Origin of the sequence: Vibrio sp. 10N.222.54.E6, from assembly GCF_041473955.1 — a bacterium.
Taxonomy (GTDB): domain Bacteria; phylum Pseudomonadota; class Gammaproteobacteria; order Enterobacterales; family Vibrionaceae; genus Vibrio; species Vibrio tasmaniensis_A.
In genome coordinates, this window is record NZ_JBFRTD010000006.1 from 57,672 (window position 1) to 173,014 (window position 115,343).

A 115,343-nucleotide genomic window follows, 5' to 3' on the forward strand; every position below is an offset into this window, starting at 1 on the left:
CTCATTCCGACAGAGAAAATGCAGGAGATGGTGAGCTTCTTCGAGCTAGACGAATGGCTGCCAGAAGGCTTGGCGACTCAATTGAGTGTCGATAAGTGCAAAGGTCTTCCGAATGGAATTCAACAAAAGCTGCGTTTGGCACTTGGTTTAGGCAACTGTGAGCAATCTCTGATAATCATTGATGAACCGTTCAACGGGGCTGAAAATGAAAACGCCCAGTATTTTAACCGCCTGTTCAGCGATAAGTTGCTGAATAAGACCGTCATTTTTTCGACCAATGATCCCGGTTTGATCGCTACTTCCAATATGAGTTTGGTTCTAGAACCTGATGGCAACTTGAAATATTTTGGCTTAACAGACAAATACTTAAACAGCTTGAGTTAAACACGACGATGCTTATTCACAAATTACTCGTTAGATAAATGGATGTAATTGACAAAAACATAAGTGAGAGAGATGATTCGCTCTAAAATCACCGATACAAAGGAAGCAAATGTACACATTCGTTGCAGACAAGCTTGATGTCGCTTACTTATCCGCAATTCCTGAAAACCATCAACTTCAGGGCTGCGATGTGCCTGAAGAGGAAATCGAACTTCGAGAGATCATAGAAGTTTGGTATGAGTGTGCCTTTCTACCCGCTTTCAATCTTCAGAAAATCGATATCGAGAACAAAGCTGAGTTAACCGTCGTACAATCAAATGTTCTGAGCAACGATACGCGTACGCTCGCTTTCCTACTCAAAAACAGAGTGTACCGCGCTGCACTGAACAGAATGCTCGGTGTTTGGGCGCTAGAACCTTCTGCAAAAACGGTGTTAGAGCAACTTCTATTTGAACTAAGTCTCGATAAAAATCACCCTAATTAACTCGCTTTTTAAGATACTCATCAATAAGCATCAAAATCAAACCGACCGCCAAACGCTATAAATTGCTAGCAAGACAAGCTATTTCAAAATAAGCTGTGGAATCACAAGAACTTATACCCCTCCCACACTTCCATTAAATTTACAGTTTCAAAGTTTCCATATCGGCATTTTTATTCTACTGTTTTTATATAAAACCAGTTGGATGGATCCTTAATATGTCGACACTCACGGTCTGGAATAACCTTTCAGTTAAACATAAACTCTTTGGCTTAGTTCTACTACCGATCTCATTGCTCCTTTTCTTAGCCGGTAGACAAGCTTACTTTCTGACGACGCAGTTAAACGATTTTGAGCGAACCAATCAGTTAGCAATTTACCTTGAAGATATCTCTGTCTTGTATCGAAGTACTTTGGCCCCAAACACTGAAGAGTTCGTTAATCGAAGTGCTAAGGTAAATGCCGAGCTCAAAGCACTTTCACCCAGCATATTTCTAAACAGTTCCGAAGAAGTGAACCAACTGCTGGCCGACTTCAGTGAGGCAACCTTGTCGACTATGAAAACGACCGACAGTTTCGATAAGCTGGATGCGATTGAATGGCAAAGTGACTTGTACCAACAATTGTTGCTAGCCATTGAGAAAGTCCCTTTTGATATCACCAAGCGTGAGATTCAACAGCACCTCACCGCCTTGCATCAACTAGAGTGGTTGATGTTTTGGTCAAATGAAGAATTTAAGCTCAGCGCTTCACTCTTCGATATTTACCAAAATCATCAAGAGTATGATTCTGAACTAGCCGAGTTGGTTGAAAGCCTCAATGCTAGGCAAGTTTTGTTCTTAGAAAGATTTGTGTCCTTGAATGCCAATACACATCAAGTTTCACTCATGATTGAAGTGTTTAAAGATGAGGCTTTTATGAAAAGCCAAGAGATACGTCACGCACTTCATAGTTCATCCACAATAAGCGCATTGACTCCAAAAGAGATCACTACCGGACTCAATGCGATGAGTGCTCGCCTAAGCCTGTTGCAGAATTTAGGTGACGTGATCAAACAAGAGTTCCAAGCCGAAGTAGCTCAAGCGATCTCAGATGCTCAAACAGAAAGAACGCTATTTATTTCCATCGTCACGTTGCTTGCAGCAACTGTTATGGGATTAACCCTCAGTTTAGCGAAACAAGTCACCAACAATCTTGGGCTAGTTCTTAGGTTCTTAAAAAGTGAAAATGATGATACCCGCCCTTCTTTGGACAAACTGATTCAAGGCAAAGACGAACTCAGCCTATTTGCTCAGCAAGTAGAGCGACTGACCATCGAACGAGAACATGCAAAAGAGAAGTTAACGATAGCGAAAGAAGACGCAGAGCGAGCTAAAGAAGACGCCGAAGAAGCCAAAGACCACGCGATACAAGCTAGCAAAGCGAAAAGTAGCTTCTTGGCCAATATGTCTCATGAAATTCGAACCCCACTGAATGGCGTTATCGGTATTTCGGAGATTCTGTCAGACACACCACTTACACCAACACAACGTGATTATGTAGATACGATCGAGACCTCATCTCAACTACTGCTAAGCCTGATCAACGACATCTTAGACTTCTCTAAGATTGAATCTGGCATGCTATTAATCAGCCCGCATTCGGCATCGATTAGAGAATCCATTTACGACATCGCATCTATTGTCGCGCCAAAAGCTAAAGAGCAAAAAATATCAGTGAACGTTGATATCAGCCCAGACACACCTGCACGCGTGATGATCGATGATCACCGATTAAGACAGATCTTGATGAACTTTATGTCGAACGCGGTGAAGTTCACAGCAGAAGGTGGCGTTACCCTGTCAATCCAAACGCTAAACAAAGCAGAAAACAATGTCACCCTAAGGTTTTCTGTGCGAGACACGGGGATTGGTATCGATAAACAGCAACAGAAACAGATATTCGAACCGTTCGCTCAAGAAGATGATTCAACGACCAGACAATTCGGTGGTACTGGTCTTGGCCTTGCGATCAGTACTCAGCTTGTTGAACTTATGGGTGGTCAGATCCAACTCGACTCCGTCAAAGGTAAAGGCAGTTGTTTCTACTTCGATCTAGAATTACCCATTGATTTAATGTTGCCAAAACCAAGCACAGCAACCGCCGACATTTATGTTCTAGGTAACGCGAACATGCTCTCTAAACGAATAGAATGGGACCTTAACCTCTATGGTTTAGAAATAACCCAACAAACGAGAGATACAGCTGAGCTTACACAACAACTCACGATTCAAAAGCACGCTAACCCAATCACAGTTGTCTTTGCTGAAGATGACACATTCCAAGCCAGTGACTATACCAGTGACTTAGATAAGCTCCACCAAAACGGCATCACTATCTGCTTGATTCGATCATTTTTGAGCGAGCCGGCTGACATCGGCAATTGTGTTACGGCTCAAGTATCACAGCCCCTACTCGGTTTACGTTTGATTAAAGCGGTTGAGCTCTGTGATACACAGGGTCGGGTTGAGCTTTCAGAGGCGAGCCAACCTTCTCTAGAGATACAACACAAAATTCTGATCGTCGAAGACAACAAGGTCAACCAAAAAATTGCCGGGCTTCATGTTGGTAAAAGTGGTTTTGAATTCGAGTTTGCGAATAATGGCCAGGAAGCCGTGGACATGTTCAGATCGAACCCTCACTACGCAGCAATACTCATGGACTGCATGATGCCGGTTATGGATGGCTTTGAAGCGACAAGTAATATTCGCCGCGTTGAAAAAGAGACCAATGCCACGCGTCGTATCCCTATCATTGCCCTGACCGCCAGTGTTATTGATGACGATATTCAAAGGTGTTTCGACGTGGGCATGGATGACTATGTGCCAAAGCCATTCAAATTTGAAATGTTAAAAGAAAAAGTACTTGCCGCCGTTGAAGCAATGCCACTTCCTGTTGCCTACAAAACTAAATCTACGAAAAAACCCGCGACCGTAACGCCGATTCTTAATGCTGCAGCTAAACGGACTGTGCCAGAGGAAAGAGAACAAAACCCGGTTCCGAGCAAATCTGAAAGAATACTGCTCGTCGAAGACAATCGAGTTAACCAAAAAGTCGCTTCGGTCATGCTAACAAGGGCTGGTTACGCTTTTGAAATTGCAGAGAATGGTCAAATTGCCGTTGATATGTACCAAAACGACAGTAGTTTCGACATTATACTAATGGATTGCATGATGCCCGTTATGGACGGTTTCACAGCAACTAAGGAGATTCGGGAGCATGAGAAAAACCTAGGCTTAAGCAAAACTCCTATCATCGCGCTAACCGCCAGTGTTATCGATGATGACATTCAAAAGTGCTTTGATTCAGGCATGGATGGATACGTAGCGAAGCCCGTAAGAAAAGAAAAGCTATTCCATCAAATAGAAAGTGCGACTTGTTAGGAGAAACCCATGGATTGGATTAAAACAATAAAAACACTTCCACGCAGAGTCATATTGCCAGTCGCGGTAGGGCTATTAGGAAACTTGCTTCTTCTCAGCCCAGCTCATGCCGCAGAAGATTACGCCATATTCTCTTTAGATTCAGGATTTGAAGAAATATCGATAAACAAAGCAAGGAAGCTGTATAGAGGAAAAACAAAACGACTCGATGGTAAACGTGTAGAACTTTCTGATTGGCCTGAAAACAGCAGCGAACGTGAAGTTTTTTACCAACAACTGCTTGGAAAAAACGCAGCTCAAATGAATGCCCATTGGGCGAGCTTATCCTTCTCAGGTAAAGCTCGTTATCCAAGAGAGATTAAATCGGCGTCCACCGAAACCTTGGTTGACTGGCTTGATGACAAGCCCAATCGAATTGGGTACGCCCCGCTCTCGACGCTCCCTGAAAATGCCAATGTTCTATACGTTATAAGCTCGGAGAAATAATATGAAAAAAATAATTACGTCAGTGCTATGTGCTTCAATTGCCTCTCCGGCTTTCGCTATTATTGAACTTACCGATAATTTTTCGTTAAGCGGATTTGGTTCTACTTCTTGGGCAACATCAGATAACGACTCCCCTTTAATCATCAACAATGGTTTTACCGATGAAAATTGTTATGACTGTGATACCACACTTGGAGTTCAACTCGATTACTTTTACAACTCATTTAAAGCTTCCGTACAAGTTGTCAAACCACCCCAATATGATTGGAGTGATCCTCAACTCGAGTGGGCTTACTTGGGCTATGAATTTAACGACTTCGATGTGAGTATTGGTCGATTACGACTGCCACTATTCCTTGCCTCTGAATACTATTATGTTGGCCAAGCCTATATGACGGCAAGACCACCGACAGAGGTGTATAACAGCGTTCTTGGTATTACCGCTTTCAACGGTGTCAAAGTGAGTTGGACTCATGATGTAACCGATGAAGCTACCCTACAACTCTCTCCATTTGTCGGAATCAAAGATAAGAATGAAGTAGAGTTCAATTCGACAACCGAGCTGGAATTCGAAACAAATCGAATGTTTGGTGCAAACCTTCAATTAAGTGGTGATAACTATCGTTGGAACTTATCTTTCCTTGATTCAAATTTCGATCAAACGACAAAAATTAAAAACGTTGGCACGCTTCCAACAGCAGACAACCAACACATCCAACTTTGGTCGCTAGGCGCTGAATATGAATTTGGCCAAGCGGTATTGGCGAGCGAAGGTCAAATCAGTGACGTTTCTTCATCCATGTACGCCAGCCTAGGTTACCATTTAGGAGTATTCACACCTTACGTAGTATACGGCGCGCAATTTAACGCCAATGAGCACTTAGAAGGGAATAGCTACTTAGTTGGTGTAGATTACGACTTGATGTCAAATATATCTATCAATGGTGAAATGCAATTCTTCGAAGCTCGTAGGTCAAACGGTGCCTTTATTGACGCCCCTAAAACCGATAAAGATGCATTGCTCTACACCATCATGTTGAGTTTTGTTTTTTAGCTCGAATTCAAATCGATGGTCACTTGCAGCAATTAAGATCCAAAAAAGCCAGTCGAATATTTCGACTGGCTTTTCATAAGCGGCTTATCTATTTACTCATTCAAATATTATGAGCTTGGCGCGACTCGTTTCTCTTTCAACTGTTCAATAACATAATCAGGAGCCACTTTACCTAGCTCACCCAAGCAATCATCTGTTTTTTCATTGCCATAGCGTACATAAATATCGCATACCACGTATAACTGTTCTGGAGAGCCAGAGATCAAATACGCTTTCTCGAACGATTTAGTCGATTTGTCGATATCCAGCTCTTCTTGTAGTACCCCATTCAAGTACCAGTAGTAGCTGTTATCTTTTGCAAGTTCTGCTGCTACTTCAATCTCTTTGGCTGCTGCTGCCTTGTCTTCAAGGCGAACCAAAGTTAATGATTTAGAATAGTGCATCGCTGCATTGTCCGGCACGTTCTTCAAACCACGATCCAACACCTCGACCGCTTGTTGATCTTTATTCTGAGCTCGGAAGTTATCCGCGTAGCTCAGCCAAACTTGAGGGTCTTTCTGGTGAGTATTAATCAACTCAAGATAAATCGTTTCCGCTTTATCCCATTCATTGTGCCAACGGAGCACGTCAGCGAACAACAATTGAAACTTTTCAGATTCTTGTGATTCCAAGAATGTTATTAACTCAGCGACAGGTTGTTCGATTTGTGCTTTCTGTTCTTTATCTAACGTATTGTAATCACGAACTAAGTTCGATGTTGCTGAATGACGAACCATAGAGTCTGTATCGCTCAGCAAAGGCGAAACTAACGCCCAACGATGCTCAAGTTGATATGGCGAAGAACCGATAATCGAAGCCTCACGAACTTCAGGGTTTTGATCTTTCAAACCTCTTGCCACCGCCACCAGCGCATTCTGGCTTGGATATGAAGCAAGCTCTTGCAGTGCACCAGTACGATTTTCAACAGATTGATTTTGATCTTGTGCCATGTAAGACAACTGTTGAATACGGGTTTGAGTGTCCGTCATTTCGAGCACTTGATTGATATTTTGTGCCGGTGCGTCAACAGTTTGCTGAACGCTATTCGCTGCCATCGCAGACGTTGAAATCAATGCGGACGTTGAAACTAATAGAGCAACAGCCGTCGCTAAACTCTTCTTCATCATAGTATTACCTTAAACTGGAGAACTTAGCCTGTCCTTAGACTCGTATCTGATTAAATTTGTCTTGGACCTGTTGACCCAAAAAACGAGTTAAAACTTGGTCTCGAACGTAGTTTGTTGCGCCTGTTTTGCACGATGTGCCATCAATACTGAATCACTGAATTTGCCATGAGCAACCGGATGCCCCATCGCACGAGCGATATAAGCCATCGACTTGTCGACATGAGAAAAGAACTTGTGCCAACCTGCACATAAGTAGTTCAAGCCCGGTTCGCCTGCGCGAGTTTTGATAAAGCGGTTTTTAGGACATTCACCATGACAAGCAAACTTGTAATCACACTGCTGACATTGACTGGTCATTGTGCGTGATTTAGCGAAACCAAACTTTTGCTGTGGTGCGCTGTACGCTAAATCATCAAGCTTCTCGTGGTGGATATTGCCAATTTTGTATTCAGGGTAAACGTAGTGGTCACAAGAGAACACATCACCGTTTGGCTCCATCGCTAGGCCTTTACCGCAGATCTCATTCAGAGTGCAAAGCGGATTCGGACGACCAATCCACGTTTCTAAGCTCGCTTCAAAATACTGAACGAACACTTTACCGATGTCGTTCTTCGCCCACTCATCAAACACAGAGATCAGGAAGTTACCCCAAGCTAAATCCGACACACACCACGATTCCATGATCGAGTCTTTATGGCCGGGGATCAGGCGTTTTTCGCCTTGTTTTAGCTGCTCACTCACTTGGGATGTTTGTGGCGCAACCGTTCTAAAGGTTTTCTGTTCAACGATAGGAATAAACTGCATTTGTGGAGACTTCACCACATCACGTAGGAAGCGATACACCTCAAGTGCATTTTGACTGGTGAGGTTATTCACACAAGTCAACGTTGCAAATTTAACTTGATGTTTGTGCAGCAACTCAACCGCCGCCATCACTTGTTTGAATGTGCCACGGCCTGCTCTGTTAACACGATACGCATTGTGCAGCATTTCAGGACCTTCAATACTCAAGCCGATCAGGAAGTTATTCTTTGCTAAGAATCGGCCCCAATCGTCATTGAGCAGTGTGCCATTGGTTTGCAGATCGTTTGAGATCAACACACCTTCAGGTCGGTACTTTTTCTGTAGTTCAACCACTCTTTCAAAGTACGCTAAACCCAGCATAGTTGGCTCGCCGCCCTGCCATGAGAAGATAATTTCAGGCGTGTTTTGACCTTCGATATATTGTCGGATGTAGGTTTCTAGCGTCTCATCATCCATTCTCGGAGAACTGCCTTTCTTGTACTCCAACAAATCTTGCTTACTTAGGTAATAACAATATTTACAGTCGATGTTGCACGCTGCGCCAATTGGCTTAGCCATAACATGCAAGCGTTTAGACGCTTTACCATTGTATTGTGGACCTTGAGTAATGTGCATGATTTATCTACCTATCTTAGTGTCTGTAGCCATCATAATGCCTATTTCAATCAGTGGCATGTTATACCCTTTATAACCAATAGGAATGACCTTAAACGTTAAAATTGCCCTCTATTTCGAACATTCGAGGCACGTGATGAAATTTTTTAATTACAAACAAATAGCGGCGATCAGCAGCGTCACCATGACTATTTTCCTAAGCGGCTGTGCGAGCGTGCCTACACACCCCATCGCCCAACAAATTGACCAAGAAATGGTGCTAGTTGAAGGTGGTACATTCACCATGGGTTCGAACGATCCTGAAGCGACCAAAGCAGAACGACCAGCACGAAATATAACTGTAGATAGTTTCTACATTGCAAAGTTTGAGGTGACTCAAGAATTGTTCGAATCGGTGATGGGTTCATCTCTCAGTTATTTCCAAAACCCACAAGTTCCGGTCAATAACTTAAGTTGGCAACAGGCGAACTACTTCGTTGAACAATTGAACGAACTTACAGGTGAAGAATACCGTCTGCCGACTGAAGCTGAATGGGAATTTGCAGCGAAAGGTGGCAACAAGAGCAAAGGCTATACTTACAGTGGTTCCAATAACTTAGATGATGTTGCGTGGTACTCAGCAAATTCTAAAAATAGCGCACATCCAGTCGGGCTAAAGAAGCCAAATGAACTAGGCTTATATGACATGACCGGAAACGTGGGTGAGTTTGTGATTGATGCCTTCGATGACACTTTCTACCGATTCGGTCCAACAGACAATCCTAACAACGCAAAACACAGCGACGTTGGTTTATCACATAAATCGGTTCGCGGTGGCAGCTTTGCTTATGACGAAAACGAATCTGAAAGTTACCGTCGCGACTTCGCAAGCCAATCGATCACTATGTCAGATATGGGCCTGCGTTTAGTTAAGGATACGAACTAGCTAAAGCTGTGAGCTAGTTAAAGAATGAACTAACTAAAGGTGCCAACGGTTATGAATCAACAATCTTCACAAGCAATACTAAAATACGACTTGCACTATACACACGTTAGAAATCTGACCAAACGTTAGAAATCTGACCAAACGTTAGAACTCTGCGGCAACGCTGAATAAGGAACTTCTATGCAATACACCAAGCTTTCAGGACTTACACTCGCGTTACTCTGTGCCTTCCCTACCTCAGCAGCAGAGAAGCCAAATCTAGTCCTTCAAATCACGGTAGATGGCCTGCGCGCAGACCTAATCGAACGATATAAGCACAACTTCGGTGAAGGCGGTTTCCGGTACTTAATGGATGACGGCACTTACTACACCAACGCGAACTACCAACATGGCAACACGGAAACGATCGTGGGCCATGTGTCGCTTGCAACAGGCGCTCCACCGAGCGTACACGGCATGGTAGGTAACGTTTGGTATGACCGTAGCGAAGAGCGTTTGGTGTATAACGTAGAAGACGGCAACTACAAAATGTTGACCTCTGGCGCGGGTGTCGACAAAGCAACAGAGATCGACCCAACGCAGAAGACAGCACAAGGCGATGGCCGCTCTCCAGAGCCAATACTCTCCACCACGTTTGGTGACGAACTGACGATTTCCAATAGTGGCAAATCAAAAGTGTTCGGTGTATCAGTGAAAGACCGCGGTGCGATCTCATTGGCAGGGCACAGTGGTAAAGCCTTCTGGTTCTCCAAAGCGCAATCTGAGTTTGTCACCAGCAACTATTACTACGACGAGTATCCAGATTGGGTATCACGTTGGAACGAGAAAGCGATTGCTGCAGAGTACTCGAAACAGAAATGGGAGCTCTCATTACCACGTGAAAACTACACGCTGCAAGAGCACGATACCGAACACAAAGTGAAACTCGGTGATTTCCAACGCACCTTCCCTCACCCTTATGGCCCCGCGAGTTACAAGTACTACAGCACAACGCTAACCGTTAGCCCGGCTGGCGATGAAATCACAGAAAACTTTGCAAGCACACTGTTGATGCAAGAGAAGCTAGGTCAAGGTGACGTGACCGATTACCTGTCTGTAAGTTTTTCATCAAACGACTACGTGGTGCACTTATACGGCCCTGAAAGCCTAGAGACAGAAGACAACCTAATTCGACTCGATAAGACGATCGCCAAGCTTCTTAAAACCGTTGATCACCAAGTCGGACTAAAGAATACACTAATTGTGTTGTCTGCCGACCACGGTGTACCTGAATCTTCACCTGCGGCAAATGCGCTTGGCTTCAATCAAGCTCAATACTTCAATAAAGACACACTGCTCTCGAGTGGCGTAGAGCAAAGGTTGAAGGATGAGTTTGGTTTATCCAAAGACGCAATACGCTTGTACGCACAGCCTTATATTTATCTGAATCACGATTTAATCGCAGAGAAGAAACTTGACCTAGCTAAAGTACAGGAAGCGATCGCCGATGAAATAGCGAAAGTGAAGGGAGTGGCGTTTGCCGTATCAAGCAGTGATATCGCGGCAAACCGAGTACCTGATACTCATGTAATGCAGCTCATTAAGAACAACTACCACCCAGCTCGTTCTGGCGATGTGTATGTGGTATTTGCTCCACGTAGCTACATTAACGACATGGAAGGCCTTCAAATAGCCTCGACTCATGGCTCGCCATGGAAGTACGATACACATGTCCCTGTCATCTTCGCAGGCTACGACGTTGAAGCTCAGAAAATCTCGCGTCCAGTCACGCCATACGACATTGCACCAACGCTTTCGAACAAACTGGGTATCACTCAACCAAGTGGTTCAATTGGAGAAGTTCTGCAAGAAATTACCGAATAATAGATGTCATTGAGGTTTCTTAGTTTTAATGTCGAAACCCACACCAAGTAAAAGAGCCACTTATCAATTCAGACTGACTCAGTCAAAACAGATAAGCGGCTCTTTTTGATTGCCTGTAGTTAGGTCGAAATCCAATCAACGTATGTCAGTGCTGGGAATAACGGCTATTCGCACAAACATTTTCCATTAATCGCCCTTTAGAGGCTAACTTGATATGTCTTTTGCTGCCGCTTTGATCTTAGCGCGCAACCACTTGTGGCTAGGTTCATTAGTGCGACTCGGGTGCCAAATCATACACATATCGAGGTCTTCCAATTCGAATGGTAGTGGTAGTGTTTTAACCGAGTACTTTTCAGAAAAACAACGCACCGATGACATAGGTAACACTCCGATGTAATCAGAGCCCTCAATAACTGGCAGCATCTCAACAACACCCGCAGCGCGATAGACTATTCTGCGCTTTTCAAGGTCACTGTAGTGTTCAGAACTCAATAAGCTTTTACGTGCATGCCAACGAGATACAACCACATGCTCAACTGATAGGAACTGCTCCATATCGATCGTATCACCAATCGTAGGATGGTCTTTGCGGCACACCACCACCAGTTCCTCTTTAGAGATCACCTCATGCTTGAGCATGGTTCTTCCTTTAGGTGTCATATCGATAATAACATCGTGTCTTTGAAGCCTTAAATCAGACTCGTAATCTTCCGTAAATAGAGGGTGAACTTCTAACGCGATACCAGGTGCAACTTGGCTGATTAACTGCATCACTCTTGGCATCATTTCGTAGCTCGCCGCCGAGACGCAGGCAATTGAATACACGCGCCCTGAAGTTTTGGGGTCGAAATCTCTTGATGCGGATAAGGTAGAAGTGAAATTTTTAAGCGCAGCGGCCATTGCCGGATAGATATCAATAGCGAATGTGGTTGGCTCTACGCCTGATGTGGTACGGTGAAACAGTGGCTCGTCATAGATATCTCGCAACCGTGCAAGCGCTTTGCTCACAGCAGGTTGGCTTATATCCATGCGATTAGCAGCCCTAGATAAGTTCTGCTCTTCATAGATAGCAACAAATATAGGAATTAAATTGAGTTCGGTGCTTTTCATACAGTTCCATATTAAAGAAGCAGGTCCCCTATAGTAGAGAGCCTGCCGATTTTGTTCGATGCGAATAACTAAAGTTTGCTACTTAGTTCTATCTTTTAAGTTTGGCAAGGCTTTAGGGATTTTCAAGCGGTCGAAAATTGAACGAGAATTGCTTGAGTTTGATGTGTCATTGGGTAAGTTACGTAACCCTCTCCACAAACGAGTAAATACGTTTTTGTCTTCTCGCCCTTGTTGGAGGGATTCACTGTCTTCTATCCAACGTTTCTGTCCATTCAATTTACCAAGTTGCGCTTTATTCAGTTCTAGCTGAGAGGTTTCGTTTCGTAATTGACGATAGATAAAGGTTCTCAATGCGGGCCAATTATTTTGCTTAAGCAAACGACGCAATACCAACCAACTTGGTGTTGGTCGATTTTTGTAATAGCGCTTCGCCGCAACGAATAACATGCCACATAAGACCACTGCCAAACCAACGCTTATAAAGACCGACATGTAAGCTTTGATGAAGGATTGGAATGTGTGTTTTGCTTCAAACACTTCGCCTTTTATTACCACGCTCTCAAGACGCTGATTTTTGCTGTCCCACCACTGGAATGTGAACTCCGGTAAGGTAAATTCACCACCTTGCTGAATCACATAAACCGTCTCTTCAATTCTACTGGAACGGTAGTCACCACGTTCTTGTGTGTCATCTAAACGATTAGGTTGCGGGTAAGCTTGATATTGCTGTGTCGATTCATTGGTCAACACATTGGGAAGTAACACCGACAAACTGTCTTTCGCTTTGATCGTCACGGTTCGAGTAACCGCATCACCCACTTTTAAGTCTTCGCTCGAACGTTGCCATTGCTGCTCAACATCCACGTCTGTCGCTGAAAACCAAGGCGATTCATCGCTTAACAAACCAGACGGTAATGAGGCTTCAAACTTAATCGGCTGCGTATAAAGCGTGCCACCAACGTTTGACCCATCAGGAGCTGACACTTGAATACGAACCGGTACGGTTGGAATCACAAACTCGCCAGAAGTCATCGGATAAAGCGTCACTTCCCAACGTTGACGCGACCATGTAGTGCCATTGACCCGTTCCGTGTAATTAGTCGCGAGTTGGTTACGTTGCTTAGCGATCACGTTAGGGATTTCGATACTGCCGATTCGAGTCCCTCCCGTTAACCAACGCGGCGTCGCCACCTCAATATTCAGAATTACCTGCTCATTGACGCTCACTTTAGTCGGCGTTATCTTATCGCCTGACTTTGGCTTTTCCCCTACCCAAGCGATAAGCTCAACGTCACCACTTTTTTGGAGATCGAAGATATCGGCAGCAGAAGCAACAAAAGGAGAAAACCAACTCAATATAAGAGTCATCGACAGTAACCACTTATGGGTTCTAAATCGCACTCTCTTTGATTGAATGGCTTCAAGAGCTAAATGATATCGACTCATTGGGTTTGCTCCTGTTTTGACGCTTGTTCGATGGAAGGTGCAGGGTCTCTTAATTGAATTTGGAACTTGGACTTTAAGAAGAACTTAGGGTCCGCTTCGACTCGTTTTAACCACTTATCGGCAAGCTCTTGGCTACCCAAAATTTCATTGGCATTAAGCGTTTCCTTGAGCATCAATTCCGCTACCGTTTCTTCTTCAGCGCCATCACCCGTTCGCGGCTGATCGTCTTCGAGTTCTAAAGACTCTTCAGGGCCATCTGTGGTCCCGGACTGACTTTCACTGGTTCGGTTAACCTCTTCGACAATCCCACTAAGCACAGCAAGATTGTTTTCCACATCCGTTCTTAGTTCTGGTGACAGATCCTCTTTCTCGCTTAATAATTTCAAAAGGTCTCGCGCCGCAAGATATTCACGCTGTCTGGCTAACGCACTCGCCGCGTTGTATAAACCAAGGTCAGTTTTGGTTTGCAGGAATGCACTGTGAGCGAGCTTAAAATCACGAGCATAGTAATAAGCCGCGCCCTTTCGCATTGGGTCAGTAAAATGTTTGGCAGCTTGAAGATATTCTTTCTGATTCAACAGGCGTTGACCTTGCTGATCGGGCGTTAACCATAAGTCCCACCACCATTGAGCTGTTTTGTCCCAAGCCGTAACCGACTCCACCACAACGGGTTTCTCAGCAGTTAAGTTGACTGTTTTCGCAAAAGTGCTTGGTGAATAGATGCTGCCCGAAATCACTAGACCAACGACACACCACTGCACCAGCCATCCTTTTCTGAACCACAACAACATGATAATCGCCATTGGGATAAGCAAGCCATAGCCCATGTCTTTCCAAGGCATTGAAGATTCGCCGTTGAGCTGCATGTTTCTTTCAACCGCTCTGTTCAGTTGTTGGATATCCGAATCATCAACGGTCACTTCGATCAGTCGTCCACCTGTCTTACTCGCCAAATTGCGTAATGAATCGAGGTCGACAGGATTATCGCTCACCACATTACTGTTTCCTGCGGCTAGAATAAGCAACTGATACGGGTTGTCGTTAAAGAAGTTCTCGAACGCTCTGATGGTACTTGGATTTACACCATCCGATACCAACAACACTGACGAACCTAGCTCACCAGACAATTGCTGATTTATGAGTGGCAGTGCTTCTTCTGCTGACTTACCTGATACCGGCATGATGTCGGGTGTGATAGCCGCTAGAAACGGTTCGAATACCTTGCTGTCTTGAGTCACAGGCATCGCGACGTGTGCGCTGCCTGCGTAAACCACTAAGCCCGTATTACCGCCCTTGCGCGCTGCTAATAAGTCTCTAATTTTCTGTTTAGAGCGTTCCAAGCGACTCGGTGGTAAGTCTTTCGCCAGCATGGATTCGCTGTTATCAAGCACCACTAACATCGACGCTTTGTCTTCCCCAAAAGGTGAAGCCTCACGCTGCCATGTTGGGCCAGAACAGATAATGATGGCGATAGTTACAATCACCATCAATAGCTTCAATGGCAGCTGCCTACGCCAGCCTGTTTCACCAATGGTCAATGCATCACGTAAGTGTGCAGGTAGAATGTCTTTCCACGTTGGTTTGGTCTCTTCTCTCCAACGAACCCATAACAGGAAGAACATCGGAATAAAGGCCAACAACCACAAAGGTCGGATAAAATGAAACTGGGTAAAGAACTGTTGCAGAGTGAGAGAATCAGGCATCATCCTCTCCTTTCAATTTTTTAGTTTTAGAAGCCAAAAGCGACCTTCTACGTAAAGTCGCCAGACTAAAGGCAGTCAAATACATCACAACAACAATGGCCATCAAGTAATGATGTAACCCCTGTTTAGGACGATAAGTGGTACTTTCATATAACTGTGGTTCTAGTTCACCGATTTGAGCGTAGGCTTTGGTCAGTTCGTCGCGGTTAAGCGCCTCAAAGGCTTCGCCACCAGACTCTTGAGCCACTCGCTTGATGGTTTCCATATCCAGAGCCACTTCACCAAAGGTTTGCGGATCGCCCATCGCAATAACGTGAATTCGAACGCCCTTAGCCTTAGCAACTTTTGCGGCATCGATAGGCTCAACAAAGCTTCCGGTGTCATTGCCATCAGTTAGCACAATCACAACTTTCTCTTTCACGTTCGCATCAATACTTGAATCTTGAACCGCAGCACTCTGCTTTTCGCTTTGTTCAAACACCTTAATCGCCAAGCCAATCGCATCACCTAAATGCGTGCTTTGTCCTGCCATCGCCACATCGGTTTGATTAAGCAGTTCAAGCCACACATCTTGGTCAGCTGTAAACGGTGTTTGTACAAACGCTGCATCACCAAACAAGATCAAACCGAGTCGGTCCCCTTTTCTGGTTTTCGCGAAATCGGCTAACACCTCTTTGGTCGCATCTAAGCGAGAGATTTTATCCCCTTGTTTAGACGTAAAATCTTGTTCAGCCATTGAGCCAGACAAATCGACAACCACCATCACGTCGCGACCTAATTGTTCACGAACTTGTGGCTCACCAAGAATGGTAGGTTTCGCTAATGCGCAGATCACTAATACCCAGGTAATGATCAGCGTAGTGCGTTGCCACCAGCTTGGTGTTAATTGGCTTGCACCTTCTGATGGAGCCTCGCCAATCGCTTCAACCAACTCACTGAAAAATGGCACCTTGATGGCCATTTGTTTAGTGCGATAAGCAGGTACGGCGAAGTAAACGAGTAAAGGCAAAGGTAGTGCGATAAACCACAGTGGGTGCGCAAATTCAAAGCTGGCAGATAAAACATCAAACATTGTCTTGCCCCTCAACCGTTACCTGTACATTCGGCTTGTGAAGTTTTAGCCACATCATCGCGGTTTGAATTACCTCTAATCGCTGTTCAAAGCTCAGACGCACATTAGGGTCAATTAGGCTTTGCATCCATAATTCCGAAACTTCATCGGCAAAGAACGCATTGCTGTTTTCACTTGTGTTAGCGCTAACAGGCAGATAAGCGTTCAGACGGTTTACATAGGCTTTTCCAAACAGCTTTGCATTGCTGCTGTCTAGGTAACGAAGTACCACTTTGAGGACTTTAAAGGTTCGTTCAGTTGAGTTCTTGTCTCTTGCATCCAGTACCATGAGTTCTTGAAGCGCTTCTTTGCGATAACGGTTATTCCACCACCTTAGCGCTAAACGATAAGCCAGATAGACAGCGACCAATAACAGAATGACGCCAAGGATCTTCCAGCCAATAGTTTGCGGCATCCAGCTCACGCTCTCGGGAATGGCGACATCGTGCAGATCGCGAAGGATATAAGTACTTGGAGGCGTATGTTCAACGGCCATCTAACGCCCTCCCACCAGCTTTTGAAGCTGAGAAATATGAGTTCCAGACGTATCTAATTCGATATAAGGGAGGTTTTTCATCGCCATTAATTTAGCAAGGGACTGTTTCTGGAGTGCCGCTTTTTGGGCAAGGCTTTCACTTGCAAGGTTAACCTTAGATTGGCTGTCCAGATTAAGTTGAAAGCGACCATCACCCACCACCCAGTTTGCGCTTGCCAGATCTTGAGGCAATGATTGTTCTAATGGATCGGTGACCATAATGGCTAAGATATCGTTGTGTTGTTGCAGTTGCTTTAGTCGGTCAAGGTGTTGCTCTTGGCAATCTCGCCAATCACTAATAAAGATTAAGGTCGATTGCTTTAATCTCATTCGTTTTATCAGTTCAATCCACTGGCTAAACCCAACACCTTCGCTGTCGCTCACCCTGACACCTAAGCTTTGATTGGCTTTGGTCAGATGTTTTAACTGAGACATTAAGTCCGATTGAGAACGCTGTGCTTTGGTATGAAAGAGCTTTTGGTGCGACGCCAAAACGAAACCAACTCGGTCACCATCTTTCAGCACTCGCCATCCACACAATGCTGCGACTTCGGCGGCCACAACAGATTTCATAGTGTTTTGAGAAGCAAAGAACATCGAGCTGCGTTGATCAACACAGATCATCACATTACGGTCTTTCTCTTCGGTATAACTACGAACATGAGGTTTGCCTGTTCGCATCGTGACTTTCCAATCGAGGTTACGAATATCATCACCAAGTTGGTAGTGACGTAGCTCCTCGAAATTCAAACCTCGACCTCGGAACAATGAGTTGTGTCTACCCGACAGCACACTACCCGCCTTTAGATGAGGCAGTAGAGAAAACGACTCAGCTTGAGCCTGAATTCGCACTAACCTTGAATAATCACAGTACAAACGTGGATCAAGGCCTTGCGATTTGGGAGCTTGTGTTGGCTTCGCCATGACGCCCCCTAGTTATCCAATCTCAACATTATCGAGCAGTTCTTCAACCACTCTTTGATGGTCAACACCATCGGCCAATGCATCGTAAGACAGCGAGAATCGGTGACCTAACACGGTTGGCAACATGGCACGCACATCGTCTAACGTGACGTGGTCACGCCCTTGCAGCCACGCATAAGCGCGAGCGCATTTATCCAATGAAATAGATGCACGAGGGCTTGAACCAATTTCAATCCATTTCGATAAGTCTGATTCTGGGTAACGCTCTGGCTTACGAGTCGCCATCACCAAAGCCACAATGTAGTTCTCAACTAAATCGGAAACGGCAATATCTGGAAGTTGGCGGCGAGCTTCAAGTACCAACTCAGGTTCAATATGCTCTGGAGTGACTAATTCCGAACTCGTCTCGCTACCGAGCTCCTCACTGCGCACAAGTCGAATGATGTCGCGTTCAGCTTCATCTTCTGGATAGTCGACCGTCACTTTCATGATAAAACGGTCCATTTGTGCTTCAGGCAGTGGATACGTACCTTCTTGCTCTACTGGGTTTTGCGTAGCGAGCACCATGAATAGCTCTGGAAGAATATGAGTTTGACCACCCACCGTAATCGTTCCTTCCGCCATGGCTTCAAGCAGAGCCGCTTGTACCTTTGCAGGAGCACGGTTCACTTCATCGGCTAAAACAATACTGTTGAAAATAGGACCCGGTTGAAAGTGCAACTGAGGCTTTCCATCAAGCTCTTGATACACTTCTGTACCGGTTACATCTGATGGCAGCAGGTCAGGCGTAAACTGAATTCGACCAAAACTGGTGTTCAGTAGGTTCGCCAGTAATTTCACTGAACGAGTTTTCGCTGTACCGGGAAGTCCCTCTAAAAGCACATGCCCATTAGTCAATAACCCTATCACCAGAGCCCGAACGACGTGGCTCTGACCGATAACATTTTTCTCTGTTTGTTCAATCAGTTGGTTTATTGCTTGTTGCGCATGGTTCATAGGTCTTCCCTTAATTCAATCTGGCTGCGTACATCCTACTCACAAGCCCCATAACTATTAGTTATACACGTGATAATTGCTCATAAGCGCGATAATTGGTTACAAGCGGAATAAGCAGCAAGCACCATAGCCAAGCTCACCTCATCGCTTTATTTAAACTTAGCTTTCAATTGGTTAATGGCCTCCGGCGGTGCCACTTTGCTCAGTGATGAAATACATTGCTCAAACGCCTTTGGTACGCCCGGTATATGGCTGTTTCGCGCCAACACTTCACACTGGGCATACAAGTGCTGTAGGTTGCGGCTAAATTGGTAAGCCTTGTGCAGTGATTGACTTGCCGCAAGCACATCCGATTTCTCCAAAGCCAATCCGTACACATACCAATATTGTGGGTCGGTTTGTGCAGTTTCAGCAGCTTGCTTAAGGTACTCCGTTGCTTGTTCGTAATCTTTCACACGAAGCAGAGATAAGCCTGTGCTGTATGGCAATACACTCGATCTCGGCTGAGCTTCAATACCTTGCTTCAATGTCGACAGCGCTTTTGCTTCGTTACCTTGCGCTCGATACAAATCCGCTAAGTTGGCGTAGCTGTTTTCGAAATAAGGCTCGATTTCGATAGCACCTTGATAAAACTCAATCGCTTTTTGATATTGGCCTAGATCGCGGTAAACGTTGCCTAGGTTAGTACGTCCAAATCCTCTATCGGAATTAAATTGCTGTATCTCAATGTACTCTTCCAATGCAGGCTTGATTTGGTCTTTCTGCAGAGGATTCATTTCTCCCCAGTAACGCACTAATGCACCTGCGGTTTCTGAACGAATCGACAATACAGGGTCTTTCAGTAGCGGTTCTAAAATCTGCCAACGGTCAGTGAATGGGAAACCAGACGAGCCTTGCACAACGCCCAAACGGATCATTTCATCATCATGTTTCACCGCTCTTGCTAGCGAGATAAGCGTATTCTTACCCGTATTGCCGCCCAAACGTTCTAAGCTCGATGCACGAATGATATTGCTTAAGCTAGAGTCCTGAGCCGAGTATGCCAACGCATCCTCTGCCCCTCTGTGCCCTATTGAGTCAGCATAAAAGGCAACGGCAAAGTGCTGCTGATTACGATACTTAGAATCTGGGAACCACTCACCGATTTGCTTATCTGCCCACTGGTCGGTTTGATCTTCATGACAGCTAGTACACACGTTCGGCGTTTTAATATGTTGGCTAATATCAGGACGCGGGATATGCCAACTATGGTCACGTCTTGGGTCGACCTCCATGTAAGTCGTCTCAGGCATGTGACAAGTCGTACATTGTGAAGCTTCGGTATTCGCCTCGTGGAAGGTGTGCTTTTCAGGCGTGTATTCAGAAGCAATGTGACATTGGCTACATACAGCTTCCTCTGCAATTTTTAATTCTGCGGTATGGGGATCGTGGCAGTTAGTACATGTGACGCCTTTTTCAGCCATCACTGATTGAAGGAAAGATCCGTAAACGTAATCTTCATCGTAGATTTGACCATCGTTATGGTAAAGCTCAGGAGTAATCAAACTTAGACGATACTCATCAAAGAAAGACCCGTTAACGTGATCTCCAGTTTCATTTAACTGAGTACGTCTGCTGTGGCATTGCGCACAGGTTTGAACCTGATTGGTATGGATGATGTCTTTTGGTTGTAGGGTTGAGTTGCCCTCTTGGTAGATCCATTCTTTCACCGATTTCGACAAGTCGCGATCAAAGCCATAATGCGCGGAGGCTTGAACATCCTTTTCGCCGTTGGCTTTTACTGACTTGTAATTTGCTAGCTGGGCTTGTTTAACGTGCTCGCTTGCAGGGCCATGACAGGCTTCACAACCGACATTAATCTCAGACCAAGTAGTGTTATAGGTATTGCTCGCGCTGTCGTAGTTTTTCTCTAGATTCGTTGAGTGGCAATCGGCACACATGAAGTTCCAGTTTTGACCGCTGTTGGTCCAGTAGAATTCATCAGTGTTGGTGGTATCCGGGTAGAGGTTAAACCAGCGTTGACCGCCTTCGCCCTCAGTGCGAGAGTCCCAAGCGAAAGGAATCAACTGTACTCGACCGTCTTCAAACTCAACCATGTACTGTTGTAATGGTTCAAAGGCAAAGGTATAGCTGATTTTGTAATCTTTGAATTGCCCGTCTGGGCCTTCGATATTGACCCAGAACTCTTCACCCTTGCGAAAAAATCGGTTGGGTTTACCGCCATGAGTGACCGTTTGATCGTTGAAATCGCCTAATACAGATTCATCTGTAGCGTGTTTCATCGCCATGTCATGATGAGAGCCTTGCCACGCTTCCACTTCTTCGCTGTGACAGTCAACGCATGCTTCAGAACCGACATACGTAGCCTTGGGAGAGCTGGCATCTAAAGTTCCTGAACCAATAAGCGTAGCTTCAGTCGCTGGAGCTTGTTCATTAGCATACACATTGACACTGAGTGTCGACAACATAGGTAAAGACAACATTGCGGATAATACTGCAACTCGCTGGTGTTTCAATCCGTTCACTAGTGAGCACAACCATGCAGACATAACATTCCTTGTTTTTATACATCCTTATGCTTAATAAGGTAGACGTAAAAACAATGAATTTACAATTATTTAGTGGCAGTGAGCTTGATTGTTGTGACTCATATTCACGACTGGTATTTACTCATCGATATGCGCATAAAAAAAAGAGCTCCGAAGAGCTCTTTCGTGTTAGCAGTTTCATCAAACTATCAGTTTCAATAAACCAAAGCTTACTTATTATGGTTCTCTTGAAGTTTCTCCATAACCTGATCCAAGCTAAAGCTCGCTGCTTTTTGGCGTGGCGGGTATTCAGCAAAGGTTTCTAAGAACTTGCCAACATACGCTTGAGCAGGAACAAACATATAAGCATGGTCTAACAACCAGTCATAGTAAGTATTCGATGTGATATCTGCGTTTTCGTATGGGTCCATTCGGAGGTTAAACAGCTTAGGAAGACGTAACGTTACAAACGGTTCTGCCCAAATTTGCATGGTACCCGTCGCACGCTGCTCCATGAACACCGCTTTCCATTGGTTGTAACGAAGTGCCGCAAGGTCACCGTCATCGGTAAAGTAGAATATCTCCGAACGACGGCCTTTCTCTTCTTCTCCGGTTAGGTAAGGAAGGAAGTTGTAACCATCTAGGTGCACTTTAAACGTTTTATCACCCGCAGTATGACCTTTCAGTAGTTTCTCTTTGATCTGATCATCACCAGCAGCTGCAACGAAGGTTGGCATCCAGTCCATGTGGTGCATGATTTCATTTGAAACACTGCCCGGTTCAATCTTTCCTGGCCAACGAACCATTGCTGGTACACGGTATGCGCCTTCCCAGTTGGTGTTTTTCTCACCACGGAACGGCGTTGTACCGGCATCAGGCCAAGAGTTCATGTGTGGACCGTTATCCGTTGAGTAGAAAACGATGGTGTTGTCTTTGATGCCCAACTCATCCACTTGCTTCAATAGTTGTCCAACGTGTCGATCGTGCTCAACCATACCATCAGCGTAATTACTGATGCCGGTTACACCTTTGCTATCTGGCTGCACGTGCGTTCTAAAGTGCATTCTTGTTGCGTTCCACCAAACGAAGAATGGTTTGTCCGCTTTCACTGCGCGATCCATGAAATCAAGTGCCGCGTCTAGTGTTTCTTCATCGACCGTTTCCATACGCTTACGCGTTAGTGGGCCTGTATCTTCAATCTTGCCATCAGCGAATGATTTGATCACACCACGAGGGCCAAATTTCTTACGGAACTCTGGGTCAGTTGGGTAATCTTCATTCTCCGGTTCTTCTTCAGCATTCAGGTGGTAAAGGTTGCCAAAAAATTCGTCAAACCCGTGTGCTGTTGGAAGGAATTCATCTTTATCGCCAAGGTGGTTTTTACCAAATTGACCTGTCATGTACCCCATAGGTTTAAGCATTTCTGCAATCGTTGCATCCTCCGCTTGCAAACCAATGTCTGCTCCTGGAAGGCCTACTTTACTTAAACCCGTTCGTAATACACTTTGTCCCGTAATAAAGGTAGAGCGACCCGCAGTACACGATTGTTCAGCGTAATAATCGGTAAACATCATCCCTTCTTTGGCGATGCTATCAATATTGGGCGTTTTGTAACCCATTAAACCAAAGGTGTACGCACTCACATTGGATTGACCAATGTCGTCCCCCCAAATGACCAATATATTTGGCTTTTCTGCTGCAAAAGTGGCGCTAGACGCGGCCATCATTGCTGTACCCAAAATCGCTAATCGACGTTTAGCGCCATACTTCGCTGTCATAGAAACCTCTTCGTAAGTTATTTGCATCCTGCCCTACAACGTATAGTTCATTTTTTGCGCATACGCGAGATTACCTAAGCTATTAATATTTTTGTCATTTTCATCGAGATATGGATACAGAAGTCATCGATAAGGTTTACGGCAACAAACATGATAAGGATCACACATACAAACTAAGGGGTTGTTCTGGCAACACACTAGAACTCATATGAATCAACAAGTTAACTAGACATCATAACGATTGGTTATAAGCACTATAAAAGGACGGAACGGAATTTTGAGAATAACATTTGCTCATCGATGTGTTGTTCTAACGCATTAATCTTAAAAGTGAATTGGAGTCCTTATGGGTACTAAAATTAATAAACTAGCATTAGGTGTTGGCTTATTAGCAGCTTCTTCAGCGGCAACAGCAGCAGAAAAACCAAACATTCTTGCTATCTGGGGTGATGACATTGGTGTATTCAACATCAGTGCATACAACAACGGCATGATGGGTTATGAAACACCTAACATCGACCGTATTGCTAACGAAGGCGCACTATTTACTGACCATTACGGTCAACAATCATGTACTGCTGGCCGTGCTGCATTCCTAACCGGTCAAGAACCTTTCCGTACAGGTCTACTGACTATCGGTATGCCGGGCTCTGACCACGGCATCCCTGATTGGGCTCCAACGATCGCAGACCTTCTTAAAGAACAGGGCTACATGACCGCTCAGTTCGGTAAGAACCACATGGGTGACCAAGACAAACACCTTCCAACGAACCACGGTTTTGACCAGTTCTTCGGTAACCTGTACCACCTAAACGCGGAAGAAGAGCCAGAGACTTACTACTACCCTAAAGATCCTGAGTTCCGTAAGAACTTTGGCCCTCGTGGTGTAATCAAGTCGACTTCTGACGGTAAGATTGAAGATACAGGTCCTATGACGCGTAAGCGTATGGAGCACGCGGATGAAGAGTTCCTAGAAGAATCTTTAGCATTCATGGAAAAAGCAGTGAAAGCTGACAAACCATTCTTCATCTGGCACAACACGACTCGCATGCACGTGTGGACTCGTCTACAAGAAAAATACCAAGGCGCATCGGGTATCAGCATCTACGCAGACGGCATGCTAGAGCATGATGACCAAGTGGGTATCCTCCTAGACAAACTTGATGAGCTTAAGATCGCAGACAACACTATCGTAATCTACTCTACCGATAACGGTGCAGAGACAGTTTCTTGGCCTGATGGCGGTGCTACTTACTTCCACGGGGAGAAAGGTACAACTTACGAAGGCGGTATGCGTGTTCCTCAGCTAGTTCGCTGGCCTGGTACTATCAAGCCGGGAACTAAGATCAACGACATCATGGGTCACCAAGACTGGATCCCGACTCTACTAGCAGCCGCTGGTGATGATAAAGTTGTTGAGAAGCTTGCTTCTGATAAAGGTGCTACTTACAACGGTAAAAACTGGCGTGTACACCTAGATGGTTACAACTTCCTACCTTACTTCCAAGGTAAAGAAGAGAAAGGCCCTCGTGACAGCATGCTTTACTTCTCTGCTAACGCTGAACTAAATGCGGTACGTTGGAATGACTTCAAGATTTCATTCGCTGTTATGGACGGTAACATTGTTGATGCCGTGCGTTTCCAACCAAACTGGCCTCAAGTCGTTCACCTACGTGCTGATCCATTCGAAAAAGCACCACACGAATCGGGCATGTACTTACGTTGGATGGCAGACAACATGTGGCTATTCGTACCTGTAGGCGGCAAAGTACAAGAGTTCATGAACACGCTACCTGACTACCCTATGCAGCAAAGCCAAGTGTTGAACCCTGGTAACTTCAACCAGAATGCTTACATGCTTCAAGGTAAACTTAAGCAACTAGAAGCGGCAGCAGCGCAAGCTAAATAATTAGCTAAAGCTTAACCAGCCCTAGGAAAGTGAAACCAAGCCGTGATAGCTCAAGCGCTATCACGGCTTTTCAGTATATCAACAATGAAAACTGTCCCACATAAGCCTTTAACAAACGAGTGACGAACAAGGTTATCCGCATACATTTACTCGCATAGCCTTGTAGCTCGCCTCGTTTATGACCGTTACGTTAAGATTACGCAAATTTTTTCAAATCCCACGGACATCACTTGAAATACAGAGATATGCGTGCGATTGTATTTTAACTCACCCTAACAACTGTATGATTATGAAGACAACCCAAAGCATTGCCCTACTCTCAGCTATCGTTGCTGCACCTTCAGTATTAGCTGACGTTGAAATCCAAGTTCCATCCAGTGTTGATATTCTTGCGGTTAACGAAGCTAAGCCTGACTTAGACGGCGGCTTATTCTCTTCTCATAAAACACTGACGTTACCAGATGGCCAAAACCAAATCGTATTCCAATATCAACTTGCATTTGATAAAGGTAACGATCGTGAATTCGTAGACAGCGACGCTGTTATCGCAACATTCGATGCGACTGATACCACACTGACTTTCGACCTGCCAAAATACCGCAACACAGCAGAAGCAAAATCTGGGTTTAAAAACTTAGAGTGGAGCCTTGTTGACGAGAACCAGAATGAAATCAGCGTTAAGCAAGACAAGCTAGTTAAAGACGGTATGCAAATTGGACGTAAATACCCTCAAGAAGCAAAAGAATACAACCAGCAAGGCGGCATTGCTGCACTAGCTATAGGTACAACAGCAGGCGCAACAGCGGCGGTTGTTCAACCTGTAACACTTCCAGCAAAAATTGATGGAAATGCGGCTAACACAGCTGAAGAAATGTTGTATTTTTGGTACGAAAAAGCCGATGCTGAAACGAAGCAGAAATTCAAAGATTACGTGAACAAGTAGATTCGATTACGAACAAGTCTATAAAATATCTCGTTCAAACCAAAGAAGCTGGCACACTGCCAGCTTCTTTGATTTCATCTAAATAGGACGTTATAGGTCTAACAATCAACGATAATCAGGTCTAATCCTCGACATCAACAACATATCAATGTATTTCCCGCCTTTGAATGTACTCAGCCTTTTAGTGCCTTCTAACTGAAAACCTACTCGTTCATACAAAGCAATGGCAGCGTTGTTATCGGCATGAACCTCTAGCTCCAGACGGACCAGATTAAGCCAATTATCAGTCTGATTAATCGCTTCTTTCATTAATGCCTTCCCAACCCCTTTGCCGTGTGCATCAGGGTGAATCGCAATCCCTAAGCCAGCACTATGTCGGTCTCTCACCTTAGTCGTCATGAATAAGGTAATGTGCCCAACGACTTTACCTGACACTTCTGCGACTAAAGTGAAATGGTCTGAATGACCAAACAATCGCTCCACTTGATCAGAGCTAAGGAAAGGTTTTTGTGAGGTATTTTCTGATACTGATGAATGACGATAAATATCAAAAATGTCTTGGTTGTCTGTGGTTTCAAGATGTCTAATTTGTATTTCCAAAGTGATTCCTTACTGTCTATTTCTATCCTTAAGCTAATTTTCATATTACGGATAGCAACGAGTAGCTACAACCGTAAGTGACAGAAATAATTGAATAATCGTCATAGCCCATAAACAGTCGCCACAGCCCATAAATATAAAACTCAAATACTAAAAATGCACCATTGAAGGCCCTCACTCGCCTGTTCATAGAGTAAAGTTCGCTCTCGAAGCAAATAGCTCAAAGGTATAATAATACCAATCGTAGTAAATAACTGTTCACCCTAGCTTGTTAAAAATATCGATAACGTCGTTAGGTTTTTTGATTGTAGAATAACTACTTATCGAAACTATTTATTGAAAAGAGCAGCCTTGTTCTCAAGCTTTTTTCCTGCGCTATTTTTGATCACTTATTTACTGTGATTGGTATAAATTGATCCATCGCTTTGAGCCTTTCGTAATACCTGACGAAAATAACGGACAAACTCAAAGGATTCCAACATGATTAATAAAATTAGCAAGTCTCTATCTCTTCTTGTCGCTGCACTTTTTTTTAGTGCATTCGCTAACGCCAATCATCATGAGATGAAAAAAGATATCGTCGATGTCGCAGTAGGAAATGGCTCTTTCAATACACTTGTAGCTGCTGTTAAAGCGGGTGGACTTGTAGATACTTTGAAAGGAGAAGGACCTTTTACCGTTTTCGCACCAACCGATGAAGCATTTGCCAAGTTGCCAGATGGTACTGTCGATATGCTTTTGAAACCGGAAAACAAAGACAAATTAGTCGCAGTGCTAACTTATCATGTAGTCGCAGGGAAAGTGATGGCGGCAGACGTTATGAAAATAGACAAAGCGACAACAATCCAAGGTCAAAACGTGATGATAAGCGTAAGCGATGGCACGGTTATGGTTAACAATGCAAAAGTGATTGCGGCTGATGTGGAAGCAAGCAATGGTGTAATCCACGTAATTGATACGGTCTTGCTCCCGAAATAATCAAATAGAAAGAAAGTCTCAGGCAAACCAAACTCTTTGAGGGTGTGACAATTCACACCCTTTTTAACCTACTGGGCTAAGCGTTGAGCATATCCAATTTTACCTACACTAGACATAACGTTAATGGCTACTTAGTGGTTTTCTCCATCACGTAATTAGTCAGCTTAACGCCACGTATTTCGACTTCTTGTTCATTCACTAACTTAAAGCCAAGGTGCTCATAGAAAGGCCTAGCGGTAATACTCACCTCAGAGAAGTATCTCGATACACCACGAAATCGACCAATCTCGAATACATGCTCCATCAAAGCTCGCCCTACACCTTTACCTTGATATTCATGATGACAAAAGAAGTGATCTATCAACCCATTCGGTTGCAAATCAGTATAGCCAACAATGTGGCCATCCAACTCCGCTACAAAAGGTTGGATACGATGCAGACACTTTTCCCACACCTCGGAGTCAAAGTCACTTGGAGCCCAAGCCTCAACTTGTTCTTGAGAATAGTCACGAACGTTAATATTTCGAACAGTATGGAAATAGATCTCCCATAATGCTTTGGCATCACTAACTTGGTAATTTCGAATTCTAACCACGACACAGTCCTTTCATGTATTGCTGATTACCTATTCACTACTTGATAGCAATACTAACGATAAAACACAGCTAGCCAAATAGTCACAACGTCTCTATCCGTACCTACAACCTTGTGCTTCTCTCTCGCGGCAATATTGATGTAATCCCCTTTAGACAAGGTAACGACACGTCCGTCTTCGAACTCAATAACACCTTGCCCCTCTAGCACCATAACCCATTCGTTTTCATCTTGGTCATACCAACCTTGTTCTGGAGAACGGTGCCCATGAGATATTATTCTTTCAATCCGCACATTCTCAGTAGTAATGATGTCGTTGAAGATTTCGTCGGGTATTGACGAAGGCACATCCGAGTAGATATTTGACATCGCTCTCTCCTAATCCTTGTTAGATGAATATGGTGCAGTGTTTTATCGTTTTATCTAAAGCCTAGCTTCCTGAGTTCCTAAGCTCCTGAGCTATAAGCCCTAAGCCACAGCACTTTTTCTGAAATAGAAACGATAATAGCCAACCAAGTTACTGCAGATAAATAGCGCTTCCATCAGTACAGCAGTTGGAGAACCAACTAAGTAATTGTGAACCAACCAAAAGCTAGTTCCGATAATCATCAACTCTCTTAATCGACGGTCATCTTTATTGAAGGCTGCAAAGGTTTGAAATACGGAAGCAAAGCAACTCAATATGCTAGTGAGCCCCGAGTAAGTCACAACCGTTGCGACTACTGACATGGAACTGAACAAATATTTAAATTTGGGTGACGTAGAAAACACGCTCGTCAAATATCGAATGGTCGCGATGATCATCAAACTTGCCGCCGTCCATTGTTCGAGCAAAATGAAATGACTAGAAATAAGAACGCCTGCAAAAAACAAGCATGTGACGATTTTCTTCCTCTCTTTAAATTGAAAAGACAGAAGATCGAAACAAATAGCAATTGCGACTAATACCTGAGAAAGATAAAAAGCTGACACGATTATTCCTTAAGTAGTGACCTAGCAGATTTAAATTATGACGTTGCTGTTTTATGAATGATATTGAAGTTTAGACTTTTAAAGTACCACTGATTACGGTGGTTGCAGACCCCATCAGTTTTATACGACCATTCGGTAATAGCTCTGTCGATACATACCCACCGCGGCGCGACGCTTGGTAAGCATTGAAATGCGCTTTGTTTAGTTTCTCGGACCAGTATTGTGTGAGAGCGCAATGCGCTGAACCCGTAACGGGATCTTCGTTAACACCCACCCACGGCGCAAAATAGCGCGAAACAAAATCAAGCTCAGAGTTCAACGACAATGCTGTCACAACAACGCCTCGACCTTTAATACGCTTTAGAGCATCAAAGTTTGGTGATAAATCTAATAAAACTTGTTCGCTGACAACCTCAATAAACTGCTTGGTATCGAACTCACTGTATGACACGACTTGGGCTTCACACAGCCCTAAATATTCAAGCAAATCTTTATTAGCATCCAATCCAAGATCAAGCACAGTACTTGGGAAGTCAAGCTCGATTGTGGAGTCACAAACTGTGGCAGATAGCTCCCCTGAAAGCGTATCAAACGTCACAACCTCACCCACATTGACTAACCCTCTTTCCTTCATCACATGCGCTGTTGCCAACGTACCGTGACCGCATAATTTGACTTCAACTTCTGGTGTGAACCATTTCAACGTCATCGTATTGAGGGCTAAGAATGCCGTTTCTGATACTGCCATCTCTTCAGCAATCGAATACATCAACGACTCTTCTAAAGGTTCTTGTGAAATACAAACCCCTGCAGGGTTTCCTTTAAAAGCTTGAGTTGTGAACGAATCCACTTGATATATCTCTAAATTCACAATGGCTCCTAGCGCTGATATTGAATAGACATTGCAGCCTACAATAAGCACAAACACCCCGTGCTACAAGTGTTCAACAGCAACATTATTAATACTTATTTAAGAACTAAGGAATGATAAACAAGCAGTTATGGAAAGAATTGGTGGATTAAGCTGAGGGTTTTACATCGGGCAGATAAGAGATAAAACGTATCAGCCCTGGTAGGAAACAAGCACACATTCGCGGCACATAGGCATTGTATCGTGCCACAAACGTGAGGTTACTCAGCAATGGTAACTTTATTGAATCTACTGACGTACCAGAGCAGATTTCACAATGGTCAAGCCAAGCAGACCCAACATAACTCCTGTCACTTTATCAATATAGTAAGCAACACGTGTAAACTCTCGTCGAACTTTAGGTGCAGATAAAAGGAAGATAATCGCGGCATCCCACACAAACACAACCACTGTCATCCAAATGCCTAACCCTAATTTAAACATGAAACCCACCTCATTATTCAGTACAACCGTGAATAAGCTCAAATAGAACAAAAGGTTTTTAGGATTAAGGATTCCCGATAGAAAACCCGTAACAAATTCTTTAAGAAAAGTGGTTTGAATGGAGACACCTTCTTCGACAACATCGATATTACTGTAATTACATTTTTTCGCTCTTATCGCTTGAACTGCAAGGTACACCAGAAACAAACCGCCAATAATTTTTAAAGCGATCATCACTGAAACCGAAGCTGCCAAAATAGAACCGACCCCAATAAGACACAAACCAATATAGACTGCATTGGCACTGGCAATACCGAATGCAACGCCGAGTGCTTTTCTACCCTTATTTTTAACAGCACTCTTTACCACAATCACAAAATCTGGTCCGGGGCTCAATAGCGCCAAAAAGTGAGCAATCGCCACGGTAACAAAAATCCCAACTAAACCTGCATCCATAAACCAACCTCCTGTCGTTCAATTAATGCCCCACTATTGCATAACTAACGAAAAAATGCTCAAGTAGATGAATATATATTTACTAATAACCTAATAATCAAACAAATCCCGTGTTTTCGTCGTGCCAAATCGGAAGTAGATGAGTCATTCGTGCACTTCTTCAGGCGTTCGTCGGTCAAAGGTTGATATCCCCTTGATTTAACATAATGATTTTGTGCTCAAAGCTTACTTTTAGTTCCAATTAGGTCATAGGATTTTCACACCTAAATGCATTGCGTTAGGTTGAACTGAAATTAGAGACCTAAATTTGAGCTATGTCGCAAAATTTGGGCTACGATTTAGTTAAGCAAAGTAGGAAAGGAATCCGTCAGTGAAAGCATTTTATGTTTCTGTTCTTGCGTCATCATCCTTTTTAACTGGCACAGCGTTTAGCCAACAAAATGATATTTATCTCTACAATTGGGATGAATTTCTATCCAATAGCGTCGTGACCCAACTAGGTGACACGTACGGCATTTCTTTGAAACAACAGTTTTTTTCTGATGAGTCGATCAGAGATGAAGTGCTATTGAGCGAACGTCGTGGCGCATTTGAGCTAGTCATTATAGAAAGTGTAAAGCTCAATGCGTTAGCCAAGCAGAACCTGTTTCATAATCTCAGTGAGTTACAACAATCCATTGCTGGTAACATAGATTCACGGTGGGTTGAAGGATGTGGCGAGTATGGCATTCCCTACGCTTGGGGGACTGCGGGAATCTTATATCGCAGTGACAAAGTAAACACTCCCACCTCTTGGAACGCTATTCTCGAACCAGACACCAACGGCAGTGGCCGCATAAGTATGTATTACGAACCTACGGATTTGGTGAGTACTGCACTGTTAGCAAATCAATTTGATCCATTCACCAATAATGAGCAGGAACTTCGCGTTGCCTATAAAACCCTGCAAGCTCAAAAGCCACACCTAGAAAGCAACGAATACGTCATCGACTATATTCGCCAACCCGAACGTCTTGCTAACATCGACCTTGCCTACGGTTATTCTGGTGACAGTTATGTACTCAATGATTTGGAGCCTGATGCCTCTTGGTCCTACGCTGTGCCTCAAGAAGGCACAACGTTATGGTTAGAGTGCATTGCTGCAATTAACAACGGAGAGTTGTCTGCACAAGCAACAACGATTCTATCATTCTTGTCGCAACCCGAGATCGCCGCTCAAAACGCAATGGATTCATGGTTTGCAACTCCAAGCTCAAAAGCAAAAGCCTTAACAACGCAAGAGTACCAAAATGATCCGGAGCTTTTCCCTAGCAAAGAGGTTTTAGAACGCAGCTATCTGTATCAGCAACTCGAACCCAATAGCATTCAAATTCGTAACCGCATTGTCGACAGTTTGAGATAATTAATGCCAGTATTAAAGAAGCTCTACTTTGTGCTCATTCCTACTTTATTGTTCGTATTTGCAATAGGCGGAATGGTTACTTACAACTTAGCCTCCAACCATGCGAAACACATGTACTTAGACGAGGTGCAATCCGACGTAAACACAGCGCTAGTGGCCGCTGAGTACGAGCAACTTGGTTTATCTTTGCTTGTAAAAGATATTGGTTCATCGCTACAGTTCTTGCGATATATTCAAAACCCTAGTGACTACACAACCTTGTCCCTGCTGGAAAAAAGAGTGCTTCGCGTCTTAAACCAAAGTCACGTTAATCAGTTTGGTCAACGTAACATCTATATCGTTGACCCTAAGTTCCAGTTAACGCTATCTACGTTACGAGCAGACCCTTTCGAAGGGTTAAAAATCCCCGATAACATCTATGAAAAAATCTTCGATATCTATACCTCGTTAATCAATAAAAACGAGCTGTCTCATAAAGGCTTCTCATATATCTCTGTGAGTGGTGAACTTAGATACGCTTACGTTATTGCAATCGACCCTTACTTGCTCCCACAAGACAAACGCGCAAACGACAGCTTAAATCGATACATACTGATTGCAGATGGTCCATTAAAACAACTATCCAACTTACTAATAAAATACAACGATGATGACAATATGCAGCTTCTGATTGAGCCATCATCGAATACTGCACACATAGAGAATACGCAGTTTGTTATCAAATCGTTTGAACAAACCAAAGACAGAATCAAAGTTGAGATGAACAGCCGTCACTTCCTCGCTCAAGTTAATATTCGCGAAAAAAAATTCAATCAGGAAAAATCTATCATTGCTAAGCAGACCTTACTTGGCAGTTTGACGACACTATTCATTATTATGCTCATCGTACACATGGTGGTGCGCTACCAATTAGTACGTCCACTCAAAGAGCTACTACACGAGATATCGATTGGCGGACTTAAACTGAGGTATTTCAAACGTTCATCCGGGCACAGTGAAATTGATGGTTTGAAGAACGCTTACATTGATTCACTAACGGAATTGAAATTCGAAGCCGAATTCGATCAATTAACCAAATTAGCGAACCGACGCTCATTTATTCGACACCTCGATGTACGTATAAAAAGCTCAAGGAGCCCACACTGCTACTTGGTTTGCTGGGACATTATCGACTTTCGTAAAATCAATGATTTATACGGTGCAAAGGTGGGCGACAATGTACTCGTTAGTCTAGCCAAAACACTAAGAGAAACCCTGCAGAATCAACAATCCTCTTTCGGCTTTAGTTGCAGCGACTATTCAATCGCAAGGCTTGGAGGCAACCAATTCATTGCCATATTGGAAATGGGTGAACACCAATCAATAAACGAAGAAATTGAGAACATTAACAACACCCTAACGGGTACGACTTTCCTAGATTACTATGGGTTCAGGCTTTCAATTGCAACTGGTGTACTACCCGTCGATACTCCTAAGTTCGAGGAGATATGGCACCGATGTATTGATGAGATGTTGATTAATGCTAAGGATCACAGTGACGGAGATAGCCGGATTGTTTACGGCGAAGAACTACTTCATTCACTTGAAAGGCATGATGTTATCGAGAAAAGGCTATTAGAGTGCTGCGTGAGTGATAACTTTGAACTTCGCTTTATGCCTATTTTCAATGCTAAGACACTTCAGATTGACGGAGCAGAATGTCTGATTCGCTGCCCTGCTCTATTTGATATAAAGGCTGGGCCGGATGAGTTTATTCCAGCCGCTGAGAAAAGTAATTTAATATCCAAACTCGACATGTGGGTCATTAGTACCGCAATCAAAAGCTATAAAGAACTGTCGGAGATTCACCAATACAAAGGCACCTTGTCCATTAACATTTCGGCGATGGAGCTCTACAACCGTAACTTTGCCGATAATATTCGAAAGGTACTCGAACGTTATCAAGTTCCTCCGGGCAACATCATTATAGAAATTACCGAAACCAGTTACGTTAAAAGCAGCAAGCTTACCGTGCAGACCATTGAGAGCATCAGAAGCTTAGGTTTAAAAGTTTCCCTCGACGACTTCGGTACGGGTTACACGGCGTTTAACCAACTTCTTCACTACCCTGTCGATGAACTTAAAATAGATAAGAGCTTTATCGATAATATCGTCCACGACAAAGCTGACCGCAAGATGGTCGAGTCCATGGTTAACTTAGGGCACTCTTGTGACACCTTCGTTGTTGGCGAAGGTGTCGAATCTCTCGAACAGTATCATCACCTTCGAAAAGCCAACTGCGACCTAATACAGGGTTATTTTTTCAGCCAACCACTCACTTACATCGAGTTCATTGAATTTGTTCGCGACCACAATCCGCAAACTATTCTGGATCAGCAAGCCCTTTTAGAACCAGGTACTAACGAAAGGGTTGTGGCACTCAATCAGAAACAGTAGTCGTATTCCGAAAGCATGACTACTTAATAACCACGACCAAACCTTGTAGAAGCTTAGCCTTGCATCGAGGTCAACAGCTCCATCATGTCTTTAGAGCTTATGTTCTTCTTGTGCCTCACTACGGCGTCAATCATCAATTCTAAGTTACCTGCAGAGATGTAATCACTAAGCACATCGTTAAACTTGTCCTGAATTTCGTCACTCGCGTACAAATGATCAGGAATGAAGAATAAGAACTGGCTTCCACTGCTTCGGAATGAAATGGTGCTTTCAGGGATCTTGGTGGTCAAAGACTTAGCAGCCGAGCTCACCACAAGGTCCCCATATTCAAGGCCATATTTTTGATTAATCTCGGTAAGATTTCTGATTCGGACAAAATAGAGATCAAAGTTTTTGTCCTTCGAGTAGCTATTCTTAACAAATTTCATCAACGAAATTCGATTGCGAAATCCTGTAATAAAATCCGTAGAGTAGAGCTTTCTTTTAATAGAAAAATCCATATAAAAAATAATCCCAGTCAATAACAAGATGCCAACAAGAAAAACGCTACTGATCCGATGAACTGTCACTAAGTTATCAACCATAGAGGTGTTTTCTTCAATCACAGGGCTTTGTAATCGAAACTTGTCATTAATAAAATCGACGAGTGTGTGGTAGCAAATATCGACTTTTTTCTGCAGAGATTCCTTGGGCAACAACCCTTGACTGACCAGTTTAATTGAGGATTCCAAGCTCTTAAATTTATCAAATTCCGCACTAAAATAAGGTTTAAAGTTTGCTGACTTGATGAAATTGGAGGACTCAGTACTGTTAATTAATATGTCAAAACGGCTCCACGTAATATCGTACGCTAACCATAACTCATCATAATCAATAGTTTCAGAACGGCTTACCATCAAGAAATTGGCGTATTCTTTCACCAATTGAAAAACGAACCACGTTGCCTCATTTTGTCGGGTGGAAAAACTCTTATTGATATCGTTAATGCGGGTCACACTGTAGATATTAATGGTGAGTACCACTGCCGCTAAAGATAACACGACGACTTTAATTGCAGTCAATGACAACAGCTTTTTCATACTAAGTCCTTACAAATGAATATCGCGTATCTGCCAGATCATCTTGGCATGGAAGTCAGTGTTATCAATGTCTGGAGTCGAAGAAAGTGGATATATCAACCAGTACGGACCTTTTTCTCTGACTGACATAAATTGGCCATTTTGTTTAATCGCAATGATCGGCTGGTAGTCGTCAAAGTCTTCTTTGGGCACCGCTATTTTATAATCGTTTAGTGCAACAAAAGTTACCTGCGAGGCCATGGGTAAATCCATAGTTTCAAGCACCGTTTGTAAGGCCACACCACTATAAACCAATTCTCCATCCAGCCAAGGTAATGACGTGGTGATTTCTTTTTGAGGAAGCAATAACAGTTGTTCTCGACTGAATTGATGCTTTTGCCCTAAGTGATCGAATATTGTCAGTTCCGATGCTGCAAAAATAGAAAATGAACACAGTGAAAGGATAAACAGAAGTGCAGCTCTCATTTTAAACTCCATTTTAAAAGGTCACTAATTTGAGTCTAGTTCATATTAGTCATTTGACTTGCTTAGACATTGCCTATTTTCTCAATGATGCAGTTCGAACCTTTCTCAAATAATGTTTCATTCCTGTAACCAGGTGCGAACAACACCTTCTCCTTGTCTAAATAAGACTTTAATTAGCGTTCATACAAGTAATCCCTGCGTTTTAAAGGCAATGAGTAATCCAATCTTGCCACTGAATACGTACTGACTAACAAAATTGACAATAAATATGAGTCAGTAAGTAGCGAGAACGCTTATGCATGCATAACCTTTACACCAAGGTGAGTGTTTTCTGAGGGTCATCAAGCACTCGCTCTTTTCTTCAATAAGGGAATACGTAATGAGATTAAATAAGCAAAAGTTTAACCCCATAACCGCACTTTCCATTCTGCTAATGACGGCTGTCATGAATCCAGTTTACGCAGAATCCAACGACGAGCAGTTCGAGTTAGGAAAACAAAAAGCCAAGGTGTGTATGACCTGTCATGGCGTTGATGGTATCTCAACACAAGACCCTTACCCGAACCTTCGCGGTCAAAAGGTGGGATATCTCATTTCCTCGTTAAAAGACTATCAGACAAGGGAAAGAACCAGTGGTTTGGCAATTCTCATGCAGCAACAAGCCGACACACTTTCAGACCAAGACATCCGCGACATTTCCTATTTCTATTCGATGCTCGGCAACGATTCAAACTCACTCAACGAATCAAATTCAGTCAGCGAATAAAAGCTTTAGGCAAGGAGCCTTGTTATGGAACAAGTGACACCGCAATACAACATTAAGGTCGTTAAGTACTTCATCATCGCGTCTTTAGTGTGGGCAATCGTAGGTATGATCATCGGGGTGATTCTCGCCGCGCAATTGTATTGGCCAGTCTTAAACTTCGATTCTCAATATTTCCAGTTTGGTCGACTGCGCCCGCTACATACATCTGGGGTGATTTACGGGTTCGTCGTGAACATCTTGATGGGGACATCTTTGTACATTGCCCAGCGAACAGGCCATTGTGAGTTGTTCAATAAAAGCCTTTCATGGATGGTATTTTGGGGATGGCAATTTATTCTATTGCTTGCGATCATTTCCTTACCCGCAGGCCACACCAGCTCAAAAGAGTATGCGGAGCTTGAGTGGCCAATCGACTTGATGATTGTGTTGGTTTGGGTGCTGTATGCGGTGTTGTTCTTTGGCACCCTTGCTAAACGAAAGGTCAGCCATATCTTCGTGGCTAACTGGTTCTTTGCTGCTTTCATCATCGTCGTTGCAATGATTTTCATCGTGAACAACCTCGCGATGCCTGTGTTGGCGATGAAGTCCTACTCTGTGTTTGCAGGCGCTCAAGATGCGATTGTTCAATGGTGGTGGGGACATAATGCCGTCGGCTTCTTGCTGACCGCTGGTGTGATTGGTATGAATTACTATTTCATACCCAAAGCAGCGGACCGACCTATCTACTCGTACCGCTTGTCTGTGATCCATTTCTGGGGGTTGGTCGGCTTTTACACCTGGGCCGGAACGCACCACTTAGTCTACTCTTCCGTTCCCATCTGGATTCAGAACATCGGAATCGTGATGTCATTGATCCTGTGGCTCCCTTCTTGGGCCGGTGCGTTTAATAGCGCAATGACCCTCCTACAAAACAAAGAAAAGCTGAAGTCCGACTACATTCTTTTATTCTTTTTCTCAGCGATTCTTTACTACTGCTTGGCAACATTCGAAGGTCCGCTACTCGCTATTCGCTGGTTCAACATGGTGGCACACAACACCGAATGGATCATCGGGCACGTACATTCCGCGGCTCTCGGATGGGTTGGAATGTCAGGGATAGCGGTTTTTTACTATTTCATTCCACGCTTATGGGGCCAAACCGAACTATGGTCACGACGACTGATTAAATGGCACTTTTGGCTCGCTCATGCTGGCGTCGCCATCTATGCGATAGCACTTTGGATCGCAGGCATCGGCGAGGGATATATGTGGCTCGCTCAAAATGAAAATGGCGAACTGATTTACAGTTTTGTAGAGGCTATGGACTTTAAAGCACCTTGGCTATTCATGCGTTTCTTTGGTGGCGCGCTGTTTGTACTTGGATTGTTCTTATTGGCTTTCAACTTGTACAAAACCGTTCGTATGCCAGTAGTACATAACGCTAAACACTCCGTTAATGAGGGGGCTTAAATGATGAGTAAAGACTTTACACATTCAATCGTCATTTTAATTTTGACCACTGTTGTCGTGGCCTCCTTCTCTCTGTTGGTCTGGGTAGTGCCAAGCATTGTCCGTGGCGATGATATTGCCAAAGGCAGCTTAGCGATGCCACTCACACCGATAGAGTTAGCAGGACGAGACATCTACATCAGTGAAGGCTGTCATGTGTGCCATACACAAATGGTTCGCCCTCTAGAGCCTGAAGTGAAACGTAATGGTCGTCCCAACAAAGAAGCAGACGACATCTACGAATTTCCTAACTTGTGGGGTTCTAAGCGCACGGGTCCGGACCTCACTAATTTAGGGAGAAAGTATTCTGACCAGTGGCATGCTATTCACTTAATTGACCCTCGAAAAGTCGTACCGACATCGATCATGCCCGCCTACCCTTGGTTATTTGAACAGACTCTGTCAGGCGACGACATAAGCGACAAAATGGAAACCCTCCGCATACTTGGCGTTCCTTATACTGACCAAGAAATAGGTGACGCCAGATTACAAGTAAGAGGAAAAACCAAAGGTGAAGCTCTGATCCGCTATCTACAAAGCCTTGGTAAAGATACGTCACAGGAGGTATCACAATGAGTGCATTTTGGAATCTATGGGCGGTAATTTTAACCTTAATCTTCTTCGTTCTTATGGTGTCTGTTGTCGTTAAATATTGGCGTAGCAATCACCAAGCCGATCAAGACCACACCCTTGGCACTTTTGATGGGATTGAAGAAAAAGATGCGCCACCGCCAAAACTACTCTTTGTTAGCTATGCTATTGCCTTTCTATTGTCTGCTGGCTATTTGGTGCTCTACCCCGGGCTTGGTGAATGGGAAGGGTTAGTCGATTGGAAGCAAAGTGACGACAAACTCAGCTCACCCAGCACAACGTTAAACGAGCAATTCTCTCAAACAACGGAAACCACCCTCGAAGGATTGTCTGGCATACCCGAAATAGTAAACAGCGGACAAATCTTGTTCCAAACTCACTGCGCGGCTTGTCACCGCGACAACGCTCAAGGTCAGAAACACTTCCCTAACCTTATTGACCAAGAATGGCTATATGGTGGTAGTGATGAAGCGATCATTCATTCGATCGCCAAAGGGCGAAATGGCGCGATGCCGGGTTGGAGCGAGATAATGCGCCCCGATGAAGTGGCTAAGGTTTCTTACTACTTAGCTTCGCTCAATCAACGCCATACCGATGTTCCAGAGGTGAAAGTCAAAGTCGGCAAAGAGCTGTTTGCAAAATACTGTTCATCTTGTCACGCCGATGGTTCTATCGCGAATCCGGCGATCGGCGTCCCTGATCTTTCCGACGATATTTGGCTGCATGGCGGCAGTATTGAAGAAATTCAGCACACTATCAACAAAGGCTTGAACAACCTGATGCCTGCGTTTGATAAACAGCTTACGGAAAACGAGATACTCGCACTGGGTGCTTACATTCGACATGCGGGCTCAGAGCAGCAGCAAAGACTCGCGAACCTAGAAGCTCAGTCTGTTGAACGTGGTGAATACCTCGCTTATGCCGGTGACTGTGTCGCGTGTCATAGTGCCGAAGGTGGCGAACCTTTTGCTGGCGGCCTGCCGTTTGTGACCCCTTTCGGCACCGTATATTCAACCAATATTACACCCCATACAACGGAAGGTATTGGTACTTACGATTTTGATAATTTCCGAGCCGCGTTAGTTGCAGGCAAAGGTAAGAATGGTTACCTGTACCCTGCAATGCCTTACACCTCTTATCAATACCTCACCGACCAAGACATGCTCGACTTGTGGGAATACATGCAGTCAATCACCGCGGTGCCTCGCCGCAATGACGACAACAGCATGATGTTTCCCTCGAATATACGTCTAGGTCTGCTCGGGTGGAACATTGTGTTCATGGATACCGACCCGATTGACTATCAAGTGCCTGAAGAACTTAAATCGGAAGTCGAAAACGTTGAGAAATGGCAACAAGGGAAATATTGGGTTGCTGGTCTTGGACACTGCTCTGAGTGCCATACCCCTCGAAACATTGCTCAAGCTCTGATACCCGAACGTATTTTCCAAGGTAACTTGATTGACGGTTGGAATGCGCCCGATATCACGGCCAACGAGCTGTATGTCGATGGTTGGGATGAAGCGACACTGACCGATTTCTTACACACGGGTCACTCAGACAAAGGGACTGCTTTTGCGGGCATGGCAGACGTAGTAAAAAACAGCCTAAGCTTGATGACGCGTGAAGATATCGAGTCGATGTCCTATTACCTACTCAGTGGTGACATCAACAACACCATCAGCAGTGACGCCGTTCCGTTGCAGCCCAAAGGGTTTGATGAAGACTCTTACGCGACTGACATTTACACCACTTATCGCCAGACATGTGGAGCCTGTCATGGTGACGATGGTAAGGGACGTGACCCTATCGCCCCTACTCTGTTGAATAACGGCATCATCATGCACAGCGATCCATTCAACACCATCGCAGTAACCGTGCGTGGCCTACAACCCACCTATCTCGACAAAGACAGAAACTTCATGCCAATGGCAAGCTTTGAAGATGTGCTGTCGGATCAAAGGTTGGCTGAGTTGATCACTTTCGTGCGATTGCACCTTGGAGATAGAGAGGAACCAGTAACGGCAGAGCACGTTCGAGAGGTAAGAGAAACTCTTGAAGCTGCAGGTTACGCTGGAGGGTTACACACCACACCTGAAATGTACGAAAGTCGAGATAAGAACATTAACATTCGCTAGGTTCTGTACGTATTCAATTTACTCGGTAAGCAGCAACAATACGTTACTTCTATCACAGCTTAATCAATTAAAAGGAGACCAGCGTGTCTCCTTTTCTTTGTTATCAAGCTGACACTCTCAACGATTGAGACGACAACATAATCACATCCTGCCAATTACACAGCTATAACCAACTGATTACACAATTAAGCAGAGCTGCACACAATGCGATCAATCTCGCAGAACAAATACAGTACCAGGTGCATAATACGCAAAATTTTATAAAGGTGCAGCAGAGGACAGATATGGATACAACTACACTCATCTACGATACATTGGAAGGTCTGTCGAGCGCAAAGCCACAGCAACACGCTCAAATCCGCCAAAATCTATATAACCAATTAGATTTATCATTTGAGAAGCAGTTGGCTTTGTATTCATCAGTTCTTGGTCCAGCAAGTGCTGGTAGATTGACCGATTTGGATAGCGCAGTGATGTCTGCACGCAAGATTGTTGGCTTAGAAAACAGCTAAACAATCTTCAACCGCTCTCAACTTTAACGCTGCCACTGTGCAGCGTTTTTTATGGATGCCATTTACGATAAGTACCGTTGGTTACGATAAATGCAGTTAGTTAAGATAAGTTCAATAAGGTCTGTTTTTCAAGTTACACGCATTCTCATTTGGTTAATCTTATGTTCCATTTTTAACAGGTGTGCAACCTCCACAATGGCGCTAATGTTAGTAGCACGTTAACCACACATCGGATTGAAGAATCATGAGAGTACTTATTGAATATACACAAACAGGCAAATACCGAGATCATGCGTGGGAAGCACTAACTATTCGTTCCAAGGGCGAAGTTCAAGCTGTGACTCCCTCTTATGCGGCTCAACTTATCGAACAGGACCGCGCCAGCTTATCGACTACTGAAAATCAAGATATCGTCATCCAACCATAATGAGTTTAGGAACTATCCCTCCCGGTTCTTAAACTCTCTGTTTTACTCGCTCTAGTAATCAATACGATACTGAGTAAAACAGAGTTTGATGACATAAAAAAAACGCTGCACGGATGCAGCGTTTTCTTGTTTCTAGCGTATCTTGTCTCTAACGTAGATAACCTACGCAGAGAGTTTGACTATTTTGGCAGGTTCTCTAACGCTTCGACCATCGTCATTAATTTATCTACAATTCGTTCACCATCGACTCTCAAGCCATTGTGTTCATACTCGTTAGTGATCCACGCTTTTGAGTTTGGAATGTTCGCTAGCGTTTCACGGCTGTAATCCAGCTCTACATACATGTCATCCGCGTAAACTGCGCATGCCATTGGAACCGTATTCTTACTCAGCTGCTCTGCGTTGTACAAAGTGCCCCAGTCCGAGTTCTCGGCCAACATGTTTGCCGCTTCGCGTAATGGTTTCAACGTTTCTAGTTGGTCGAACATCCATGGGTACACCATTTCTCCGGTAAACCAGAACTCGCAACCCGATTGGTAGTTAAAGTGTGGGTACTGCTCGCGTACTCGGTGTGCAGACCAGTTAGACGCTGCACCTTGGCAGTAAATCGATTCATGCAAAATAGCGTAGATTGGGTTCGTTAGGTAGCCCTGCTCTTGCTGCATTTGATTTAAGAAGCTGTAGCTCAACTGCTTTTGACCATTCACTTCAACAAACGCACTTTCCAGTGTGAAGTACATAGGAAGGTTCGCTTCGCCGCCACCAAGATTAATGCCAATAAGCTGGAACTGTTCAACGGTAAACACCTGACCGTTTGGCAGTCTCACATCATTGTTAAGCAGGTAATCAGAGATCTCACGACACATAGCTTGTGCTAGTGGGAACTGAGCAAAAAAGGCTCTGTTTTTGTCTTCTACACGCTTGTAAGTCGCACGATAAACATCGTCAGCTTCGCGCTCAATAGACGGAATGCCGCCCGTCACATAACAGCGCTGCAAGCTCTGTGGAAACAGTGACAAATAGCTCAGTGTACAGAAGCCACCGAAGCTTTGACCAATCGTCGACCATTGTTTAACACCGAATTGCTCACGAATCGCTTCGGCGTCACGAACAATGTTATCCGCTCTGAAATGCGTTAAATATTCGACTTGTTGTTCTGGAGACAGATGGGCCAATGTTTCATGGCTGATCACCGTGCTATTGCCAGTACCACGTTGGTCAAGAAGCAGAACACGATAGTTTTGTAATGCACGCTTTAGCCAACCTGATTGACCGCTCACTCGTGGAGATGGAAAGCCTGGGCCGCCCTGAAAGTAGATAAGCCACGGCAGCTCTTGCGCATCTTTAGCGAGATCAACCAGCTCACGTGCGAAGACTTGGATCTGTTGTCCATCTTTGGCTTGGTAATCGAGTGGCAACTCAAAAGAGTGCTGACGATACAGGGTGGTTCCATCAATAAAGTTAGCTTGCACGCTTCATTCCTTTTATCTGATTCTAATGTCATCGGTACGAATAAAAATGGCGCCCGTTGGCACCTAGAATTAGCAAGATACGCATAGTGGCTTCTAAAAGAAACCGTTTGTTTAACATGAATGTGAAGGTGCTTCGTTTAATTGTTCAATTACCTCTCAACGGGTAACAACGTGTGTCAAAACAGTCAATTTAGAATAGGTAAATCCAGCGAGAGATCAAAAGAGTGAAGCAAAAAAAGAGGGACAAATAAAAAGAGCTTAACGAGGTGAGGATACGTTAAGCTCTTTGGTTTTATCTGTTTTGATAAACTAACTAGCTTACTCGCTGATAATCTATCGAACCTGTTAGTTCTAATGAACCTATTAAATCTAACGGCTACGAAGCTGTCAGTTCACCTGCACCTTGAGTCGAGCGTTCGCTGCTCTGAACTAAAATTGCGGTAGCGGTCTCTTTCAGTGCCGCCCACTCCCCATCATCAACTTCAATGCCATCGTTCCACGCTTTCTCTTGAGTTTTAAAAAGCGCTTCTGATTCAATGTGTGTTTGGTAGCCATCTGACAAACGTTCGATATCGAAATCCTGGACGGAAAGTTCGATGGTCATATTGTGGATATGTTCGTACGATGCCAGTGGCAAATCTGATAAAAACAGTTCCGGAGCAACGCAACCACGATTAAGAACATACAAAGTGCTCTTGGGGTTAGAACCGTTATCCCAACGTGCCATGCACGCAATACCTTTCGCAGCTAACTTTACAAGCTCGCTGTACGCCAACCAACGGTTGTGGCAATTATTTAACTCAATTTTCAGCGTCTTTTTACCGACCATTTGTTCAATGGCGTAATCGATAACCACAGGAAGGTGACACGCTAAGCTCGCCTTGTGCAGGTCGACTTCAACAGTGTTATCGCTGCGCACTTGAATGTCTACAGGGCAATCGTCTTCTAACCCCATAAAGTTGCTCGCATTATTAAAATGACGAACACCATCCAAGCCAACCATCTGTAAATCTGCCACCATGTTCGCTATCACATCGGCTTCACCACATGTACGACGCATACCCAAAAAGGCTTTATTAACGGCCGCTACCAGTTCATTGTGAGAAACGATCATAACGATTTACCTCCATGTTGAGCGTTGATATTTGTAGGAACTTGATTTGAGTCAGCCATCTCCGCTTCACTCGGTAACAGTGGGAACACCCATTCGTCCTGATGAATTTCATCAAGCAATGGCGCACCTTGGAAAAACGTCACTCGTACCCAACGATCTGAGCGAGGATCAAATTTAGTCGCACCAAACATTGCTAGCTTACAACGCAGTAAGTGCATTGGCGGCGAATCTTGATGCAGCACATTCATTTGAATGTCACCCATCGCTTTGTTACCTAGCGTCCACACACGGCGCGCAATGGCACGGTGTTGCGGCTGTTTAACAAGGAATTCGGCCAATGAAAGCTCAGGCGCAAATTGCAATAAAGCATGGTACAAACGATAAGCTTGACGGCCAATATCCAACGGCAGTTCACGCTCTTCACCCAACTCTTCGCCTCGAACTCCGAGCCTTGGCTCTTCTTTGTCTTGAGAGCGATACCAGAACCAGTAGTTGTTCTCTGCTTTTGTAAAGTCGGTCGTGATCGCCCAGCGATACTTCTCTTCTAGTACAACAAGAAGATCTTGAATCTTTTTGCCGCTAGGAAGCGACAGTGTTTCGCTGCAATTCATTTGCTCTTGATGGGCGTCCACTAATTCTGGGTACAATTCCATCAAACATGAGATAAGGATTTCTTGGGCTTCCATACTCATTTGCTTAGATTGCTCGACTAACTGCGACCATGTATCGCACAGGCTGACAGAAGCTTCTAATGATTGTTCTGTGTGCTTCAAATCATCAACAGCAGCTTTGTTCAGCTCTTGTTGTGTTTCATTGATGGTAATGACTTGTTCTAAATGACAAATCGCTTTTTTAACTAAGGTACGTAGTGGCTCGATCAACGCCGTATTAGTCTCACTGGACAACACGTCCGCCAATGCATGTTCACGGGTCGTCATCCACTGATCGACAATACTAGGGTGGTTAATAAGGTATGGCGCCATGCCTAAACCAGTTGCATTACCAACACCAAGGTAACGTTGTAATCCTCGATGCAAGGTAATCGCTTGTTCACCGCCCTGTTGTTCGGCTAGGTAATGAACCCAGTCTAAGCTGAACTCACGCAGCATATACACCGCACACATTTGCGCGCTAAACGACTGATTAAAATCTTCATTTTTCTCTAAGATTTTAAAATCAGCGATGCCAAATTTGCCATTACCATAAACGGCAGTGGTTCGCAGGATGTAGCCTACTTCAGCCAGTTCTTTGGGCGTTGGTTGAACACCTTTAGCCAGGTGACTAACGATATGTTCAAACACACGTACACTTTTGTTTGCACGCGCTAAAACAAGCACATTGTTAGGATTACGGCCGGCTTCTTGAAGTGGTACATTCGCACGAAGTCTTTCAAGTAGGGTGACATCAACATCACCAAGAACAAGCGCAAACGTTACGTCCCACTTTTCAGCAATTACACGGTCATTTCGTTCGTCATCTGCAATTTCATCGCAGAAAACAACCAAATGATAAACATGGTTTGGCGTCGTAAGCTTATAGATAACATGACCAAAACCCTGAGCGTCTAATTGCCACTCATGTTTCGTCACTTTCCATTCTTGCTGCGCCATTTTACGAATCAGAGTTCTAACGAAGCTGATACGTGTTTGGTGCATTGCACCTAGCCTTTCCGGTGCCATGACGACAGTCGCGTCACGTAGTGCTGATTCAGTGTAGGTAGAACGATGTGCATCCATTTTGCTCACCACCTTATAGTTATAGGATTTTGCTAGCCATTCAGAACCGATCGTTGCCATCATTTGAAGCATTCGTTTTTACAGTGTGTTGGTTAGCTTTCACGTTATTTGGGGTAAGTGAACTCACCCCTTATTATTTGTCCTGACTAGATCGATTGACCTAAATACGTGCCGCCCGGTGTATCTTCACCAGTACGGGTTTCCTCTTCCTTTCGGAACCTTGTATCAGCCTTCTTTCAAAGGCTGACACCTTGTTTCTCTTTCATTTTTAGAGAGCGTTTATCTACAGGCTCATTTCTTTACAGACCCTGCTCTTTTATAAACTCGGCTCTTCTACAAACCCTGTTCTTTTGCCATCTTGATTGCGATTTGAGGCGCATTCCAGAGCGATGGCAGTAAGATTATGGACACTGGTACCGCTGTGATTACGATGAACGATTGCAGCGCTGAAATGCCGCCAGAACCTAGGGAAATCAGAATCAATGCCGTTACCCCCATCATCACACCCCAGAAAGTACGAATAATTGCGTTAGGCTCAGTCTCACCACTGACTACCACACTGATGGTGTAAGTCATCGAATCACCGGTCGTTACGATGAAGATCGTGGTTAAGATCAAGAACAGAATAGAGATAAGCATTGGCATAGGTAGCTGCTGAGTTACCGCCAGTAGCGCGCCTGGTAAGTTGAAGCCTTCGAACGCTTTACTTACGCTGCCTGGATCTGCAATTTCGAACGCAAGACCAGAGCCACCAACAATCGTGAACCAGAAGCAAGTTACAAACGGTGCGATAAGGCTAATGGTTGATACCAATTGGCGAATACTACGACCGCGTGAAATACGAGCGATGAAGATTGCCATCATTGGGCCGTAACCTAAGAACCAACCCCAGAAAAACACTGTCCACCAGCTTAACCAACCTTCATCACCACGGTATGTTGCCATTGGGATGAAGTTATCTATCATGCTGCCTACACCTTGAATGTAGCCATTGAAGATGAAGTTCGTTGGACCGAAGATAAGGATGTAAATCATCAATGCCATTGCCAAAATTACGTTGTAACGACTTAGCATTTGCATTCCGCGGTTGAGACCACTTAATGCCGACAATGTGTAAAGCACGATAGCGAACAAGATAATGATTAGCTGAGTTGTGAAGCCATCTGGAATACCAAACAGTTCATTCAGAGCGTAGCTGACTTGCAAACCCAAGAAGCCAATCGGACCGATAGTACCCGCCGCTACAGCGACAATACAACATGCATCAATCAATGCGCCGGTATGGCCTTTCAGTGCTCTTTCGCCCAAAACTGGGTAAAGCAAAATACGAGGTTTAAGAGGCAAGCCTTTGTCGTAGTGAAGGTGCATAACCACGATAGACGTTAAGCTGCCCACAATAGCCCATGCTAGGAAACCCCAGTGCATGAATGATTGTGATAAAGCATTCACTGCGCCTTGCTGTGCGTTTTCTTGTGCACCATACAACGGTGGTGGGTTAACGTAGTGTGCGATAGGCTCTGCTGCCGCCCAAAATACACCACCGCCCGCAAGTAGCGTACAGAAGATGATTGCCATCCAACGGAAGCCATCCATTTCAGGTTTCGCGATGCCGCCTAGGATAACCTTGCCTGTTCGCCCTGCCGCCAGGCCAAGACCAATAAGAAAAGTCAGAAGAAGAAGCATTTGCCAATAAGGACCGAACACTTTTACCGACCAAGCAAAGCCTGTATTTACTAAGCTTGATAGCAGCTCGCCATCAAATAAAGCAAGCGCCACGAACAGAGCGATAAAACCGCCGCTGTACCATAATGCTGGGTTGGTAAGTCCTAATTTGTCTGAAGTCGATTCAGACTGGTTTGTGTTACTCGTTTTGTTGCTTGCTGTGTGTGCTTGACCCGCATTTACGTTTGAAGATTTCACGCTATTGGTTAAATCAGACATACTCTGACTCCAGAGGTTTCTTTGCAGCTGTCATTTTAATGATGACTACAAGAGGTGTATTTAACACCTGCCCTATTGTTTTTTGTGTTGGGCAGGCTAATCCATGTTTGGGTTACCGCGTTGCGAAATAGACCGTTGTTCCTTTTGAATAGTTAAATTGGTAACAACAGCACTTCTAAATGAAGGTTAATTAGAAGGCTGCTAATTCGATGATTACTAGTGAGAAAGCACTTAACCCTTACTTTGAGGCTCTAGGCCATCTTTCAAGAAGTTAAACCAGTTTTCTCCCAAGACTTGCCCAGCTTCAGACTCGCTGAAACCATGACGCATCAATCCGTTATAAATATTTTCCATACCCGCACTACCACAGAACCAAGGCAACGCATCTGGCCAACCTGAGTTGTTCGCAGAGCCTTCACCGTAGTCCATTGCTTTAGACCAACGACCATTTCTCATCCATTCAAGAACGGCTTGAGGTTGGTTTAAGCATAGGTCACTACCAATACCTAGGTGTTCTACGCCAACCATGTCAGCGGTCGTCGCAACCATTTGGCAGAAATCTTCCAACGTACATTGGCTGCCATTTGGTAGGTGGAATGGGTACAAGCTGAATCCAATTAAGCCACCGCGTTCGGTTAGGGCTTTAATCACATCGTTTGATTTGTTTCGTAGTGCATCATGAGCAAACGTTGGGTTCGCGTGGCTGATACAAATAGGACGAGAAGACAGGTCAATCGCTTCAAGCGTTGAACGCTCCGCACTGTGAGACATATCGATGATCATGCCCACTCGGTTCATCTCTTCGATAGCCTGTTTACCAAAGCGCGTGATGCCTGTGTCGTTCTGCTCATAACAACCTGTCGCCAGTAAGCTTTGGTTGTTGTAAGTAAGCTGCATGATCAAAAGACCCTGCTGACGCATCACTTCGATAAGACCAATCTCATCATCGATTGGCGAACAGTTTTGAGCACCAAGGAAAATGCCGACTTTGCCGGTCGCTTTTGCAGTTTCAACATCAGCCATTGAATGAATCGGCATGATAATGTCTGCATTCTGCTCGAATCTTAAGTTCCATTCTGCAAAGCGAGATAAGGTTTCACGAGCTGTCTCGTGGTAAACCGCGGTAGCGTGAACTGCTGTAATGCCGCTCGCCTTTAGTGTTTGGAAATATTCTCTGTTCCAATTGCAGTATTGCAATCCATCTATAACAATCCGTTGCTGGTACATAACCACTCCTATTGAAAGCTCAGTGTTCTAGCTCGGTTTTGAAAACACGCTCAAATAACATGTTTTCAAAAATGGGTTAAATCACTTGTCTAATTTCGTTTGCGGCTTTGGTTGGGATGTTGGCCTGACTCTGTGAATCAGGCCAATTCGATAGCTGGATAGCTAGGGACTTAATATCCTCAGCTATCCAATTCTTATATAGAAAGTGGATTAGTAAGGACGCTGGTAAGCTGTCTTCACGACTGTGTAGAACTCTTTCGCGTACTGACCTTGCTCACGAGGACCGAAGCTAGACTCTTTACGACCACCAAACGGTACGTGGTAATCCGTGCCTGCTGTTGGTAGGTTCACCATCACACAACCTGTTTGCGCTTGTTGCTTGAACATTGCGCTAGTACGTAGGCTTTGAGTAATGATGCCGCCCGTTAGACCAAAGCGAGTATCGTTTGTTGTCGCGATAGCTTCTTCTAGGTCAGCTACACGAATCACGCTTGCCATTGGTGCAAACACTTCTTCTTGGTTCACTTCCCAATCGTTCTTAGTATTCAAGAACAGCGTTGGAGACATGTAGAAACCTTCGTGTTTCATGCTTAGGCGTTCGCCACCAAATGCTAGCTCACCGCCGCTTTGACGTGCTTTCTCAACCCAACCTAGGTTTGCTTCAAGTTGGTTACCATCGACAACAGGGCCCATGAATACGCCGTCTTCTAGTGCGTGACCCACTTTAAGCTCGCTCATACGCTTGATTAGTGCTTCAACGTATTGGTCGTGAATGCCATCCATAACCACGAGACGAGAAGATGCTGTACATTTTTGACCTGCGCCAGAGAACGAACCTGCAATAGTTGCATCAACAGCTGTTTGAATATCAGCATCATCAGCAACCACAAGTGCGTTCTTACTGCCCATTTCTAGTTGGCAACGAACGAAGTTTGGCGCTGTAGCAGCTGCAACCTTACGACCTGTATCAACAGAACCAGTAAAGCTCACACCGTTCACTTCTTTAGAGTTGATCAGTGCATCACCTACTTTCGAACCGCTGCCTAGAACAAGGTTGAACGTGCCTGCTGGCATGCCTTGACGGTGGATAATTTCAGTTAACGCAACCGCACTTGCTGGTGTTAGGTTTGCTGGTTTCCAGATAACGCTGTTACCGAAAGCAAGCGCTGGAGCGATTTTCCAAGCAGCAGTCGCTGTCGGGAAGTTCCAAGGAGAGATGATGCCGATAACACCCACCGCTTCACGAGTCACTTCAACAGAAACGCCAGGGCGTACTGATTCTGCGTTGTCGCCAATTTGACGAAGTACTTCAGCTGCAAAGTACTGGAAGAACTGGCCTGCACGGTAAATTTCGCCACGACCTTCAGCAAAAGGCTTACCTTCTTCACGAGAAAGCAACGTACCTAGCTCATCACAACGTGCAATCAGCTCATCACCGATTGCTTGAAGTACTGCTTGCTTACGTTCAATCGGCGTTTTTTCCCACTCTGGTTGAGCGTGCTTTGCCGCTGAAATCGCCTGTTGAACTTGGTCAGCACTTGCTTGTGCGAAGTTACCGATGTTTTCAGAAATATCTGATGGGTTAATGTTCGCAACGGTGCTTACACCCGCTTGCCATTCGCCGCCAATGTAAAGTGCGTTTTCTGCTTGAACATTCTGTAATTGAGTCATCATTCTGTCCTTGTAACGGTTAGGTTGCGTTTGAGCCTGGCAACCATCTGATTAATGAATAAAACGTTAATTTATATAAGAAATAACGTTTAAATCTTGTATCTAAAACTGAACCAAGACGCTTGTATCAATAAAGATCTTTACAGACAAATAGCTTTAATCCGCAAATTGCCTCAGTTCACAGTATCTTTATTCAGGTTGAGAGGCTGATGCGTAAACCACGAACTCAACCAACATTTCTTCTCTTGCTAACCCTGCAACGACGACCGCAGCACGGTTTGGATAAGGTGCATTGAAGTATTCTCCGTATACGCTGTTAACCGTTTTTAGATATTCACGGTCTGTCACGTAAATCAGAACTTGCAGCACTGAATCCATAGATTCGCCTGCACACTCCAACGTATGAACAAGGTTGTTAAAAGTCTGACGCGTTTGCGCTTCGATACCGCCTTCTACTACTGCGCCAGTTTCATCAATTGGAATCTGCGCTGTGTATAGAGTGCCGTTATTAACGATTGCCCACTCTAGTGGTGCTTTTGAAGCGAAAAGCTCGGTTTTTACTGGGTGTTTTTTAGTTTGTGCGTTCACGATTCCATCCAACTTTGTAACAACTATGTTTCAAGATGGTTAAATACTGCACCTTGACGATTGATAAATCTAACGGTAAATTTTGTGCATTTGATAAATAAAATCTATCACCTTTAAAAAAGTAAGGTATAGCAAGGCCTAGAGAAGGATTCCTGTCATGAGTATTAAGCTACAACAGTTAAAACATTTTGTTTTAGTGGTCGAAGAAGGCGGATTTAGAGCGGCATCTCACCGAGCAAATCGCTCGCAAGCGGCACTTTCAACATCGATAAAAGAGCTAGAAAAAATTCTCGGCCAACCACTGTTTGAAACGGGCAACAAATCGACGCTGACACCTTTTGGCGAAATATGTTTACCGAAAATCATTCAATTCTTAAATGTTTACAAGGCATTAGATAACGACCTCCGTGCTGCAGCAGCTGGCCAGCAAGGGCGAGTTCGAATAGCGAGTGTCCCTTCAGTGGCCGCAAAACTAATCCCTAGTGTTTTAGGGGCTTTTTGCGAAAAGTACCCCAATGTTGAGGTCAGCTTAATTGATGATAATGCGGCAGGTGTGGAAGCGAGATTACTCTCTGGAGAGGTGGATGTAGCCCTCGGAAATAGCTCCCATTTAGAAGAAAAGAGCATCGATTTCACGCCTTTACTCTCTGACCCTATTGGTGTGGTCTGCCTCAAAGACAACCCTATCGCCTCTCAACGAGAGGGAATAGAATGGCAAACTTTGTTAAAACAACCCTTCATTCGCAACGGTACTTGTACCCTACTTGACCCAACTCCCGCACGAATGCTCAGCGAACAGGCTCTGTATTCAGTAGAGAACATCACTTCGTTGTTTTCAGTGTTAGAGCTCGGGATAGGCGTGACCACACTACCTAAGCTGGCTTTCCCAACCAATGAAACCCGTTTGGTTTGGATTCCATTGATTGACCCGCCCTTACAGCGTCAGATCGGTATTTTCAGATTGGCTGACCGTACGATCTCGCCACAAGCACAAGCCTTTCATGACTTGTGTATTCAATACCTAAGCTATGAAGAGTAATAGAGAAACATGAATGAATGCGCTTCCTATAGGCCTATTGATACGACAAACATCTTTAGATTCCAACTATTTCTGTATTGAAACTGTGATTTCTGGGTCGATGCTCTGCGAATTCGTCTGATAATAATTCGACCCAACCTCAGCGATACCTCTATTTTTGAGTCAATTAACCCGTACTTTCCATCTGTATGTATGTTTCCTCGCTCTCATCATCGACCCTAGATTTTGTTGCATCAGCGGTTGGACGCTGAATTTTTCATCAAATTTTCATCTTGAACCCGGTGCTGGGCGTGTTGATTCGCGTTCCAATACATCAATAATGAAAATATGATAACGATATTAAAAAATATTAGCTTAATGATAAGGAGCACCATACTGCTATTTCACTACACAAACGAAACCTTCCAATATCAACAAAATCTTGGTTATACCCCGCTTCGAATACCAACCCGTCATCACATTTAGGAAAGACTCTAAGTCATTGAATATGCTTAATTGATAACGTCATATCTTAATATTCTTTATCTCTAATTTTCTGGGTAAAACCTCCCTTTTCTCGCTATAAACAAAGCATTTTAAATATTCATGGGTTTAATAATAGAACTATTACTTTCATAAATGAAAAACACTCATTTCAAAAATGGAATTATTGATGCCGATATTTGTCGTTTTGATCACATAATTTTAGGCGTAGTTTATATTTTGTCGAAACGATAGCGAGTTAGTTTTTAACGTTTAATTTCGTCAGGAGATATAAAGCCAGAAAGATTATTTCTTTGTTAACAAGTAAAGGTTTATTAACAAGTCAAATTGCTATTAACAAGTAAGTGCTAGTAACAAAACATATTCAAACTGTGTTTTATATTGACTTACACTGTTAAATATAAGGTTTTATTATGAGGCTTAATGGGATAAGTAGCGACATCCTTGTTGCTGCTAAAAGAGTTGTTCTCTGCCAAATAGTATTAGCCGTCGGTGTAGTTTTATATGAAGTGTTTTTTGGTAATAAAGTAGATATGGAGTCTTCAGCTTTGGGTGTCGTAATCGCGATGTTACCACCGCTGTTTGGTTTTATATATGCAAGCCTTAAGGTGCACAAGAATCCTAATTATAGTTTACGTGACTTAATGCAAATGAGTCGTGTCGTGAAAATAACCTATACGTTCTTAATGTTTATCTTGGCATTCCAGTTTTTTAAATTGGATAACCCAGTAATATTATACGCGTATATTTTCACAATGATTGGGTACTTCTTAACACCATTTATTACTGCCTCTACAAGATCGGAGTACGTGTAGTATGGATCAAGTCACTACCGCTCACGAATACATAGAGCATCACTTAACCTTCTTAACTACAGGTGATGGTTTCTGGGCGTTCAACATTGACTCAATGTTGGTATCTTGGATCACGGGTTTACTGTTTATTGGAGCTTTTCGATATGTAGTGACCAAGGGCACTAGCGGTGTTCCAGGTCGTTTTCAATGTTTTATCGAGCTTATCTTTGATTTCGTTAACAACCTAGTCAAAGAGATTTTTCAAGCGGAGGATAAATTAATAGGGCCACTGGCATTAACCACTTTTGTTTGGGTGTTGTTAATGAATGCAGTCGACCTATTGCCTATAGATTTAATACCAGGGTTAACTCGTGTAATGGGTTTAGAACACTTTAGAGATCTACCGACAGCGGATGTAAATGTCCCAATGTCGATGGCACTCGGTGTGTTTATTTTATTGTTAACTTATACGTTGAAAAATAAAGGTTTGAAAGGCTTTATCAAAGAGCTAACTACTCAGCCATTTGATAACCCTCTTTTATATCCTGTTAACTTTGTTCTTGAATTAATAACATTAATTTCAAAGCCAATATCACTAGGCTTACGATTATTCGGAAATATGTATGCAGGCGAGATGATATTCATCCTTATCGCACTAATGCCTTGGTGGATGCAATGGGCACTAAGTGTTCCATGGGCCTTGTTCCACATATTAATCGTATTCTTACAAGCATTTATATTTATGGTACTGACCGTTGTTTACTTAGCAATGGCAACAGAAGAACACCACTAATTAATAACTAAAAAATTAACTAACACATTATTTATCGGAGATACAAATGGATATCGTAAGCGCAGTTTTATATGTAGCAGGTGCATTACTGATCGGTTTAGGTGCAGCAGGTGCAGCATCTGGTATTGGTAACTTAGCAGGTAAATACCTTGAAGGTGTTGCTCGTCAACCAGACCTTACGCCAATGCTTCGTACTCAATTCTTCATCATGATGGGCCTTGTGGATGCTGTACCGATGATCGGTGTTGGTATCGGTCTATACATCATCTTTGCCGTTGCTTAATTGAAAGCTTTGAAAAGATCGATTTGTAAATAATCAAGATTTAGTGAGGAAGGTATGAATTTAAATGCCAGCATGTTTGGTCAAGCAATCTCATTCGTGATTTTTGTTTGGCTATGCATGAAATATGTATGGCCCCCTCTCACCGCGATGTTAGACGAGCGCCAAAAAGAAATCGCTGATGGTTTACGCCACTCAGAGAATGCAGCGAAAGAGCTAGAACTAGCAAAATCAAATGGCGCACAACTCGTCGCAGATGCGAAAAAAAATGTGACCGAACTGATTGAGCAAGGCAAAAAACGCCGCAACGAAATCATCACCCTAGCTCACCAAGAAGGTGAGCAAGAAAAAGCACGCATCTTAGAGCAAGGTAGAGCTGAGCTAGAAGGCGAACGTCAAAAGTTACGCCGTGAACTTCAGGCGGATATGGCAGACGCTGTTATTCAAAGTGCACAGAAATTGATCAGCAAAAACCTAGATTCTGAAACGAACCGAGCGTTAGTTGATCAAATGATAAGCGAACTCTAAACGGAGGCAATATGTCAGATTACACCAATATTGCTCATCCCTACGCTAAAGCATCGTTCGACTTTGCTTTAGGTGAAAACAAGTTACAAGAGTGGCACTCAATGCTGTCCATTCTTGTGACGGTAGCGGAAGAAGAAACGATCGCTAAACAGATTTCATCAGCAGAAGGTGTTCATACACAGCAATCTGAAGAACTGGTCAATCTCATCATTCACGTTTGCCAAGGACTCGTTGATGACCACGTCATTAATCTCATTAAAGTCTTGGCTGAGAATGGCCGTCTTGCAGTGATCAGAGACTTGTTTAACTTGTTCAGCGACCTAAAGGACGAACATGAACGTGTAATCCCTGTCACTGTCACCAGTTCAGAATTGCTTACACAAGATCAAGTTACATCACTCACTGCTGCACTTGAGAAGAAATTAGAACGTCAGGTTGAAATGGAACAGGTTATTGATGACTCGCTGGTTGGCGGGATCGTAATCAAGGCGGGCGAAACCGTCATCGATGGTTCTTTGAACACATCAATTAACCGATTAGCCCATCAACTTCACGCGAGATAGGTAACAATTATGCAATTAAATTCAAATGAAATCAGCGATCTAATCAAAGATCGCATCTCGAAATTTAATGTGAGCACCGAAGCTCGCAACGAAGGCACTATAGTCTCGGTTCGTGACGGCATCATTACCATTAACGGCCTTGCGGATGTCATGCAGGGTGAGATGATCGAGCTTCCAGGTGGCAAATACGCTCTTGCTCTTAACCTTGACACGCACTCAGTCGGTGCCGTGGTTATGGGTCCCTACACTGACCTCTCTGAAGGTATGAAAGTCAAAGGGACAGGTCGTATCTTGGAAGTACCAGTAGGTAACGGACTTCTTGGCCGTGTAGTGAACACACTAGGTGAGCCAATCGATGGCAAAGGCCCAGTGAGTTGTGACCGACTAGACCCTGTAGAAGTAATTGCTCCCGGCGTAATCGAGCGTAAGTCCGTCGATCAGCCAATTCAAACTGGTTATAAAGCCGTTGATACCATGGTGCCTATCGGTCGTGGTCAACGTGAACTTATCATCGGTGACCGTCAGACGGGTAAAACAGCGTTAGCTATCGATGCGATCATCAATCAGAAAGATTCTGGTATCAAATGTGTGTACGTGGCTATCGGCCAGAAAGCCTCTACTATCGCAAACGTTGTTCGTAAACTCGAAGACCACGATGCGCTTAAAAATACCATCGTTGTTGTAGCATCAGCATCAGAATCAGCCGCGCTTCAATACCTAGCACCTTATGCGGGTTGCACCATGGGCGAATACTTCCGTGACCGTGGTGAAGATGCACTGATCATCTATGATGACCTATCAAAACAAGCCGTCGCTTACCGTCAAATCTCATTGCTACTGAAACGCCCACCGGGTCGTGAAGCCTTCCCTGGCGACGTATTCTACCTCCACTCTCGTCTACTAGAACGTGCTGCAAGAGTGAATGCGGAATACGTAGAGAAGTTCACGAACAGTGAAGTGAAAGGCCAAACAGGCTCACTGACAGCGCTTCCTATCATTGAAACTCAAGCGGGTGACGTATCTGCGTTTGTACCAACCAACGTAATCTCAATTACTGATGGTCAGGTTTTCCTACAAACCCAACTGTTCAACTCAGGCCTACGTCCTGCTGTTGACCCTGGTATCTCGGTATCTCGTGTGGGTGGCGCGGCGCAGTGCAAGATCATCAAGAAACTGTCTGGTGGTATCCGTACATCATTAGCTCAATACCGCGAATTAGCCGCATTTGCTCAGTTCTCTTCTGACTTAGATGACATGACGCGTAAGCAGCTTGACCATGGTGAGCGTGTAACCGAATTGATGAAGCAAAAGCAATACTCTCCGATGTCTGTCGCTGAGCAAGCAACGGTTATCTACGCAGCAGAAAAAGGCTATTTGGCTGACGTAGAGTTGAACAAAATTGCACGTTTTGAAGAAGAATTGATTGCTTACGCGAAAGGTCAAAACCCAGAGTTGTTCGACACCATCAACGCTAATGGTGACTACAACGATGAAATTGATGGCGCTCTTGCAAAGCTTCTCGGTGACTTTGTAGCGTTGAAAGCTTGGTAAACGCTCCGGTTTGTTGGCTGGAAATCAAAACAAATTAGGAGCAGATAATGGCAAATACTAAAGAAATTCGCACCAAGATAGGCAGTGTTAGTAACACTCAGAAAATCACCAGTGCAATGGAGATGGTTGCGGCAAGTAAGATGCGTAAGGTTCAAGACAATATGACGCTAACACGTCCATATGCAGAGAACATGCGCAAAGTTATCTCTCATGTCGCATCAGGGTCGCTCGAATACCAGCATCCCTACCTTCAACAGCGTGAACCAAAACGCGTTGCTTACATCATTATTTCGTCCGACCGGGGCTTATGTGGTGGCTTGAACTCGAACTTGTTCAAGAAAGTGTTAGAAGAAATGGAGCAATGGCGCACCAAGGGAGTCGAGGTAGAAACAACCTTAGTGGGATCTAAGGCTATCTCGTTCTTCCAACGCAGCGGCAATGTTATCGCGCAAACGTCAGGCCTTGGTGACGCGCCTAAATTAGAAGACATTTTAGGTACGGTTAACGCGATGCTAGGGCATTACGACGACGAAAAAATCGACAGCTTGTATCTCGTTTATAACCAGTTCATCAACACCATGGTTCAAGAACCAACGACCTTGCAGTTGCTGCCCCACCCTTCAGATTCTGAAGCCGATGGAGGCGCGAAAAAAGCACGTCGTTGGGACTACATCTATGAACAAGCACCAAGAGACATCCTCTCTGAGCTGTTACATCGATACATTGAATCGCAAGTGTATCAAGGCATCGTAGAGAGCATTGCCTGTGAGCAGGCAGCCCGAATGGTGGCCATGAAAGCGGCGACCGATAACGCAGGCCAACTCATCGATGATTTGCAGTTGGTATACAACAAAGCGCGACAGGCTGCCATTACCCAAGAACTGAGTGAAATAGTCTCAGGTGCTCAAGCTGTCTAAGGGCAGAAAAGAGTGGGTTAAGAATAGAATTTGAGGATTTAGAGATGAGTGTTGGAAAAATAGTTAAAGTTATCGGCGCGGTGGTAGACGTCGAGTTCAGCGGCGGCAACAGCCCACGCGTTTATGATGCATTGAAAGTGACGAGCGAAGAAGCAAGCTCTCTCGTATTGGAAGTTCAGCAACAACTGGGTGGCAGTATCGTTCGTTGTATTGCAATGGGTACGTCAGATGGCTTGCGCCGAGGCCTAACTGTTGAAAACACCGGTTCTCCAATCACTGTTCCTGTGGGCGAAGAAACCTTAGGCCGTATCATGAACGTTCTTGGCCAGCCTATCGATGAATGCGGTGAAATCGGTCAAAAAGAAAGCTACGAAATTCACCGTGAAGCACCCTCTTATGAAGAACAAGCAAACAGCACTGAACTTCTTGAGACCGGCGTTAAGGTTATCGACCTTATCTGTCCGTTCGCTAAGGGCGGTAAAATTGGTCTGTTCGGTGGTGCTGGCGTAGGTAAGACTGTCAACATGATGGAGCTTATCAACAACATCGCAAAAGCCCACTCAGGTCTATCTGTATTTACCGGTGTTGGTGAGCGTACTCGTGAAGGTAACGACTTCTACTACGAGATGAAAGAAGCGGGTGTACTAGACAAAGTAGCCATGGTTTACGGCCAAATGAACGAGCCACCGGGAAACCGTCTACGTGTTGCACTTACAGGCCTGACTATGGCTGAGCGCTTCCGAGATGAAGGTCGTGACGTACTGCTGTTCATTGATAACATCTACCGTTATACACTTGCGGGAACAGAAGTATCAGCACTGTTAGGCCGTATGCCTTCAGCAGTAGGTTACCAACCAACACTCGCTGAAGAGATGGGTGTGCTTCAAGAGCGTATCACCTCGACTAGACAAGGCTCTATCACGTCTATCCAAGCGGTATACGTACCTGCGGATGACTTGACTGACCCATCACCAGCAACAACCTTTGCTCACTTAGATGCGACCGTTGTACTGTCTCGTAATATCGCGGCATTGGGCCTATACCCTGCAATCGACCCATTGGATTCAACCTCTCGCCAATTAGACCCACTTGTGGTTGGCCAAGAGCACTACGACATTGCACAAAAAGTCCAAACAACGCTGCAACGCTACAAAGAGCTAAAAGACATCATCGCGATTCTTGGTATGGATGAGCTGTCTACTGAAGACAAACAGACCGTATCTCGCGCTCGTAAGATTGAACGTTTCTTAACTCAGCCTTACCACGTAGCCGAAGTGTTTACTGGTCAGAAAGGTGTATTTGTACCGCTAAGCGAAACACTAAGAGGCTTTAAAGGCCTGTTAGGCGGCGAATATGACGATATCCCAGAGCAGGCATTCTTGTACTGTGGTTCTATCGACGAAGTGCTTAACAAAGCAAAATCACTCTAAGAGGCAGGTACACCATGGCTATCGGAATTACAGATAATACATTTCAACTTAATATTGTAAGTGCGGAAGGTACGCTGTTTTCAGGTCCAGCGTATGCCCTAGCCGTTTCTGGCGCTGATGGTGAGCTGGGGATCCGCCCCGGTCACTCCCCGCTTCTCAGTAAGATCAAGCCGGGCGTCACAGTGTTTGTCACAGATCCTAAATCAGAGGGGCAAGTGCTTTATGTCTCTGGCGGGATGTTGGAAGTTCAACCGGATGTGGTAACGGTGTTAGCCGATACTGCCTTGCACGGTCAAGATATTGACCGCGCTCGCGCAGAAGAAGCGAAATATGCAGCTCTAGAAAATATCAATAAGGGCAATGTAGACATCAACTTTGCACAAGCTCAGCTTGAACTAGCAAAAGCCGTTGCTCAACTTCGTGCATCAGAACTGACGTCTTCTCGCACTCGACACTGAGAATAGAACTTAGACGTTTGACGTTTGATGCTTGGTGCTTGATGCTTGATGTGTAAATAGTCTACCCACTTAAAAACAGTTTAAGTGGGTAGACTACATCAGGAACTCTTCTCTCCCCTCCAACTTCCCCCTCCCTTTCAACCGTCCCTAATACATCCTTTTTCACCAGCGCTTACACCATTATTTCTCAGCAAAACGCGCTTGGTGCGGATCAAGTTCATGACCAAGAGGTTGTGTGAGTGAATGATAAAGCTCTGGCTTACGACCACGAATCCAACGTCTGCCCGTACACATATCTAACTCTTCTGCTTTTAGCTCTGCAATCACCATATCGTTATCAACACTATCGGTCTCAGCAATGATTTCACCGTAAGGGCTCAAGATCATCGCGTTGCCTGTCCTCACTTCGTCCATATCAACACCTACACCATTACTGAACACCACAAAGAGGCCGTTATCGTGCGCTCTTGCAGGCAGCCAACGCATTAGCCACTCGCGGCCATTCTTGCCCTGCATTTCTGCACGAATCGCATCTGGGTTTTCATCTCGGTTAAACCATAACTCAGGGTCAATTCGCTTCATCGCGTTCGGGCTTCGTGAATGACAACCGCCCGTTTGGTGTGGCGCAATCAATATATCGGCGCCTTTCAAAACAGTGATCCTGACGTTCTCAACCAAGTTGTTATCCCAACAAATCAAGATACCGACTTTGCAACCATGAGGCGTATCAAACACTGTGTATTGGTCGCCACTGCTCATATGTGGGCTAACGAAGGTGTGCAGTTTACGGTGCTTTTGTACCTCACCATTGGGCATGGCGAATACGTAGGTGTTGTATAATTCGCCATCGATGCCCTGCTCTATCAAGCCCGCGCCAACACTGATTCCAAACTGTGTTGCCAGTGCAATCAGCTTTTGAGTCGATTCACCACCCGGTACAGGTTCCGCTAACGCTTCAATCTCATCTCGCGACAAAGCAGACACATGCCAGTAGCCAGTGATGCACATCTCCGGGAAACTGACGATCTGCACGTCACTGTCCGCAGCCTTTTGAACGTATTGCTCTATAACCGATAAGTTATACGCCTTATCACCTGCGTGGTGGTTAAATTGAACCGACGCTACTTTGATGTCTTTCTTCATGGTTCGTCCTCAAACTTCGCTTTATCTGATTGGTATGAACCTAGTATAAAAAATCAATTCAATTCCATATAATGAAAGATATTCTCAATTCAATGAGTATTTGGAATGGAATTTGATCTCCTGAAGGCATTTTGTCAGCTCGCTAAATCGGGCAATTACCGTTTGGCATCAGAGCAGCTCTACATCACTCAATCGGCACTCACTAAAAAGATTCAACGACTTGAATCCAATATTGGGGCGTCTCTGTTTTCTCGTGGCAGGAATGGCGCAGAGCTCACGCACGCAGGAAAAACGTTACTGGCAGAAGCCCAACGTTTGGTTCATTCAATGCAAGCGTTTGAGCAGCTGTCAGGCTCGGTGGTAAAAGGGACTCAGGGACATTTGAACATTGCCTTTGGCGTGTCTACTTATCATGAAGCACCCAAGCTTATTGCGGCTTATAAACAACAATACTCAGACGTTCATATCACGTTAAATGACACACCTTCCAAGCAGCAGACAGATGAGTTATTGAGCCATGACCTCGATATCAGCTTCAATCGGATACCAGAATCATCGGATTTAGAAAGCCTAACACTGTTCAATGATTCGCTTGTGGTCGCGATACACCAAGATCTTCTCAAGCAAGCGCCAAACAAAAATCTCGTCGTCTCTGAGTTATCGAAATGGCCTTATCTAAAGCTCGCCCAACATCGCGGTCCCGGATTAGACAGACAGATTCAACAATATTGTCTTGCCAATAAAATCGACTTATCAAAGACGCAAGAAGCCGATGATATCCTCACCCTGCTTGCCTTGGTTTCTGCCAATATCGGCTTCACCATTGTTCCTAGCAGTGCGCAGTTCATTAGCAATACCGATGTGGAATTCATTACTTTAGAAGGTGAATACGCCACTTGGCCTGTCGGATTGATCTGGAATGGAGAGAGTGAAAACCCACTTAGAGATAAGTTTGTAGAGTTTGTGGCTCATCAAAAATAAAATTAGGTCAGGACCTAATTTACACCTACAAAAAAGGCTCACTAAATAGTGAGTCTTTTGATATCTGTTTAACGTAAAACCTGGGTATAACGGTGCTTACGTTTCAAAGTAATAACTTAGAAGAACTCAATCGAATTACGGCCGCTTTTGTCGTCACGTGTTGGCTTCGGCGTATCCGCTTTCTTTTTCGGTTTGTTTTCTTTCTTCTTCTCTTTTTTCTCTTTCTTTGGTTCAGCCGTTGCGCTTAGCATTTCTGCTTTGCTTTTCTTAGATTCTTTCTTCTTAGAATCCTTTTTAGACTGACCTTTCTTCGCCTTGTTATCTTTTTTAGGCGCTTCTTTCTTTTTCGGCTTTTCTGATTCTTCTTGTACTGGCTGATCGCACACCACTACATAGTACTCTTGGTTGAATTCAAAGAAGTCGCCATCGTACATTTTACGACGTTTACGAGTTTCTAATTCACCATTTACCGCTACGTAGCCTTCAGAGATGATGTGTTTAGCTTCTCCGCCACCACTCACTAGGTTAGCAATTTTAAACACTTTGTAGAGCTCGATTGGCTGTGATGAAACATCAATACCAATTGCTTCAATTTCAATCTCTTCGCCTTCTTCGCCCAGCTCTTGGCCTTCGTAATCAGCGTCTTCGTAATGTTCTTGGTCCATGGTGACCTCTACCTAAATATGTACTTCTGAAATATTGGGCGCAGTGTAATCTTAAAACAACAAAATGACCATGTTGAATTATGGTTCAAGCATCGAGTTCACTGGATTAAAGCTATCTTTAGCGCCATAAAACAAAAGAAGAGAACTAACATCATTAGCTCTCTTCTTATTTAAACCATAGCTTAGTTACCGCTTGTTAGGACGCTAAACCATAGATAGTTAAACCATGGCTAGTTGAACCATAGATAGCTCACCCTAGTGCGTTAAAAGAACCACTTCACGCCGACTTCTGCTTTTAGCTCGTAGTCACCTTCTAGCGTAACGCCCGTTGGCAGAGTCACATCTGCAGATGCGTATTGGAGCTTCGTCATTAGCCACTGAGTTCGGTCTTCCTTAATAGGAGCATTCATCATGATGTTGAAAGACGTCGACTCAAGTTCAACTGTGTCGCCAGAAACGTTCATGTATTCAGGCCATGCTTGAACAAACGCGCCAGAATCTCCCATTGGGATAGTAGCAAACAGGTTTAGCATGTAGCCGTCTGCCGTTTCACCAAACACTTCACCAATGGTGTAGTTTACGTTTGGAAACAGCATTGCACCGCCGGTATAAGCAGGGTTAATCAAGCCAATAGCACCGACAGACATCAAGGTATTGTCATCCAAACCCAGTGCCGAGTTCTTAGTGTGGATGAAGTCCGCCATGAAGCCAACACGTGGCATCAATGAACTATCAATTGCTGACACTTGGAAATATTGAGCTCGGCTACCAAGGTAGTCAACGCCCATTGAATCTTTGCCCGGCTTAGCATCTGAGTCGCCAAAGTTGCCTTCGATAAAGCCACCGAACTGAGTCGTTTCAGACCATGACCCAGTTAGCATTGAAGACAAACGGATATCAGCGTCAGAAGTAACAAAAAAAGCAGCTTGTGTATAAACGCGAGTTAGATCCGATGGATCAATCACTTGGCTTTCTTCTTCATTCGCCAAAGCAGTACCAGACATTGCAGCTAACATTGAAGCGGTCAATAATAGTTTTTTCATGTGTAAACCTTATTCTCATTGGAGCCATAGCCGCTTCCGTACTCACATGGCTCAGATTTAAAAACGGGTCAGAGAAATACTCCCTGCCTCCCTCAATTATTAGACGGTAAAAACAATCTTTAAAATTCATAACGAGGGGTAAAAACCATCAATAAAGCAGCAACACACCTTTGCCGTCACTTTATTGAGGCTATGAGTTACTGTTGTTTCGTTTTAAGCTTTTCACGGAGTGTTTGGAAAATGGCATAGAAGCCCGGAGTCATCATCGAACCGACCACCAACACCATCAACATGCCACCCAGCAATGCCAATCCAGTCGTGTTCTGAGAGATAGCCCCTGCACCATTGGCAAACACCAAAGGCAAGATGCCAAGGATGAATGACCATGACGTCATGTTTACGGCTCTAAAACGCATCTTGCCGCCTTGGATAGCTGCCTCTTCGATACTTAAACCTTGAGTCTCACGCTTCAGCTTTGAGAATTCGACCATCAAAATCGCGTTCTTAGCTGCTAGGGAAATCAATAGAATCAAGCCAATTTGACCGTAGATAGACAAGGCCTGCCCACCCGCTAATAACGCCGCGAAAGTACCCACAGCAGCGGTTGGAGCCACAATAATGATCGCAGCAGGCAGAGCCCATGATTCGTACTGAGCTACAAGGAATAAGTAGATGAATACCAGAGCTAAAACCAGAGCGATTTGAGCCGTGTTCCCCGCCAACTTCTCTTGATAAGCCATGTTCGTCCACTCATAGGTGTAACCCTGAGTGAGAACTTCCTCGGCGATACGCTCCATTGCGTCAATCGCCTCACCAGATGAGTAACCTGGAGCTGGATTTAGCTGTAAACGTGCCGCAGGTAACATGTTGTAGCTTGTAACTAGGTCAGGTTCTAATGTCGGTTCGATCGTTGCGACAGCAGACAGCGGAACTTGTTCGCCAAGCGCCGACGGGACATGTATGCGTAGCACATCAGATAGATCATTTCGTTGTTCCCCTTTAGCTTGAACAAAAACTCGGTAGCTTCTTCCGTTTAGGGCAAAGTCATTAACATATGAAGACGCCAGATGTGTCGCCATCGCATCGTTAATTGCACTGAGTGGTACGCCTAACTGACGCGCTTTCTCGCGATCAATTTCGACGTTGTAATGTGGAACATTGGCACGATAAGTCGTCATCGCATTAGTGATTTCTGGCGCTTGATTAGCCGCTGCCATCATCGCGTAAGTCACTTGCGCGAGTTCTTGAGCAGTGCGGCCAGACGTGTCTTGCACCATAAACTCAAGTGCATCACCGATACCAATACCTGGAATAGGTGGTAGACCCATAGCGATGCTCATCGACTTATCAATGCCATACAATTGCATGTTGATGCGCTGGGCAACCGCAGCTTGTGTATGGTCGCCATCCATTGCAAGACGCTCATCCCAGTCTTTCAAATTAACAAACATGGTCGCTGAGTTAGCGGCAACACCACCGGTCAGAGCATTGAAGCCAATTGCACCTGCGAAATCTTCAATTGCTGGGTCTTGGTTTAATACCGCTTCAGCTTGACGAATCAAGTCATGAGTACGCTCTTTCGATGCGTTATCAGGCAAGAACATCGCGAGCGCCAACACGCCTTTGTCTTCAGCTGGAACAAATGCCGTCGGTAGCTTGTCATTCATCGCCACCATGGCAGCAATAGCCACTGCGAACGAAACCAAAAGCACTGCTGATTTGCGCACCAATAAAGAGACTGCTTTGCCATACGCGTTTGTTACTTTGTCGAACATTGCATTGAATGCCACAAACCACTTAGCAGGCTTAGGGTTACGCTTCATAACCATTGCACATAATGCAGGTGACAGCGTGAGTGCATTGATAGCGGATAGCACCAAAGCAATACAGATGGTGATAGAGAACTGAGCAAACATCAGCCCCGTGATGCCTGGAAGCAATGCCACAGGAATAAACACCGCAAGCATGACTAATGTCGATGCGACAATCGGGCCGGTGACTTCTTTCATAGCTCGATTGGTGGCTTCTTTGGCATCAATGGTTTGGTTTTCATTGAGAATGCGTTCTACGTTCTCAACCACCAAAATGGCATTGTCCACCACGATACCAATCGCCAGAATCAAGCCAAATAAGGTAACGGTATTGATACTAAAGCCACCCAATTGCATGAAAGCAAAAGTACCAATCAAAGACACAGGAATCGCAATCACAGGTGCAAGTGTTGTTCTGACATTACCCAAGAACAGGTAAGTCACCGCAATCACAAGCCCGACAGCAACAATTAAGGTTTCGACGATGCTGCGAATAGACGCTTCAACCGATAAGGTGGTGTCGTATGGGATCGCGTAAGTCATACCGGCTGGCATGATGCTTTCAATGTCTTTCAGTACCGATTTAACCGCAGCGCCTGTTTCCAAAGCGTTGGCATCTGGGTTAGCCTGCATTGCGACTAGAGCAGCATCTCCGCCATTGTAGGTTGCGTAGGCATCATAGAATTGGCTACCAATCTCTACGTTTGATACATCTTTCAGGTAGATTTGATTGCCGTCTGCTAAGGTTTTTACAATAATTTGTTCAAACTCTTCTGCACTCGACAGTCGACCTTGAGTGATCAAGTTAAACTGCAATGCGGCATTTTCACGACTTGGACCTTGGCCAATTCGCCCTGCTGGCACTACTGCATTTTGTTCACGAATCGCGTTCTTCACATCAAATGTTGTCACACCCAGTGACGCCATGCGGTCCATATCGAGCCACACGCGCATACCATAGGTCGCACCAATCAAATCGCTGCTTGCTAAGCCAGAGATACGAGCGATACGCTCCATGAAGTTTGCTTCGACCCAGCTGTTAAGCTCTAGCTCTGACATCGATTGATCTTCAGAGTAGAAAGCAATCGCGAGCAAGTCATCCGGCGCGGCTTTACGAATACGCACACCACGAGCACGAACTTCAAACGGCAGCATGTTTTCAGCAACGGCGACGCGGTTAGATACGTTAACCATCGCCATATCCGCATCAACGCTGTTATCAAAGGTAATGTTTAAGAAGTAACGGCCATCGTTGGTTGAACGCGACTGCATGTAAACCATGCCATCTACACCGTTCACTTCCTCTTCAATTGGATTACCAATCACCTCTTTTACGGTTTCAGCACTGGCACCCGGCATGAACGCGACGACACGAACTTGCGGAGGCGTCACGCTTGGGTACTCTGAAATCGGCATGGTTTTAATCGCAATCAAACCAATCAAGGTCAGGAAGATCGAGATAACAAACGCAAATTTCGGTCGGTCGATAAAAAATTTACTGATCATAATCTATTACTCCGCAACTGAAACAGGAGCACCAGGACGAATACGTTGCAGTCCGCCAACAATCACTGGTTCACCGGCGTCCAAGCCATTTGCGACGAAAACATCTTGTCCAATTCGATCACCTACAACGACATCACGACGTACCGCGTTGCCTTCTTCGATGGTAAGTACATATTGAGCGAGCTGATCTTGATGGATCGCTTTATGAGGAATTTGCACGCCGCTTAACGGTTCTGCACTCGTTAGACCAACACGAACAAATTGATTTGGCAGCAGACCCGCTTCGCTGTTATCAAAAGAGGCAGAAATCGTCACCGTACCGCTGGCTGCATTCACTTTGTTATCAACAAAAGCGATGTTGCCTTGGTAGTCCGTCAATTGACCATCACGCTCAAGCAATACTGATGTTGCTTGCTTACCTTGAAGCTGATATTGACTCAGTTCGCTTTCTTTAATCGAGAAAGTGGCATCGATCGGATCCATCTTGATCAGGTCAATCAATGGGCCAAAGTTAGGGCCTACCATGTCACCGATAGAGAAGTTACTTTTCCCTAACTGACCTGAATACGGTGCTTTAACTTGGGTTTGGTCTAAGTTGTCTTGCTGAACTCTTACGTTTGCTCGCGCAGATACCACTCGAGATCTCGCCATCTCTAGCTCCGCAATACTCAAATCAAGCTGCGACTGTGAAATACCGCCCGACTTCAACATCTGAGTGGTTCTTTCATGGTTTAGCTGAGTCAAGCTCATTGCCGATTGCGCTTCAGATAAGGTTGCTTTTGCCGCATCAAATGCCGCTTGGTATGACGTTGGGTCAATTTCAAAAAGCACAGCGCCCGCTTCGACAAAGGCACCGTCATCAAAGAGTTTATTTAACAAGAAACCACTGGTTCTTGGTGTCAGTTGAGCAGACTCAACCGCCTCCATTCTTCCTACATGGTATTGGATTGGCGAATGCGCCATTTCCTCGGCAAGTACCACCGTTACAGGTGTACTAGGCACTGGAGCAGCGGTTTGCTCCGTAGGTTGTGAATTACCACCACAGCCTGCAAGTAAGATACTTGCGGTTAATAACGTTATTGTTTTTTTCATCGTGTGTTCTCTACAAATACGTCGATACATTGAGTGACCGCATCCTTGATTCAATCTGAGCTTCAACCTCAGGTGCCATCACATTTGATCTATTTTCTATTCGGCGTTGACGCCATGATTTCGAGCGAGCGCTTTAACCAGCTTTTTCGACTAGCGTTTCAAACCAGCGTTAATCGCACTGATGTCTTCAGGTAAAAGCTCGCCACCCAAGAACTTGAGCTGCAGTGACACCAAAATGAAATCAATTTGCGCTTCAGTCAGGTCTTGCTTCGCCGCATAGAGCTGACGAGTTCCGTTCAGCACATCGACAATCGTTCTGCTGCCAATTTCAAAACCTTGTTGAGTCGCAACAAGTGAACGTTCGGCAGAATGAACAGAGTTGGCATAGGCTTGCTGAGCACTAATAAGGGCATTGAGGTCTTTTTCTGCACCGCGGATTTGACGCGTTACGCTTCTCCAAGATTGCTCTTGAAGCTGAAGGGCTTGTTGGTATTGAACCTTGGCTTGTTGTACTTCGTTGCTGGTTGCCCCGCCTCGGTAAACAGGCAAGGTCATTGCTACACCTGCAAACACAGTTGAGTTGTCATCAATGCTATTAAACTGTTGTTTTGACTGACCCATCTCGGTTCTACGAATCTCGCTCGCAAACGTATACCGGTACTCAGCAACCAAGCCTAACGACGGTTGATGTCCAGCTTGCGCAAGTTCAATCTGCTGCTTGCTTAGCTCAACCAGCTGTTTCTGAATTTGCATCTCAGGGTTAAATTGCTGGGCTTTTTCCTGCCATGTCAGCGCATTTTCCGGCGTTGGGATATTTGCGTCGTAACGGTCCGTATTCAGTGGATAAACCGACGAAAACTCATTGCCAGACAGCTCGTAAAGCGCGTCCAATGATTTCTCAACTTCGTTTTCAGCCACAATCACCGATGCAGAAACTAAATCGAACTGAGCGCGCGCATCAATCACGTCATTTTCCGGAATCATCCCCAATGAAAATTGACGTTCGGTTTGCTTAAGTTGCTCTTCGATCGCTTCTTGTGTCGCTTTGGTTTGCTTTAACGACTCTTGCGCTTTAAGGGCATTGAAATAACCCACCACGACTTGTAAAGCGAGGCTCTCTAACGCGACTTGGTGTGAGACTTGGCTGAGCTCAACCTGCTGATTACTTAGCTCATTTGCCGCGTTCAGTTCCGCGTTATAAAGATTTTGCCCAACAGAAATAGACGCTTGCGCCGCGTTGGTGTCTATCTCGTTGAGTGTGGTGTAGCTGTTACGAAGCACACCATACGCAAGGTTTGCATCAACCTGAGGTAAATACGCGGCACCTACTTTGTCTGCACCATAGGTCGCACTATCAATGGCTAGTGCTGCACTTTTTAACGCAGGGTTATTGTCGAGAGACTGCTGATACAGCTCGCTTAAGCTGACACTTTCAGCCAATGCTCCGTAGCTCGTTAATGCTCCGGCCACCAGCACAGCTAACGCCGAGATCTTCATAGAAGATCTCGGCGTTCTGCGATTAACGGCAACCGAACTTGTAAGCATTGAAGTTTGTTTTTTCATGGAATGACCCACCAACACATCAAATGGATGAACGGACTTGCGCCCTTTTGAGTCAAGTTTTGCGATTTAGGGCGTTGAGCTGTAGCGCCGTCGGAATCAAACTTGTTCTAAGTCATGATTTACTGGCAAATACCGAGGGTTTTGTGTCGGGTTCCACATAGAATTTGGATTTAATTAATTACTTATTAAATAGATTTAAATCAAAATTAGTCATAAAACCCACTGATAGAATCACCTCATTACCTATTCACTGAGTTAATCTCGTAAATGTCCGATTTGATTTGCACTCGTGGCTACATCACTTGGTTTCACCTAGAAAACGGGTTTGGTTTTGCTAAACCTGATCACGGTGATATTGATGTACTCATTCACATCAGTGTCATTGAATTTGATGGTGAAATTAACGTAGAGGAAGGTCAGCGAGTTTATATGGAGCTTGAGGAAGTAAAAGGTAAGCCTCACTGGAATGCCGTCAAAGTGCTACCTCTGGCAAAACCATTCTCCGCATTTGAGTCAGTATGATGAAGACTCATCAACGAGGTCGTCCTACGCTGTCGCCAGTTGTGAAGCTTGCTAAACACGTTGTAAAAGACTATCAAGATTACGTGAGCCTTAACCTTCGTTACCAAGCTCAGTTTCGTCAACACTACCCAGACCACAACGCAGAGCAGTTGGCTCTCATTAACGCCGACATCATCAGCGCCTCCGAGGAGTATAAGATTTGGAGCAGCATTGATAACCTAATGCTGTCTGCGCAACGTCATTCTGATCCGATCAAGCAATGGCAAAGCACCCAAGAGAAGGTATTAGGTAATGTGCAGCAACTTATTAGCCTGTACCAGCTTCGGATTAGATCGCTTCCTGCGCAGCCAAGGTCAATACTTGTGTGTGATTTCGCGGATCAGCTTTGGCTCCATGAGCAAGCTGTCACGCAAAAAGGAATATCACAAAAGGGAATATCTCAAACGGTAATCTCGCAAACGTTAGTTTCGCAAACAGTGGCCTCTTGGCTCGAAAGTACATTAGTTAAGGCGACTGGCTTTCAACAAGATGATTGGTTCTATACCGTCACTGAAAGCTTCAAATCAAGCATCAGAGAGCTTAACGGAGCTTTATTGAATGGTTCAGAAAGTCTCAATCATTTCTGGAGTGACGACACTTCGTTTGTGCTTGAGCGCATCAAGCATCAACGAAAGATCATTCGCTTACTGATGCTGCATATTATTGACAACAAAATAGATTCATTGCTGCTAAGGCAAGCACAAAGCAGCGCGGGCAGACCAGCACTCCCCTTGCCTGTGCAATTAATGCGACAAGAGCAAGCGCTTCAAGATACGTACCTCGAATACAGAAAGGTGTGTCATGCACACAACCAAGCAGCATTAAGCATCGAAACACTGGCCGCCAAGGCGCTCGAAAAAAACAGCAAAGCAACAACCCAAACAAAAGCCGGTAGAAAACCGATGAGCGAACTGCAAAAACTCGTCAATCAGAGCCTAGTATTAGAAGATCAGATACTGTGCCAAGAACATCAGCTTAATGAGCGCACCATCGATTGTTCAAAATTAAAATCTAACCAAAGTAGCGATGGTGAAAGTGGCTCGGCAATAGATAAACCCGTTAAGAAAGGACGCCCAACACTCTCACCTCAAGACCAAATAGCTCGATTAAAAGCCAAACTCGACAACATAAATCAAGCCATTGAACAGTTGAAATCAAAAACTAACTCAGCGACCGCTGATACGATAGTGAGAAATATTTTTCAGTATCAAAGCCTTTGGCTGACCAATAAAATAGCGCACGCTGATCGCATATTAGCGAAACAAGAGAGTCCACTTGAGCTTGCTCGGCGTCGCAAGTGGGCTCAAAAGTTACTGACGATACGATCCACCTTAAGTAAGATTTAGACTTAACCTTGAGTGAGCTACGATGAGTTTCTACCTATTAAATCAAAATCTGCTTTTTAACAGTCAAAGCGGAAAGCTGTTAAACCTGACGTCTTTGCAAGAGACGCAACTGCGTTCCAATGAGTGGAAGTTGCTGTCACTTTTCATTGAACATTCAGGTTCTGACCTCACATCATCATTTATTCTTGAGGCCATTTGGGAAAGTACGCGTGCAAAATCGAGTGTCGCCACCGCGGTAAAAAACTTGCGTGCCCAACTGGGAGATTCGAGCGAACAACCAAAGTTCATCCAAACTCAAGTGATGAAGGGCTACGCCTACATCGGAGAAACTCAAGCGCTCACTGAAACAGAATACCAATCATTGATTGCTCGCCACGCTTCGTTATGGTCAAAAACAGCAAACTGGGTTCAACATAACAAAACCTTTTTTATTCATAACCTTATCAGGTTCGCATGTGTTCTTTTTATCGGCTGGAACTTAGTCGGCTTATACCATAACGGCGCATTCAGTCGCCTAATCGCAGAGCCGACCATAGCGCCACCTATCCCGATGTTGATCCATCAAAACGCTGAGACGCCAAGTGATCAAGACATTCAAATCTGCCAATCGCTACTGATTGAAGCTCAACAGAGTGCACTCTTCGATACTTTACCCTTTCATCGTGAAAGCTCTGCCCCGTCACTGCCGAGATTGTTTTGGCGAGATCACAATAAGGAGGTGCTTGTATGTCATCTATCACCACTAAAATAATCACAAGCGGTTTCATTATTGTGGCGCTGATTTCTTACGTCATCAAAGACATCTACATTTCTCAATACAGCCCAGAATCGGTGTTTGTCGATCAGTATTGGTCGTATAAGCACAGAAGATACCCAGGTCAATTTGGTTACTTGGCTCAGTTATGGGATATACGCGTCGTCGAGACAGAATCTGAAGTCTTCATGACTAAGGACAAGTCTTATCACGCCATGCACTTCAATTTTTTCGCCCCATCAGGTTCCGTTGCTCAGGTGACGGTGAAGTTCGACACTGAGTGGCAACGCTTTGAAAACAACCATATCCAGTTTGATGTGATTGCAGACTCAATTCGTTTAGAAGAAGCATCAAGGAAAATTGATCAAGTTAAATTCCACGCTTTCTCAAGAGATATAATCCTCCGTATGTTCTCAACGCCAAGAAAAATCATCTCTGTATCGTCACATGAAATCATCACTGAATTGCCGTATATAGGTTTGGTAAGGCAGATAAAAATAGACACACCGCATTTGCTTGAAGCGCGTTAATCGAACTCGAAAAATAAACACCTAGTATTGATCACATTTTCATCTCATTACCGAAGATAAAATTTAGCGAATTCAACATTAATGCGGGATAATTTCCATCATAAGGTCTGGGTTTACTTTCTATTGAGGTTTGAGCATGTTTTCTTATGAGCATCTATTGGCATTTTGCACCACGTACGAAGCATCTTCATACAGCGCAGCTGCCAAAAAGTTAGGCAAAGACCGCACCACAATACGAGACCAAGTAAAGGCCGTCGAAGACTTATATGGCGTTACGCTATTTGAAATCATCGGAAAGAAAGCAACACCGACTCAAGCGGCTGATCATATCTATCAACGCTCCAAGGTTGTGTTGAATAACACTGAGAAGCTCAGCACCTCATTAGAAAACATCTATATGGATGAGATGCTGACGCTCAATATCTATCACGACATTTCGCTACCACTCAATTTGGCTGTCAAAATCGAGCACGCTTTACAACAAAAATGCCCTGAACTTCGTGTGCATTGGCTGCATCGTAATCGAGAGGACGCGTTTGATAACATTGAATCTGAATCGAACAGCATCGCGCTTATGGAGCATAAAAACATCCAACGTTTTAGTAAAAATATCGAGTTCTTCTCTTTGGGCTATGGCAAGCTAGGTATGTATGCAGGAAAAAGAAGCAAACTCCCTCACCTCAACGCGCTGTCAATTGAAGACTTAAAGTTAGACAAGCAATATGTGAGCGAAAACCATTTCAACACGCTACCAGAGCTCTATTTTATTTCCCCCCAGTACCACCTAGTCAGCAATAACGACCTCTTATTAGAATTGGTAAAACATGACGGTTGGGCAATCATGAGTACCGATCTAGCAAAGCCCCTAGTCCAGCGCGGCGAGTTGGTAGCTCTCCAAGTAAAACAGGTCGCAAATCATTTTAATTTTGGACTAACCTTGTATTACCCAGTATCAATGGGTAACAAAGAACCACTACCTACAATCAAGAAAATCACTCAAGCACACTTCGCCCCATAGTTATATTAATGGGTTAGGTAACAATATTAACGTGTTATCTAGCCATATTGATGGATTTTAACCCGCATATGTGAATTTTTCGTTTCTAGATTCAATGTCATGATGATTGCGTTCTCAAATTACAAAGGCATTCATCATGAATAAGAAAATTTTATCTACCGCTATTATTGCTACCTTCTCTATGGGCGTTGTTACTGCCGCCGAAGCATGTACCCGCTTGCTTTGGGATACACAAGATCAAGGCACATTCGTTTCACGTACAGTGGACTGGTCAGAACCAACCAACGTCCACCTCGTCAACATTCCAAAAAACAGCGCTTACCTTACCCACTTAAATAACTCTAACCAAGTAACCTCTAAATATGATGTCACTGGATTAACAACTTATGGGCAAATTACTGATGGTATGAATAGTGAAGGGCTTAGTGGTAATGTGCTGTACGACCGAAACATGGATACAGATGACTCAACGCAAGCTGACGACTTAGGTACGCTGACCTACCTTAAACATGTTTTATCGCAGTTTAGTACTGTTGAAGAGGCCGTTAAATTCGTTGAAAAATCGCAACCTGCCATTGAATTCGTACCCGGTATTCCCGTTAGAATTGCTCTGCACATTAGCCTTCAAGACACATCGGGTGACTCAGCAATTATAGAATTTAGAGCAGAAGGACCTCGAGTATGGCATGGCGCGGAATACACCGTAATGACCAACCAACCCGATTACGACCAACATCTGGCCAATGTAGAACGCTCTAAACGCGGTTGGGGGCCAAAAGAAGCACAATACTCACAAACCAACTTAGGGACTGGCGGTAATGCCAACCCAGAAGACAGGTTTGTACATTCAAGTTACTACATGGAACACCTTACGGAGCCGAGCAGCGTGATCAACGGTATGGTCAAACTGGACTCGCTTACTTACAAGATCCCACATGATGCGCCAATTGCACCCATTGATGGTGTGATGTCTGGCTACGCGACGGAATACGCTGTTAACTATCACCTACAAACAGGAGAAACGTTGCTTCGCTATCAGTGGGGAGATGACTTCACTCAGCTTCAATACAACATGCGAGATATCCAAGAATCTGGAAAAGCGATCAGCTTCCAGTTAATCCAGCCGGGTTTGATTGGAGATGTGACTGAAACGATCATTAAATCTGCAAACTAATCAAACTAAGCACGCGTAAACCTGAGACAAAGGCCACTTGGCCTTTGTCCTATTCATAATCAACACTCCGCTTCAACCAGAGTGCATCTACCGCGCTCTCACTCTCAACTTATATTAAGTACCTTTCAAAGCGATACTAAAGTTGGGTCTACAAATTCTTAGTTGCGTAACCCTTCAGTACTTCAACCAAACCTTTATACACATTGGTATTTTCAAAACTCGTTGGATAGAAGAATGAGAGCCCGAACTTCGCGCTGTGTGAAAGCAACTCATTGAACTCTATTCGGCGTAGCTGCTTCGTGTTCACCGCTTCGGTCGCTAAGCTTTTTGGAAGTAACGCCCAGCCATTCACTTTCACTAACTCCAGTAACATATCGTTATTACTAACGGTGCGAAAATACGGTGATATGCCCAACCACTCTGGCATGGTTTTGCTTTGGTTTTCACTGATGTATTGCGTTTCTAATTGAAGATCTTCAAGTCGAATCTCACCGATTTTGAACAAAGGACTATCAATCCGTGCGTAGGCAGCAATATCACCGTCACCAAGTTTGATGGCGCTGATTGGGTATTCCGACATGTTTTCCATTCGGTGCTGCATGATCGCAACTTTGTTGTGCGCTTGTGTCACATCAACCAAGATCTCATCTCGATTTCGATGCAGCCAATTGAGCACCATGTCCGGGTGAGCCTTCAAAACATGCTGTTCTATCTCCACCACTAAATCGTTGGGCATCAGAGTATCGTGATAGAAATCTAAACGGGTCAGTTCTTGTTGGTAAGCATTCATCATTCTTAGATGCAATCGCTCACTGTTTTGCACCAACAATTTTGACTGCTTATAAATAGAACGTGCAAAGCTGGTTGGTACCGCCTTTTTTCCTTCAATCGTAAATAAAATGGTTCGATAGCTGTCTTCTAACGCTTTCACTTGTTCTCGAATGGTTGTTCTATCTTTACCAAGGAATCTCGCAGCCTTGCTATAGCTCTGTTCGTCATACGTCGCACAGAATGAGTTTAAGTGTTCATAAGAAAACATCCCCACCGCCTTAGATTATTAATGTTTGGTTTTACCCATCATTATGCGTTATTAGAAACGTAATAACACTGCTAAATTAGCAACAAATGTGAGGCGAAGAGAGTTTTCACTCTGTATTTGAACGATAAAATTCGCTTCTCTATGTATTGGCAGTAAGCCCAGAAGTTAGCTATACACACTTATTTGAACAGAGTTACGCATTGCTAATTATGGGTTTACCGCCTCTCTTTTCTTATCACTTATCCGTGAATACAAAGAACTGACTTTCTAAGCGCTCACAGGAAGATTGATTTTCCAAAGCGCGATGGTCGACTGAATCCTCTCATAAAACAAGGTCGTTAGTTGAGAGCAATAGGATCCATTATGAAAAAGCTACTTCTCTCAACGGTTATTGCTGGCCTAGTCGCCACACCTGCTTTCGCCGAAACCTCTACTAGCCCTATCACGCTCTATGTATCGAACGACATCATTACTCTTTCAGATCACGATCATAGCAACGTAGACGCTATCGCAGTCCAAGACGGTAAAATCCTCGACCTTGGCGATCAAAAAACACTTACCACTAAGTACCAATCTAAAGATGGTTTTACGATTGATAAATCATTTGAAGATCGCGTTCTTACACCGGGCTTCGTTGAACCTCACGTTCACCTTTGGCTGATGGCGTTATTGATCGGCGCAGACTTTATTACTCCTGCTGATTGGGATTTACCGTGGGGCAACGTTGAAGGCGTAATAGGCCATGATAACTACTTAGCCCGTTTAACAGAGTTAGAAAGTGAACTGGCAGAAGGCGAACCATTGGTAAGCTGGGGCTACCATCACTACTTCCACGGCAATGAAATGAGCCGCGAGTTGCTGAATAACATTTCTGAAGACCGACCAATTATCATTTGGCATCGTAGCTTCCACGAATTGTTCTTCAACGATGCAGCGATGGAAATGCTAGGTTGGTCTGAAGAAGACTGGACTGGCGAAGGCTATAACTACGATCAGCTAGACTGGGAACGAGGCCATGCTTATGAAGCTGGAGCTAAAATCCTTCTCAATGATGTAATGAGCTTCTGGGTAAATAGCGGCATTTTTGCAACGGGGATGGAGCGAACCAAAGATTACATCCACTCTGGTGGTATCACTACCGCGATTGACCCAGGTGTTGTTGCAACACCAGAGATGTTCGAACAAGTAGTCGACATTCTTGAAGACGGTAACTTCCCAATGGATTACTGGTTAATGCCAGCTGGTAACTTTACCTACATGATGGCAGAAAACGACCCTGCCAAAGGTAAAGCGATTGCCGAAGGTTTGACTCAGCACCCGTCTTATCAAGGCGAACAGATCAAATGGCTACCTAAATTCGTTAAGTTGTTTGCAGACGGCGCAATGTACAGCCAGTTAATGCAACTTAAAGATGGTTACACCGATGGTCACTCAGGTGAATGGTTGCAAGAGCCTAAAGATCTTGAAGCAAGTATGCGCCCCTACTGGGAAGACGACTACACGATTGTTATCCATGCCAATGGTGATCTAGGCTTTGAGACTGCATTGAACATTGTCGACAAGCTCAACAAAGAAAAAAGCAGAGACGATCACAGAACCAGCTTCCATCACCTAGGTATTACCGATAAAGACGACATCCCTAAAGCCGTTGAACTTGGCGCAAACTTTAGTGTAAACCCTTACTACACACATATTCTGGCTGAGCTTTACTCTGAACAAGGTATCGGTCAAGAGCGTGCAGAAGTGATGGCGCGTGGACGTTCATTCATCGATGCGGGTGGTATTTTATCATTGCACTCAGATTCACCAATGGCACCAGCGCAACCACTAGGGTTAGTTTGGGCTGCTGTAAACAGAATTGGTCTGTCTGGCAAAACGGTAATGGGACCTCAAGAGCGCATCACAGTTGATGAAGCAATGCGCGCAATCACGATTGATGCAGCATACACAGCACGTCTAGAAAATGAAGTTGGTACCATTGATATCGGTAAAACGGCCAACTTTACGGTACTTGACGACAACCCATACACAGTAAAACCTGAAGACATCAACAAGATAAAAGTTGAAGCAACGATTTACCAAGGTATCCCTGCTCCTGTAAAAAACAGTAACTCTGGTTTAGCCATGACTGAGCAAAATATGAAAGTTGTGAATGTAATCAACAGATACCACAACGCTCACGGTCATCACCACCATCATGATCATGACCACGATGTGTGTGCGACAAGCTTGTACTTCCAACATGCTCTTACGGCGATTCAACAGAAATAACGTAGGTACAATAACGATGAACATTGCTCTAAGCTGAGCGAAAGTATCTCAATAGCTTAAGCTTCATTGTTCTCAAAAAGTGATAGTGTGACCTCAGCGTCCGCTATCACTTTTTCTTTTTATGATACATGTTTACCGATTCCGCGATACAGACCTCCTATATTCAATTATCTCTATACAAAGATCTCAAACTCAATCCGACACGCTCGCACACCTTCAATCCCCTATCTCACTGCTTTCCACATCACAACCAAATATCCCAACACTTCACAGATCATCGAGGACATTTGCTGTTTGGTGGTGCAATCTATTAGCCACAACATAGCTCAACAAGTGCAGCTTTCTAAATACTGGCTCTAGCGAATTGAGCTCATACCGTGAACAAGTGTGTTCATCACACTTGGCACTAGGCAAGATAAAAGCCCCACACCTTCTCATTTTAACTGGCTAACCTCTTTTCGTAGCATCTCACCTCGCCTCATGAAAGCCACATAAATCTGATTTAATTGCGCTGTTTACCACCATAACTGTACCCTTCTTCATCAGCCAATCTTCTCTTTTGTTTTCCTTTGATGACACCGGTATTGAAACGTCTATTAAGCAGATGAAATGCAATGAAAAATCAATAAATACAATAGCTTAATAAAAACATAAAAACTTCAAAATTAGTTTTATCATCACCAAAATCGATAACATGACCCGGTCAATTACAACTCAGGTCAATACTATGTCTACCATTTGGGAATTAGATATGGGTTATCTAGAGTCACTTGGCAAGGAGCTACGCGGATACATTAAGGATGATGAAGTGACGGTATTACCCCAGCTTAGAACGCAATATCTTGCCGAGCTAAATGCAGTTATTGAAAAGATGGTTTCGTCTTCAGCGAAAACAGATCAAATGGAGGCATTGGTAAAGGTTTGCCAGCATATTGCGACAACGGTGAACACCTCTCGCTATCACCGACTTAGCCAATGTATTGAGCGTATTCACTCACTCGTCAACAAGTTGCGTCACCAGCAGAATGCGGACTCGCAACCTCTTAACGCGGATGCATTGTTTTTACTCGCGCAAAACCATGGCATTGCGATCTCAAGACACGACCTCAACGACGGTAAAGCAAGTTCGGTTTCCTTCGCTTATCAGCAAGGTTATCTGTCCATTTCAGAAGCGTTTGATGCATTGAGTGCACTGTTTAAACATCAACGCCATTCACAACTGGCCAGCACGCTAAACAGCCCTGCTTATCTATCTCAATGCGCTTAGCCAGATTACGTTCTAACAATAAGATTTAATTATGAAATTTTTATCATTACCCTTTTGTTTAACTCCACTTTTTTTATCGTCTTTAGCTAATGCAAGCCAACCATACTCTGATACATTAACCGGTGATTGGGGAGGAGATCGTAGTCACATTAAAGACAACGGACTCTCGCTCGATGCTGAATACACCAACGTTTACCAATCGGCGGTTTCTGGCTCACCATCAAATTCAAATGAGTTCACACACCGTTTTGACCTGTTTGCAGCACTTGATACCGAAAATGCTGGCCTATGGAATAACGGCACCTTTCGCACCCAGTTGATCTATCTAAACGGAGATGCGAACGACTTTGGCTTCTCCAGTTTGTCAGTACCTAATTCAGCCCATTACGCAGACAGCAGTAGCCCTTTCTTCTCATCCTTGTATTACACACACAAGTTTGATGACAACACTAACCTACTTTTTGGCAAGATCGACGCGTTTGAGCTACTACGAAATGCGCCATTTTACGGTGGTGCAACTCGTCATGGATTCATGAACATTGCTTTTTCTGCTCCACCAAGTGGCGTGACTCCCCCATCATTTATTGGCGGCATCCTGAACCACACCATTGGCGATACACGAATCACGGCGATGATTTATGATCCAAGAGATCGATATGCTGACAACTTAGGATTCAATGATTGGTTTGATGATGGCGTGAATTTTTCATTAGGTGCGACTCACTCATTCAAACTGTTTGATAGAAGTTCTACGTTTGGTATGTCTGGTACATATAGCACTGAAGAAGGGGTCGATTACTCGTCTTTGGGTGAAACTGCAAAATATAAGTACAACATTCGAGCTCAAGCAACACACAATATCTACGAGAACAATGACGATACCATCGCAGTCTACCTAAGAGCAGCAGCGGCAGACGGTAATCCAAATATCATAGATGGAACGTTTGTTGGCGGCCTTGGAGGCAACGCTTTCTTCTTCGACAGACCTCAAGATCAATGGGGCGCGGGCTACTATTACTACAACTTGTCTAATGCGTTACAAAACAGCATTAGCGATTTGCCACTAGGAGCAGAATTAAAAGACGAGCAAGGTTTTGAGATCTACTACGCGTTCCAAGCAACGCCATGGTTAACCTTTACCGCAGATGCGCAATACGTCACACCCGCAGTCAGCACTCAAAGCAAAGTCGCGTTGTTTGGCCTAAGAACGAATATCGTTTTCTAGTACCACGCATAAACTAAGACGTTCTAAATAAAAAGAGCCTGATCATCAGTGATCAGGCTCTTTTTTGGATTTTCACATTGAATCGAAATTCATCGATTAAGGCGTGCCAACCTCAGATAAAGACACCAATTGTTTAGTATATTCATGTTGCGGATTACCAAACAAGGTCTCAGTGTCACCCTTCTCAATCACCTCGCCTGCTTTCATGACAATGGTGTAATGACACAGGGATTTCACAACATTCAGATCATGGCTGATAAATAGATAAGTTAGGCCATACTTTTCTTGTAATGACTTAAGTAAGTCTAGAACTTGCGCTTGGACGGTTCTGTCGAGTGACGATGTCGGTTCATCTAGCAAGATAAACTCTGGCTTAAGGATCAGAGCACGAGCAATCGCAATACGTTGCCTTTGACCGCCCGAAAACTCATTCGGGTAACGGTGACGAGTTTCAGGGTCTAGGTCGACCTCTTTCATTACATCGCAGATGCGTTGGTCGAGTTCAGTGTCGTCCAATTGTTGATGCACTAACAAACCCTCGCCAATCACCTGAGCAACCGACATTCTCGGGTTTAACGCCGAGAATGGGTCTTGAAAGACCACTTGCATACGGCTTCTAAACGGTAGCATCTGTTGGCGGTTTAAGCCCCGAATTTGTTCATCTGCGTAAGTAATTGAACCTTCACTTTGCACCAATTTGAGTATCGCCATACCGGTTGTCGATTTACCAGAGCCACTTTCGCCAACTAAACCGATTGAGTGCCCTTTCTTCAAAGTGAACTCCATATCGGTCACAGCTTTGACATGAGAAATGGTTCGCTTGAATAAACCGCCCGTAATCGGGAACCAAACACGAAGTTGATTAACATCGAGCAGAGGTTCACTTTCCGGAGAAACTGGAACGGGCAAGCCTTTCGGATCAGAGTTGATAAGCTTTTGCGTATAAGGGTGAGCTGGAGCATTAAACAGGGTATGGCAGTCATTGCTTTCAACCAAGCGACCATCTTTCATTACCGCCACTCTGTCGGCAATTTTACGAACGATACTCAAATCGTGTGTGATAAAGAGCATCGCCATACCCAGCTCTTGTTGCAGATCTTTTAACAGGTCGAGAATCTGCGCTTGTACTGATACATCCAACGCAGTCGTCGGCTCGTCAGCGATAAGCAGCTCTGGCTCGTTAATCAGAGCCATTGCGATCATTACACGCTGACGCTCTCCACCTGATAGCTCGTGTGGGTACGCTGATATCTTCTGCTCTGGGTAACGAATACCCACCTTTGAAAGCCACTCTATCGCCAAGGCTTGAGCTTTATTGGTTCGCATACCTCGGTGAATCGCGAGGGTTTCAACCAGCTGCTTACCGACTCGATGAAGTGGATTAAGCGAAACCATAGGCTCTTGAAAGATCATGCCAATGCGGCCACCACGAATCCCTCGCAATTGCCTTTCAGAACAACTCAGAATATCGGTGCCAGAGAAATTGATCTTACCGTTTAAGTAGTGCGATGAGCCTTTAGGTAGCAGCTTTAACACTGAGTTAGCCGTAACCGATTTACCGGAGCCACTCTCGCCCACCAGCGCGAGTGTCTCACCTTTGTATATCTCCAACGAGACGTCTTGCGTCACTTGTTCTATCGAGTCTTTACGCCCAAACCCGACAGACAATTTATCTATGGTCAGAACTGGAGATGCATTCGAAGCCTCTGCTGTTGACCCTGAAGCAGGAACTGTATTTGAAGTCATAACCTATCCTTACTTCTGTTGATGTGGGTCGAAAGCATCACGCACCGCTTCACCAACGAAGACAAGTAACGTCAACATCAATGAAAGTACGACGAAAGCAGAAATGCCAAGCCAAGGCGCTTGCAAGTTAGCTTTACCTTGCGCCAATAGCTCACCTAATGAAGGCGAACCCGCAGGCAAACCAAAGCCTAAGAAATCTAACGACGTTAATGTGGTGACCGAGCCTGAAAGGATAAACGGCATCATGGTTAACGAAGCCACCATCGCGTTGGGTAGCATGTGGCGAAGCATAATGCGTTTGTCGTCAACGCCCATGGCTTGCGCGGCTCTTACATAATCAAAGTTTCGACAACGTAGGAATTCAGCTCGCACAATCCCAACCAAACTCATCCAACTGAAGAGCACCATAATCCCTAGCAACCACCAGAAATTCGGTTCAATGAAGCTCGACAGAATGATCAGCAAGAATAAGGTCGGCATTCCAGACCAGACTTCAATGAAGCGCTGCCCAAACAAGTCGACCCAACCACCGTAGTAACCTTGCGTTGCCCCGACAACTACGCCGACTACGCTCGATACAATCGTCAGAATAAAACCAAACAGAACAGAGATACGGAACCCATAAATGATGCGAGCCAATACATCTCGCCCTTTATCATCGGTTCCAAGCCAGTTCACTGAATCTGGCTCCGATGGCACCGCGCCCGAAATATCGAAGTTTATCGTATCGTAGCTAAAAGGAATGATTGGCCACACGATTTAACCGTTGTCTTCAATGAGTTCGATAACATACGGGTCTTTGTAGTCGGCTTCGGTTTCAAACTCGCCACCAAACTCTGTCTCGGCGTACTCATTGATAACAGGTACAAACCACTGATTATCATAAGAAACCAAGAGTGGTTTATCGTTGGCAATGATCTCAGCGAACAGGCTCAATCCAAACAAGATGGTAAATATCCAAAGGGAGATAAAACCACGCTTGTTTGCTTTAAAACGTAACCAACGAGCTTCAGCTAAAGGGTTGTTAAACATTTATTATCAATACCTTGTTATTCGTTCGCCATTAACGCGCTTCAAAATCAATTCGAGGATCAACCCAGGTATACGTCAGGTCGGAGATAATGCTCAGCACCAAGCCAAGCAAGGTCATGATATAGAGAGAACTAAACACCACTGGGTAATCTCGCTGAATAGTCGACTCAAAGCCAAGCAGGCCGATGCCTTCGAGTGAAAACATCACTTCAATCAACATAGAACCCGTGAAGAAAATACTAATAAATGCACTCGGGAAACCGGCAATAATGATCAGCATGGCGTTACGGAAAACGTGCTTGTAGAGAATACTGCTCTCGTCCAAGCCTTTCGCTCTCGCGGTGACCACATATTGCTTATTGATTTCATCAAGGAAGGAGTTTTTGGTCAACATACTGAGTGTGGCGAAACCGCCGATGACCATAGCGAAAATAGGCAAAGCTAAGTGCCAGAAGTAGTCACCAATTTGCTGATACCAGTTAAGTTGGTCGAAGTTACTCGACACGAGCCCACGCAATGGGAACCAACTGAAGTAGTTACCACTCGCGAACAAAATAATCAGGATAATCGCAAACAAGAAGCCCGGTACGGCATAGCCAACAATCACCACCGCACTCGACCAAATATCAAACCGAGATCCGTGATGTATCGCCTTCATAATGCCTAAAGGTATCGAAATCACGTAGATGATTAAGGTACTCCATAACCCTAAGGAGATGGAAACAGGCAGTCGCTCGATGATGAGATCAATAACGTTGCCGCCTTTAAACAGACTTTCACCGAAGTTAAAGGTCGCGTAGTTTTTCAACATATCGAAGTAACGAACATGAATTGGCTTATCAAAACCAAACTGCTTTTTGATCTCTTCAACCACTTCAGGATCAAGCCCGCGTGAGCCTTTATAGCCACTGGCAGACGCTTGGTCACTTTCGCTTAAATCAACTTCTTGTCCACCACCAGAAAAGCGCTCCATAATTCCAGAGTTATGCCCTTCTAATTGGGCAACAGCTTGCTCCACCGGGCCACCAGGGGCGATCTGAATGATGAAAAAGTTGATGGTGATGATCGCCCACAACGTGGGGATCACCAACAATAAACGTCGAAATATATACGCGGCCATGCTAACTAACTCCTAGCGACGTTTTTCAGGAAGCAATGCCGCCTTCTCTTCTGAAATCCACCATGTATCGATACCTAAATCGTATTTAGGCAATACATCTGGACGCTCAAACTTGTCCCACATTGCTACGCGATATTCACCAACGTGCCATTGCGGGATGTTGTAGAAATTCCACTGCAATACTCGGTCCAGTGAACGACCGAGAGTAAGAAGCTTTTCAGGATGTTGTTGGTTACGCGCAATTTCTTCTGTTAACGCGTCAACCACTGGATCGATAACACCTGCAGTATTGTAAGTAGAATCAATGTAGTTAGAGTTCCAAACGATCATTAAGTTCGGGCTAGGGTAAGGGTTTGCGGAAAATGACGACGACACCATGTCGAAATCACGATCACGCAAGCGCTTGATGTACTGAGTCGTATCGATGGTACGGATCTTCATCTCAATACCCATGCGCTTAAGGTTCTTTTGAACCGGCGTTGCGATACGTTCCGTGGTTGGGCTGTAAATCAGCAACTCAAATGACATCGGCTTGCCGGTCTTTTCGTTGGTCATCACTTTGTCTTTCAATACCCAACCCGCTTCTTTCAGCAGTTTGAAAGCGGTACGCATTTGGCTACGAATACGGCCGCTGCCATCGGTGACTGAAGGTTGGAATTCTTCGGTAAACACTCGCGCTGGAATCTGATCTTTGTACTGAGACAGCAATTCAACTTCAGCTGCGCTTGGTAAGCCTTTCGCTTCATAGTCGGTGTTCTGGAAATAACTACGAGTACGTTTGTACTGACCATAGAACATGTTCTTGTTCATCCACTCAAAGTCCATCGCATAGGTTAACGCTTCTCGAACTTTAGGATCTGAGAACACAGGAGATTGAATATTGAAGACAAAACCTTGAGTCGTTTCAGGCTTCTCATGGTTGATCTCTTCTTTAATGATGTAGCCTTTATCGAAGTTCGCGCCTGTGTAAGAGTTGGCCCAGAACTTAGCCGAGTTCTCGGTTCGAAGATCGAACTCCCCTGCTTTAAAAGCTTCCAACATTACCGTGTCGTCACGGTAGTAATCGTATTGCACTTGCTTGAAGTTATTACGGCCAACGTTGACTGGTAGGTCTGCTGCCCAGTAGTTTTCATCTAGGCCGTAGGTCACACTTTGCCCAGATTTATAGCTAATGATCTTATAGGGACCACTGCCTACTGGTGGCTCACTTAGAGGTTCAGACAGCTTTCTGTCTTTCCAGAAATGCTTCGGCAACACACGAGTGCTTTGCGCAAAGCTAAACAGCTTCTCGCGGTTTGGCTTGTTCATCTCAATTCGAACAACCAAATCAGAGACAGCCGTTACTGATTCAATCTCTTTGTAATACACGCGATACTGAGGCACACCTTCTTTCGAAAACTTGTCAAAGGTGAAGGCAACATCGTGAGCCGTGATTGGTTTACCATCTTGGAATTTAGCATTTGGGTTGATGTTGATTTCCATCCAAGTGAAATCACTGGCGTAGCGAACCTTTGAAGCAATCAATGGATAGTACGCATCAATCTCGTCGCTCGGAGAAAACATCAAGGTATCGTAAATCTCTCCGGTATAACTTGCAGCAACGCCGCGGGAACCGAATCGATTAAAGCTATCGTAGGTACCTATGCTGCCATAGGTCACTTTGCCCTGCTTTGGCGCATCAGGATTAACGTAATCAAAGTGAGTAAAATCGGCTGGATATTTTGCTTCACCAAAACCAACCAATTGTGTGGTTTCAATAACGGTGACAGCAGGAGTTGATTGGGTACCAGAAGCGTAAGTAACGGAGGGGTGTAAAACAATAAGCGGCAGCATAACTGCACAGGACTTTAAATTAGACCTGAAAAACTGAGTGCGCTGCGAGGCTTTGCGTCGAAAAACTGTTCCCATTTGACTCTCCCTTCAAATGTTATGAATTCGATATTCAAGTTGATTAATCGGCTTTGAATGCATGCCGTTAAAACAAGTATAGGTTCAAATCTAACATCATGTAATAACTAATAAAACCATCAGCACTTCATCTCTGACGGTTTATTTACAAATTACTCGTCACCGCTCGAAACTATTGGATGCAGTTAACGCTGATCGCTTTGATTCCTTTAATTAGCTTGGTGGCGTTGGAAAGCACGGAGATTGCTCTAGCGGGAATGACATAAGCCTCCACGGTTTAGATTCGCTTTGATTCGCTTTGAAAGTGAAATTTAGGTTCTAAATAATCAACAATCTATACTTTACTGGAGTATCCTTGCTGCTTAGGTCTAAATGGAATGACACTTTGAACAAACCAAACCACATAACATTCGCAACGTTCAACCTTCTGAACTATCTCGAACCGCCGAATGCTTACTATGATTTTGAGAACATCTACAGCTTCGATGAATGGCAGAAAAAGCAACATTGGATGGCTGAAGCGATTAGTTCATTAGATTGTGATGTGATTGGCTTTCAAGAGATATTTAGCCCGCAGTCTTTAGAGCAATTGATGAATGAGCTAGGTTATCCATACTTTGCAGTGGTCGATAGCGCAGACGTTGAAGATGATTACCTATACACCTCCCCTGTCGTTGGTATCGCATCCCGCTACCCAATTGAAAATGTACAGCCTGTTACGCCAGATTCGAAGTTACTGACAGCGTTCAACCTTGGAGACAATTTCTCATTCAACAGAACGCCTGTTCATGCCACGATTACGTTACCCCATTTAGGTTCAACCGACTGTTATGTGGTGCACTTCAAATCACAACGTCCGACAGAACCCAAAGCAGAATCTATCGATGTGGATAACGCTCAGCAAGGTGAAAAATCACAAAGTGACACGCTCACTCGCTTCCACCAAGAGCAACTTGGCTCTTGGTTATCTAGCGTGCAGCGCGGCCTTGAAGCTCAGATGCTGCATCAATACATCACCAATCATCGTTACCAAACCGATCAGCCTGTTGTGTTAATGGGTGACTTTAATAAGCCTCTATTCAACGACGAGTTTAAAGGGCTATTAAGTTATTCAATAAACAGAGACGAAAACAGCAAGCATTGGCTTTCCCACTTCCGGTTAAAAGACAGCTGGGATATTTATCATCAATTGCATGAACAAGACTTACTTGAACAACGCAAACCAACCCACTATTACGGTGCCTCTGGTTCTGTTCTGGATTACATTTTAATGTCGAACGAATTTGACTGTCAGAACTCATCAAGCATGATGGAAATCTCTTGCTACACAGTGCTCGACCATCACCTCATCAATCCCAGCTTTGAACACGACCAATTCAGTACTGACCATGCCATCGTTGCTGTCACCGCTCATATCCGTGAAGCCTAGCTATTCGATTACATCTTCAATCGAGAGTTACCTGAGTTGAACATGAAAAAAACCGCAGTCAAAAACTGCGGCCTTCCACTTTAGCCAAACGGGTTGAGCCAACCGACGCCCCATTTAGAAACCGATTTACCGTTTAGCAAAGTGTGAAACTTAGAATGTGTACATTGCGCCAAGATAGAATGAAGCCAATACGATATCTTTCTCTACCTTTTTTCGGTTCCAAGAGTTGCCCTCGTCAACTTCTACTGTAAATGCATCGGCTTCATAACCAAGTCTCAGGCTTAACTCAGAAAGCTTTTCTGGGGTGTACTCAACGCCAAAACCAACTCGTACACCTGCACCTGAATCATCGAAATCAGAACTTGAAGGACGTGAACCGTCTGCATACTTCATATCGAGATCGATTGAAGATAAGCCAATTGTACCAAATGGGCGAACGCCATTATCAAACGTATAACCAAGGTTTGCAGCAATCGAAAAGACTTGAGGAGTCCATGTAAAGCCAGCGTTGCTTCTTAAAGGATATTTAGCAACCACATCACCATAATCCGTGTACTGAAGCTCAAGTGATACAATACGGTTAAACTTATAGCCAGCAATGATACGGTAAGCATTGTCTTCTGCTTCAAACGTCACTGGCTCTTTAATTGATGAAAATAGTCCACCATCATCGACGCCAGAAGTACCAATGGCACCACCTAGATACAAACCACTGTCCGCTGCCATTACATTGTTTGCTGCAAATGCTGACATCATTGCGATGCTTAGAATTAATTTATTGCCCATTACTACTTGACCTTACTTAATGCAAATCAAGATTGTTACGCCTTCCTGTGCTGCACAATCTTGTTAGAGTTACCCGACACCCCGTCGAATTCGCGAACATGATAGGCTCACAGAAAACAAAAAAATAAATAAAAATGTAATCACTTTATAACCCCAGACAACAGAATTAGTTAAAACACCATAAGAGCCTGAATCAAAAAGAAATAAAAAAACACCTAACGTTTGTTTGAACAATCCATTCCCTTCCAAATCATCCGGTTTTTAGGTTTTTCCACCTCGCACTTACGCAAGCTTACTTTCAAGAGTGGCGTGATTTTGCATAATCCACACGCTTTAGTAGCTTGCGACTTAACTCAATCTCAACCATTCAGAATAAGACGAATAGAAACACGATGAACCACACAATAGAGCTCAACGGCTTAATCATTGATACTGACTCTCGAACGATTACTAATGAACAGGGGAATAAAATCACTTTACGCCCTCACCTACTTTCGGTGCTCTGTTTACTAACAGAAAATCTAGGGGATCCCGTTTCTAGGGAAGATATTATTGATATGTGCTGGGAAGGGGAACTCACCTCTCCTCACATACTTGCTAACGTCATCTATAATCTGCGTAATGTTTTTACGCGCTTAAGAACACCAGACATTCAGATAACCACAATCACCAAGTTTGGCTACATTTTGTCGGTTGACCCCACTTAATTAAATTTAAGCGACACTACATTGTGTCAAAACTGTATGGGCAACAAGCCGTAGCGCACTCTTTATATCTCCATGGTGAACGTATTTATGCAATCAATGGCGTTGATTAAGATCACTAAAAAACGCCCCATCGAAACGTTTCGATGATCGTTATCACACTCTAGCAAAGTGAAGAGTGCAAATGATAAATCAAACACTATTATCACTATCGAAACGTTTCGATGGCTTTTCTTGAGTTGTTCTCAACCCATTAAACGTTATTTTTCGATAGGTCGTGATATGAAAAAAAGTACTCTAATTAATTCTGAACTCTCTTACTTAGTGGCGACTCTTGGCCACACAGATGAAATCACGATTTGTGACGCGGGCTTGCCGATTCCAGATCACGTAACTCGTATTGATCTTGCCTTAACTCATGGTGTTCCGAGCTTTCAGCAAACAGTAAAAACCATGCTGGATGAATCTCAGATTGAAGGCGTTGTGATTGCAGAAGAGTTTGCGAAAGTAAGCCCAGACCATCACGCTGCACTGATTGATTTAGTTAAGACAGAAGAAGCGCGTTGCGGCAAATCGCTTTCGATTACTTACATCACTCATGAAGAATTCAAAGAGCGAACGCATGACAGCCGCGCGGTTATTCGCACTGGCGAATGCACGCCATACGCAAATGTTATTTTCCAAGCTGGCGTAACCTTTTAACTCAAGCTTAGCGTTTGAACCTAAGCGCAACGACAGCTCAGTGTCATCACTGAACCAAAACAATCAAATACAACTGGCCCCGAGTAAAGGAACCGACATGACTCAAGCCATTTTAGAACTTAGCTCAATTGAGAAAGCCTTCCCAGGTGTTAAAGCACTAGATAAGGCGAGCCTCAACGTTTACCCAGGGCGCGTAATGGCGTTAATGGGGGAAAACGGTGCAGGTAAATCAACGTTGATGAAAGTGCTTACCGGCATTTACCACTTGGACGGCGGCACTATCGCATACCAAGGTAAACCCGCAGCATTTAAAGGACCACGTGATTCACAACAAGCCGGCATTAGCATCATTCACCAAGAGTTGAACCTAATTCCTGAGCTAACCATCGCCGAGAACATCTTCTTAGGTCGTGAAATCACAGGCACCATGGGACGTATCTTGTGGAACGAAATGTACCAAGAAGCGGACAAGCTACTTAAACGCCTTAACGTAAAACACAGTTCAAAAACTCCTTTAGGTCAGCTAAGCCTTGGTGAGCAGCAAATGGTAGAGATAGCGAAAGCCCTATCGTTTGAATCTAAGGTCATCATCATGGATGAGCCAACGGATGCACTAACCGATACCGAAACTGAGTCTCTATTTAAAGTAATTAACGAACTACGTGATGAAGGCTGTGGCATTGTTTACATCTCTCACCGTTTGAAAGAGATCTTTGAGATTTGTGATGACATCACCGTGCTTCGTGACGGTAAGTTCATTGGACAATGTGAAGTAAAATACACCGACGAAGATGGCCTAATCGAGATGATGGTTGGCCGTAAACTGGACGAGCAATATCCACGTATCGGACAGAGCCACGGTGAAACCTGCCTTGAAGTGATTGGCCTGACTGGTTCTGGTGTTCATGACGTGAGCTTTACTCTAAAGCGCGGCGAGATTCTTGGTGTATCTGGCCTAATGGGTGCAGGTCGTACCGAACTGATGAAAGTGATTTACGGTGCCCTTCCAAGTGAACGCGGCGTCATCAACCTAGAAAACAAAACCATCAACCCGGTAAGCCCGAAAGATGGCTTGGCGAATGGCATTGCTTACATCTCTGAAGACCGTAAAGGCGATGGCTTAGTTCTAGGGCTTTCAGTGAAAGAGAATATGTCTTTATGTTCACTTGACCTACTGACAAAGAGCGGTCAAATCCAACATAAAGACGAAGTGATCGCCGTGGATGACTTCATCAAGCTCTTCAACATCAAAACCCCGACTCGCGAGCAAATCATTGGCAACCTTTCTGGTGGTAACCAACAGAAAGTGGCTATCGCTAAAGGCTTGATGACCAAACCAAAAGTACTGATTCTCGATGAACCAACGCGTGGTGTCGATGTCGGTGCTAAGAAAGAGATTTACCAACTCATTAATAAGTTTAAAGCCGACGGCATGAGCATTATTTTGGTCTCATCTGAAATGCCAGAAGTGTTAGGAATGAGTGACCGCATCATGGTGATGCATGAAGGCCGTGTAAGCGGTGAATTTGATGCTAAAGAAGCAAACCAAGAATTATTACTGGCGTGTGCGGTCGGTAAAAAGATCAACGAGGACGCAGCATGAGTACTAAAACCATGAGCAAAACAACTGAAACTGAAGCGCCAAAGAAAAAACCATTAATCAGCAAAGAGTGGCTGATTGATCAAAAGTCATTGATTGCTTTGATCTTCCTGATTGTTGTCGTTTCTTTCTTAAACCCGAACTTCTTTACTGTCGACAACATCCTGAACATTCTGCGCCAAACCTCGGTTAACGCGATTATCGCTGTGGGTATGACGTTGGTTATCTTAACCGCGGGTATCGACTTGAGTGTTGGTTCTGTACTGGCACTTTGTGGTGCGTTCGCAGCCAGCATGATTGGTATGGAAATCCCTGTCATGATCGCAGTACCAACCGCTCTAGTAGCTGGTGCAGCATTAGGTGCTATTAGCGGTGTGATTATCGCTAAGGGTAAAGTTCAAGCCTTCATCGCAACGCTTGTAACCATGACACTACTTCGCGGCGTAACCATGGTTTACACCGACGGTCGCCCTATCTCAACAGGCTTCACTGACACAGCAGACGCATTCGCTTGGTTCGGTACAGGCTACGCAATGGGCATCCCAGTTCCAGTATGGATCATGGTCGTGGTGTTCGCAGCAGTATGGTACCTATTAAACCACACACGTTTTGGTCGCTACGTTTACGCACTGGGTGGCAACGAATCAGCAACTCGCCTATCAGGCATCGACGTAGACAAAGTGAAAATCGGCGTTTACGCAATCTGTGGCCTGCTAGCTGCAGTGGCTGGCATCATCGTGGCCTCTCGCTTGTCATCTGCTCAACCTACCGCAGGTATGGGTTATGAGCTAGACGCCATCGCAGCCGTGGTTCTTGGCGGCACAAGCTTAGCGGGCGGTCGTGGTCGCATCATGGGTACATTGATTGGTGCACTGATAATCGGCTTCCTAAACAACGCCCTCAACCTATTAGACGTATCTTCTTACTACCAGATGATTGCAAAAGCAGTGGTTATTCTTCTGGCAGTATTGGTCGATAACAAAAACAAATAAGACTCTAGTTTGAGTCAATGCAACACCCTGCTTTATCTATAGAAAACCCATAGAAAAAGCACCTTTAATAAAAAGATCTATCAGTAACAAACCTATAAACATTAAATCTATAAATAATGTAACAACGAGCTAGGGTTATCCAACCTAGCTCACCCTACATAAAGGACTTACACCATGAAAAAATTAGCGACTCTTATTTCTGCTGCCCTTCTTTCTACAACAGTATCTGTGTCTGCACAGGCGCAAGATACAATGGCAATCGTTCTGTCTACATTGAATAACCCATTCTTTGTAACCATGAAAGATGGCGCAGAAGCGAAAGCTGAAGAGCTAGGCTACAAGCTTATCGTTCTTGATTCTCAAAACGACCCAAGCAAAGAGCTTTCGAACATTGAAGATCTAACCATTCGTGGTGTTAAGGCAATCCTGATTAACCCTACAGATTCAGATGCAGTATCTAACGCTATTCGTATTGCTAACCGTTCAAACATCCCTGTACTAACGCTAGACCGTGGCGCAAGCCGTGGTGACGTAGTGAGCCACATTGCTTCTGATAACGTAATCGGCGGCGAAATGGCAGGTCACTTCATCATGGAAAAAGTAGGCGAGAAAGCGAAAGTAATCCAACTTGAAGGTATTGCTGGTACTTCTGCTGCTCGTGAACGTGGTGAAGGCTTCATGAACGCAGTAAACGGCAGCGATCTAGAGCTTTTAGCAAGCCAACCTGCTGATTTCGACCGTACTAAAGGCCTGAACGTAATGGAAAACTTGCTTGCAGCTAACCCAGACGTACAAGCAGTATTCGCTCAAAACGATGAAATGGCACTAGGTGCACTTCGCGCAGTTCAAGCTTCAGGTAAAGACGTAATGATCGTTGGCTTTGATGGCACTGAAGACGGCATCGCTGCTGTTAACCGTGGCCTACTTGGCGCAACGGTTGCACAACAGCCTGATCTAATCGGTTCTTTAGGTGTTGAAATGGCAGACAAAGTACTGAAAGGCGAGACAGTAGACGAGTACGTACCTGTACCTCTAAAAATCATCGCTAAGTAATTGAATCCAATATCGATTAAATAAAGAAAAAAATAGAGCGACACATAGGCAGGGATTCCCCTATCCCTGCCTTATTAAACCAACCCAGACAGTGCATCGCTGTTTCTCATAAGCCGTCTAACAAGGCGAGCAGTTAACGCAACAAGAATTTACGTAATGAGAAAGACCCATGCATTTTCAAATACGATATATCATAAGGCTCGTATCATGACTCAACTGATTGTTTTAGGTAGCGTTAACGCTGACCACGTACTGCAAGTTCCTTCGTTCCCTCGTCCGGGTGAAACCTTGATTGGCGGTAACTATCAGGTCATCCCTGGCGGCAAAGGCGCAAACCAAGCGGTCGCTGCAGCAAGATTAAACGCAGACATTGGCTTTATTGCCTGTGTCGGTGACGACCCATTTGGCATCAATATTCGTCAAGACTTCGCTAAAGATGGCATCAACATCGACGGCGTGATCGTGGCAGACAACACGCCGACAGGCATTGCAATGATTCAAGTATCCGCAACGGGTGAAAACAGCATTTGTCTTTCTGCTGAAGCCAACAACAAGCTGACTTACGACCAAATTGAACCGCACCTAGAGAAGATTCGCAGTGCTAAATACCTGCTGACTCAGCTTGAAACTCCGATTGAAGGTATTGAATACGCAGCAAAAGTAGCAAAAGAGAGCGGCACTCAAGTGATTCTTAATCCGGCTCCTGCTCGTCCATTATCAGATTCATTGCTTGCTTGTGTTGATGTGATTACACCCAACGAAACAGAAGCAGAAGTGCTGACGGGCATTACCGTGACGGACAATGCATCTGCTCATCAGGCAGCTTTGGCTCTGCACGCGAAAGGCATCGAAACGGTAATGATCACGCTAGGCGCAAAAGGCGTTTGGGTTAGTCATCGTGGTCAAGGTAATGAAGCTAGCGAAGGTGAATTAATCGCAGGCTTCCGCGTTGAAGCAACGGACACAACCGCTGCTGGTGATACTTTCAATGGCGCATTAGTCACAGGCTTACTTGAAGACATGCCATTAGAACGTGCGATCAAGTTTGCTCACGCTGCCGCTGCCATTTCAGTGACTCGCTTTGGCGCTCAAACGTCGATTCCAAGCCGTGCTGAAACCGATGCGTTTTTGGCAGAGCAACTGTCTGCTTAGCTTGATACCTATTTGAAGGGTTAACTCTTGAGCTAAACCGTAGTTAACGGATGTAAGCCTTCAAATTCGGTAACAACAAATATCAAGCATAAGCCCCTGTTTTCAGGCAGAATATCGCCCAACGTGGAAAAGTGATTCCCACAAGGATTTTATATGGCAACAATGAAAGACATCGCTCGGGTTGCAAAGGTTTCAACGTCTACCGTGAGCCATGTGATGAACAAATCACGTTTTGTCAGTGAAGAGATTGCTGAGCGTGTTAACAGTGCGGCCAAAGAACTCAACTACGCGCCGTCTGCATTAGCTCGCAGCTTAAAAATGAAGCAAACCAAAACCTTGGGCATGCTGGTTACCACCTCTACCAACCCATTCTTTGGTGAAGTAGTGAAAGGTGTTGAACGTCGTTGTTATGAGAAAGGCTACAACCTTATCTTGTGTAATACAGAAGGCGATAGCGAACGCATGAAATCCTCGATCGACACCTTGCTGCAAAAGCGTGTTGATGGCTTGATGCTGATGTGTTCAACGCTTGAAGGTCAACATATCGATGTGTTCGAGCGCTACCCAGAGTTACCTGTCGTGGTAATGGACTGGGGTCCAATGCTGTTCGCAAGTGATAAAATCCAAGACAACTCGCATCAAGGTGGCTACATGGCAACCAAACACCTGATCGATAATGGTCACTCGGATATTGGCTGTATTACTGGCCCACTGCATCGCAACCAAGCCTCTTCTCGTTATCAAGGCTATAAACAAGCAATGGAAGAAGCGAATTTAGAGATCAACCCTAAGTGGATTGTTGAATCAAACTTCGAATGTGATGGTGGCTTTGATTCTTACCAAACATTGAAAGCTCGTGGTCAAATGCCTTCGGCCTTGTTCGTCAGTAATGACATGATGGCGATGGGTGTGATTCATGCGGCAGCTCAAGATGGCACATTGATTCCAAATGACCTGTCTATCATTGGCTACGATGACATCCACTTATCTAAGTACATGACACCCGCTTTAAGCACAATCCACCAGCCAAAGCACCGTTTAGGTAAAGCGGCGGTCGATACCCTGTTAAGCCGACTACAAACGCCAGACGCCTACCCGCAAGTCGTTGAACTAGAACCGACTCTTGTAGAGCGAAGCAGCGTAAAAGCGATTTAGGGCTCAGCCCTCCACAGACTAAATCACAAAGGGCAAGGTTATCTAACCTTGCCCTTTTCGATTCTATTGCGTTTACTTGTCTTGTTAACGATTCAACGCAGACGCTATCTGTTGTATTTCATCTAACACATCAACACCATTGTATTGAGGCGCAATAGACAAGTCTTGAATATTAATCGTTTCAACAGACTGATGCTCACTGAGTTGAAGCATTAAGTCTCCCTTCGGTGAATAGGTTCTACTGCCGCCACAATATGTCGCGGTAAAGGCATCAACCACATCTTGCCCGACGCGATTACAGGTCACGATATGACACACTTCTTCTAACGCTCTTGCTTGTGCAATGGCAAAGCTATGATGACCACCAAAATTCGCAGGATGGAGAATAACGTCTACCGACTGATACGGTCTCATGATCTCCGGGAACCATATATCAAAGCAAATCGCGACACCGAACTTCAAGCCTTTGTATTCAAAAGTAAGAAGTTCATTTCCTCTAGAAAAGTACTCTTTGTCGAATTTCGTTTGACTGACTTTTCTGTATTTATGACGCAAACCTGAACCATCAACCACCACAACGCTATTGTAATACTGACCATTATCTTCCTCAGCGACACCCGCAACGATTAACGTCTGATGTTTCGTGGCAAGCGCAGTTAATGAATCAATGGTCGGGCTGTTATTGAAGTCTTCACACAGTTCATGAATTTCTGCGGCATCGTTAAAGATATATCCAGTAGAGAACAGTTCAGGCAGCAACGTGATATCACCCACTGCCGTCTCAGCTTCCAAAAGCTCAGAGACTCGCGAGATGTTCATTTGTTTATTTTTGTATTCAACTTCAAGCTGGACAAGAGTGACGCTGACACTATTCAAAATCGAATCCTTACTCGGTAACACTTCAAACTTGAGACTAAGAACGACAGGGTAAGATAATCCCCCATCGCTTGCTGACTCGAGCGCCAATGGTTGAAGCAAGCGCACACTCTCATAAGCACTCAGTTCATATACTTCATCAGCTTGGGCTCTGGCAAAACTGGTGGTGTGCTGTCCATGTAGGTTAAGAAGTTTTCCCACACCTCATGCGTTCTTTGTTTAGTCAGCTTAGTTTTGCAAGAAAGCGCCATAAGACCTCGAATTGAACCATCACGCCATTGGGTATACACCGAGTCACAATGTGCCGTCATGTAAGCTTGCCAACTGTCTTGAGCCATCTTGATTGAGCTAACCAACTCCGCATCATAAGCATTGTGTTCAAAGCTCGCTTCAAGGTATTGATCAAGCTCCACTTGTGCAGTATCCAACTCAATCGACGCACAGTGATTGATCTCTATGGTATTCATTGCATTCTCGCAATCGACAACATCATCGGATGCTGATGCAAGCAAAGGTAAACACGTTAATAACACGACCGTTAAAGCCTTTTTCATTATTTATCCCCTAATTCAAAAGCACATATATGCGCCCTATTAATGCCAAGCATTACGAATCTTAACGACATAAGACGCCAATTGTTGATAACTGCGTTTAGGATTATGTCCAAAAACCACAAGAGCATACAACCACAGAACAAGAAGCATGGAAAACAAACCTGACTGGAAACCATCTAGGTACAACTCAGGTAGCAAGTCGACTACCTTTTGATAGTTCACAATTGAAATTGTTGTTTTACTGCTAATCAACTCATATGTTAAGCTTATTGGGCCCACTAAGGCCCAAACTAAAAACCATGACACGCCTGCGACAGGCACTAAACTCAGTAGCGGCTTAAGTTGCTTAACCGGGAAAATGAAATACAAGAGCATAATCAAATACAGAGCGGCTAAAAATAAGCTCCATGCGTGAACACTGACTTCAAAAATCCGATAACGCTCATCGACATACATGATTAACACTACCGCCCCCAATACACCAAGCGATAATAATTTTCCCACATACCTCGTTCTAGAAAACCTAATCAATACATAACCAATCACAAGAAGAAAGCACGAAAGCCAAGCTAACACTTCTGGTTTGGTCTCAAAAAGACGTGGTGTTGCGGAATTAGACAAGATAAAGATCGCGTAGGTAGGAGCAATCATCAGAAACGCGATAAACACACGCACCAACATCCAAATCATATTTTTAATCATTACGCTCAAATCCACTCACTCGCATTATTTCAAAAATTACAGTTTTCAATTTGATGATAAAAACCGGTAACAATCCGCTTCATCAAAAAACGCAAAAGTACTGAACAAAAAAACGACACTCTTAACCTTGGAAGCATATCTAACATCCTGATTTCTATAGTGCGACCATGCGTTACGCTATTTATATCAATAACTCAGACTTTTGTTCACACTATTTATGCATAAGCTTGCGTTATTATCGTTAAATTTATAAATTAAGTTGCATGCACACACCAATCGGTCACGCTTCTCTTAATATGGATATCAAGTACCAGCATTTTGCCAAAACTTCGTTCTTCTTTGCCATTTCTTTCTTTTTTTTCATGGCATTGCTCATTCCTTTGACACCTTCTCATTACCAAACGTTAACCGAAGACACATCAAGGTTAGTAGAAACGAGGTTAGAAGGGATTCAATCAAGGTTCGACCGTTTTTTATCTGAAATTACCCCAGATCAGCCTTGCGACACGATTGTTAGACAACTTCGACAAAACGTTTTTGAAGCTGATTGGGTGAAAGAAGCCGCGGTGTTCGACAAAGAGAACCGATTTTACTGTTCAACCACTGATGGTGAAGTTTCATTTCGCCTATACAACACCATCAGGCAGCGGCTCAATGAAGCCCCAAATTTAACCACCTTATCGTATTCAAACTCAGCGATTACTAAGGTGCAATCCATCATGCTGATATTCTCGACTAAGGAAGGCTCGGGAGTGAGCCTGATGATTCCTCCGCACTTCATCTTTGAGCTTGTAGAAGCTAATTTGAGTAGCCATGGCATTAACTCTAAAGTTGAGGTGATCAAAAGAGACATTCACCCTACCGACCTCGGCTCATACAACGCGACGGTACGGATACAGTCAGACATCTACCCATTCACCGTCACCTCATATATTGGTTATCAGTATTATATTAACTTCATGCTGAGTCACTTATGGTTTGGCTTTCTTATGGCGGGAATTACGACCATTATTCGCCTTTCCCTCAAGCATAAAAAACAGAGCCAACGTAGCTTAGAATATTCGCTATCCAGTGCTCTGAAAAACAAACACCTACATGTTCACATGCAACCTATCGTTAATCAAAGCACCAATAAGATCGTAGGCTGTGAGTCATTATTAAGATGGAACGATCCAATTGAAGGTAACGTCTCCCCTGCTATCTTCATTCCATTGGCTGAAAGTTTAGGCTTGATTGAGAAGCTGACCTATTTCGTGCTGCATGAAGTGTTAACGACATTGAAAAGTAATCAAGAGGTATTTGCATCAAAGTACATCAGCGTCAACATCAGCCGAAACGTTGTATCCAACAGTAACTTCACGAATAAAGTGATTAGCATCTTTAAAAGACACCCTGAGATTCTCAAGCAAGTGGTTTTCGAGGTGACAGAGGATGGTGAGTGTTCTGATGCCGATATGGTCAAAATTAAGGACAACTTGCAAAAGCTATCTGATCTTGGTGTAAGAATTGCCATAGATGACTTTGGTACTGGCTACGCAGGATTAGACTTTGTAAGGCAATTTCCGTTCAGTATTCTCAAGATTGATCGCGTGTTCGTGAAAAACATATCCGACGAATCCAGTTTTGGTATCCCACTATTAGAATCCATGCTTCAGCTATCACGCACCTTAGGCATGCAAGTCATAGTTGAAGGCGTTGAGTACGAGTCGCAACTGAAGATCTTGTCGAAACTAGGCGTCGACTACATCCAAGGCTTCTACTTCTATAAACCAATGCCAATAAGTCTCGCCATTAGCTTGATCAAACAGCAAGATTTTGAATCAGATAAAGTTGAGAAACAAACAAACCAGACATTTCTTGCTACATAAGGCACTGAAAAAAATATAACACAAAGACTATAGATATCCTTTGATAAACATTTAATTCATCGCATCATTGGTGCATCACAAGGGATATCATGGAAAAGAAACTTCAAATCAAACTGGAGCCTAGCCTGCTGCTACTGAGAATTGGCATTTTGATCGTCTTCTTGTTCAGGGGCTTGGATAAGCTCCTTGTCCCTGAGCACGCGACATTCTAATTTGAAGCATGTTAGCCCACTACTAGGAGTGTGGTAACTCGAATTGGGTTCACTCTTAATTACTTGTTATACAAAGTTATCTACCTGACCAATAATCCATAACTTTCGGATATGCATGATATCTAAGTCCGTATAAAATAATCCCAGCAATTGCAGACTGACATGCTAGATTGATTACCACTTGAGTGAGCTTAGGCTGATCGATTGCATAAAAATGAATGGCAACCCAAGGGGCAAACGCAATCATACTTGATATAAAAACATTCCCTCTTTGATACTTCATGATAAACCAAGTTTGAAAAGCAGGAATTATTAGAAAGCCTCCCATCATCGTTAGAATTACACTCAAAATCCCAGCAAAAAAAGCCGTTATAGATGAAGCCAATAAATGCATTAACAACTTAGCAATACGATTTAGCACTCTACCTCCCTTTCTATATAACGAATAACATGGATTTCCCCTTCCGAGGTTCTACAATATTTATGTGGTATCTATTTCTGCGCTATCTAACTAGCTAAAAACCACTTTAGCCTTCATGCCGTAAACCAAAATGGTAAGGTCATACTTCATAACTCGGTAACCCACTCTAAATTGCGGACTACAATAGCAAATATGTCACTCATGCGTATAAGCGTGAGGCCTGTGGTGGTTATCACAACCTTACCTTGGCCTCACTTGTCTTGAGAGAAACCTCAAAGCAATGTGCCCTTCAAGCCTAATCGTACAGTTTACTTAATAAAATGGTGCCGGGATTGCTCAACACTCAGGGATTTAGTGTTGCTAGCGTGAAGCCTTAATCCTTATTCGTTTATGTGGATATCAGCTAGCATGCGTTGAAAGGTGGTTCTGTTCTATAAAAATATGCCATTGCAATCTTCATGGCCATCCATCCTTCATATGTGAACATATCTTGGGGGGCATTTAAAGGGAACTCGATATATTTATAAAGTGGATTACTTTCATCAACACTCTCAATACTAATAAATTCCCAATTCTCCTCCGCCATTTTCATTTCAGATTGAATACTAGCAATATCTAATGTAGTTTCAGCAATAAAAAATAACTGGGGTTTACCTCCTCGGACGAGCTCCCTTGTAAACGCAAGCGGTATTAGGCTATATTGATCTGGTCTAAGTCCAATTTCACTTTTTATTTCCTTTTCTATTCCTTTACAGAAAAAGTCGAATGATAAGGTATTCGTAATAGTATCATTTTCATTCCATGCAAAAACCCCAGATGCAGAGCAATGGAATTTACCTAGGCCGTTATCCATTATAGCTTGTTCATTCCCACGAATGGGTATCAGTACTTCTTTTGTATTTGGATTAACGACAATAGCAGCCACACCTAGAGTATTTGAAAGTATTGATGATCTTAGAGGAGTAATTAGACCATGATGAGCTTTTTCATAATCATTTCGAATCGTTAGTAATGGGTCTTCCCCTAATACACCAGAAGCCCAATCTAAAGTTAGATTCGTTGCGACTTGATCAAAGTAAGTAGCTGGTTGGATATGAATTTTGTTTTCCGTTATATCAAAATTAGTGATACGTATTGAGTAATCGTTTTGCCACTCGCCTGATGTATCATCAATTTTTATCTTGCCTAAGGCTTTAAATAGTTCTACTGCTTTTTCTGAATGTTCTTTTAAATAGTCGGGAACCTGGTATTTCGCGTCAATAAAACACACTTCTAAATCATCTACATTTTTTCCATAAGAAAAGCCTTTATTTCCTTTTCTTAGAGGTATGGTTTCAGCATATGGTGCGCGACAGAATTTATATTCTTTTTCTAACTCATATTGACTATAGAATTTAACCAAATTATTAGTGTTAGATTCGACAAAAAGACCGATTTTATCTTGAGCATTTATTCCAGTTCTAGTCCGTTTTATCTTCCCTTTTTCAACTAAAGGAATGTTCGCAGCGAACCCTCCCACAAATGGAACGCTAAGCTGTATAGTTGGATTTTCTTCTTTATAACGTTTCCAAAACCTCTTTAGACTTCCGATTACTGCTTTCATTCAAAACCCTCGATGTTAAAATCCATATTACGAATGACATGGATCCCCCCCTTTCGAGGTTCTGCCACATTTATGCGGTACCTATTTCTACGGTATCGACCTAGCTAAAAACCACTTTAGCCCTCATACCACAGGCCAAAATAGTAAGTCCTGCTTCATAAAGCATCACCCACTTTAACCTACTGACTACAATAGTAAATATGCCATTCATGCGTATAGGCGCTGAAGCGTGTGACAATGCACAATATTGGACAGAACACTAAATAAACTAGGTCATACGGCCGTATTTTTAATATTGATTTTGGCATGTGTAAAGCTTGAGCCAACTCACTTAGCAGAAAGACAACGAGAACAAGGCTGGGGGCATTTGTGGAATAAGAATAAACATGGCGACAATAAACAGCAAATGACTAGCGGCTTGATAAGATGACTATCACAACCTTACCTTGGCCTCACTCGCCTTGAGAGAAACCTCAACACGATGTGCCCTTCAAACCTAATCGTACAGTTTGCTTAACAAAGTGACTTTGGGCTTATGCAAGCTTCAGGGGTAAATGCTGACTGTGCAACATCTCACCCCTTCTGAATTAGGATTACCTTTAATTCTCTAATGCTACTTAGCTCTCATATCTAAAATAGGCATATTTTCACCACCCAACATTGTTGCTGGCAGCTTTCCGTCCCAATTTTGAGCTTCGGTCAGTTTAATGATTAATGGGTTATCCCCAAGAGCTTTGGCCTTTGCATTAATCGCTTCTGCTTCAGCAAAACCTTTTAATTTAATCGCCTTCGCTTCAGCTATAGCGATAAGCTCAATACCATCAGCTTCGGCTTTTGCCGTATTTACGGCTCTTTGAGCTTCTAAGTTTTGTCTAGCCAGTTTATGTTTCTCTGCTGCGGCTAAGTTTTTCTCAGTCTGCTTAGTCTCGATTGAGGTAAGGTATTTTTTTGGTAGGGCTATATTTTCAATCTGTATATTATCTACGCTTACTGGAAACGCGGCCATTTCTTCAATTAAGTTTGATTCAATTGCCTGAATAGCACTTGCTCTATCTTGAATCAGTTGCTCTGCATCATACTTGGGAATCACATCCTTAGTTGCTGACCTAAACCTAGGGTCAAGAATGCGAGCTTCAAACTGTGGAAGACCGCCATACTGTCTAAAGAGATCTAACGCTGCAGATTTGTCTACCGTCCAGTTAACGGATACGACGACCGTGACTGGCATCTGCTCTTTTGTGCTTGAGGCCATTTTCTCTTCATTCTTGCGTGTCCGAACTTCAATCTCTTCAACGCTGTCGATAAACGGAACTTTAAAATGTAAACCTGGGCTTACCTGTGTTTTCGCTTCACTAAAGCGCTTAACAATACCAATGTGCCCCTCATTAACAGTATAAACGGAACTAAAGAGAACAAAAGCAACGGCAATTCCGGCACCTACCTTCTTAATAGGTAAGTTAAGTTTCTTCATTTCTACAGCTTGTTTCATGCTTTTTACCAACCAACTTATTATATGTGTAAATAATCAATATCAATCCTAACGCCCGTAAGAAAGTGAGCCCCACAGAGCTAACCAAGTACACGGTACTTTTATCATAACCGCCGAGCGTAACGCATCATATTAGTCCTTATTTTTATTACTTGCCTGTTTTATATTCCATCACGAGCCTTACTATTTCATCGAGTTCCTCGCGTTCGTTTGACGAATATAACCCAGACTCTACAACACCAACGTCATCGTTATTGAAAACACCGACACGTAACTCATATTTTTTGGTTAAAAGGTATCCAGCGATGCCAATTATGGAAAACACACCAATACCAGCAAGTGGACGAAAAAGGAAAATAGGTAAACTAAACACAACCGCAATAAAAAACGACCTTGTGATTTTACTTTTAATGCCATGCTCTTTAACGTAGATATTTTCTAACGTATTAAGCTTAAGAGGCTTTGGGCTCTTCCTTGTTACAATCGAATCAGACTCAAGCCAAATATTCTTTTTGCCACTTCCCATTGTTCCTCCTCCATAAAGCCAACCAACTTAAAATACGATAAACCTATCTTTAACAACACCTTACCAATCAATACTTGCAAGGTAAATGATTAATGCGATTAATTCCCATTATCACATCCGATATCGATTCATAATTTGATGGTGACTTTAACCTAGCCGAAAGGCATCGCAAATAAAGAGAATGGCATTTTCGGAATCAGAGGAGATGTGACGACGAAAGAAACAGGAAAATAGCTAAATGATTAATAAGATTGTTATCGCTACCTTATCTTGGGCTTGTTCAACACTTGGGATTTAGTGTTGGCTGCGCAACACCTTAATCCTTATTCGTTATGTGATGTTTTCCAGGCACTAATAGAAGCCAGACATAACCTCTAATGGTAACGATAAAAATTTTTCATTTCTGTTTTTATGGAAATTCACTAAAATCCGAGCTCTTTAATTTACATGATAAGAAAACAACACCAATGAAACACATCGCACTAGCTTTATTTCTAGCTCTTTCAGCTTTTACTGCTTACGCACACTCTGGTGGCACAGACAGTTACGGTTGTCACGTAGACTCACGCACAGGTGTGCGTCATTGTCACTAATTCTACTAATGTACTCGTTCTTCTACATTGATAAAAAACAGTTTCAGAAGAGCAGTTAGAAGAATTAATTTCTCAATGCATGACACCGAGTTGTGTTATGTTATGTCTATTTAAAATAAAGTTAGATTGGACGACCACGTCAAAATGAAAAAAACAATCGCAATAATTGCAATTCTTTTCACAGCGAATGTATTTGCTAACACACACACGACTATTATCAATGGCGATCGTGATAATAAAACATGTAGCACTATTGGCGACATTACAATTTGTAACTAACCAAGCCACTATTTGGCGGGGCTAAACCTCGCTATTTTCTACTTCCCGGCATTCTTACCCCATTCAAAATAAAAACGGGAAATGATACTCATCAATCCTTTGCACAATAAGGAATATCGTACCATTTAATTGGTAATTGGTGCATGATAGTATGCACGCGATTTACACCACCCTGGAAATACCAATGTTAAAAAAACTTGTCGCTACTTTTTCAATAATGCTACTTGCAGGCTGCGCTAACAACGCAATTGTTGAGTTACAAAAACTAGATACAACGTATTTAGAAAACAAGGAACTACTGATAATTGACGATGGCCGAACAAAAGACTCAATTAAAAAAATCATTGCTGCAAAATTAGACGAATACGGATATGACTACCAAGTTATTGATATCTCTCAGTCCAACTCAAAAACCACAGACGCCCCAAAACTAACATATTCTGCAAACTGGTGGTGGGATATGGCTACTTATATGCGTTACCTAAATGTTGAGGTTAAAGATAAAGGTCAAACGATTGCACTAGTAAAAATTGACACAGTAAAGTGCGGTGGCATTGATAAATTTGGTTCCGCTGAACGACGTACTCAAGTAACACTAGATCTTTTACTTAGTGATTTGACAAAAGACGAAGCAAACGAACTAATCTGTCTTGGTGGTACGCCAAACAACTAGTTCCTAAGGGCCTCTACTACGAGGCCTTTATAATACACGCTTCAACTAACATTTTTATTATGTGATTTTTTGAACTTAATGCCAAAATCCCCTTGCTTTAACTCAGCGTGGAACAACTTTATTTCCGTGCCCACTATTAATTTCTTGACTATTTCAATGTCTATTGGTGACGCTCTTACGCCAAAAGAGATTGATAAGATTTTTCCGGGTAACGGATAACCTCTATCACCTTGTGGTTTAAAAGTTCGCAACTCTTTTTCATATTTCCATTGCAAATATTTTGTGTATAAAATCTCTTTGCAATGATGCATTAAACCTATCTTTTTCAAGTAAAATTTTTGTATTCAATGACGGATAACTTTTAGTATATTTTACTTTTCTAGTTACCTCATGATTGCCCAATTCATTCTGCTCGTTTCTTTCTAGCTCAATAAAAATTCCATTGTGATTATCAGCATAATGAGACCACATTAGAATATCAGTTGCGTTTTCTGTCAGTAATACGATTCCAAAGTTTTCAAATGATGATGAAACCTATCAATATCTGGAATTACATTTTTGAGTTTGAATGCCATAATGTCTGGCTCATTGGGAAAGGCTCGTGCGATTTTATTTACATTAGTAGATGAAGTCATGGCGGTATTGCTGGGAAACGAGCATTTCGTATCGAAAGGATCATTAAATGACTCAGGTAGTGCATAGTTAATGCGTTCTGAAGCTATAATATCTAGTGTGAATTGATTCAGGGGCTTGTATTTTTATAAGGACGTCACTTCAGAATTTTTCATACATTTTCCACTCTACCTAAACATTCACACCTAATCACATAACAGCTATGTTAGACAGAATAATCCTGAATTTTGTCTCTGAAACAATTCTGTCTAGTTTCCAAGACGCGCTGCACTAGGTCCAATAACCCATTTAATAACATCATCTTACCTACTTATCTTCGTATCAGACATGACGAAAAGCAGAAAACCACCCAATATGTGAGTTGTTCATATCTTGGGTGTCGTGCTCTCAAACAAAAACGCCGACATGATAGTCGGCGTCTACGTTATAAGTATGGATGAATAAGAGGTAATAACTACTTTGCCATGGCACTCAAAAACTCGGCTTCGAACTCTTGATCGGCTTCTCGGGTTAGGCACTCCACTAGCCATTCGATGCTTTGATGGTCGAGCTTACTGTTGACTACGAACGCTTGCTTCACGCCAAATTGATCCAGCTTGGCAGAGCCGTAGTTCTTGAATGATTTGTTGCCGTGATAATGGAGTGACTTAATTGCTTCTGCATTCGGTTCTGGTAAAGCATCGAGTGTGTTAGCAAGCTGAATCACCAACTCCATTGGGTTCTTAGAGGAAGATATGCGATACAGAAAACCGCCCTCCACTCTTTGGCGCACCCAGTAATCAAATCCGCTGCAATCCATCACTTTGTCACTGACCAGTGCGGCTTCACTACGATAACCACACGGCTCAACCACCACTGGGGTGTGTTTAAACTCTGGCTGGCCTGAAGCCGCATCGGTATGAGGCAAGATCAGGTCACACGGTTTGCTGTCTTTGGCGGTCGGTGCATTCCAGTGAATAGGCATGAAGACTTGTTCGCGGCGCATCTCTTTGGTTACCACTAAGCGAGCTTGGCACTCCCCTTGTTCACTGCGCACTTTCACCACTGGATTAATAGTGGTGTGGTTGAAAGCATCTAGCCCAAATTCATCTAAGCCGAACTCTTCTAAACCAAGTGCTGCAACCGTATCTGGGTGCATGGCAACAAAGGGTTCTGGTGTGTGTTCGCCTAAACCTGCGGCCAAGCCCGTGCGGCTCATGGTGTGCCATTGGTCTCGGATTCGGCCTGTGTTCATGATAAGTGGGAATTCGACACTGGTATCAGCAATCGGCTTGTCGTGCTCAACCGCGATAAACTGCGCTTTGCCAGATTCAGTAAAGAACTCGCCGTCGGTGAACATGCGCTGTTCAATGATCTCTGGTTGATATTCAAGTACTGGCCATTGTTGCGGAGTGAGTTCACCATAGCCTTTTTCATCCAATTGAGTGAGCCCTATTAAGCACAAGTCACGCGCTTTACCTGTTTCATTACCAAGCGCAGTCATCTCGCAATACTCTTTGAAGATCTCGCCTTCGTGGCGATACTCAAACTGCTCTTTGAATCCCATTTTTTGCGCGACTTCTTTTAATATCCACCAATCAGGTTTGGCTTCCCCTGGGCTTGGTAATATACGGCGTTGGCGCGAGATTCGACGCTCAGAATTAGTCACGGTGCCCGACTTCTCGCTCCACCCTTGCGCGGGCAGCACCACATCGGCCAAGCGTATGGTTTCAGTATCGGCAATACAATCAGACACCACCACAAATGGGCACTTCTCTAGTGCGGCTTTGATTTTTTCGCTATCAGGCAGGCTCACGACTGGGTTCGTTGCCATGATCCACACCGCTTTGATTTTTCCCTCATTCATGGCACCAAACAGGTCGATCGCTTTTAAACCCGCATGTGTGGCTAAGCTGTCGGTTTGCCAGAACTCGCTCACCGTTTGGTGTGATTGCGGATCACCAAACTCAAAGTGCGCCGCTAAGGTATTGGCTAGGCCGCCCACCTCACGCCCACCCATTGCGTTCGGCTGACCCGTTACAGAGAATGGCCCCACGCCCGGCTTGCCAATTTTCCCAGTGGCTAAATGGCAATTAATAATGGCGTTTACCTTGTCACACCCTTGTGTGGATTGATTTACGCCTTGGGAATAGATGGTGAGCACCTTCTCGTTAGATGCAAACAACTGGTAGAACTGTTCAAGTTGCTGTTCAGTAAGCCCTGTTAGCTCAGGAACGCTTTTGTCTCCCTTACTTGATTCGGTATAGTCTGATTCGGTATAACAATAATGACTTGCAGAACGAATCGCTTCAGTAAAGCCTTGAGTGTGGTTTTCTATATAGTCTGAATCTAGCTTGTCGTTATCGTCGAGGTAACCCAATAAACCGTTAAACAGCGCCACGTCTGAGCCAGATTCCAATGCCAAGTGAATGTCTGCGATTTCACAGGTGTCGGTATAACGCGGGTCGATGACGATGACTTTCAATGCAGGGTTGGCTTGTTTCGCGGCTCTTAGCCTTTGGAAAAGTACCGGATGACACCATGCTAGGTTGGAGCCTGTAATCACAACCAGATCGGCTTGCTCGAGATCTTCATAACAGACAGGTACGGTGTCTGCGCCAAATGCTCGCTTATGCCCAACCACGGTTGAAGCCATGCACAGCCTAGAATTACTGTCGATGTTGCCACTGCCGATGAAGCCTTTCATCAATTTATTGGCAACATAATAGTCTTCAGTAAGCAGCTGACCAGAAACATAGAACGCAACCGAATCGGCTCCAAATTCTTCAATCGTTTGATTGAATTTGTCTGCAACCAACTGAGTGGCACTGTTCCAATCCAGCTCTTGTTTTTGCTCATTCTGAATATGAGCAGGCTGTGTTAGGCGCCCTAAAGGCGTGACAGTATCACCAAGCGCAATCCCTTTAGTACATAGCTTCCCATAGTTTGATGGATGATCTTTATCACCACGTACTTCTAGTTTTCCTAACGATGTCGGTCTCGCTTCTATTCCACACCCTACACCACAATAAGCACAGGTTGATTTTATCCAACCGCTGTTTGAATCGGTCATCCGTTTCTCGCTCAATTATCCATAATTGTAATAACTCAAACCAAGCAAATAGCACGCCACTTAATACCAGCCGACAAAAAAGAAATATTTAACATTAAAAACAATCACTTAATAAAAAAACAAAATATCAATACTGAATAGATTTCAACTTAACCAAGATAGAAACTTAATTTTTGCACCATCTTGCGGAAAGTTGCACCACAAACGCTCATTTATATAAATCTAACAAAAAAATTACATACCACTTTAGGGGTAATTGCGTGCCACCGCCAAATTTTAAACCACTGAAAAATATAAATTAAATTTTATTTAAATGAACAACCCGCAATCTGGCACCCTACTTGCTCCACTAAAAACCAAGACTTAGAAAAAACATTTTTGTTTTTCTTGATGATTATGAATTGAGTGGAATCTCAACCCGGTATTCATCTGCTAACGACTAGAAATTAGATGCTAGTGATGGTGACGCCGAGAATAAGGAATGGATTATGAGCAAGAAGAAAATCGTCGTTGTGGGTAACGGCATGGTTGGACACAAATTTATCGACAACATCCTGCAATCAGAGAGTGATGAGTTTGATGTGATTACTTTTAGTGAAGAGCCAAGGTTGGCCTACGACCGTGTTCAGTTGACCGCTTACTTCAAGCGCGGAAATGCTGATGATTTGGCATTAACCAGCGAAGAGTATTACCAAAGCAATGGCGTCAATTACCTTCTCAACGCGAGAGTCGCTCAACTGGATACTGAAAATAAGTGCGTTGTGACTGAATCGGGACATACCGAGAGTTATGACACCTTAATTCTGGCAACCGGTTCATTCCCTTTTGTTCCCCCTATTCACGGTAACGACCAAGAACACTGCCACGTTTATCGCACCATTGAAGATCTAGACGCCATTGAACTATCTAGCAAAGGCAGCAAATCTGGCGTCGTTATTGGTGGTGGTCTGCTTGGCTTAGAAGCCGCAAACGCAGTCAAAAACCTTGGGTTGGAAACCCATGTAGTGGAATTTGCACCTCGCCTGATGGCCGTACAGTTAGATGACGGTGGCGGTGCCCTACTGCGCAGAAAAATTGAAGACCTTGGCGTACAAGTTCATACCGAGAAAGCAACCTCTGAGATAGTCGCGGGTGAAAGCGCTCGCTACAGAATGAACTTTGCAGACGGCACCCACCTTGAAACCGATATGATCGTGTTCTCTGCAGGTATTCGCCCTCAAGATGCCCTAGCTCGCAGCTCTGATATCGCCATTGGTGAACGTGGCGGCATCGTGATTAATGATCACTGCCAAACTAACATCGACAACGTGTATGCGATTGGTGAATGTGCGCTTTGGGACAACAAGATCTTCGGCTTAGTCGCACCCGGTTACTCCATGGCGAAAGTCGCGGCTTCGCATATTGTCTCCGGCGGCACTGACGATGCTGCATTTACTGGTGCCGACATGAGCACCAAGCTCAAACTGCTTGGCGTCGATGTGGCCAGTATTGGTGAAGTACATGGCAAGACGGAAGGAGCTCAGTCGTATACCTATAACGATGAAATTGAACAAGTTTATAAGCGCCTGATCATCTCGGCAGACGGTACAAAGATTGTCGGTGCAGTATTGGTCGGTGATGCAGAAGCTTACGGTTCGCTACTGCAAATCAAACAAAACGATATGCCCCTTCCTGAAAACCCATCGGTATTGATTTTACCTAACGTGGCCGATGATTCAGGTTCGGCAATGGGTGTTGAAGCTCTGCCGGATAGCGCTGTGATTTGTTCATGTTTCGATGTGACCAAAGGCGACATTAAAGACGCGGTTTCAGCGGGTTGCACCACGATGGCTGCATTGAAAGAAACCACGAATGCTTCAACAGGTTGTGGCGGTTGTTCTGCCCTTGCTAAACAGGTTCTCGATAGCGAGCTAAGTAACCTAGGTGTGGAAGTCTCTAACGATATCTGTGAGCACTTTGCGTATTCTCGCCAAGAGCTAACTGACATCATCCGCGTCAACAAAATCAAGACCTTCGATGAGCTGTTAGATTCTCACGGAAACGGATTGGGCTGTACTGTGTGTAAACCGGCTGTCGGTTCGATTCTGGCTTCGTACTGGAACGATTACATCCTTGAAGATCAACACATAGAACTGCAAGACACCAACGACATCTACCTCGGTAACATGCAAAAAGACGGCACCTACTCTGTGGTTCCGCGTATTGCTGGCGGTGAAATCACACCCGATAGACTAATCGTGCTTGGCGAAGTCGCTAAAGAATTCGACCTTTACACCAAGATCACCGGTGGTCAGCGTGTCGACTTGTTTGGCGCTCAACTTAACGAACTGCCAATCATCTGGAAAAAGCTAATCGATGCTGGTTTTGAAACTGGCCATGCCTACGGTAAATCGGTACGTACCGTGAAATCGTGTGTGGGCAGCACTTGGTGCCGATACGGTGTCGACGACAGTGTTGGCTTAGCGATTCGACTAGAGAACCGCTACAAAGGCTTGCGCTCACCCCACAAGATCAAGTTTGCGGTTTCTGGCTGTACTCGTGAATGTGCAGAAGCCCAATCAAAAGATTTTGGCATTATCGCCACCGACAAAGGTTGGAACCTCTACATCTGTGGTAACGGCGGTATGCGCCCTCGCCATGGTGACCTTTTCGCTACCGACCTTGATGAAACCACACTGCTGCAATACATCGACCGCATTCTGATGTTTTACACACGTACCGCGGATCGCCTACAGCGTACGTCGGTATGGATGGAAAACCTTGAAGGCGGCATCGAATACCTCAAGCAAGTCGTGATTGAAGACAAGCTCAATGTTGCTGAAGAACTTGAAGCTGACATCGCTCTCAACATCGAAAAATACCAGTGTGAATGGAAAACCACCATCGAAAACCCTGGAAAAATGAAGCGTTTCCAGCACTACATCAACAGCGAAGAAATGGACACTAGCCTGTCATTCATCAAAGAACGAGAGCAACGCTTTCCAAAGCCAAGTTTGAGCTCTTCTGTTGATTCACAACGCGATGAAAAGCTAGCCAACGCAGACCAAATCGAAGTGACTGAGGTTTCGTAAGCCTCATTGACGTGTGAGTGAATCAGTAACAACTAAACCCAATATCGATAGTCGACAGCGGCGCAGCCCAAGAAAACTGCTGTCGGCTATCACGCTAATTAAATTGATTATTAGTTTTATGTTTTGACTAGGAGAAAATCATGGAAAATTGGACAACCGTATGCAACACCCGGGACCTAACCCCAAACGGTGGTATTTGCGCCAAAGTAGACGATAACCAAGTGGCTATTTTTTACTGCAAGCGAAGTGACACGCTTTATGGGCTCTCTAATTACGATCCTGTTGGTAAGGCGAATGTGATGTCACGTGGTATCATTGGTTCATTAAGCGGTGAGCCTTACGTAGCCTCACCCTTATACAAGCAGCATTACCACTTAGAAACTGGCGCGTGCCTTGAACAACCCGATCTCAAGCTCGTGAAATTTGAAGTTCGCAAGCAAGGAGAACAGGTTCAGGTTCTCGCACCGCTTGCTATCGCCAGTTAACTAAACGCCGACACCATCATGTAAACGCTTTATCAGCGTGAGCAATTTCGGCACAGGGTTTAGCCACATGAATGCGTTCGAATTTCGGAAGTAACGCACGAGCTAAAGCCGGGTAATTTTCCAGATTTAAAGGATTTAAACCATGGATAACACAAAATTTTCGCTGCTTTCATTTACGGGTAAGATGAAAACCTTACACCTAAGTTGGATGGCCTTTTTTATCACCTTTGTTGTGTGGTTCAACTTTGCCCCACTACTGCAAATGGTAAAAACGTCGCTTGGTCTTTCTACTGAAGAGATCAAAACACTGCTTATTCTCAACGTTGCATTGACCATTCCGGCGCGTGTCGCCATTGGTATGTTAACCGACAGATACGGCCCAAGATTGGTCTACTCTTCGCTACTCGCTGTCTGTTCAATCCCTTGTTTTATGTTTGCTATGGCAGACTCTTTCATTCAAGCGGCGATTGCTCGTTTCCTATTAGGCTTCATTGGTGCTGGCTTCGTCGTTGGTATTCGCCTTGTGTCTGAATGGTTCCCACACAATGAATTGGGTACGGCTGAAGGTATTTACGGCGGTTGGGGTAACTTCGGTTCAGCAGCAGCAGCGTTTACCCTTCCAACTCTCGCTCTAGCGTTTGGTGGTGAAGACGGCTGGCGTTATGCGGTTGGTATTACTGGCGTAATGAGCTTAGCGTTCTCGTTTGTGTTCTACAAAAACGTAACGGATACACCAAAAGGTTCTACTTACTTCAAACCAGCTCAAGTAACAGCGATGGAAGTGACATCAAAGGGTGACTTTTTCTTCCTACTTATTATGAAGATCCCAATGTATGCCGCTTTAGCGCTACTGACTTGGAAGCTATCACCAAGCAACATCAACATGTTATCTGACATGGCGGTTTACTCTGT

The 115,343-nt window shown here is 44.1% G+C and carries 99 protein-coding genes and 3 pseudogenes (2 of these 102 cut by a window edge); 54 read left to right on the plus strand and 48 right to left on the minus strand.

The features are described 5' to 3' along the window. The 5 genes from AB4513_RS01420 to AB4513_RS01440 form a co-directional block, all read left to right on the plus strand. Positions 1-384, plus strand: the end of a protein-coding gene (locus AB4513_RS01420; protein WP_009844973.1) for an ATP-binding cassette domain-containing protein. The gene continues 1,755 nt to the left of window position 1, outside the view; the window shows 384 of its 2,139 coding nt (coding positions 1,756-2,139); its start codon lies beyond the left edge, outside the window; it ends in the stop codon at positions 382-384. 109 nt (positions 385-493) lie between these two features. Beyond that, positions 494-868 (plus strand): hypothetical protein, encoded by a 375-nt coding sequence (locus AB4513_RS01425; protein WP_009844972.1) that lies wholly within the window; start codon positions 494-496, stop codon positions 866-868. 215 nt (positions 869-1,083) lie between these two features. Then, positions 1,084-4,287, plus strand: coding sequence for a response regulator (locus AB4513_RS01430; RefSeq protein WP_009844971.1), 3,204 nt, complete (start codon positions 1,084-1,086; stop codon positions 4,285-4,287). Between the two features lie 9 nt (positions 4,288-4,296). After that, complete coding sequence (locus AB4513_RS01435; RefSeq protein WP_009844970.1) at positions 4,297-4,773, plus strand: hypothetical protein; 477 nt, start codon at positions 4,297-4,299, stop codon at positions 4,771-4,773. 1 nt (position 4,774) lies between these two features. Further along, positions 4,775-5,827 carry an ABC sulfate transporter permease gene (locus tag AB4513_RS01440; protein ID WP_009844969.1) on the plus strand — a complete coding sequence of 351 codons (1,053 nt, stop codon included), beginning with the start codon at positions 4,775-4,777 and terminating at the stop codon, positions 5,825-5,827. Between the two features lie 107 nt (positions 5,828-5,934). Here the strand turns inward: AB4513_RS01440 and AB4513_RS01445 are convergent, their stop codons facing one another. Together AB4513_RS01445 and AB4513_RS01450 are read right to left on the minus strand one after the other, a co-directional pair. Continuing rightward, on the minus strand, positions 5,935-6,993 hold the full coding sequence (locus AB4513_RS01445) for a hypothetical protein (RefSeq protein WP_032555010.1): 1,059 nt from the start codon (positions 6,991-6,993) through the stop codon (positions 5,935-5,937). A gap of 87 nt (positions 6,994-7,080) precedes the next feature. After that, positions 7,081-8,412, minus strand: a complete 1,332-nt coding sequence (locus AB4513_RS01450) for an anaerobic sulfatase maturase (protein WP_009844967.1) — start codon at positions 8,410-8,412, stop codon at positions 7,081-7,083. A 136-nt stretch (positions 8,413-8,548) separates the two neighbouring features. On the opposite strand from AB4513_RS01450, the gene AB4513_RS01455 reads away from it, so the two are divergent. After that, on the plus strand, positions 8,549-9,337 hold the full coding sequence (locus AB4513_RS01455) for an SUMF1/EgtB/PvdO family nonheme iron enzyme (RefSeq protein ID WP_009844966.1): 789 nt from the start codon (positions 8,549-8,551) through the stop codon (positions 9,335-9,337). A 180-nt stretch (positions 9,338-9,517) separates the two neighbouring features. Further along, the gene (locus tag AB4513_RS01460; RefSeq protein WP_009844965.1) at positions 9,518-11,200 is read left to right on the plus strand and encodes an alkaline phosphatase family protein; all 1,683 of its coding nucleotides are present in this window, start codon (positions 9,518-9,520) and stop codon (positions 11,198-11,200) included. A gap of 204 nt (positions 11,201-11,404) precedes the next feature. Here AB4513_RS01460 and AB4513_RS01465 read toward each other — a convergent pair whose 3' ends face one another. The 9 genes from AB4513_RS01465 to AB4513_RS01505 form a co-directional block, all read right to left on the minus strand. After that, on the minus strand, positions 11,405-12,310 hold the full coding sequence (locus tag AB4513_RS01465; RefSeq protein ID WP_009844964.1) for a LysR family transcriptional regulator: 906 nt from the start codon (positions 12,308-12,310) through the stop codon (positions 11,405-11,407). A 78-nt stretch (positions 12,311-12,388) separates the two neighbouring features. Further along, on the minus strand, positions 12,389-13,756 hold the full coding sequence (locus AB4513_RS01470; RefSeq protein ID WP_102257628.1) for a BatD family protein: 1,368 nt from the start codon (positions 13,754-13,756) through the stop codon (positions 12,389-12,391). After that, complete coding sequence (locus AB4513_RS01475) at positions 13,753-15,459, minus strand: VWA domain-containing protein (RefSeq protein ID WP_009844962.1); 1,707 nt, start codon at positions 15,457-15,459, stop codon at positions 13,753-13,755. The genes AB4513_RS01470 and AB4513_RS01475 overlap by 4 nt, the downstream gene beginning before the upstream one ends. Beyond that, a complete protein-coding gene (locus tag AB4513_RS01480) occupies positions 15,452-16,531 on the minus strand; it encodes a VWA domain-containing protein (protein WP_102257627.1) in 1,080 nt (359 codons plus the stop codon). Before AB4513_RS01480 ends, AB4513_RS01475 begins: the two co-directional genes overlap by 8 nt. Then, positions 16,524-17,066, minus strand: a complete 543-nt coding sequence (locus AB4513_RS01485; RefSeq protein WP_009844960.1) for a DUF4381 domain-containing protein — start codon at positions 17,064-17,066, stop codon at positions 16,524-16,526. Before AB4513_RS01485 ends, AB4513_RS01480 begins: the two co-directional genes overlap by 8 nt. Beyond that, positions 17,067-18,029 carry a DUF58 domain-containing protein gene (locus tag AB4513_RS01490; RefSeq protein WP_009844959.1) on the minus strand — a complete coding sequence of 321 codons (963 nt, stop codon included), beginning with the start codon at positions 18,027-18,029 and terminating at the stop codon, positions 17,067-17,069. 12 nt (positions 18,030-18,041) lie between these two features. Further along, the gene (locus AB4513_RS01495) at positions 18,042-19,025 is read right to left on the minus strand and encodes a MoxR family ATPase (protein WP_102257626.1); all 984 of its coding nucleotides are present in this window, start codon (positions 19,023-19,025) and stop codon (positions 18,042-18,044) included. Positions 19,026-19,174: 149 nt separating this feature from the next. Next, positions 19,175-21,574, minus strand: coding sequence for a tetratricopeptide repeat protein (locus AB4513_RS01500; RefSeq protein ID WP_009844957.1), 2,400 nt, complete (start codon positions 21,572-21,574; stop codon positions 19,175-19,177). A gap of 209 nt (positions 21,575-21,783) precedes the next feature. Next, positions 21,784-23,331 (minus strand): arylsulfatase, encoded by a 1,548-nt coding sequence (locus AB4513_RS01505; RefSeq protein WP_009844956.1) that lies wholly within the window; start codon positions 23,329-23,331, stop codon positions 21,784-21,786. A gap of 346 nt (positions 23,332-23,677) precedes the next feature. Between AB4513_RS01505 and AB4513_RS01510 the strand changes: the two genes are divergently transcribed. Together AB4513_RS01510 and AB4513_RS01515 are read left to right on the plus strand one after the other, a co-directional pair. Then, complete coding sequence (locus AB4513_RS01510; RefSeq protein ID WP_004730480.1) at positions 23,678-25,240, plus strand: arylsulfatase; 1,563 nt, start codon at positions 23,678-23,680, stop codon at positions 25,238-25,240. 289 nt (positions 25,241-25,529) lie between these two features. Continuing rightward, positions 25,530-26,183 carry a DUF2057 family protein gene (locus AB4513_RS01515; protein ID WP_032555007.1) on the plus strand — a complete coding sequence of 218 codons (654 nt, stop codon included), beginning with the start codon at positions 25,530-25,532 and terminating at the stop codon, positions 26,181-26,183. A 105-nt stretch (positions 26,184-26,288) separates the two neighbouring features. On the opposite strand, the gene AB4513_RS01520 is transcribed toward AB4513_RS01515, so the two are convergent. After that, positions 26,289-26,783 carry a GNAT family N-acetyltransferase gene (locus AB4513_RS01520; RefSeq protein ID WP_102257625.1) on the minus strand — a complete coding sequence of 165 codons (495 nt, stop codon included), beginning with the start codon at positions 26,781-26,783 and terminating at the stop codon, positions 26,289-26,291. Positions 26,784-27,263: 480 nt separating this feature from the next. Between AB4513_RS01520 and AB4513_RS01525 the strand changes: the two genes are divergently transcribed. Beyond that, positions 27,264-27,761: a fasciclin domain-containing protein gene (locus tag AB4513_RS01525; protein ID WP_009844953.1), complete on the plus strand. Its 498-nt coding sequence runs from the start codon at positions 27,264-27,266 to the stop codon at positions 27,759-27,761. Between the two features lie 127 nt (positions 27,762-27,888). Here the strand turns inward: AB4513_RS01525 and AB4513_RS01530 are convergent, their stop codons facing one another. The 5 genes from AB4513_RS01530 to AB4513_RS01550 form a co-directional block, all read right to left on the minus strand. Continuing rightward, a complete protein-coding gene (locus tag AB4513_RS01530) occupies positions 27,889-28,356 on the minus strand; it encodes a GNAT family N-acetyltransferase (RefSeq protein ID WP_009844952.1) in 468 nt (155 codons plus the stop codon). 53 nt (positions 28,357-28,409) lie between these two features. Beyond that, on the minus strand, positions 28,410-28,724 hold the full coding sequence (locus tag AB4513_RS01535; RefSeq protein WP_009844951.1) for a cupin domain-containing protein: 315 nt from the start codon (positions 28,722-28,724) through the stop codon (positions 28,410-28,412). A 99-nt stretch (positions 28,725-28,823) separates the two neighbouring features. Beyond that, positions 28,824-29,327: a YgjV family protein gene (locus AB4513_RS01540; protein ID WP_009844950.1), complete on the minus strand. Its 504-nt coding sequence runs from the start codon at positions 29,325-29,327 to the stop codon at positions 28,824-28,826. 70 nt (positions 29,328-29,397) lie between these two features. After that, positions 29,398-30,198 carry a PhzF family phenazine biosynthesis protein gene (locus AB4513_RS01545; RefSeq protein ID WP_032555006.1) on the minus strand — a complete coding sequence of 267 codons (801 nt, stop codon included), beginning with the start codon at positions 30,196-30,198 and terminating at the stop codon, positions 29,398-29,400. Between the two features lie 288 nt (positions 30,199-30,486). Then, positions 30,487-31,137 carry a LysE family transporter gene (locus AB4513_RS01550; protein ID WP_009844948.1) on the minus strand — a complete coding sequence of 217 codons (651 nt, stop codon included), beginning with the start codon at positions 31,135-31,137 and terminating at the stop codon, positions 30,487-30,489. Positions 31,138-31,507: 370 nt separating this feature from the next. Here AB4513_RS01550 and AB4513_RS01555 point away from each other — a divergent pair, with 370 nt between their 5' ends. Then, positions 31,508-32,539 (plus strand): PotD/PotF family extracellular solute-binding protein, encoded by a 1,032-nt coding sequence (locus AB4513_RS01555; protein WP_009844947.1) that lies wholly within the window; start codon positions 31,508-31,510, stop codon positions 32,537-32,539. A gap of 3 nt (positions 32,540-32,542) precedes the next feature. After that, positions 32,543-34,975, plus strand: a complete 2,433-nt coding sequence (locus AB4513_RS01560) for a bifunctional diguanylate cyclase/phosphodiesterase (RefSeq protein WP_102257624.1) — start codon at positions 32,543-32,545, stop codon at positions 34,973-34,975. A gap of 53 nt (positions 34,976-35,028) precedes the next feature. On the opposite strand, the gene AB4513_RS01565 is transcribed toward AB4513_RS01560, so the two are convergent. Both AB4513_RS01565 and AB4513_RS01570 read right to left on the minus strand, forming a co-directional pair. Beyond that, complete coding sequence (locus AB4513_RS01565) at positions 35,029-36,054, minus strand: diguanylate cyclase domain-containing protein (protein ID WP_004730440.1); 1,026 nt, start codon at positions 36,052-36,054, stop codon at positions 35,029-35,031. Between the two features lie 9 nt (positions 36,055-36,063). Further along, positions 36,064-36,531: a hypothetical protein gene (locus AB4513_RS01570; protein ID WP_012600765.1), complete on the minus strand. Its 468-nt coding sequence runs from the start codon at positions 36,529-36,531 to the stop codon at positions 36,064-36,066. Positions 36,532-36,898: 367 nt separating this feature from the next. On the opposite strand from AB4513_RS01570, the gene AB4513_RS01575 reads away from it, so the two are divergent. The 6 genes from AB4513_RS01575 to AB4513_RS01600 all read left to right on the plus strand — a co-directional run bounded on the left by AB4513_RS01575 (position 36,899) and on the right by AB4513_RS01600 (position 42,441). Continuing rightward, entirely contained in the window at positions 36,899-37,285 is a 387-nt protein-coding gene (locus AB4513_RS01575; protein ID WP_009844944.1) for a cytochrome c, read from the plus strand. Positions 37,286-37,309: 24 nt separating this feature from the next. Beyond that, positions 37,310-38,734 (plus strand): cytochrome-c oxidase, cbb3-type subunit I, encoded by a 1,425-nt coding sequence (gene ccoN, locus AB4513_RS01580; protein WP_009844943.1) that lies wholly within the window; start codon positions 37,310-37,312, stop codon positions 38,732-38,734. Further along, entirely contained in the window at positions 38,735-39,349 is a 615-nt protein-coding gene (locus AB4513_RS01585) for a cbb3-type cytochrome c oxidase subunit II (protein ID WP_009844942.1), read from the plus strand. Continuing rightward, a complete protein-coding gene (locus tag AB4513_RS01590; protein WP_102257623.1) occupies positions 39,346-41,502 on the plus strand; it encodes a c-type cytochrome in 2,157 nt (718 codons plus the stop codon). The genes AB4513_RS01585 and AB4513_RS01590 overlap by 4 nt, the downstream gene beginning before the upstream one ends. A 284-nt stretch (positions 41,503-41,786) precedes the next feature. After that, the gene (locus AB4513_RS01595; protein WP_004730426.1) at positions 41,787-42,014 is read left to right on the plus strand and encodes a PAS factor family protein; all 228 of its coding nucleotides are present in this window, start codon (positions 41,787-41,789) and stop codon (positions 42,012-42,014) included. Positions 42,015-42,258: 244 nt separating this feature from the next. Beyond that, positions 42,259-42,441, plus strand: coding sequence for a hypothetical protein (locus AB4513_RS01600; protein WP_102257622.1), 183 nt, complete (start codon positions 42,259-42,261; stop codon positions 42,439-42,441). A 179-nt stretch (positions 42,442-42,620) separates the two neighbouring features. Here the strand turns inward: AB4513_RS01600 and AB4513_RS01605 are convergent, their stop codons facing one another. The 7 genes from AB4513_RS01605 to AB4513_RS01635 form a co-directional block, all read right to left on the minus strand. After that, a complete protein-coding gene (locus AB4513_RS01605) occupies positions 42,621-43,913 on the minus strand; it encodes an alpha/beta fold hydrolase (RefSeq protein ID WP_102257621.1) in 1,293 nt (430 codons plus the stop codon). 376 nt (positions 43,914-44,289) lie between these two features. After that, the gene (locus AB4513_RS01610) at positions 44,290-45,027 is read right to left on the minus strand and encodes a DUF3726 domain-containing protein (protein WP_102257620.1); all 738 of its coding nucleotides are present in this window, start codon (positions 45,025-45,027) and stop codon (positions 44,290-44,292) included. Then, positions 45,024-46,826, minus strand: coding sequence for a hypothetical protein (locus AB4513_RS01615; RefSeq protein ID WP_102257619.1), 1,803 nt, complete (start codon positions 46,824-46,826; stop codon positions 45,024-45,026). Before AB4513_RS01615 ends, AB4513_RS01610 begins: the two co-directional genes overlap by 4 nt. A gap of 270 nt (positions 46,827-47,096) precedes the next feature. Then, complete coding sequence (locus tag AB4513_RS01620) at positions 47,097-48,704, minus strand: BCCT family transporter (RefSeq protein ID WP_017098973.1); 1,608 nt, start codon at positions 48,702-48,704, stop codon at positions 47,097-47,099. A gap of 231 nt (positions 48,705-48,935) precedes the next feature. Next, complete coding sequence (locus AB4513_RS01625) at positions 48,936-49,931, minus strand: membrane dipeptidase (RefSeq protein WP_102257618.1); 996 nt, start codon at positions 49,929-49,931, stop codon at positions 48,936-48,938. 210 nt (positions 49,932-50,141) lie between these two features. Next, a complete protein-coding gene (locus AB4513_RS01630; protein WP_004730413.1) occupies positions 50,142-51,602 on the minus strand; it encodes an aldehyde dehydrogenase family protein in 1,461 nt (486 codons plus the stop codon). 189 nt (positions 51,603-51,791) lie between these two features. Beyond that, the gene (locus AB4513_RS01635) at positions 51,792-52,190 is read right to left on the minus strand and encodes a RidA family protein (RefSeq protein WP_004730412.1); all 399 of its coding nucleotides are present in this window, start codon (positions 52,188-52,190) and stop codon (positions 51,792-51,794) included. A gap of 157 nt (positions 52,191-52,347) precedes the next feature. On the opposite strand from AB4513_RS01635, the gene AB4513_RS01640 reads away from it, so the two are divergent. The 10 genes from AB4513_RS01640 (at position 52,348) to AB4513_RS01685 (ending at position 61,026) form a co-directional block, all read left to right on the plus strand. Next, positions 52,348-53,229: a LysR family transcriptional regulator gene (locus tag AB4513_RS01640; protein WP_102257617.1), complete on the plus strand. Its 882-nt coding sequence runs from the start codon at positions 52,348-52,350 to the stop codon at positions 53,227-53,229. Positions 53,230-54,125: 896 nt separating this feature from the next. Then, positions 54,126-54,527, plus strand: a complete 402-nt coding sequence (locus tag AB4513_RS01645; RefSeq protein WP_004730409.1) for a hypothetical protein — start codon at positions 54,126-54,128, stop codon at positions 54,525-54,527. Position 54,528: 1 nt separating this feature from the next. After that, the gene (gene atpB / locus AB4513_RS01650; protein ID WP_017111917.1) at positions 54,529-55,299 is read left to right on the plus strand and encodes a F0F1 ATP synthase subunit A; all 771 of its coding nucleotides are present in this window, start codon (positions 54,529-54,531) and stop codon (positions 55,297-55,299) included. A 46-nt stretch (positions 55,300-55,345) separates the two neighbouring features. Beyond that, complete coding sequence (gene atpE / locus AB4513_RS01655) at positions 55,346-55,582, plus strand: F0F1 ATP synthase subunit C (protein ID WP_004730405.1); 237 nt, start codon at positions 55,346-55,348, stop codon at positions 55,580-55,582. A 54-nt stretch (positions 55,583-55,636) separates the two neighbouring features. Then, positions 55,637-56,107: a F0F1 ATP synthase subunit B gene (locus AB4513_RS01660; protein WP_004730401.1), complete on the plus strand. Its 471-nt coding sequence runs from the start codon at positions 55,637-55,639 to the stop codon at positions 56,105-56,107. An 11-nt stretch (positions 56,108-56,118) separates the two neighbouring features. Further along, positions 56,119-56,670, plus strand: coding sequence for a F0F1 ATP synthase subunit delta (locus AB4513_RS01665; RefSeq protein ID WP_009844933.1), 552 nt, complete (start codon positions 56,119-56,121; stop codon positions 56,668-56,670). Positions 56,671-56,679: 9 nt separating this feature from the next. Further along, positions 56,680-58,221: a F0F1 ATP synthase subunit alpha gene (gene atpA / locus AB4513_RS01670; protein WP_102257616.1), complete on the plus strand. Its 1,542-nt coding sequence runs from the start codon at positions 56,680-56,682 to the stop codon at positions 58,219-58,221. Between the two features lie 47 nt (positions 58,222-58,268). Beyond that, positions 58,269-59,138, plus strand: coding sequence for a F0F1 ATP synthase subunit gamma (gene atpG / locus AB4513_RS01675; protein WP_009844931.1), 870 nt, complete (start codon positions 58,269-58,271; stop codon positions 59,136-59,138). 44 nt (positions 59,139-59,182) lie between these two features. Continuing rightward, positions 59,183-60,568 (plus strand): F0F1 ATP synthase subunit beta, encoded by a 1,386-nt coding sequence (atpD, locus tag AB4513_RS01680; RefSeq protein ID WP_004730394.1) that lies wholly within the window; start codon positions 59,183-59,185, stop codon positions 60,566-60,568. A gap of 14 nt (positions 60,569-60,582) precedes the next feature. Further along, positions 60,583-61,026, plus strand: a complete 444-nt coding sequence (locus AB4513_RS01685; protein WP_004730391.1) for a F0F1 ATP synthase subunit epsilon — start codon at positions 60,583-60,585, stop codon at positions 61,024-61,026. 180 nt (positions 61,027-61,206) lie between these two features. On the opposite strand, the gene AB4513_RS01690 is transcribed toward AB4513_RS01685, so the two are convergent. Then, positions 61,207-62,169 (minus strand): nitrilase family protein, encoded by a 963-nt coding sequence (locus AB4513_RS01690; RefSeq protein ID WP_009844930.1) that lies wholly within the window; start codon positions 62,167-62,169, stop codon positions 61,207-61,209. 105 nt (positions 62,170-62,274) lie between these two features. Between AB4513_RS01690 and AB4513_RS01695 the strand changes: the two genes are divergently transcribed. After that, positions 62,275-63,150 (plus strand): LysR family transcriptional regulator, encoded by an 876-nt coding sequence (locus AB4513_RS01695; RefSeq protein ID WP_009844929.1) that lies wholly within the window; start codon positions 62,275-62,277, stop codon positions 63,148-63,150. A gap of 116 nt (positions 63,151-63,266) precedes the next feature. Here the strand turns inward: AB4513_RS01695 and AB4513_RS01700 are convergent, their stop codons facing one another. The 5 genes from AB4513_RS01700 to AB4513_RS01720 all read right to left on the minus strand — a co-directional run bounded on the left by AB4513_RS01700 (position 63,267) and on the right by AB4513_RS01720 (position 70,830). Continuing rightward, a complete protein-coding gene (locus AB4513_RS01700; protein WP_009844928.1) occupies positions 63,267-63,815 on the minus strand; it encodes an RNA-binding S4 domain-containing protein in 549 nt (182 codons plus the stop codon). A 263-nt stretch (positions 63,816-64,078) separates the two neighbouring features. Further along, entirely contained in the window at positions 64,079-64,858 is a 780-nt protein-coding gene (locus tag AB4513_RS01705; RefSeq protein ID WP_009844927.1) for a hypothetical protein, read from the minus strand. A gap of 197 nt (positions 64,859-65,055) precedes the next feature. Next, a complete protein-coding gene (locus AB4513_RS01710; RefSeq protein WP_009844926.1) occupies positions 65,056-68,175 on the minus strand; it encodes an efflux RND transporter permease subunit in 3,120 nt (1,039 codons plus the stop codon). 6 nt (positions 68,176-68,181) lie between these two features. After that, positions 68,182-69,267 carry an efflux RND transporter periplasmic adaptor subunit gene (locus AB4513_RS01715; RefSeq protein WP_009844925.1) on the minus strand — a complete coding sequence of 362 codons (1,086 nt, stop codon included), beginning with the start codon at positions 69,265-69,267 and terminating at the stop codon, positions 68,182-68,184. A gap of 150 nt (positions 69,268-69,417) precedes the next feature. Further along, positions 69,418-70,830: a TolC family outer membrane protein gene (locus AB4513_RS01720; protein WP_009844924.1), complete on the minus strand. Its 1,413-nt coding sequence runs from the start codon at positions 70,828-70,830 to the stop codon at positions 69,418-69,420. 267 nt (positions 70,831-71,097) lie between these two features. Here AB4513_RS01720 and AB4513_RS01725 point away from each other — a divergent pair, with 267 nt between their 5' ends. The 6 genes from AB4513_RS01725 to AB4513_RS01750 all read left to right on the plus strand — a co-directional run bounded on the left by AB4513_RS01725 (position 71,098) and on the right by AB4513_RS01750 (position 76,213). Beyond that, positions 71,098-71,352 (plus strand): cold shock domain-containing protein, encoded by a 255-nt coding sequence (locus AB4513_RS01725; RefSeq protein WP_009844923.1) that lies wholly within the window; start codon positions 71,098-71,100, stop codon positions 71,350-71,352. Then, positions 71,349-72,737, plus strand: a complete 1,389-nt coding sequence (locus tag AB4513_RS01730; protein WP_032555004.1) for a hypothetical protein — start codon at positions 71,349-71,351, stop codon at positions 72,735-72,737. Before AB4513_RS01725 ends, AB4513_RS01730 begins: the two co-directional genes overlap by 4 nt. A gap of 22 nt (positions 72,738-72,759) precedes the next feature. Then, complete coding sequence (locus tag AB4513_RS01735; protein WP_009844921.1) at positions 72,760-73,488, plus strand: helix-turn-helix domain-containing protein; 729 nt, start codon at positions 72,760-72,762, stop codon at positions 73,486-73,488. After that, a complete protein-coding gene (locus AB4513_RS01740; RefSeq protein ID WP_009844920.1) occupies positions 73,464-74,021 on the plus strand; it encodes a hypothetical protein in 558 nt (185 codons plus the stop codon). The genes AB4513_RS01735 and AB4513_RS01740 overlap by 25 nt, the downstream gene beginning before the upstream one ends. A gap of 136 nt (positions 74,022-74,157) precedes the next feature. After that, positions 74,158-75,039 carry a LysR family transcriptional regulator gene (locus tag AB4513_RS01745; RefSeq protein WP_009844919.1) on the plus strand — a complete coding sequence of 294 codons (882 nt, stop codon included), beginning with the start codon at positions 74,158-74,160 and terminating at the stop codon, positions 75,037-75,039. A gap of 136 nt (positions 75,040-75,175) precedes the next feature. Then, on the plus strand, positions 75,176-76,213 hold the full coding sequence (locus AB4513_RS01750) for a linear amide C-N hydrolase (RefSeq protein ID WP_009844918.1): 1,038 nt from the start codon (positions 75,176-75,178) through the stop codon (positions 76,211-76,213). Positions 76,214-76,361: 148 nt separating this feature from the next. Here AB4513_RS01750 and AB4513_RS01755 read toward each other — a convergent pair whose 3' ends face one another. Further along, complete coding sequence (locus tag AB4513_RS01755) at positions 76,362-77,252, minus strand: LysR family transcriptional regulator (protein ID WP_009844917.1); 891 nt, start codon at positions 77,250-77,252, stop codon at positions 76,362-76,364. 363 nt (positions 77,253-77,615) lie between these two features. Between AB4513_RS01755 and AB4513_RS01760 the strand changes: the two genes are divergently transcribed. The 3 genes from AB4513_RS01760 (at position 77,616) to AB4513_RS01770 (ending at position 82,015) form a co-directional block, all read left to right on the plus strand. Continuing rightward, positions 77,616-79,523 (plus strand): amidohydrolase, encoded by a 1,908-nt coding sequence (locus tag AB4513_RS01760; RefSeq protein WP_009844916.1) that lies wholly within the window; start codon positions 77,616-77,618, stop codon positions 79,521-79,523. A 727-nt stretch (positions 79,524-80,250) separates the two neighbouring features. Then, positions 80,251-80,790, plus strand: coding sequence for a hypothetical protein (locus tag AB4513_RS01765; protein WP_228012653.1), 540 nt, complete (start codon positions 80,251-80,253; stop codon positions 80,788-80,790). A 31-nt stretch (positions 80,791-80,821) separates the two neighbouring features. After that, complete coding sequence (locus AB4513_RS01770; protein WP_102257615.1) at positions 80,822-82,015, plus strand: carbohydrate porin; 1,194 nt, start codon at positions 80,822-80,824, stop codon at positions 82,013-82,015. Between the two features lie 96 nt (positions 82,016-82,111). Here AB4513_RS01770 and yejF read toward each other — a convergent pair whose 3' ends face one another. The 4 genes and pseudogenes from yejF to AB4513_RS01790 form a co-directional block, all read right to left on the minus strand. Beyond that, a complete protein-coding gene (gene yejF, locus AB4513_RS01775; protein WP_102257614.1) occupies positions 82,112-83,761 on the minus strand; it encodes a microcin C ABC transporter ATP-binding protein YejF in 1,650 nt (549 codons plus the stop codon). Between the two features lie 9 nt (positions 83,762-83,770). After that, a pseudogene (locus tag AB4513_RS01780) lies at positions 83,771-84,793 on the minus strand (ABC transporter permease). Positions 84,794-84,824: 31 nt separating this feature from the next. Further along, entirely contained in the window at positions 84,825-85,913 is a 1,089-nt protein-coding gene (locus tag AB4513_RS01785; protein ID WP_004730359.1) for a microcin C ABC transporter permease YejB, read from the minus strand. Positions 85,914-85,925: 12 nt separating this feature from the next. After that, the gene (locus AB4513_RS01790; RefSeq protein WP_009844911.1) at positions 85,926-87,821 is read right to left on the minus strand and encodes an extracellular solute-binding protein; all 1,896 of its coding nucleotides are present in this window, start codon (positions 87,819-87,821) and stop codon (positions 85,926-85,928) included. Positions 87,822-88,206: 385 nt separating this feature from the next. Here AB4513_RS01790 and AB4513_RS01795 point away from each other — a divergent pair, with 385 nt between their 5' ends. Beyond that, positions 88,207-89,250: an endonuclease/exonuclease/phosphatase family protein gene (locus AB4513_RS01795; RefSeq protein ID WP_009844910.1), complete on the plus strand. Its 1,044-nt coding sequence runs from the start codon at positions 88,207-88,209 to the stop codon at positions 89,248-89,250. 150 nt (positions 89,251-89,400) lie between these two features. Here the strand turns inward: AB4513_RS01795 and AB4513_RS01800 are convergent, their stop codons facing one another. Then, positions 89,401-90,036 (minus strand): porin family protein, encoded by a 636-nt coding sequence (locus AB4513_RS01800; RefSeq protein WP_009844909.1) that lies wholly within the window; start codon positions 90,034-90,036, stop codon positions 89,401-89,403. Positions 90,037-90,428: 392 nt separating this feature from the next. On the opposite strand from AB4513_RS01800, the gene AB4513_RS01805 reads away from it, so the two are divergent. The 7 genes from AB4513_RS01805 to AB4513_RS01835 all read left to right on the plus strand — a co-directional run bounded on the left by AB4513_RS01805 (position 90,429) and on the right by AB4513_RS01835 (position 97,394). Next, positions 90,429-90,743: a winged helix-turn-helix domain-containing protein gene (locus tag AB4513_RS01805; protein WP_009844908.1), complete on the plus strand. Its 315-nt coding sequence runs from the start codon at positions 90,429-90,431 to the stop codon at positions 90,741-90,743. Between the two features lie 279 nt (positions 90,744-91,022). Then, positions 91,023-91,442, plus strand: coding sequence for a D-ribose pyranase (rbsD, locus tag AB4513_RS01810; protein WP_009844907.1), 420 nt, complete (start codon positions 91,023-91,025; stop codon positions 91,440-91,442). Between the two features lie 97 nt (positions 91,443-91,539). Further along, complete coding sequence (gene rbsA / locus AB4513_RS01815; protein ID WP_102257613.1) at positions 91,540-93,045, plus strand: ribose ABC transporter ATP-binding protein RbsA; 1,506 nt, start codon at positions 91,540-91,542, stop codon at positions 93,043-93,045. After that, entirely contained in the window at positions 93,042-94,034 is a 993-nt protein-coding gene (rbsC, locus tag AB4513_RS01820) for a ribose ABC transporter permease (protein WP_009844905.1), read from the plus strand. The genes rbsA and rbsC overlap by 4 nt, the downstream gene beginning before the upstream one ends. A gap of 174 nt (positions 94,035-94,208) precedes the next feature. Continuing rightward, positions 94,209-95,087 carry a ribose ABC transporter substrate-binding protein RbsB gene (gene rbsB, locus AB4513_RS01825; RefSeq protein WP_009844904.1) on the plus strand — a complete coding sequence of 293 codons (879 nt, stop codon included), beginning with the start codon at positions 94,209-94,211 and terminating at the stop codon, positions 95,085-95,087. A 207-nt stretch (positions 95,088-95,294) separates the two neighbouring features. Further along, a complete protein-coding gene (rbsK, locus tag AB4513_RS01830; RefSeq protein WP_009844903.1) occupies positions 95,295-96,239 on the plus strand; it encodes a ribokinase in 945 nt (314 codons plus the stop codon). A gap of 153 nt (positions 96,240-96,392) precedes the next feature. Next, positions 96,393-97,394 carry a substrate-binding domain-containing protein gene (locus AB4513_RS01835; protein ID WP_004730338.1) on the plus strand — a complete coding sequence of 334 codons (1,002 nt, stop codon included), beginning with the start codon at positions 96,393-96,395 and terminating at the stop codon, positions 97,392-97,394. 84 nt (positions 97,395-97,478) lie between these two features. Here the strand turns inward: AB4513_RS01835 and AB4513_RS01840 are convergent, their stop codons facing one another. The 3 genes from AB4513_RS01840 to AB4513_RS01850 all read right to left on the minus strand — a co-directional run bounded on the left by AB4513_RS01840 (position 97,479) and on the right by AB4513_RS01850 (position 99,526). Continuing rightward, positions 97,479-98,270, minus strand: a complete 792-nt coding sequence (locus AB4513_RS01840) for a carbon-nitrogen hydrolase family protein (RefSeq protein WP_102257638.1) — start codon at positions 98,268-98,270, stop codon at positions 97,479-97,481. A gap of 122 nt (positions 98,271-98,392) precedes the next feature. After that, on the minus strand, positions 98,393-98,824 hold the full coding sequence (locus AB4513_RS01845) for a lysozyme inhibitor LprI family protein (protein WP_009844901.1): 432 nt from the start codon (positions 98,822-98,824) through the stop codon (positions 98,393-98,395). A 39-nt stretch (positions 98,825-98,863) separates the two neighbouring features. Then, positions 98,864-99,526: a hypothetical protein gene (locus AB4513_RS01850; protein WP_083783997.1), complete on the minus strand. Its 663-nt coding sequence runs from the start codon at positions 99,524-99,526 to the stop codon at positions 98,864-98,866. Positions 99,527-99,822: 296 nt separating this feature from the next. On the opposite strand from AB4513_RS01850, the gene AB4513_RS01855 reads away from it, so the two are divergent. Further along, the gene (locus tag AB4513_RS01855) at positions 99,823-101,394 is read left to right on the plus strand and encodes a cyclic diguanylate phosphodiesterase (RefSeq protein ID WP_032555124.1); all 1,572 of its coding nucleotides are present in this window, start codon (positions 99,823-99,825) and stop codon (positions 101,392-101,394) included. Between the two features lie 288 nt (positions 101,395-101,682). On the opposite strand, the gene AB4513_RS01860 is transcribed toward AB4513_RS01855, so the two are convergent. Further along, on the minus strand, positions 101,683-102,027 hold the full coding sequence (locus tag AB4513_RS01860; RefSeq protein WP_102257611.1) for a hypothetical protein: 345 nt from the start codon (positions 102,025-102,027) through the stop codon (positions 101,683-101,685). A gap of 69 nt (positions 102,028-102,096) precedes the next feature. Between AB4513_RS01860 and AB4513_RS01865 the strand changes: the two are divergent. Continuing rightward, a pseudogene (locus AB4513_RS01865) lies at positions 102,097-102,263 on the plus strand (IS110 family transposase); the annotation flags it as partial. A gap of 167 nt (positions 102,264-102,430) precedes the next feature. Here AB4513_RS01865 and AB4513_RS01870 read toward each other — a convergent pair. Continuing rightward, positions 102,431-103,630 carry a hypothetical protein gene (locus AB4513_RS01870; protein ID WP_009844896.1) on the minus strand — a complete coding sequence of 400 codons (1,200 nt, stop codon included), beginning with the start codon at positions 103,628-103,630 and terminating at the stop codon, positions 102,431-102,433. Between the two features lie 61 nt (positions 103,631-103,691). Between AB4513_RS01870 and AB4513_RS01875 the strand changes: the two are divergent. Continuing rightward, positions 103,692-103,913: pseudogene (locus tag AB4513_RS01875) on the plus strand (IS110 family transposase); the annotation flags it as partial. A 330-nt stretch (positions 103,914-104,243) separates the two neighbouring features. On the opposite strand, the gene AB4513_RS01880 reads toward AB4513_RS01875, so the two are convergent. Then, positions 104,244-105,119 (minus strand): prohibitin family protein, encoded by an 876-nt coding sequence (locus AB4513_RS01880; protein WP_102257610.1) that lies wholly within the window; start codon positions 105,117-105,119, stop codon positions 104,244-104,246. Positions 105,120-105,267: 148 nt separating this feature from the next. Further along, positions 105,268-105,645 (minus strand): hypothetical protein, encoded by a 378-nt coding sequence (locus AB4513_RS01885; protein ID WP_009844893.1) that lies wholly within the window; start codon positions 105,643-105,645, stop codon positions 105,268-105,270. A gap of 467 nt (positions 105,646-106,112) precedes the next feature. Between AB4513_RS01885 and AB4513_RS01890 the strand changes: the two genes are divergently transcribed. Next, positions 106,113-106,238 carry a YHYH domain-containing protein gene (locus tag AB4513_RS01890; protein ID WP_102257609.1) on the plus strand — a complete coding sequence of 42 codons (126 nt, stop codon included), beginning with the start codon at positions 106,113-106,115 and terminating at the stop codon, positions 106,236-106,238. 463 nt (positions 106,239-106,701) lie between these two features. Next, positions 106,702-107,190 (plus strand): Sbal_3080 family lipoprotein, encoded by a 489-nt coding sequence (locus AB4513_RS01895; RefSeq protein ID WP_032555003.1) that lies wholly within the window; start codon positions 106,702-106,704, stop codon positions 107,188-107,190. A gap of 41 nt (positions 107,191-107,231) precedes the next feature. On the opposite strand, the gene AB4513_RS01900 is transcribed toward AB4513_RS01895, so the two are convergent. The 3 genes from AB4513_RS01900 to AB4513_RS01910 form a co-directional block, all read right to left on the minus strand. Beyond that, on the minus strand, positions 107,232-107,501 hold the full coding sequence (locus AB4513_RS01900) for a hypothetical protein (RefSeq protein ID WP_009844891.1): 270 nt from the start codon (positions 107,499-107,501) through the stop codon (positions 107,232-107,234). Next, positions 107,449-107,661 carry a DUF2971 domain-containing protein gene (locus AB4513_RS01905; RefSeq protein ID WP_083783993.1) on the minus strand — a complete coding sequence of 71 codons (213 nt, stop codon included), beginning with the start codon at positions 107,659-107,661 and terminating at the stop codon, positions 107,449-107,451. Before AB4513_RS01905 ends, AB4513_RS01900 begins: the two co-directional genes overlap by 53 nt. Before the next feature lie 616 nt (positions 107,662-108,277). After that, on the minus strand, positions 108,278-110,890 hold the full coding sequence (locus AB4513_RS01910; RefSeq protein ID WP_032555002.1) for a molybdopterin oxidoreductase family protein: 2,613 nt from the start codon (positions 110,888-110,890) through the stop codon (positions 108,278-108,280). A 473-nt stretch (positions 110,891-111,363) separates the two neighbouring features. Here AB4513_RS01910 and nirB point away from each other — a divergent pair, with 473 nt between their 5' ends. The 3 genes from nirB to AB4513_RS01925 form a co-directional block, all read left to right on the plus strand. Beyond that, complete coding sequence (gene nirB / locus AB4513_RS01915) at positions 111,364-113,946, plus strand: nitrite reductase large subunit NirB (RefSeq protein ID WP_009844889.1); 2,583 nt, start codon at positions 111,364-111,366, stop codon at positions 113,944-113,946. A gap of 140 nt (positions 113,947-114,086) precedes the next feature. After that, complete coding sequence (nirD, locus tag AB4513_RS01920; protein ID WP_004730303.1) at positions 114,087-114,431, plus strand: nitrite reductase small subunit NirD; 345 nt, start codon at positions 114,087-114,089, stop codon at positions 114,429-114,431. Positions 114,432-114,573: 142 nt separating this feature from the next. Continuing rightward, on the plus strand, positions 114,574-115,343 hold the 5' portion of the coding sequence (locus AB4513_RS01925; RefSeq protein ID WP_009844888.1) for a NarK family nitrate/nitrite MFS transporter. It continues 700 nt past the right edge of the window; only the first 770 of its 1,470 coding nucleotides appear in the window; the start codon lies at positions 114,574-114,576; its stop codon lies off the right edge, out of view.

What these genes read in the sequence shown, in the direction of transcription:
- AB4513_RS01845 (WP_009844901.1), bottom strand. Translation starts at nt 98,824, where the DNA reads ATGAAAAAGGCTTTAACGGTCGTGTTATTAACGTGTTTACCTTTGCTT.
- atpD (WP_004730394.1), top strand. Translation starts at nt 59,183, where the DNA reads ATGAGTGTTGGAAAAATAGTTAAAGTTATCGGCGCGGTGGTAGACGTC.
- AB4513_RS01470 (WP_102257628.1), bottom strand. Translation starts at nt 13,756, where the DNA reads ATGAGTCGATATCATTTAGCTCTTGAAGCCATTCAATCAAAGAGAGTG.
- AB4513_RS01900 (WP_009844891.1), bottom strand. Translation starts at nt 107,501, where the DNA reads ATGCATCATTGCAAAGAGATTTTATACACAAAATATTTGCAATGGAAA.
- ccoN (WP_009844943.1), top strand. Translation starts at nt 37,310, where the DNA reads ATGGAACAAGTGACACCGCAATACAACATTAAGGTCGTTAAGTACTTC.
- AB4513_RS01515 (WP_032555007.1), top strand. Translation starts at nt 25,530, where the DNA reads ATGAAGACAACCCAAAGCATTGCCCTACTCTCAGCTATCGTTGCTGCA.
- AB4513_RS01730 (WP_032555004.1), top strand. Translation starts at nt 71,349, where the DNA reads ATGATGAAGACTCATCAACGAGGTCGTCCTACGCTGTCGCCAGTTGTG.
- AB4513_RS01735 (WP_009844921.1), top strand. Translation starts at nt 72,760, where the DNA reads ATGAGTTTCTACCTATTAAATCAAAATCTGCTTTTTAACAGTCAAAGC.
- AB4513_RS01870 (WP_009844896.1), bottom strand. Translation starts at nt 103,630, where the DNA reads ATGAAAGCAGTAATCGGAAGTCTAAAGAGGTTTTGGAAACGTTATAAA.
- AB4513_RS01625 (WP_102257618.1), bottom strand. Translation starts at nt 49,931, where the DNA reads ATGTACCAGCAACGGATTGTTATAGATGGATTGCAATACTGCAATTGG.
- AB4513_RS01770 (WP_102257615.1), top strand. Translation starts at nt 80,822, where the DNA reads ATGAAATTTTTATCATTACCCTTTTGTTTAACTCCACTTTTTTTATCG.
- AB4513_RS01895 (WP_032555003.1), top strand. Translation starts at nt 106,702, where the DNA reads ATGTTAAAAAAACTTGTCGCTACTTTTTCAATAATGCTACTTGCAGGC.
- AB4513_RS01490 (WP_009844959.1), bottom strand. Translation starts at nt 18,029, where the DNA reads ATGGCGAAGCCAACACAAGCTCCCAAATCGCAAGGCCTTGATCCACGT.
- AB4513_RS01505 (WP_009844956.1), bottom strand. Translation starts at nt 23,331, where the DNA reads ATGACAGCGAAGTATGGCGCTAAACGTCGATTAGCGATTTTGGGTACA.
- AB4513_RS01450 (WP_009844967.1), bottom strand. Translation starts at nt 8,412, where the DNA reads ATGCACATTACTCAAGGTCCACAATACAATGGTAAAGCGTCTAAACGC.
- AB4513_RS01800 (WP_009844909.1), bottom strand. Translation starts at nt 90,036, where the DNA reads ATGGGCAATAAATTAATTCTAAGCATCGCAATGATGTCAGCATTTGCA.
- AB4513_RS01600 (WP_102257622.1), top strand. Translation starts at nt 42,259, where the DNA reads ATGAGAGTACTTATTGAATATACACAAACAGGCAAATACCGAGATCAT.
- AB4513_RS01855 (WP_032555124.1), top strand. Translation starts at nt 99,823, where the DNA reads ATGGATATCAAGTACCAGCATTTTGCCAAAACTTCGTTCTTCTTTGCC.
- AB4513_RS01610 (WP_102257620.1), bottom strand. Translation starts at nt 45,027, where the DNA reads ATGATCGTTTCTCACAATGAACTGGTAGCGGCCGTTAATAAAGCCTTT.
- AB4513_RS01630 (WP_004730413.1), bottom strand. Translation starts at nt 51,602, where the DNA reads ATGACTCAATTACAGAATGTTCAAGCAGAAAACGCACTTTACATTGGC.
- atpA (WP_102257616.1), top strand. Translation starts at nt 56,680, where the DNA reads ATGCAATTAAATTCAAATGAAATCAGCGATCTAATCAAAGATCGCATC.
- AB4513_RS01425 (WP_009844972.1), top strand. Translation starts at nt 494, where the DNA reads ATGTACACATTCGTTGCAGACAAGCTTGATGTCGCTTACTTATCCGCA.
- AB4513_RS01620 (WP_017098973.1), bottom strand. Translation starts at nt 48,704, where the DNA reads ATGTCTGATTTAACCAATAGCGTGAAATCTTCAAACGTAAATGCGGGT.
- AB4513_RS01905 (WP_083783993.1), bottom strand. Translation starts at nt 107,661, where the DNA reads ATGTGGTCTCATTATGCTGATAATCACAATGGAATTTTTATTGAGCTA.
- atpE (WP_004730405.1), top strand. Translation starts at nt 55,346, where the DNA reads ATGGATATCGTAAGCGCAGTTTTATATGTAGCAGGTGCATTACTGATC.
- AB4513_RS01685 (WP_004730391.1), top strand. Translation starts at nt 60,583, where the DNA reads ATGGCTATCGGAATTACAGATAATACATTTCAACTTAATATTGTAAGT.
- atpB (WP_017111917.1), top strand. Translation starts at nt 54,529, where the DNA reads ATGGATCAAGTCACTACCGCTCACGAATACATAGAGCATCACTTAACC.
- AB4513_RS01535 (WP_009844951.1), bottom strand. Translation starts at nt 28,724, where the DNA reads ATGTCAAATATCTACTCGGATGTGCCTTCGTCAATACCCGACGAAATC.
- AB4513_RS01720 (WP_009844924.1), bottom strand. Translation starts at nt 70,830, where the DNA reads ATGAAAAAACAAACTTCAATGCTTACAAGTTCGGTTGCCGTTAATCGC.
- AB4513_RS01740 (WP_009844920.1), top strand. Translation starts at nt 73,464, where the DNA reads ATGTCATCTATCACCACTAAAATAATCACAAGCGGTTTCATTATTGTG.
- AB4513_RS01565 (WP_004730440.1), bottom strand. Translation starts at nt 36,054, where the DNA reads ATGAAAAAGCTGTTGTCATTGACTGCAATTAAAGTCGTCGTGTTATCT.
- AB4513_RS01550 (WP_009844948.1), bottom strand. Translation starts at nt 31,137, where the DNA reads ATGGATGCAGGTTTAGTTGGGATTTTTGTTACCGTGGCGATTGCTCAC.
- AB4513_RS01750 (WP_009844918.1), top strand. Translation starts at nt 75,176, where the DNA reads ATGAATAAGAAAATTTTATCTACCGCTATTATTGCTACCTTCTCTATG.
- AB4513_RS01665 (WP_009844933.1), top strand. Translation starts at nt 56,119, where the DNA reads ATGTCAGATTACACCAATATTGCTCATCCCTACGCTAAAGCATCGTTC.
- AB4513_RS01480 (WP_102257627.1), bottom strand. Translation starts at nt 16,531, where the DNA reads ATGTTTGATGTTTTATCTGCCAGCTTTGAATTTGCGCACCCACTGTGG.
- AB4513_RS01745 (WP_009844919.1), top strand. Translation starts at nt 74,158, where the DNA reads ATGTTTTCTTATGAGCATCTATTGGCATTTTGCACCACGTACGAAGCA.
- AB4513_RS01690 (WP_009844930.1), bottom strand. Translation starts at nt 62,169, where the DNA reads ATGAAGAAAGACATCAAAGTAGCGTCGGTTCAATTTAACCACCACGCA.
- rbsD (WP_009844907.1), top strand. Translation starts at nt 91,023, where the DNA reads ATGAAAAAAAGTACTCTAATTAATTCTGAACTCTCTTACTTAGTGGCG.
- AB4513_RS01880 (WP_102257610.1), bottom strand. Translation starts at nt 105,119, where the DNA reads ATGAAACAAGCTGTAGAAATGAAGAAACTTAACTTACCTATTAAGAAG.
- nirD (WP_004730303.1), top strand. Translation starts at nt 114,087, where the DNA reads ATGGAAAATTGGACAACCGTATGCAACACCCGGGACCTAACCCCAAAC.
- AB4513_RS01455 (WP_009844966.1), top strand. Translation starts at nt 8,549, where the DNA reads ATGAAATTTTTTAATTACAAACAAATAGCGGCGATCAGCAGCGTCACC.
- yejF (WP_102257614.1), bottom strand. Translation starts at nt 83,761, where the DNA reads ATGACTTCAAATACAGTTCCTGCTTCAGGGTCAACAGCAGAGGCTTCG.
- rbsC (WP_009844905.1), top strand. Translation starts at nt 93,042, where the DNA reads ATGAGTACTAAAACCATGAGCAAAACAACTGAAACTGAAGCGCCAAAG.
- AB4513_RS01570 (WP_012600765.1), bottom strand. Translation starts at nt 36,531, where the DNA reads ATGGAGTTTAAAATGAGAGCTGCACTTCTGTTTATCCTTTCACTGTGT.
- AB4513_RS01560 (WP_102257624.1), top strand. Translation starts at nt 32,543, where the DNA reads ATGCCAGTATTAAAGAAGCTCTACTTTGTGCTCATTCCTACTTTATTG.
- AB4513_RS01660 (WP_004730401.1), top strand. Translation starts at nt 55,637, where the DNA reads ATGAATTTAAATGCCAGCATGTTTGGTCAAGCAATCTCATTCGTGATT.
- AB4513_RS01790 (WP_009844911.1), bottom strand. Translation starts at nt 87,821, where the DNA reads ATGGGAACAGTTTTTCGACGCAAAGCCTCGCAGCGCACTCAGTTTTTC.
- AB4513_RS01500 (WP_009844957.1), bottom strand. Translation starts at nt 21,574, where the DNA reads ATGTCTGCATGGTTGTGCTCACTAGTGAACGGATTGAAACACCAGCGA.
- AB4513_RS01575 (WP_009844944.1), top strand. Translation starts at nt 36,899, where the DNA reads ATGAGATTAAATAAGCAAAAGTTTAACCCCATAACCGCACTTTCCATT.
- AB4513_RS01475 (WP_009844962.1), bottom strand. Translation starts at nt 15,459, where the DNA reads ATGCCTGATTCTCTCACTCTGCAACAGTTCTTTACCCAGTTTCATTTT.
- AB4513_RS01585 (WP_009844942.1), top strand. Translation starts at nt 38,735, where the DNA reads ATGATGAGTAAAGACTTTACACATTCAATCGTCATTTTAATTTTGACC.
- AB4513_RS01705 (WP_009844927.1), bottom strand. Translation starts at nt 64,858, where the DNA reads ATGAAAAAACTATTATTGACCGCTTCAATGTTAGCTGCAATGTCTGGT.
- AB4513_RS01785 (WP_004730359.1), bottom strand. Translation starts at nt 85,913, where the DNA reads ATGGCCGCGTATATATTTCGACGTTTATTGTTGGTGATCCCCACGTTG.
- rbsA (WP_102257613.1), top strand. Translation starts at nt 91,540, where the DNA reads ATGACTCAAGCCATTTTAGAACTTAGCTCAATTGAGAAAGCCTTCCCA.
- AB4513_RS01755 (WP_009844917.1), bottom strand. Translation starts at nt 77,252, where the DNA reads ATGTTTTCTTATGAACACTTAAACTCATTCTGTGCGACGTATGACGAA.
- AB4513_RS01700 (WP_009844928.1), bottom strand. Translation starts at nt 63,815, where the DNA reads ATGGACCAAGAACATTACGAAGACGCTGATTACGAAGGCCAAGAGCTG.
- AB4513_RS01460 (WP_009844965.1), top strand. Translation starts at nt 9,518, where the DNA reads ATGCAATACACCAAGCTTTCAGGACTTACACTCGCGTTACTCTGTGCC.
- nirB (WP_009844889.1), top strand. Translation starts at nt 111,364, where the DNA reads ATGAGCAAGAAGAAAATCGTCGTTGTGGGTAACGGCATGGTTGGACAC.
- AB4513_RS01835 (WP_004730338.1), top strand. Translation starts at nt 96,393, where the DNA reads ATGGCAACAATGAAAGACATCGCTCGGGTTGCAAAGGTTTCAACGTCT.
- AB4513_RS01465 (WP_009844964.1), bottom strand. Translation starts at nt 12,310, where the DNA reads ATGAAAAGCACCGAACTCAATTTAATTCCTATATTTGTTGCTATCTAT.
- AB4513_RS01430 (WP_009844971.1), top strand. Translation starts at nt 1,084, where the DNA reads ATGTCGACACTCACGGTCTGGAATAACCTTTCAGTTAAACATAAACTC.
- AB4513_RS01590 (WP_102257623.1), top strand. Translation starts at nt 39,346, where the DNA reads ATGAGTGCATTTTGGAATCTATGGGCGGTAATTTTAACCTTAATCTTC.
- AB4513_RS01805 (WP_009844908.1), top strand. Translation starts at nt 90,429, where the DNA reads ATGAACCACACAATAGAGCTCAACGGCTTAATCATTGATACTGACTCT.
- AB4513_RS01885 (WP_009844893.1), bottom strand. Translation starts at nt 105,645, where the DNA reads ATGGGAAGTGGCAAAAAGAATATTTGGCTTGAGTCTGATTCGATTGTA.
- AB4513_RS01850 (WP_083783997.1), bottom strand. Translation starts at nt 99,526, where the DNA reads ATGATTAAAAATATGATTTGGATGTTGGTGCGTGTGTTTATCGCGTTT.
- AB4513_RS01715 (WP_009844925.1), bottom strand. Translation starts at nt 69,267, where the DNA reads ATGAAAAAAACAATAACGTTATTAACCGCAAGTATCTTACTTGCAGGC.
- AB4513_RS01445 (WP_032555010.1), bottom strand. Translation starts at nt 6,993, where the DNA reads ATGATGAAGAAGAGTTTAGCGACGGCTGTTGCTCTATTAGTTTCAACG.
- AB4513_RS01510 (WP_004730480.1), top strand. Translation starts at nt 23,678, where the DNA reads ATGGGTACTAAAATTAATAAACTAGCATTAGGTGTTGGCTTATTAGCA.
- AB4513_RS01645 (WP_004730409.1), top strand. Translation starts at nt 54,126, where the DNA reads ATGAGGCTTAATGGGATAAGTAGCGACATCCTTGTTGCTGCTAAAAGA.
- AB4513_RS01485 (WP_009844960.1), bottom strand. Translation starts at nt 17,066, where the DNA reads ATGGCCGTTGAACATACGCCTCCAAGTACTTATATCCTTCGCGATCTG.
- AB4513_RS01695 (WP_009844929.1), top strand. Translation starts at nt 62,275, where the DNA reads ATGGAATTTGATCTCCTGAAGGCATTTTGTCAGCTCGCTAAATCGGGC.
- rbsK (WP_009844903.1), top strand. Translation starts at nt 95,295, where the DNA reads ATGACTCAACTGATTGTTTTAGGTAGCGTTAACGCTGACCACGTACTG.
- AB4513_RS01710 (WP_009844926.1), bottom strand. Translation starts at nt 68,175, where the DNA reads ATGATCAGTAAATTTTTTATCGACCGACCGAAATTTGCGTTTGTTATC.
- AB4513_RS01595 (WP_004730426.1), top strand. Translation starts at nt 41,787, where the DNA reads ATGGATACAACTACACTCATCTACGATACATTGGAAGGTCTGTCGAGC.
- rbsB (WP_009844904.1), top strand. Translation starts at nt 94,209, where the DNA reads ATGAAAAAATTAGCGACTCTTATTTCTGCTGCCCTTCTTTCTACAACA.
- AB4513_RS01760 (WP_009844916.1), top strand. Translation starts at nt 77,616, where the DNA reads ATGAAAAAGCTACTTCTCTCAACGGTTATTGCTGGCCTAGTCGCCACA.
- AB4513_RS01640 (WP_102257617.1), top strand. Translation starts at nt 52,348, where the DNA reads ATGAGTATTAAGCTACAACAGTTAAAACATTTTGTTTTAGTGGTCGAA.
- AB4513_RS01615 (WP_102257619.1), bottom strand. Translation starts at nt 46,826, where the DNA reads ATGATGGCAACGATCGGTTCTGAATGGCTAGCAAAATCCTATAACTAT.
- AB4513_RS01765 (WP_228012653.1), top strand. Translation starts at nt 80,251, where the DNA reads ATGTCTACCATTTGGGAATTAGATATGGGTTATCTAGAGTCACTTGGC.
- AB4513_RS01525 (WP_009844953.1), top strand. Translation starts at nt 27,264, where the DNA reads ATGATTAATAAAATTAGCAAGTCTCTATCTCTTCTTGTCGCTGCACTT.
- AB4513_RS01890 (WP_102257609.1), top strand. Translation starts at nt 106,113, where the DNA reads ATGAAACACATCGCACTAGCTTTATTTCTAGCTCTTTCAGCTTTTACT.
- AB4513_RS01495 (WP_102257626.1), bottom strand. Translation starts at nt 19,025, where the DNA reads ATGAACCATGCGCAACAAGCAATAAACCAACTGATTGAACAAACAGAG.
- AB4513_RS01440 (WP_009844969.1), top strand. Translation starts at nt 4,775, where the DNA reads ATGAAAAAAATAATTACGTCAGTGCTATGTGCTTCAATTGCCTCTCCG.
- AB4513_RS01435 (WP_009844970.1), top strand. Translation starts at nt 4,297, where the DNA reads ATGGATTGGATTAAAACAATAAAAACACTTCCACGCAGAGTCATATTG.
- AB4513_RS01725 (WP_009844923.1), top strand. Translation starts at nt 71,098, where the DNA reads ATGTCCGATTTGATTTGCACTCGTGGCTACATCACTTGGTTTCACCTA.
- atpG (WP_009844931.1), top strand. Translation starts at nt 58,269, where the DNA reads ATGGCAAATACTAAAGAAATTCGCACCAAGATAGGCAGTGTTAGTAAC.